Annotated in this window: 120 protein-coding genes, 3 tRNA genes, 5 pseudogenes, 1 riboswitch and 1 other annotated feature (2 of these 130 only partly in view); of the genes and pseudogenes, 60 read left to right on the top strand and 68 right to left on the bottom strand. The window is 37.0% G+C overall.

From position 1 onward, the window contains the following. Window positions 1-18 carry the 5' end (the start) of an aspartate--tRNA ligase gene (gene aspS / locus ArsFIN_RS08185; protein WP_026823374.1) on the bottom strand. 1,746 nt of this gene lie to the left of the window's left edge, so 18 of the gene's 1,764 nt are visible here — the first part of the coding sequence; its start codon is at window positions 16-18; its stop codon lies off the left edge, out of view. A 273-nt stretch (window positions 19-291) separates the two neighbouring features. On the opposite strand from aspS, the gene ArsFIN_RS08180 reads away from it, so the two are divergent. The 3 genes from ArsFIN_RS08180 to cmoB all read left to right on the top strand — a co-directional run bounded on the left by ArsFIN_RS08180 (window position 292) and on the right by cmoB (window position 2,543). Continuing rightward, window positions 292-690 carry an MAPEG family protein gene (locus ArsFIN_RS08180; RefSeq protein ID WP_026823373.1) on the top strand — a complete coding sequence of 133 codons (399 nt, stop codon included), beginning with the start codon at window positions 292-294 and terminating at the stop codon, window positions 688-690. A gap of 126 nt (window positions 691-816) precedes the next feature. Beyond that, complete coding sequence (cmoA, locus tag ArsFIN_RS08175) at window positions 817-1,572, top strand: carboxy-S-adenosyl-L-methionine synthase CmoA (RefSeq protein ID WP_026823372.1); 756 nt, start codon at window positions 817-819, stop codon at window positions 1,570-1,572. Beyond that, window positions 1,572-2,543: a tRNA 5-methoxyuridine(34)/uridine 5-oxyacetic acid(34) synthase CmoB gene (cmoB, locus tag ArsFIN_RS08170; RefSeq protein ID WP_026823371.1), complete on the top strand. Its 972-nt coding sequence runs from the start codon at window positions 1,572-1,574 to the stop codon at window positions 2,541-2,543. Before cmoA ends, cmoB begins: the two co-directional genes overlap by 1 nt. A 39-nt stretch (window positions 2,544-2,582) precedes the next feature. On the opposite strand, the gene cutC is transcribed toward cmoB, so the two are convergent. Beyond that, window positions 2,583-3,344, bottom strand: coding sequence for a copper homeostasis protein CutC (cutC, locus tag ArsFIN_RS08165; RefSeq protein ID WP_026823370.1), 762 nt, complete (start codon window positions 3,342-3,344; stop codon window positions 2,583-2,585). 524 nt (window positions 3,345-3,868) lie between these two features. On the opposite strand from cutC, the gene argS reads away from it, so the two are divergent. Continuing rightward, entirely contained in the window at window positions 3,869-5,599 is a 1,731-nt protein-coding gene (gene argS, locus ArsFIN_RS08160; RefSeq protein ID WP_026823369.1) for an arginine--tRNA ligase, read from the top strand. 462 nt (window positions 5,600-6,061) lie between these two features. Next, window positions 6,062-7,087 carry an HTH-type transcriptional repressor PurR gene (gene purR / locus ArsFIN_RS08155; protein ID WP_026823368.1) on the top strand — a complete coding sequence of 342 codons (1,026 nt, stop codon included), beginning with the start codon at window positions 6,062-6,064 and terminating at the stop codon, window positions 7,085-7,087. Between the two features lie 19 nt (window positions 7,088-7,106). On the opposite strand, the gene punR is transcribed toward purR, so the two are convergent. Further along, complete coding sequence (gene punR, locus ArsFIN_RS08150) at window positions 7,107-8,012, bottom strand: DNA-binding transcriptional activator PunR (RefSeq protein WP_026823367.1); 906 nt, start codon at window positions 8,010-8,012, stop codon at window positions 7,107-7,109. Window positions 8,013-8,132: 120 nt separating this feature from the next. Between punR and punC the strand changes: the two genes are divergently transcribed. The 4 genes and pseudogenes from punC to ArsFIN_RS27360 all read left to right on the top strand — a co-directional run bounded on the left by punC (window position 8,133) and on the right by ArsFIN_RS27360 (window position 11,046). Continuing rightward, entirely contained in the window at window positions 8,133-9,341 is a 1,209-nt protein-coding gene (gene punC, locus ArsFIN_RS08145; protein ID WP_034249887.1) for a purine nucleoside transporter PunC, read from the top strand. Window positions 9,342-9,761: 420 nt separating this feature from the next. Beyond that, a complete protein-coding gene (locus tag ArsFIN_RS27370) occupies window positions 9,762-10,097 on the top strand; it encodes a transposase zinc-binding domain-containing protein (protein WP_246067175.1) in 336 nt (111 codons plus the stop codon). Between the two features lie 9 nt (window positions 10,098-10,106). Then, window positions 10,107-10,745: pseudogene (locus tag ArsFIN_RS28790) on the top strand (IS91 family transposase). Between the two features lie 10 nt (window positions 10,746-10,755). Then, complete coding sequence (locus ArsFIN_RS27360) at window positions 10,756-11,046, top strand: hypothetical protein (RefSeq protein ID WP_246067389.1); 291 nt, start codon at window positions 10,756-10,758, stop codon at window positions 11,044-11,046. A 28-nt stretch (window positions 11,047-11,074) separates the two neighbouring features. Here ArsFIN_RS27360 and ArsFIN_RS08135 read toward each other — a convergent pair whose 3' ends face one another. Beyond that, on the bottom strand, window positions 11,075-11,962 hold the full coding sequence (locus tag ArsFIN_RS08135) for a hypothetical protein (RefSeq protein WP_026824077.1): 888 nt from the start codon (window positions 11,960-11,962) through the stop codon (window positions 11,075-11,077). Then, window positions 11,955-12,815, bottom strand: a complete 861-nt coding sequence (locus ArsFIN_RS08130) for a thiamine pyrophosphate-dependent enzyme (RefSeq protein ID WP_135677621.1) — start codon at window positions 12,813-12,815, stop codon at window positions 11,955-11,957. The genes ArsFIN_RS08135 and ArsFIN_RS08130 overlap by 8 nt, the downstream gene beginning before the upstream one ends. A gap of 123 nt (window positions 12,816-12,938) precedes the next feature. On the opposite strand from ArsFIN_RS08130, the gene ArsFIN_RS26270 reads away from it, so the two are divergent. The 5 genes and pseudogenes from ArsFIN_RS26270 (at window position 12,939) to ArsFIN_RS27345 (ending at window position 14,588) form a co-directional block, all read left to right on the top strand. After that, the gene (locus ArsFIN_RS26270; RefSeq protein ID WP_167876673.1) at window positions 12,939-13,100 is read left to right on the top strand and encodes a hypothetical protein; all 162 of its coding nucleotides are present in this window, start codon (window positions 12,939-12,941) and stop codon (window positions 13,098-13,100) included. A 108-nt stretch (window positions 13,101-13,208) separates the two neighbouring features. Next, entirely contained in the window at window positions 13,209-13,343 is a 135-nt protein-coding gene (locus ArsFIN_RS28170; RefSeq protein WP_276489418.1) for a hypothetical protein, read from the top strand. Between the two features lie 55 nt (window positions 13,344-13,398). Then, window positions 13,399-13,650: pseudogene (locus ArsFIN_RS29135) on the top strand (transposase zinc-binding domain-containing protein); the annotation flags it as partial. Window positions 13,651-13,784: 134 nt separating this feature from the next. Beyond that, the gene (locus tag ArsFIN_RS27350; RefSeq protein ID WP_455708620.1) at window positions 13,785-14,357 is read left to right on the top strand and encodes an IS91 family transposase; all 573 of its coding nucleotides are present in this window, start codon (window positions 13,785-13,787) and stop codon (window positions 14,355-14,357) included. 75 nt (window positions 14,358-14,432) lie between these two features. Further along, a complete protein-coding gene (locus ArsFIN_RS27345; protein ID WP_246067370.1) occupies window positions 14,433-14,588 on the top strand; it encodes a hypothetical protein in 156 nt (51 codons plus the stop codon). A 147-nt stretch (window positions 14,589-14,735) separates the two neighbouring features. On the opposite strand, the gene ArsFIN_RS08120 is transcribed toward ArsFIN_RS27345, so the two are convergent. Beyond that, on the bottom strand, window positions 14,736-15,041 hold the full coding sequence (locus ArsFIN_RS08120) for a hypothetical protein (RefSeq protein ID WP_135677620.1): 306 nt from the start codon (window positions 15,039-15,041) through the stop codon (window positions 14,736-14,738). A 75-nt stretch (window positions 15,042-15,116) separates the two neighbouring features. Between ArsFIN_RS08120 and ArsFIN_RS08115 the strand changes: the two genes are divergently transcribed. Next, on the top strand, window positions 15,117-15,449 hold the full coding sequence (locus ArsFIN_RS08115) for a helix-turn-helix domain-containing protein (protein ID WP_246067385.1): 333 nt from the start codon (window positions 15,117-15,119) through the stop codon (window positions 15,447-15,449). Window positions 15,450-15,604: 155 nt separating this feature from the next. On the opposite strand, the gene ArsFIN_RS08110 is transcribed toward ArsFIN_RS08115, so the two are convergent. From ArsFIN_RS08110 to ArsFIN_RS26265, 3 genes are all read right to left on the bottom strand, one after another. Continuing rightward, on the bottom strand, window positions 15,605-16,804 hold the full coding sequence (locus ArsFIN_RS08110) for an IS91 family transposase (RefSeq protein WP_135677619.1): 1,200 nt from the start codon (window positions 16,802-16,804) through the stop codon (window positions 15,605-15,607). Between the two features lie 9 nt (window positions 16,805-16,813). Next, on the bottom strand, window positions 16,814-16,993 hold the full coding sequence (locus ArsFIN_RS08105) for a hypothetical protein (protein WP_135677618.1): 180 nt from the start codon (window positions 16,991-16,993) through the stop codon (window positions 16,814-16,816). A gap of 110 nt (window positions 16,994-17,103) precedes the next feature. Then, window positions 17,104-17,265 (bottom strand): hypothetical protein, encoded by a 162-nt coding sequence (locus tag ArsFIN_RS26265; RefSeq protein WP_167876672.1) that lies wholly within the window; start codon window positions 17,263-17,265, stop codon window positions 17,104-17,106. Between the two features lie 121 nt (window positions 17,266-17,386). Here ArsFIN_RS26265 and istA (ArsFIN_RS08100) point away from each other — a divergent pair. Further along, window positions 17,387-18,090, top strand: a pseudogene (gene istA / locus ArsFIN_RS08100) (IS21 family transposase); the annotation flags it as partial. Continuing rightward, window positions 18,077-18,833, top strand: a pseudogene (istB, locus tag ArsFIN_RS08095) (IS21-like element helper ATPase IstB). The pseudogenes istA (ArsFIN_RS08100) and istB (ArsFIN_RS08095), both read left to right, overlap by 14 nt. 45 nt (window positions 18,834-18,878) lie before the next feature. Here the strand turns inward: istB (ArsFIN_RS08095) and ArsFIN_RS08090 are convergent. Together ArsFIN_RS08090 and ArsFIN_RS08085 are read right to left on the bottom strand one after the other, a co-directional pair. Further along, window positions 18,879-19,454 carry a thiamine pyrophosphate-binding protein gene (locus ArsFIN_RS08090; protein WP_026821585.1) on the bottom strand — a complete coding sequence of 192 codons (576 nt, stop codon included), beginning with the start codon at window positions 19,452-19,454 and terminating at the stop codon, window positions 18,879-18,881. 610 nt (window positions 19,455-20,064) lie between these two features. After that, a complete protein-coding gene (locus ArsFIN_RS08085) occupies window positions 20,065-20,676 on the bottom strand; it encodes a riboflavin synthase (protein ID WP_026821586.1) in 612 nt (203 codons plus the stop codon). A gap of 197 nt (window positions 20,677-20,873) precedes the next feature. Here ArsFIN_RS08085 and ArsFIN_RS08080 point away from each other — a divergent pair, with 197 nt between their 5' ends. From ArsFIN_RS08080 to ArsFIN_RS08070, 3 genes are all read left to right on the top strand, one after another. After that, on the top strand, window positions 20,874-22,247 hold the full coding sequence (locus tag ArsFIN_RS08080; protein WP_026821587.1) for an MATE family efflux transporter: 1,374 nt from the start codon (window positions 20,874-20,876) through the stop codon (window positions 22,245-22,247). 164 nt (window positions 22,248-22,411) lie between these two features. Continuing rightward, window positions 22,412-22,488, top strand: a tRNA-Val gene (locus tag ArsFIN_RS08075). Window positions 22,489-22,511: 23 nt separating this feature from the next. Then, window positions 22,512-22,588, top strand: a tRNA-Val gene (locus ArsFIN_RS08070). Window positions 22,589-22,724: 136 nt separating this feature from the next. Here ArsFIN_RS08070 and murJ read toward each other — a convergent pair. Further along, entirely contained in the window at window positions 22,725-24,260 is a 1,536-nt protein-coding gene (gene murJ / locus ArsFIN_RS08065) for a murein biosynthesis integral membrane protein MurJ (protein ID WP_026821588.1), read from the bottom strand. A 142-nt stretch (window positions 24,261-24,402) separates the two neighbouring features. Then, window positions 24,403-24,981: a ribosomal protein S5-alanine N-acetyltransferase gene (gene rimJ, locus ArsFIN_RS08060; protein WP_026821589.1), complete on the bottom strand. Its 579-nt coding sequence runs from the start codon at window positions 24,979-24,981 to the stop codon at window positions 24,403-24,405. A 123-nt stretch (window positions 24,982-25,104) separates the two neighbouring features. On the opposite strand from rimJ, the gene mdtH reads away from it, so the two are divergent. Both mdtH and ArsFIN_RS08050 read left to right on the top strand, forming a co-directional pair. Next, the gene (mdtH, locus tag ArsFIN_RS08055; RefSeq protein WP_026821590.1) at window positions 25,105-26,310 is read left to right on the top strand and encodes a multidrug efflux MFS transporter MdtH; all 1,206 of its coding nucleotides are present in this window, start codon (window positions 25,105-25,107) and stop codon (window positions 26,308-26,310) included. 44 nt (window positions 26,311-26,354) lie between these two features. Then, window positions 26,355-26,915 carry a lipoprotein gene (locus ArsFIN_RS08050; protein WP_026821591.1) on the top strand — a complete coding sequence of 187 codons (561 nt, stop codon included), beginning with the start codon at window positions 26,355-26,357 and terminating at the stop codon, window positions 26,913-26,915. A 223-nt stretch (window positions 26,916-27,138) separates the two neighbouring features. Here ArsFIN_RS08050 and ArsFIN_RS28555 read toward each other — a convergent pair whose 3' ends face one another. Further along, window positions 27,139-27,462 (bottom strand): hypothetical protein, encoded by a 324-nt coding sequence (locus tag ArsFIN_RS28555; RefSeq protein WP_338023339.1) that lies wholly within the window; start codon window positions 27,460-27,462, stop codon window positions 27,139-27,141. A 307-nt stretch (window positions 27,463-27,769) separates the two neighbouring features. On the opposite strand from ArsFIN_RS28555, the gene ArsFIN_RS08040 reads away from it, so the two are divergent. Continuing rightward, window positions 27,770-27,859 (top strand) — tRNA-Ser (locus tag ArsFIN_RS08040). A gap of 45 nt (window positions 27,860-27,904) precedes the next feature. On the opposite strand, the gene ArsFIN_RS08035 is transcribed toward ArsFIN_RS08040, so the two are convergent. Genes ArsFIN_RS08035 through hemA form a run of 6 tightly spaced genes read right to left on the bottom strand, consistent with a single transcriptional unit; the run spans window position 27,905 to window position 33,737 of the window. Next, on the bottom strand, window positions 27,905-28,807 hold the full coding sequence (locus ArsFIN_RS08035; RefSeq protein WP_026821592.1) for a TIGR01212 family radical SAM protein: 903 nt from the start codon (window positions 28,805-28,807) through the stop codon (window positions 27,905-27,907). Window positions 28,808-28,817: 10 nt separating this feature from the next. Continuing rightward, entirely contained in the window at window positions 28,818-29,672 is an 855-nt protein-coding gene (gene kdsA, locus ArsFIN_RS08030; RefSeq protein ID WP_026821593.1) for a 3-deoxy-8-phosphooctulonate synthase, read from the bottom strand. A 46-nt stretch (window positions 29,673-29,718) separates the two neighbouring features. After that, a complete protein-coding gene (gene sirB1, locus ArsFIN_RS08025; protein WP_026821594.1) occupies window positions 29,719-30,528 on the bottom strand; it encodes an invasion regulator SirB1 in 810 nt (269 codons plus the stop codon). Next, entirely contained in the window at window positions 30,512-31,363 is an 852-nt protein-coding gene (prmC, locus tag ArsFIN_RS08020) for a peptide chain release factor N(5)-glutamine methyltransferase (protein ID WP_026821595.1), read from the bottom strand. The genes sirB1 and prmC overlap by 17 nt, the downstream gene beginning before the upstream one ends. Beyond that, window positions 31,363-32,445, bottom strand: coding sequence for a peptide chain release factor 1 (gene prfA, locus ArsFIN_RS08015; RefSeq protein WP_026821596.1), 1,083 nt, complete (start codon window positions 32,443-32,445; stop codon window positions 31,363-31,365). The genes prmC and prfA overlap by 1 nt, the downstream gene beginning before the upstream one ends. 29 nt (window positions 32,446-32,474) lie before the next feature. Continuing rightward, window positions 32,475-33,737, bottom strand: a complete 1,263-nt coding sequence (gene hemA / locus ArsFIN_RS08010) for a glutamyl-tRNA reductase (RefSeq protein ID WP_026821597.1) — start codon at window positions 33,735-33,737, stop codon at window positions 32,475-32,477. 244 nt (window positions 33,738-33,981) lie between these two features. Here hemA and lolB point away from each other — a divergent pair, with 244 nt between their 5' ends. The 3 genes from lolB to prs all read left to right on the top strand — a co-directional run bounded on the left by lolB (window position 33,982) and on the right by prs (window position 36,512). Then, entirely contained in the window at window positions 33,982-34,635 is a 654-nt protein-coding gene (lolB, locus tag ArsFIN_RS08005) for a lipoprotein insertase outer membrane protein LolB (protein WP_051296905.1), read from the top strand. Beyond that, window positions 34,632-35,498 (top strand): 4-(cytidine 5'-diphospho)-2-C-methyl-D-erythritol kinase, encoded by an 867-nt coding sequence (gene ispE / locus ArsFIN_RS08000; protein ID WP_026821599.1) that lies wholly within the window; start codon window positions 34,632-34,634, stop codon window positions 35,496-35,498. Before lolB ends, ispE begins: the two co-directional genes overlap by 4 nt. A gap of 66 nt (window positions 35,499-35,564) precedes the next feature. Beyond that, a complete protein-coding gene (prs, locus tag ArsFIN_RS07995) occupies window positions 35,565-36,512 on the top strand; it encodes a ribose-phosphate diphosphokinase (RefSeq protein ID WP_026821600.1) in 948 nt (315 codons plus the stop codon). 200 nt (window positions 36,513-36,712) lie between these two features. On the opposite strand, the gene ychH is transcribed toward prs, so the two are convergent. Further along, window positions 36,713-36,970 carry a stress-induced protein YchH gene (ychH, locus tag ArsFIN_RS07990; RefSeq protein WP_026821601.1) on the bottom strand — a complete coding sequence of 86 codons (258 nt, stop codon included), beginning with the start codon at window positions 36,968-36,970 and terminating at the stop codon, window positions 36,713-36,715. A gap of 295 nt (window positions 36,971-37,265) precedes the next feature. Here ychH and pth point away from each other — a divergent pair, with 295 nt between their 5' ends. From pth to ArsFIN_RS07965, 7 genes are all read left to right on the top strand, one after another. Then, window positions 37,266-37,856, top strand: coding sequence for an aminoacyl-tRNA hydrolase (gene pth, locus ArsFIN_RS07985; RefSeq protein WP_026821602.1), 591 nt, complete (start codon window positions 37,266-37,268; stop codon window positions 37,854-37,856). A gap of 119 nt (window positions 37,857-37,975) precedes the next feature. Further along, the gene (gene ychF, locus ArsFIN_RS07980) at window positions 37,976-39,067 is read left to right on the top strand and encodes a redox-regulated ATPase YchF (protein ID WP_026821603.1); all 1,092 of its coding nucleotides are present in this window, start codon (window positions 37,976-37,978) and stop codon (window positions 39,065-39,067) included. Window positions 39,068-39,251: 184 nt separating this feature from the next. Further along, window positions 39,252-39,464 carry a hypothetical protein gene (locus tag ArsFIN_RS27340; protein WP_246067384.1) on the top strand — a complete coding sequence of 71 codons (213 nt, stop codon included), beginning with the start codon at window positions 39,252-39,254 and terminating at the stop codon, window positions 39,462-39,464. 6 nt (window positions 39,465-39,470) lie between these two features. Next, complete coding sequence (locus ArsFIN_RS27335) at window positions 39,471-40,124, top strand: DUF3644 domain-containing protein (protein ID WP_246067383.1); 654 nt, start codon at window positions 39,471-39,473, stop codon at window positions 40,122-40,124. A gap of 50 nt (window positions 40,125-40,174) precedes the next feature. Next, the gene (locus ArsFIN_RS27330; RefSeq protein WP_246067382.1) at window positions 40,175-40,507 is read left to right on the top strand and encodes a hypothetical protein; all 333 of its coding nucleotides are present in this window, start codon (window positions 40,175-40,177) and stop codon (window positions 40,505-40,507) included. Window positions 40,508-40,784: 277 nt separating this feature from the next. Further along, window positions 40,785-41,189 carry a helix-turn-helix domain-containing protein gene (locus tag ArsFIN_RS07970; protein WP_051296906.1) on the top strand — a complete coding sequence of 135 codons (405 nt, stop codon included), beginning with the start codon at window positions 40,785-40,787 and terminating at the stop codon, window positions 41,187-41,189. 72 nt (window positions 41,190-41,261) lie between these two features. Then, complete coding sequence (locus ArsFIN_RS07965) at window positions 41,262-41,489, top strand: SymE family type I addiction module toxin (RefSeq protein ID WP_026821604.1); 228 nt, start codon at window positions 41,262-41,264, stop codon at window positions 41,487-41,489. Window positions 41,490-41,727: 238 nt separating this feature from the next. Here the strand turns inward: ArsFIN_RS07965 and ArsFIN_RS07960 are convergent, their stop codons facing one another. From ArsFIN_RS07960 to ArsFIN_RS07950, 3 genes are all read right to left on the bottom strand, one after another. Continuing rightward, window positions 41,728-42,444, bottom strand: coding sequence for an SGNH/GDSL hydrolase family protein (locus ArsFIN_RS07960; protein ID WP_026821605.1), 717 nt, complete (start codon window positions 42,442-42,444; stop codon window positions 41,728-41,730). A gap of 140 nt (window positions 42,445-42,584) precedes the next feature. Continuing rightward, window positions 42,585-42,812, bottom strand: coding sequence for a hypothetical protein (locus ArsFIN_RS07955; RefSeq protein ID WP_026821606.1), 228 nt, complete (start codon window positions 42,810-42,812; stop codon window positions 42,585-42,587). Window positions 42,813-43,520: 708 nt separating this feature from the next. Next, the gene (locus ArsFIN_RS07950; RefSeq protein ID WP_026821607.1) at window positions 43,521-44,204 is read right to left on the bottom strand and encodes a PAS and helix-turn-helix domain-containing protein; all 684 of its coding nucleotides are present in this window, start codon (window positions 44,202-44,204) and stop codon (window positions 43,521-43,523) included. A gap of 100 nt (window positions 44,205-44,304) precedes the next feature. Here ArsFIN_RS07950 and ArsFIN_RS07945 point away from each other — a divergent pair, with 100 nt between their 5' ends. Further along, entirely contained in the window at window positions 44,305-45,594 is a 1,290-nt protein-coding gene (locus tag ArsFIN_RS07945) for a cytosine permease (protein WP_034249167.1), read from the top strand. A gap of 80 nt (window positions 45,595-45,674) precedes the next feature. Here the strand turns inward: ArsFIN_RS07945 and ArsFIN_RS07940 are convergent, their stop codons facing one another. The 14 genes from ArsFIN_RS07940 to ArsFIN_RS07875 all read right to left on the bottom strand — a co-directional run bounded on the left by ArsFIN_RS07940 (window position 45,675) and on the right by ArsFIN_RS07875 (window position 61,173). After that, complete coding sequence (locus tag ArsFIN_RS07940) at window positions 45,675-46,388, bottom strand: DUF637 domain-containing protein (protein WP_081700599.1); 714 nt, start codon at window positions 46,386-46,388, stop codon at window positions 45,675-45,677. Window positions 46,389-46,526: 138 nt separating this feature from the next. After that, window positions 46,527-47,288, bottom strand: coding sequence for an IS21-like element helper ATPase IstB (gene istB / locus ArsFIN_RS07935; RefSeq protein WP_135677409.1), 762 nt, complete (start codon window positions 47,286-47,288; stop codon window positions 46,527-46,529). Next, window positions 47,275-48,315: an IS21 family transposase gene (gene istA, locus ArsFIN_RS07930; RefSeq protein WP_135677417.1), complete on the bottom strand. Its 1,041-nt coding sequence runs from the start codon at window positions 48,313-48,315 to the stop codon at window positions 47,275-47,277. Before istA (ArsFIN_RS07930) ends, istB (ArsFIN_RS07935) begins: the two co-directional genes overlap by 14 nt. 293 nt (window positions 48,316-48,608) lie before the next feature. Next, complete coding sequence (locus tag ArsFIN_RS27325) at window positions 48,609-49,247, bottom strand: hypothetical protein (protein ID WP_246067381.1); 639 nt, start codon at window positions 49,245-49,247, stop codon at window positions 48,609-48,611. An 89-nt stretch (window positions 49,248-49,336) separates the two neighbouring features. Further along, window positions 49,337-49,885 (bottom strand): DUF3916 domain-containing protein, encoded by a 549-nt coding sequence (locus tag ArsFIN_RS07920; RefSeq protein WP_051296907.1) that lies wholly within the window; start codon window positions 49,883-49,885, stop codon window positions 49,337-49,339. Beyond that, window positions 49,886-50,155, bottom strand: coding sequence for a hypothetical protein (locus ArsFIN_RS07915; protein ID WP_026821613.1), 270 nt, complete (start codon window positions 50,153-50,155; stop codon window positions 49,886-49,888). Beyond that, window positions 50,152-51,747, bottom strand: a complete 1,596-nt coding sequence (locus ArsFIN_RS07910) for a DUF637 domain-containing protein (protein WP_135677617.1) — start codon at window positions 51,745-51,747, stop codon at window positions 50,152-50,154. Before ArsFIN_RS07910 ends, ArsFIN_RS07915 begins: the two co-directional genes overlap by 4 nt. Window positions 51,748-51,794: 47 nt before the next feature. Then, the gene (locus tag ArsFIN_RS07905) at window positions 51,795-55,526 is read right to left on the bottom strand and encodes a two-partner secretion domain-containing protein (protein WP_026821615.1); all 3,732 of its coding nucleotides are present in this window, start codon (window positions 55,524-55,526) and stop codon (window positions 51,795-51,797) included. Between the two features lie 498 nt (window positions 55,527-56,024). After that, window positions 56,025-56,816, bottom strand: coding sequence for a phosphate starvation-inducible protein PhoH (phoH, locus tag ArsFIN_RS07900; protein WP_026821616.1), 792 nt, complete (start codon window positions 56,814-56,816; stop codon window positions 56,025-56,027). A 456-nt stretch (window positions 56,817-57,272) separates the two neighbouring features. Then, on the bottom strand, window positions 57,273-58,277 hold the full coding sequence (locus tag ArsFIN_RS07895; RefSeq protein ID WP_081700600.1) for an endonuclease: 1,005 nt from the start codon (window positions 58,275-58,277) through the stop codon (window positions 57,273-57,275). A gap of 375 nt (window positions 58,278-58,652) precedes the next feature. Continuing rightward, window positions 58,653-59,123, bottom strand: a complete 471-nt coding sequence (locus tag ArsFIN_RS07890) for a threonine/serine exporter (protein ID WP_026821618.1) — start codon at window positions 59,121-59,123, stop codon at window positions 58,653-58,655. Continuing rightward, window positions 59,114-59,911, bottom strand: a complete 798-nt coding sequence (locus tag ArsFIN_RS07885; RefSeq protein ID WP_026821619.1) for a threonine/serine exporter family protein — start codon at window positions 59,909-59,911, stop codon at window positions 59,114-59,116. Before ArsFIN_RS07885 ends, ArsFIN_RS07890 begins: the two co-directional genes overlap by 10 nt. A gap of 256 nt (window positions 59,912-60,167) precedes the next feature. Continuing rightward, entirely contained in the window at window positions 60,168-60,605 is a 438-nt protein-coding gene (locus ArsFIN_RS07880) for a universal stress protein (RefSeq protein ID WP_026821620.1), read from the bottom strand. A 139-nt stretch (window positions 60,606-60,744) separates the two neighbouring features. Next, entirely contained in the window at window positions 60,745-61,173 is a 429-nt protein-coding gene (locus tag ArsFIN_RS07875) for a universal stress protein (RefSeq protein ID WP_026821621.1), read from the bottom strand. 346 nt (window positions 61,174-61,519) lie between these two features. On the opposite strand from ArsFIN_RS07875, the gene ArsFIN_RS07870 reads away from it, so the two are divergent. After that, window positions 61,520-61,741 (top strand): DUF2594 family protein, encoded by a 222-nt coding sequence (locus ArsFIN_RS07870; RefSeq protein WP_026821622.1) that lies wholly within the window; start codon window positions 61,520-61,522, stop codon window positions 61,739-61,741. Window positions 61,742-61,781: 40 nt separating this feature from the next. On the opposite strand, the gene htpX is transcribed toward ArsFIN_RS07870, so the two are convergent. The 4 genes and pseudogenes from htpX to ArsFIN_RS07850 all read right to left on the bottom strand — a co-directional run bounded on the left by htpX (window position 61,782) and on the right by ArsFIN_RS07850 (window position 66,717). Next, entirely contained in the window at window positions 61,782-62,666 is an 885-nt protein-coding gene (htpX, locus tag ArsFIN_RS07865) for a protease HtpX (protein WP_026821623.1), read from the bottom strand. A 678-nt stretch (window positions 62,667-63,344) separates the two neighbouring features. Beyond that, entirely contained in the window at window positions 63,345-65,387 is a 2,043-nt protein-coding gene (prc, locus tag ArsFIN_RS07860) for a carboxy terminal-processing peptidase (protein ID WP_026821624.1), read from the bottom strand. 19 nt (window positions 65,388-65,406) lie between these two features. Beyond that, window positions 65,407-66,123: an RNA chaperone ProQ gene (gene proQ / locus ArsFIN_RS07855; protein WP_026821625.1), complete on the bottom strand. Its 717-nt coding sequence runs from the start codon at window positions 66,121-66,123 to the stop codon at window positions 65,407-65,409. 95 nt (window positions 66,124-66,218) lie between these two features. Further along, window positions 66,219-66,717: pseudogene (locus tag ArsFIN_RS07850) on the bottom strand (GAF domain-containing protein). A 561-nt stretch (window positions 66,718-67,278) separates the two neighbouring features. On the opposite strand from ArsFIN_RS07850, the gene ArsFIN_RS07845 reads away from it, so the two are divergent. Continuing rightward, window positions 67,279-67,512 carry a DUF1480 family protein gene (locus tag ArsFIN_RS07845; protein ID WP_026821626.1) on the top strand — a complete coding sequence of 78 codons (234 nt, stop codon included), beginning with the start codon at window positions 67,279-67,281 and terminating at the stop codon, window positions 67,510-67,512. A 387-nt stretch (window positions 67,513-67,899) separates the two neighbouring features. On the opposite strand, the gene ArsFIN_RS07840 is transcribed toward ArsFIN_RS07845, so the two are convergent. Both ArsFIN_RS07840 and ftnA read right to left on the bottom strand, forming a co-directional pair. Next, entirely contained in the window at window positions 67,900-68,247 is a 348-nt protein-coding gene (locus tag ArsFIN_RS07840) for a YebY family protein (protein WP_034249169.1), read from the bottom strand. A gap of 180 nt (window positions 68,248-68,427) precedes the next feature. Continuing rightward, window positions 68,428-68,931: a non-heme ferritin gene (ftnA, locus tag ArsFIN_RS07835; RefSeq protein WP_026821628.1), complete on the bottom strand. Its 504-nt coding sequence runs from the start codon at window positions 68,929-68,931 to the stop codon at window positions 68,428-68,430. 261 nt (window positions 68,932-69,192) lie between these two features. On the opposite strand from ftnA, the gene ArsFIN_RS07830 reads away from it, so the two are divergent. After that, window positions 69,193-69,423, top strand: coding sequence for a DNA polymerase III subunit theta (locus ArsFIN_RS07830; protein WP_026821629.1), 231 nt, complete (start codon window positions 69,193-69,195; stop codon window positions 69,421-69,423). Between the two features lie 48 nt (window positions 69,424-69,471). Here the strand turns inward: ArsFIN_RS07830 and yebF are convergent, their stop codons facing one another. Then, window positions 69,472-69,840, bottom strand: coding sequence for a protein YebF (gene yebF, locus ArsFIN_RS07825; RefSeq protein WP_034249179.1), 369 nt, complete (start codon window positions 69,838-69,840; stop codon window positions 69,472-69,474). A gap of 112 nt (window positions 69,841-69,952) precedes the next feature. Further along, complete coding sequence (locus ArsFIN_RS07820) at window positions 69,953-70,123, bottom strand: YoaH family protein (protein WP_071846840.1); 171 nt, start codon at window positions 70,121-70,123, stop codon at window positions 69,953-69,955. 123 nt (window positions 70,124-70,246) lie between these two features. Between ArsFIN_RS07820 and pabB the strand changes: the two genes are divergently transcribed. The 9 genes from pabB to ArsFIN_RS07775 all read left to right on the top strand — a co-directional run bounded on the left by pabB (window position 70,247) and on the right by ArsFIN_RS07775 (window position 79,011). Beyond that, window positions 70,247-71,608, top strand: coding sequence for an aminodeoxychorismate synthase component 1 (pabB, locus tag ArsFIN_RS07815; RefSeq protein ID WP_026821631.1), 1,362 nt, complete (start codon window positions 70,247-70,249; stop codon window positions 71,606-71,608). Further along, window positions 71,608-72,183 (top strand): CoA pyrophosphatase, encoded by a 576-nt coding sequence (locus ArsFIN_RS07810; protein WP_026821632.1) that lies wholly within the window; start codon window positions 71,608-71,610, stop codon window positions 72,181-72,183. Before pabB ends, ArsFIN_RS07810 begins: the two co-directional genes overlap by 1 nt. A 169-nt stretch (window positions 72,184-72,352) precedes the next feature. Next, the gene (locus ArsFIN_RS07805; RefSeq protein WP_026821633.1) at window positions 72,353-73,717 is read left to right on the top strand and encodes an L-serine ammonia-lyase; all 1,365 of its coding nucleotides are present in this window, start codon (window positions 72,353-72,355) and stop codon (window positions 73,715-73,717) included. Window positions 73,718-74,219: 502 nt separating this feature from the next. Further along, the gene (gene manX / locus ArsFIN_RS07800) at window positions 74,220-75,134 is read left to right on the top strand and encodes a PTS mannose transporter subunit IIAB (protein ID WP_406929140.1); all 915 of its coding nucleotides are present in this window, start codon (window positions 74,220-74,222) and stop codon (window positions 75,132-75,134) included. A gap of 73 nt (window positions 75,135-75,207) precedes the next feature. After that, on the top strand, window positions 75,208-76,008 hold the full coding sequence (locus ArsFIN_RS07795) for a PTS mannose/fructose/sorbose transporter subunit IIC (protein ID WP_026821635.1): 801 nt from the start codon (window positions 75,208-75,210) through the stop codon (window positions 76,006-76,008). A 15-nt stretch (window positions 76,009-76,023) separates the two neighbouring features. Then, on the top strand, window positions 76,024-76,872 hold the full coding sequence (locus ArsFIN_RS07790; RefSeq protein ID WP_026821636.1) for a PTS mannose transporter subunit IID: 849 nt from the start codon (window positions 76,024-76,026) through the stop codon (window positions 76,870-76,872). 98 nt (window positions 76,873-76,970) lie between these two features. Further along, the gene (locus ArsFIN_RS07785) at window positions 76,971-77,429 is read left to right on the top strand and encodes a DUF986 family protein (RefSeq protein ID WP_026821637.1); all 459 of its coding nucleotides are present in this window, start codon (window positions 76,971-76,973) and stop codon (window positions 77,427-77,429) included. Window positions 77,430-77,550: 121 nt separating this feature from the next. Then, window positions 77,551-77,692, top strand: a riboswitch (yybP-ykoY riboswitch). A gap of 47 nt (window positions 77,693-77,739) precedes the next feature. Then, window positions 77,740-78,303, top strand: coding sequence for a manganese efflux pump MntP (mntP, locus tag ArsFIN_RS07780; RefSeq protein WP_026821638.1), 564 nt, complete (start codon window positions 77,740-77,742; stop codon window positions 78,301-78,303). Between the two features lie 351 nt (window positions 78,304-78,654). Beyond that, window positions 78,655-79,011, top strand: a complete 357-nt coding sequence (locus ArsFIN_RS07775) for a helix-turn-helix domain-containing protein (protein ID WP_026821639.1) — start codon at window positions 78,655-78,657, stop codon at window positions 79,009-79,011. Between the two features lie 132 nt (window positions 79,012-79,143). Here ArsFIN_RS07775 and ArsFIN_RS07770 read toward each other — a convergent pair whose 3' ends face one another. The 18 genes from ArsFIN_RS07770 to ArsFIN_RS07685 all read right to left on the bottom strand — a co-directional run bounded on the left by ArsFIN_RS07770 (window position 79,144) and on the right by ArsFIN_RS07685 (window position 96,809). Continuing rightward, window positions 79,144-80,160, bottom strand: a complete 1,017-nt coding sequence (locus tag ArsFIN_RS07770) for a lipoate--protein ligase (RefSeq protein WP_026821640.1) — start codon at window positions 80,158-80,160, stop codon at window positions 79,144-79,146. 72 nt (window positions 80,161-80,232) lie between these two features. Continuing rightward, window positions 80,233-80,715 carry a C40 family peptidase gene (locus tag ArsFIN_RS07765; RefSeq protein WP_026821641.1) on the bottom strand — a complete coding sequence of 161 codons (483 nt, stop codon included), beginning with the start codon at window positions 80,713-80,715 and terminating at the stop codon, window positions 80,233-80,235. A 140-nt stretch (window positions 80,716-80,855) separates the two neighbouring features. Continuing rightward, window positions 80,856-81,245 carry a 4-amino-4-deoxy-L-arabinose-phosphoundecaprenol flippase subunit ArnF gene (gene arnF / locus ArsFIN_RS07760; RefSeq protein ID WP_026821642.1) on the bottom strand — a complete coding sequence of 130 codons (390 nt, stop codon included), beginning with the start codon at window positions 81,243-81,245 and terminating at the stop codon, window positions 80,856-80,858. Beyond that, entirely contained in the window at window positions 81,242-81,580 is a 339-nt protein-coding gene (arnE, locus tag ArsFIN_RS07755) for a 4-amino-4-deoxy-L-arabinose-phosphoundecaprenol flippase subunit ArnE (protein WP_026821643.1), read from the bottom strand. Before arnE ends, arnF begins: the two co-directional genes overlap by 4 nt. Continuing rightward, window positions 81,577-83,241: a lipid IV(A) 4-amino-4-deoxy-L-arabinosyltransferase gene (gene arnT, locus ArsFIN_RS07750; protein WP_026821644.1), complete on the bottom strand. Its 1,665-nt coding sequence runs from the start codon at window positions 83,239-83,241 to the stop codon at window positions 81,577-81,579. Before arnT ends, arnE begins: the two co-directional genes overlap by 4 nt. A gap of 6 nt (window positions 83,242-83,247) precedes the next feature. After that, window positions 83,248-84,141 (bottom strand): 4-deoxy-4-formamido-L-arabinose-phosphoundecaprenol deformylase, encoded by an 894-nt coding sequence (gene arnD / locus ArsFIN_RS07745; RefSeq protein WP_026821645.1) that lies wholly within the window; start codon window positions 84,139-84,141, stop codon window positions 83,248-83,250. Then, window positions 84,141-86,141, bottom strand: coding sequence for a bifunctional UDP-4-amino-4-deoxy-L-arabinose formyltransferase/UDP-glucuronic acid oxidase ArnA (gene arnA, locus ArsFIN_RS07740; RefSeq protein WP_026821646.1), 2,001 nt, complete (start codon window positions 86,139-86,141; stop codon window positions 84,141-84,143). Before arnA ends, arnD begins: the two co-directional genes overlap by 1 nt. Continuing rightward, complete coding sequence (gene arnC / locus ArsFIN_RS07735; protein WP_026821647.1) at window positions 86,141-87,133, bottom strand: undecaprenyl-phosphate 4-deoxy-4-formamido-L-arabinose transferase; 993 nt, start codon at window positions 87,131-87,133, stop codon at window positions 86,141-86,143. Before arnC ends, arnA begins: the two co-directional genes overlap by 1 nt. Continuing rightward, window positions 87,133-88,278 (bottom strand): UDP-4-amino-4-deoxy-L-arabinose aminotransferase, encoded by a 1,146-nt coding sequence (gene arnB, locus ArsFIN_RS07730; protein WP_026821648.1) that lies wholly within the window; start codon window positions 88,276-88,278, stop codon window positions 87,133-87,135. The genes arnC and arnB overlap by 1 nt, the downstream gene beginning before the upstream one ends. A gap of 407 nt (window positions 88,279-88,685) precedes the next feature. Beyond that, window positions 88,686-88,982, bottom strand: a complete 297-nt coding sequence (ihfA, locus tag ArsFIN_RS07725) for an integration host factor subunit alpha (RefSeq protein ID WP_026821649.1) — start codon at window positions 88,980-88,982, stop codon at window positions 88,686-88,688. A gap of 4 nt (window positions 88,983-88,986) precedes the next feature. Next, entirely contained in the window at window positions 88,987-91,374 is a 2,388-nt protein-coding gene (pheT, locus tag ArsFIN_RS07720) for a phenylalanine--tRNA ligase subunit beta (protein WP_026821650.1), read from the bottom strand. A gap of 14 nt (window positions 91,375-91,388) precedes the next feature. Then, the gene (gene pheS / locus ArsFIN_RS07715; protein WP_026821651.1) at window positions 91,389-92,372 is read right to left on the bottom strand and encodes a phenylalanine--tRNA ligase subunit alpha; all 984 of its coding nucleotides are present in this window, start codon (window positions 92,370-92,372) and stop codon (window positions 91,389-91,391) included. A 65-nt stretch (window positions 92,373-92,437) separates the two neighbouring features. Next, window positions 92,438-92,560, bottom strand: a sequence feature (Phe leader region). Next, the gene (pheM, locus tag ArsFIN_RS28785) at window positions 92,512-92,556 is read right to left on the bottom strand and encodes a pheST operon leader peptide PheM (RefSeq protein WP_225507512.1); all 45 of its coding nucleotides are present in this window, start codon (window positions 92,554-92,556) and stop codon (window positions 92,512-92,514) included. It overlaps the preceding feature by 45 nt. Window positions 92,561-92,652: 92 nt before the next feature. Then, entirely contained in the window at window positions 92,653-93,009 is a 357-nt protein-coding gene (gene rplT, locus ArsFIN_RS07705) for a 50S ribosomal protein L20 (RefSeq protein WP_026821652.1), read from the bottom strand. A gap of 56 nt (window positions 93,010-93,065) precedes the next feature. Beyond that, the gene (gene rpmI / locus ArsFIN_RS07700; protein WP_026821653.1) at window positions 93,066-93,263 is read right to left on the bottom strand and encodes a 50S ribosomal protein L35; all 198 of its coding nucleotides are present in this window, start codon (window positions 93,261-93,263) and stop codon (window positions 93,066-93,068) included. Window positions 93,264-93,354: 91 nt separating this feature from the next. Then, entirely contained in the window at window positions 93,355-93,894 is a 540-nt protein-coding gene (gene infC / locus ArsFIN_RS07695; RefSeq protein WP_026821654.1) for a translation initiation factor IF-3, read from the bottom strand. 3 nt (window positions 93,895-93,897) lie between these two features. Further along, complete coding sequence (gene thrS, locus ArsFIN_RS07690; RefSeq protein ID WP_026821655.1) at window positions 93,898-95,820, bottom strand: threonine--tRNA ligase; 1,923 nt, start codon at window positions 95,818-95,820, stop codon at window positions 93,898-93,900. Window positions 95,821-96,233: 413 nt separating this feature from the next. Next, window positions 96,234-96,809, bottom strand: coding sequence for a transglycosylase SLT domain-containing protein (locus tag ArsFIN_RS07685; protein WP_081700604.1), 576 nt, complete (start codon window positions 96,807-96,809; stop codon window positions 96,234-96,236). Between the two features lie 326 nt (window positions 96,810-97,135). Here ArsFIN_RS07685 and ArsFIN_RS07680 point away from each other — a divergent pair, with 326 nt between their 5' ends. Genes ArsFIN_RS07680 through ArsFIN_RS07665 form a run of 4 tightly spaced genes read left to right on the top strand, consistent with a single transcriptional unit; the run spans window position 97,136 to window position 100,684 of the window. Next, window positions 97,136-98,047 carry a metal ABC transporter substrate-binding protein gene (locus tag ArsFIN_RS07680; protein WP_026821657.1) on the top strand — a complete coding sequence of 304 codons (912 nt, stop codon included), beginning with the start codon at window positions 97,136-97,138 and terminating at the stop codon, window positions 98,045-98,047. A gap of 2 nt (window positions 98,048-98,049) precedes the next feature. After that, window positions 98,050-98,934, top strand: a complete 885-nt coding sequence (locus tag ArsFIN_RS07675) for a manganese/iron ABC transporter ATP-binding protein (RefSeq protein WP_026821658.1) — start codon at window positions 98,050-98,052, stop codon at window positions 98,932-98,934. 3 nt (window positions 98,935-98,937) lie between these two features. Then, window positions 98,938-99,828, top strand: a complete 891-nt coding sequence (locus ArsFIN_RS07670) for a metal ABC transporter permease (RefSeq protein ID WP_026821659.1) — start codon at window positions 98,938-98,940, stop codon at window positions 99,826-99,828. Then, the gene (locus tag ArsFIN_RS07665; protein WP_026821660.1) at window positions 99,821-100,684 is read left to right on the top strand and encodes a metal ABC transporter permease; all 864 of its coding nucleotides are present in this window, start codon (window positions 99,821-99,823) and stop codon (window positions 100,682-100,684) included. Before ArsFIN_RS07670 ends, ArsFIN_RS07665 begins: the two co-directional genes overlap by 8 nt. A gap of 489 nt (window positions 100,685-101,173) precedes the next feature. Here ArsFIN_RS07665 and ArsFIN_RS07660 read toward each other — a convergent pair whose 3' ends face one another. Continuing rightward, window positions 101,174-101,713: a YniB family protein gene (locus tag ArsFIN_RS07660; protein ID WP_026821661.1), complete on the bottom strand. Its 540-nt coding sequence runs from the start codon at window positions 101,711-101,713 to the stop codon at window positions 101,174-101,176. 177 nt (window positions 101,714-101,890) lie between these two features. Between ArsFIN_RS07660 and hxpB the strand changes: the two genes are divergently transcribed. The 3 genes from hxpB to ArsFIN_RS07645 all read left to right on the top strand — a co-directional run bounded on the left by hxpB (window position 101,891) and on the right by ArsFIN_RS07645 (window position 104,864). Then, entirely contained in the window at window positions 101,891-102,556 is a 666-nt protein-coding gene (gene hxpB, locus ArsFIN_RS07655) for a hexitol phosphatase HxpB (protein ID WP_026821662.1), read from the top strand. A 187-nt stretch (window positions 102,557-102,743) separates the two neighbouring features. Continuing rightward, a complete protein-coding gene (locus tag ArsFIN_RS07650) occupies window positions 102,744-103,337 on the top strand; it encodes a metal-dependent hydrolase (protein WP_026821663.1) in 594 nt (197 codons plus the stop codon). A gap of 162 nt (window positions 103,338-103,499) precedes the next feature. Next, window positions 103,500-104,864, top strand: coding sequence for an L-cystine transporter (locus ArsFIN_RS07645; RefSeq protein WP_026821664.1), 1,365 nt, complete (start codon window positions 103,500-103,502; stop codon window positions 104,862-104,864). Between the two features lie 267 nt (window positions 104,865-105,131). Here the strand turns inward: ArsFIN_RS07645 and thiD are convergent, their stop codons facing one another. Together thiD and ArsFIN_RS07635 are read right to left on the bottom strand one after the other, a co-directional pair. Beyond that, window positions 105,132-105,929, bottom strand: coding sequence for a bifunctional hydroxymethylpyrimidine kinase/phosphomethylpyrimidine kinase (gene thiD / locus ArsFIN_RS07640; protein ID WP_026821665.1), 798 nt, complete (start codon window positions 105,927-105,929; stop codon window positions 105,132-105,134). Window positions 105,930-107,456: 1,527 nt separating this feature from the next. Next, on the bottom strand, window positions 107,457-107,852 hold the full coding sequence (locus ArsFIN_RS07635; RefSeq protein ID WP_026821666.1) for a winged helix-turn-helix domain-containing protein: 396 nt from the start codon (window positions 107,850-107,852) through the stop codon (window positions 107,457-107,459). A gap of 431 nt (window positions 107,853-108,283) precedes the next feature. Here ArsFIN_RS07635 and ArsFIN_RS07630 point away from each other — a divergent pair, with 431 nt between their 5' ends. The 7 genes from ArsFIN_RS07630 (at window position 108,284) to ArsFIN_RS07600 (ending at window position 115,136) form a co-directional block, all read left to right on the top strand. After that, window positions 108,284-108,583, top strand: a complete 300-nt coding sequence (locus ArsFIN_RS07630) for a phage holin family protein (protein WP_026821667.1) — start codon at window positions 108,284-108,286, stop codon at window positions 108,581-108,583. A 530-nt stretch (window positions 108,584-109,113) separates the two neighbouring features. Continuing rightward, window positions 109,114-111,069 (top strand): trypsin-like serine peptidase, encoded by a 1,956-nt coding sequence (locus tag ArsFIN_RS07625; RefSeq protein WP_026821668.1) that lies wholly within the window; start codon window positions 109,114-109,116, stop codon window positions 111,067-111,069. Between the two features lie 269 nt (window positions 111,070-111,338). Further along, a complete protein-coding gene (locus ArsFIN_RS07620) occupies window positions 111,339-112,076 on the top strand; it encodes a DJ-1/PfpI family protein (protein ID WP_051296909.1) in 738 nt (245 codons plus the stop codon). A gap of 84 nt (window positions 112,077-112,160) precedes the next feature. After that, window positions 112,161-112,724, top strand: coding sequence for a chorismate mutase (locus ArsFIN_RS07615; protein ID WP_034249173.1), 564 nt, complete (start codon window positions 112,161-112,163; stop codon window positions 112,722-112,724). Window positions 112,725-112,803: 79 nt separating this feature from the next. Continuing rightward, window positions 112,804-113,616 carry a hypothetical protein gene (locus ArsFIN_RS07610; RefSeq protein ID WP_026821670.1) on the top strand — a complete coding sequence of 271 codons (813 nt, stop codon included), beginning with the start codon at window positions 112,804-112,806 and terminating at the stop codon, window positions 113,614-113,616. A 224-nt stretch (window positions 113,617-113,840) separates the two neighbouring features. Beyond that, the gene (locus ArsFIN_RS07605; RefSeq protein ID WP_026821671.1) at window positions 113,841-114,155 is read left to right on the top strand and encodes a PsiF family protein; all 315 of its coding nucleotides are present in this window, start codon (window positions 113,841-113,843) and stop codon (window positions 114,153-114,155) included. Window positions 114,156-114,590: 435 nt separating this feature from the next. Continuing rightward, the gene (locus tag ArsFIN_RS07600) at window positions 114,591-115,136 is read left to right on the top strand and encodes a DUF924 family protein (protein ID WP_034249174.1); all 546 of its coding nucleotides are present in this window, start codon (window positions 114,591-114,593) and stop codon (window positions 115,134-115,136) included. A 53-nt stretch (window positions 115,137-115,189) separates the two neighbouring features. Here the strand turns inward: ArsFIN_RS07600 and ArsFIN_RS07595 are convergent, their stop codons facing one another. Next, window positions 115,190-115,343, bottom strand: the final stretch of a protein-coding gene (locus ArsFIN_RS07595; protein ID WP_026821673.1) for a TorD/DmsD family molecular chaperone. Its footprint extends 443 nt past the window's final position; the window shows 154 of its 597 coding nt (coding positions 444-597); the start codon falls outside the window, past its right edge — the gene reads right to left on this strand; it ends in the stop codon at window positions 115,190-115,192.

Here is a 115,343-nt window from a genome sequence, read left to right as displayed (position 1 = left end):
ACAATAATTTGTCCGCATACGATATCCTTTTACTCATCATACTCAACTTGCAGAGTCGCTTGCACTAATCGTTTTAGTGCTATTTATTTAAACGCAATAAAAAAATATCGCTATTATACAGAAAATTCCATTGGGAAATAAGTATGCCTTATCATATTGGATAAATAACTTTTACCGTTTTCGCAATTGCAGAGCTTTTTATTGATTTAAATACTATATTTATGGTAACAGTTGAAGCTTTGAGATGTATCATTATTTCGCTGTTTTGCTTAATAAAATTGGGGAAAAAAAATGGTTAGTTCTCTGTACATTGTATTTAGCGCTTTAATATTGCTTAAGTTATCTTTGGAAGTCATTAAACTGAGAACTCAATATCAAGTGACTTACGGTGATGGTGGCTTTTGTGAATTACAAATAGCAATACGCGTTCAGGGTAATGCAATTGAGTATATTCCTATCTCTATGCTGTTATTATTAATGATGGAGATGAATGGCGCACCTGTTTGGGCTATTCATCTTTGTGGATTAATTTTTATTATTGCCAGAATTCTCCATTACTTTGGTCTAAAACATAGGGAACGCACTTGGCGCTATTTTGGTCGAATAACCACCTTTAGTTCTATGATTTTAATGATCCTGGTTAACATTTATTATTTGCCTTGGATCCAAATTTTCTCGTTTGATCTATAATATCATACTTATTTCATTAACATGGGCATACTTAAGGCTTTGCCATGTTAATGAGATTTAGTGTATGTACTAACTTAAAATCTGTTAGAATAAATTACCGTTTGCTATTTAATTGATTCATAAGTTATGCCTAGCCATATTTTAAATAAACAGAAAGACACCCTGTTTGCTACCCCTATCGCTAACTTGGGTGACTGGCAATTTGATGATAAAGTTGCCGAAGTCTTTCCTGACATGATCAAGCGCTCAGTTCCTGGCTATTCAAATATTATCACTATGATTGGCATGCTTGCGACCCGTTTTGTCACAGCCAATAGCACTATTTATGATCTCGGTTGCTCATTAGGTGCAGCCACATTATCGATTCGCCGTAATATTAAAGCTGAAAATTGTAAAATAATTGCTATTGATAATTCTGCCGCTATGATCGAACGTTGCCAGCGATATGTTTATGCTTATAAAGCGAATACGCCGGTTGAAATTATTGAGGATGATATTCTCAATACTAATATCCAAAATGCCTCAATGGTGGTATTAAATTTTACCTTACAATTTATTGCCCCAACTGTTCGACAGCAATTAATTAACCGTATCTACCAAGGACTGAATCCTGGTGGTGTCCTAGTGTTATCTGAAAAATTTAATTTTAGCGATAAGAAAATTGAGTCTTTACTGTTTAATATGCATTATGATTTTAAGCGCGCCAATGGTTATAGTGAACTCGAGATAAGTCAAAAACGTAATATGCTAGAAAATACCATGTTACCTGATTCGATTGACAACCATAAAGCACGTCTACGTGCTGCCGGGTTTGATCATTGTGATTTATGGTTTCAATGTTTTAATTTTGGTTCATTACTCGCTATCAAGGGTCAAGATTGATGATAGATTTTGGTCATTTTTATCAACAAATCGCAATCGGGCCGCTAAGCCACTGGCTAGAAACACTACCATGCCAAATTGAACAATGGAAAAAAACAACGCAACATGGACAATTCAACAGTTGGCAAAAAATAGTGCAAAATCTGCCCAACATAACGCCCACTGACTTAGATCTAAAAACTGCAGTTATGGCCAAAAATGAGTACCCACTTTGTCCTAAAGAGAAGCAACGCATTACCCAACTATTAAAAAGCCTGATGCCCTGGCGTAAAGGCCCGTTTTCCCTTTACGATATTGACATTGATTGCGAATGGCGATCGGACTGGAAATGGCAACGTATCCTACCTTATCTTTCACCATTAACAGATAAATTAGTACTTGATGTCGGCTGCGGTAATGGCTATCACATGTGGAGAATGGTTGGTGAAGGCGCGAAAATGGTTATCGGTATTGATCCCACCCAACTATTTTTATGTCAGTTTGCAGCAGTACGTAAATTAATTGGTAATAATCAACAAGCTTATCTATTGCCCCTAGGCATTGAACAACTACCGTCACTTGCTGCCTTTGATACTGTGTTCTCAATGGGGGTACTTTATCATCGGCGTTCACCGTTAGATCATCTCTATCAACTAAAAAATCAATTAGTTTCTGGTGGTGAGCTAATACTTGAAAGTTTAGTTATTGACGGTGATGAAAACCAATGCTTAATACCTAATGATCGTTATGCTCAAATGCGTAATGTCTATTTTATTCCATCAGCAAAAATGCTTAAAATCTGGTTAGAAAAATGTGGCTTTTGCGATGTGTATATTGTTGATCAAACAGTAACAACCCTAGAAGAACAGCGTAAAACAGCCTGGATGGAAACTGAATCATTAGCAAATTTTCTGGCCCCAAATAACATTCATTTGACAGTTGAAGGTTATCCGGCTCCTTTACGCGCTACTTTAGTTGCCAAAAAAAGATAAACATGACGGTATTAAATACCGTCAATACACTAAGCTTACTTATTGGTCATAATTGGTAATCGTTAATAAATTTTTCATTGCTTCCACCACATCCCTATCGACACAATAATGGGTAAATTCATCCATCTCCATATTGGCACTCATCGTAACTCCTGCTTTGCGGTAATTCATGCTCGACGGCATCACTTTTCCAGCAGAAGTATGTACTTCGGGTAAACCTGCATCAATAAATTTCTGTAAATTTGACAATTTCACCCCAGCACCAGCCATGATAATCGGCCCATTGGGGGTTTTGCCAGCTAATACATTTAATTCTTTCAATAACGGTAAACCTAATTCCGCATTCTGTTGCTGACCTGAGGTTAATATACGTGCAACACCAAGTTCTGTCAGTTGTTCATAAGCTTGTTTTGGGCTAATGCACATATCAAAAGCGCGATGAAAAGTAACAGCCATATCACCAGATAATGCTTTTAAAATACGCATGCGGGGTATATCAATATGTCCTTCTCGATTTAATATGCCATATACGACACCGGGAAAACCTAACTGTCTGATAAGGCTTATATCATGTTTAATAGCTTCAAACTCGCTATCATTGTAACAAAAATCCCCTCCTCTAGGACGTACAATTGGATGAACGGGGATATTTACTGTATCTATAGTCTGTTTTAAACAACCATAACTCGGTGTTAATCCGCCTTCAGCTGGACTGGAACAAAGTTCAATACGATCTGCGCCAAATTCTTGCGCAATTAGGGCACATTCAGCCCCATAGCAGCAAATTTCAAGGGTTATCATAATACTGCCACCTCTGATTAATTATTGTTATTTCTATTTTTTAGTTATCAATTAATAAGCATACTATTCTGCAAATAAAATACCCATTTTTCAAACTGTAATTACGACAAGTAATTAATTTTAATCAAAAAGGATAATATTTTATTATAAAAGGCCATTAACTTTTAATAATAAATTTTCAATATACTTTTAACTTTTCATGAAGATAAATTTTAATATGCAAAATAAAGAGACTTAACATAGCCTATTTTTTAAATTAATATTTCTAATCAAAATTGCAATTTTACAATCAATGCTATTTTTTAAAGTTAGATAATGCAAAAATTCTCAAATAGCATTTAGTATGATGATAAAAAGCGATCCTATCTGATATTATTTTACAATAGAGTTATCAATCAAATAGTTGATTAGTAGCATGTGAATAGCTAATTATGGTATAAAGCCAGCTATTTTTTATCTCGACCCTCATAGCTGTATCTTACTAAGTCGAAAACGACAGCTATCTTCATCATTAAGGTAATCAGGTGAATATTCAGGCTCTTCTTTCAGAAAAAATTAGTAATGCATTAGTCGCCGCAGGCGCGCCTAAAGGTAGTGATGCACATATCCGCCCTTCAACAAAAGCCCAATTTGGTGATTACCAAGCTAATGGTGTCATGTCAGCTGCTAAAAAAATCGGTATTCCTCCACGTCAGTTAGCGGAAAAAATGCTACCGCTACTGAAGCTGGAAAATATTGCCAGTAAAGTTGAAATTGCGGGACCGGGTTTTATTAATATTTTTCTTGATAAGCAATGGATAGCAAAACAGATTGAACTTACCTTACAACATGAAAAATTGGCTATTAATAGCGTTACGCCACAAACCATTATTATTGACTATTCGGCCCCCAATGTCGCAAAACAGATGCATGTTGGCCATTTACGTTCTACCATCATTGGCGATGCTGTCGCTCGCACATTAGAGTTTTTAGGTCATAAAGTAATTCGTGCTAACCATATCGGCGATTGGGGCACCCAGTTTGGTATGCTAATTGCGTATCTGGAAAAAGTTCAGCAAGAGAATGCTACCAATATGGCCTTAGCGGATCTGGAAACTTTCTATCGTGAAGCTAAAAAACATTATGATGAAGATGAAAATTTTGCTGAATTGGCACGTAATTACGTGGTTAAACTGCAGTCTGGTGATGAATATTGTCGTAAAATGTGGCACAAATTGGTTGATATTACCATGGCGCAAAATCAACAAACCTATCAGCGTTTAAATGTCACGCTGACTGAAGACGATGTGATGGGTGAAAGCTTATATAATAATATGCTGCCTGATATTGTCGCTGATTTAACGGCTAAAGGGTTAGCTGTTGAAAGTGATGGCGCTATGGTTGTCTATTTGGATGAATTTAAAAATAAAGATGGCGATGCCATGGGGGTGATCATCCAGAAAAAAGATGGTGGCTATCTCTATACGACAACAGATATTGCCTGCGCAAAATATCGTCATGAAATACTTCACGCCGATCGCGTGTTGTATTATACCGATTCACGACAACACCAACATCTCATGCAAGCTTGGGCTATTGTACGTAAAGCCGGCTATATTCCTGATACAATGTCATTAGAGCATCACATGTTTGGTATGATGCTAGGTAAGGATGGTAAACCGTTTAAAACTCGCGCCGGCGGAACTATCCGGCTCGCCGATTTACTTGATGAAGCGATTGAGCGTGCAGCTCATCTTATCCGTCAAAAAAATTCAGCTATGCCAGAAAAAGAGTTACAATCGATTATCCAGGCGGTTGGTATTGGTGCAGTAAAATATGCCGATCTATCGAAAAATCGTACCACTGATTATATTTTTGACTGGGACAATATGTTAGCTTTTGAGGGTAATACCGCGCCTTATATGCAATATGCCTATACCAGAGTGGCCTCAATTTTTAAGCGAGCTAAGATTAATCCGGCAACCTTAACCGCGCCGGTGATATTGGCCAATGAATATGAGCAAGTGCTAGCGATACGTTTATTGCAATTTGAAGAGACAATACTCACTGTTGCTCGCGAAGGTTTACCACATATTATGTGTTCTTATTTATATGATCTGGCTGGTTTATTTTCTAGTTTTTATGAACATTGTCCAATTTTGAATGCAGAAAATGACGCATCAAAACAAAGCCGATTAAAACTGGCGTTACTAACGCAAAAAACCTTAAAAATTGGTCTAGACACATTAGGAATTGAAACGGTAGAAAGAATGTAATCCTTTACTGGCTATAGGCTGCCAATAGCGCAGCCTACTAATTATATTATGCTGCTTAAGCCAAAAATCATTATCGTGGTAGCGATAAAATAGACGGTTAAGCCAACATAATGGTCAGAAAATAAAAGAAACAAATGATACGATCATTAACAATGCAACAATCGCAGTACATAAACCATACTTAAAATCGGTATCCATAACCTCACCTCACTATTCTCACAGCTTTATTCATAAATTCGCTAATGAAAAATCATTTAATGTCATAACATCATACAACAAAAAAACTATTTTTTATTATATCATCAAGGAAATATTGATTAACACTTTTGTTTTTATAACAAATCAGACAAAATGAACAGTTTACTGATAATTTAATTATCAGTGGGTTATTTTTATAGTTTAATGATAGTCGTTTTTAAATAATAGTAATGGATTTGGAAATGGTGCAGGAGTCTTTTTAACATGGCAACAATTAAGGATGTGGCAAATTTGGCGGGGGTTTCAACTACCACCGTATCTCATGTAATTAATAACACCCGTTTTGTTGCCAAAGAGACAAAAACGAGTGTTTGGGCAGCCATTAAAACACTTAATTATTCTCCCAGTGCCGTTGCTCGTAGTTTGAAAGTTAACCATACTAAATCCATTGGTTTACTGGCTACCTCTAATGAAGCCCCTTATTTTGCAGAAGTCATCGAGTCAGTAGAAAACAACTGTTATAGTCAAGGATATACATTAATCCTGTGTAATTCACATAACAACCTCAATAAACAGCAAGCCTATTTACAAATGTTAGCGCAAAAAAGGGTTGATGGTTTATTGGTAATGTGCTCCGAATATCCAAAACAACTACTCCAGATGTTAGAGGAATACCGTAATATTCCAATGGTTGTGATGGATTGGGGGCAAGCTCATGGTGATTTTACCGATGTCATCATTGATAATGCGGTTTATGGCGGTTATCTTGCCGGGCGTTATCTGATTGAACGCGGGCATCGTGATTTAGGGATTATCTCTGGACCATTAAAACGCAATACTGGCAGTGGCCGGCGGCAAGGCTTTCTCAATGCCATGAAGGAAGCTAACATCCAGCCACTGGATAAATGGATTGTTGAGGGTGATTTCGAGCCAACTTCCGGCTACGACGCGATGAAGCAAATTTTAAATCATCAACCAAGACCGACCGCTATTTTTTGTGGTGGTGACATTATGGCAATGGGGGCTATCTGTGCAGCGAATGAATTAGGCATTCGGGTTCCACAAGATATCTCTATTATTGGCTATGACAATGTTCGCAATGCACGTTTTTTTACGCCAGCACTAACCACCATTCATCAACCTAAAGAACGTTTGGGTCAAATGGCTTTTACTATGCTGCTGGATCGTATTTTTAATAAACGCAAAAATGCGCAAACTATTGAAATACATCCTGAGCTTATTGAACGCCGTTCGGTTGTCGATGGTCCATTTATTGACTACCGCAGATAATCGCTAGATTTAAATTTCTTCAATTAGCTAGCCACTCGGCATTCAGCGTTTCGCTATTACCTAAATAATCAAGTAACCAACTCAAGGTCGGAGAACGTTTTTCTTCATTCCAAATAACACAACACGGACTATCAGGTAAGGGTTGCTTAATCTGTAAAGTTTTTAATTCATTTTTGCGGCAAAGTTGCTCTACCCGATGTTTAGGCGCAAATCCTAAACATAACCCATTTTTTAAACAAGCTAAACCACTTTCCCAATCTGGCACAATAAGCCGTTTTTGGTTATCCAATGCCCAAGTTTCTCGCTTTGGCAAGTAGCGAGAGGTATCTTCTAAACATAAACTCGGATACTGACGTAATTGTTGATCACTAATTAGACCGTTCATTTGTGCTAAAGGATGATTTATGCTGACAACACATGACCAGGGCATAAAGCCCATATCACGAAAACTATATCTATCACCAATCGGGGAGGCGCGAGTGGCACCAATCGCAATATCTACTCGAGCATCGACCAACGACTCCCATACACCATTATAAACTTCCTGTTGAATAAAAAGTTCAATATCAGAAAAGTGACGATAAAAATCTAATATTAATTGCAATATTCTCTCGGGCTTAACAACCCGATCAATAGCAATACTAAATTGTCCATGCCAACCATTGGCAATCTGTTGACACTGATGGCGTGTTTCACGCATTGTTTTGATAATATGGCGCGCATTTTTAACGAAAAATTTACCGGCATCAGTAAGAACAACATCACGATAACGTCGTTCAAACAAAGGAACGGCCAGCCACTCTTCCAGTTGTTTTACGGTATAACTTACTGCAGAGGGAACTCTATGTAACTCAACGGCAGCGGCACTAAAACTGCCCGTTCTTTCAACGGCATCAATCACTTCAAGGGAATACTCTGACCACATAGCCTCTTACCTGTCAAAATATTTGATAACAATATGCAAATAATAACGCTTCACAACAAAAATTCATCTCTTATACAATAAAAAGCGATATTTGATATTATTTAATTTATTGATACCAATATGAATAAAAATAACCCCAATAAACATAATTTTGGCTTTATGCTTTATCTAGCTGGCTTAAGTATGCTCGGTTTTTTGGCCATTGATATGTACTTACCTGCTTTTAGTATAATGCAACAACAACTCAACACCTCAGCAAATACCATCAGTGCAAGTCTTAGTCTATTTTTATGTGGTTTTGCCTTCGCACAACTTAGTTGGGGGCCGCTTTCCGATCGTATTGGTAGAAAACCCGTTTTATTAATTGGGTTGGCACTATTTATTTTTAGCTGTCTAACAACACTCTGCATCACTAATGGTACACAATTACTTATTTTGCGATTTATTCAAGGTATTAGCGTTTGTTCAACAGCAGTCATTTGGCAGGCTTTGGTCATTGATCGTTTTAGTGGCCACTATGCTAAACGGGTATTTGCTACCATTATGCCTTTAGTTGCACTATCGCCCGCATTAGCCCCTCTATTAGGTGCCTGGATCCTTACTAGTAATAGCTGGCAAATGATATTTTTTAGTTTAGCTATCATCGGAATATTGCTTTTTTTGGCCACCCTTTTATTACAGGAAAAAAAACGTTTAGAAAAAACACAGAAAATAAAATCCACCACCTCTTTTATCACCTTCCTACGTTCTGCCGTATTTAGTGGTAATGTATTAATTTATGCCGCCTGTAGTGCCGGATTTTTTGCCTGGCTAACAGGCTCTCCATTTATTTTAACTGAAATGGGATATAATCCGCAGGATATTGGCATCAGTTACGTACCTCAAACCATCGCTTTTATGTTCGGTGGCTATGGTGGACGTTATTTCATAGCCAAAATAAAAAACCAAATCTTGCTGCCAATGATTCTTATCGGTTATGCACTAAGTGTATTGATTATCTTTATTCTTGCTATTTTTTCACAACCTAATTTATTTACTCTGTTACTACCTTTCTGTTGCATGGCTGCGATGAATGGTGCTTGCTATCCTATTGTGGTATCAAATGCATTAAGTGTTTTTCCTAAAGTCAGTGGTAAAGCCGCAGCGTTACAAAATACTCTCCAGCTAGGTTTATGTTTTGCGGCGAGTCTGGCCGTATCTAGTTTAATTACTAACCCGCTGCTGGCAACTAGCGGTATTATGGTTGCTACCATCATTCCACTGCTAATAGGCTACTGGCTGCAAAAAAGTAAAAATTCAGCCAATACCACAACGGAAGCCTTCGAGTAGGAAAATAAATCTTTCAACAAACGCGGGTGAGATTGCTGACTTTGACTAACGAGCATATTAAGCGCTCATTTTTTCAGTAGCCGTCTTCGCATATGTATTATGTAAAATTTTATTTATTGGTGAAATGAGAATATTTAACTTTCTCATTTCGATCAGATCTCATGACTTAAAAAGCAAAATTACCATCCACATTAATTTAAAAAACAAGCCATTCTTTAAATTGATATGAAATCAATGACGGTAGGAATTTTTTTCCAACTTAGCAGGAAAGAGGTTGATGTGGCAAAAGGCCCAAATCCGAAAAGAATAAACAAATCATCTGAAAAAATATCTGAACATAAGCACGCCTTTGGCGTGAGCATCGCGGCAAAGGCGCTCTATTTCTAGGCAATTCCCTTCTCGTCTTTTATACTCTGCTCTATGTACATCCCCAGACCTGCAAAACTGCTATTTCAATACGATGACGGATGGAACCTTTTCATCGAAAATAATCACGTGGATGAATGGCAACTACTCTCTGTCGAAAAGATGCTCGCCTGCAGCACCTGCGCTATGGGCGTTCGCCGTTATTGCTGTTCTTCACCTGAATGCTCTCATTCACGCTTCTTTTGTCAAACCTGTAAATCCAAAGCCTGCAGTGCGTGTGGCCTCAAAGGCACCGAACAGTGGATTGCCCAGCAGCGCCATATTTTGCCGGATTGCGAATGGCAACATATTACCCTCACTATGCCTCACCTGCTTTGGCCTTTTTTTTAACAATAACTGGTGCTTGCTCAACCAACTCTTTCGCTGTGCAACCCGCGCCATACTCAAACACGCCAAGCGCCAAGGCCTCGAATTGGCATTTTTTGTGCGCTGCATACTTACGGTCGCCAACTCAATCAACATCCGCATATTTATTTATCCGTCACGCGTGGGGACTCACTCAATATGACACCTGGAAACCGATTTTCTTTAAAAGAAAGACGTTGAAAGGTCTGGCGCAGTGCGGTCATTCGACTCCTTAGGGATAACTATTTTCAGTTACAACCCAATAAATTGCCTGGCTTCGGGCACATTCGCAATTATCAGACCTGGTGCCGTTACCTCAATGCCCAGTTTCAACGTTATTGGAAAGTACATTTTGCCAAAAAGACACGCGGGGCCTGGCATAATGTGAAATATCTGGGCCGTTATCTTAAACGTCCCCCTATCTCCGCTTCTCAATTGAAACACTACAGCGGCGGCACCGTGGTTCATCATTACTATGACCACCACAGCCAACAATACAGACGACAGACCTTATCCCAAGAAGAAATGATACGGCGTTATGTCAGTCATATCCCTGCGCGACATTTTAAGATGATCCGTTATTACGGTTTTAGCCAATCGCAAACGCGGGTGCTTATTACCGAAGGTGTATGAGGCGTTAGACATGATATCTCCTAATGTGCCTGAAAAACCTGGGTTTGGGGCCCTTATCAAAGGTTTTTTAAATACTGACCCGTACCAATGTATTTTATGTGGAAACCGATTGCGGTTTATGAGTGCGGAAAAAGGAATACACGCCGTCACTTTACTGTCAGAAAGGCGGGATAAAATGGTCAAAAACGATGGTTACAAACCGCAGCCTAGGAGCAGTGTGCCTATTATTAGGCTTTTAGATGATAATTTAACCGAATTACTGTTCTCATGGTTAATCAACGAGAAAACTGTCAGAATTTAATAGAAATATTGAGTTCAAAACACCTCCATTAATGCCTTACTGTATTGATTGAGATTCCTAACCATGAACAAGCATTTAATTCGATAAGTGCAAAAAAATTTTGCGCTGGCCCCAAGCTGCCATACTTATTAAATATTGTTAAAATTCTATCTTGGCTCACCTGAAGAATTTTTGCACTGACTTCACTAACCCAATATATTGGGTCATAAATGTGGAAATATCGAATATCATTAATATCTTTACCTGCATCGCGACACAATTGATAACAGCTATTAAAAATAGTGGTAGGCAGTTTAGAAATTATCGAACTGCCCAACCCAATTGTTTCTTGCACATAATTATTAATAAATATCAACCGCTCATAATCATAGGTCTGAATCGTCTTACTATAAACAAGAGAAATACCCGAATCGTAACTCAGTATGGCACAGGCAGCACCATCGCTTAGTAAAGAATTGATTGGATTTTCAGCAGCAAACCAGTGAACATAATTACAAGCAGCGAGTACAGCTACCCGCTTACAGGCTGGATTAGAAAACTGATTCCAACCTAACTCAAGTGCAGTCATTCCACCAGCCGTTCCCAAACTAACAGGAATAACCGGACAGGTAATATTTAGCTGCTGAACAAAATCAATGACTTCTTCATACAGGATGTTCTTTGGCCAAACCAGACTAATAATAATACAATCAAGCTGATTGACATTCATATTCACCTGATATAAAGCTTTAGATAAGCAATTTACCATTAATCTGGTAATAGATTCCTTTTTATCCAGTCGCCATAAGCTACGTCTTTCAGGTAAATGATCATCATTTATTGAAAATATTGTTTTTTTATCATTTTTTCTCAATATATTTAGCTGGCGATCCGGCAAACTAGCTGCACAGGAAATTAACGAAACATGATTAATCATTTATAAGCCCCTTAATTGTTTCAATCCTATCATTAAGCGGTGGAAATACATTTTTATCAATTTTGACATCAATTACGGCTGGATTTCTATTTTTGATTGCCTCAACCATAACCTCCTGTAATTGCTGAGAATTATTAACCTGATAACCATCAGCCCCTAAAGCTCGTCCAAACAAGGCAAAATCTGTATCTGGTATATCGCAATCGAGGGGTTCGCTATTTAACATTGCCAGCCCCTGACGGCACATATTATAGCTGCTGTCATTCATCACCAACCAAATGGCCGGAAAGCGGTAGTGCACTGCGGTACTAACTTCATTTACCATTAACATGGCACCATCACCAATAATTCCAACCGCACACTCTTTGTTGCCTGCGGCAATACCTACTAATCCACAGACATAATGCCCCATAGTCGAAAATGCAGTTCCTACCCGATAGCGGACTGGTTGAGAAAATTTCAGGTGATGACTAGCCCAAAAAAATGAATTTCCAGCTTCGGCAGCTATGTAGCAGTTATTCTGATTAATGGCGACTTTCTGAATGATATTCATAACATCTACTGGATGGATGGTTTCAGCAGAACCATTATTATTTTTAATAACATAATCAGCAAATTCAACCATCAATGCTGGGCATGGCACAGCCGGTTTATGAATCAGTTGTTTCAACAGTGCATTAAGCAACGCTTCGCTAAAGCATTGAATATCACTGTTAAAAATAATAGCATTGGCAGGAAGATTATTTCTTACTTTATCTGGCTCCATACCAATATAAAATAAATCTGTATTGTTAAATTTTTTTTGTAAATAAAATGCGCTGAGTTCGCCGAGGCGAGTTCCTATAATTACCACCACATGGCGAGAACGTAGCACGCTACGCGTGAGCGGCGCAGCGGTGCTGCTTCGGGGATGTTAATGAGTTGAGTACTGTTTTATACTCTGCAGTAGGTTAATTTTTTTCAGGGATTCATCTCGATGGCTCGCAATAAATCTCCCAGAAAGCGTAAACCGGTTAAATCAGGCAGGCTGCCCGTCACTTCACGTGCCACAGCGCCTGTTTATCCGAAACGTTTTATGCTCTCTCTCCCACCCGAAAATGATGATGACAGACCGCCTGAATTTTTTTATGACACCTAAAGAAGCCATACGCCACTGCCTCCGACTCGGCCCCAATTTTTCTCGACGCAGTATTACCCGCCGCTAGTCACGATTATCAGGGTTTTAAACAACGCCAAGACCAAGCCGATGACGCTGGATACGACTACACTGAGGGGAATAACTGAAAGTCTGCCTGCCGATGAATTCATCACCTATACGGAGCTAGGAATAATCCCTGTTTCCTTTGAACCCTGGGATAAACACACCGATCAACTGGGCTGACGAATCTGGCAATTTCTGTTTCTTTGGCAAGATGCCCATAAGGTAATTGAGTCAGATGTATATCCCTCGTCCTGCTAAACTACTTTTCACCATTGATGACGGTTGGAATAAATTCCTCGAAAAATACGGCGATAGCGTTAGTTCGTGGACGAGTTTATCTGTGGAGCGCATGCTTGCCTGCGGCACTTGTGCCATGGGTGTCCGGCGCTATTGTTGCGCTTCGTCTGATTGTTCTCACAGCCGTTTTTCTGCCAAAGCTGTAAGTCAAAGCCGCAGTTCATGTGGCTTTAAAGCCACCGAGCAGTGGTTAGCACAGCAGGTTCATATTTTACCCGACTGCGACTGGCAACACATTACTTTCACCATGCCACATCTCCTTGGCCTTTTTTTAACAATAACTGGCCGCTACTTAATGCTCTGTTTCGGGCAGCCACTCGAGCTATGCTGCAGTTGGCTCGCAAACAGGGTATCGAAATTGGTATTTTCTGTGCCTTGCATACTTATGGCCGGCAACTCAATCAACATCCGCATGTTCATGTTTCCGTCACTCGAGGGGTTTGGATAGTAAACATAGTGTATGGCGAAGCTGTTTTCAAAAAAAAGGATGTCGAAGAAATCTGGCGAGGGGCTGTTATCCGACTACTGCGTCACAGTTATGATTTAATTAACCCTGGCCTTCTTCCCGGTCTTGGCCATATCCGTGACAAAAAACATTGGCGGCGTTACTTGAGGGCGCAGTACGGACGTTATTGGAAAGTGCACTTTGCTAAAAAAACGAAAGGGGCATGGCATAGTGTTAAGTACCTCGGTCGCTACCTTAAACGCCCACCGGTATCTGCGTCAAAACTGCGGCATTACCGAGGGGGTGCCGTTGTTCATCACTACCATGACCACCGAACTGGCCAGCATCGGCAGCAGACTCTGCCGCAGGAAGAGATGATTAGACGCTATATAAGCCATATTCCGGCCAGGCATTTTAAAATGGTGCGTTACTCTGGTTTTGTCGAATCGTAAACGGGGAAAACTATTGCCGAAAGTGTATAAGGCGCGAGATGACGGCACGTAAAACCGGAGAACCCAGGTTTTTCTGTGCTGATGAAAGGATTTCTGCGTACCGATCCGTACAAATGTATTCTGTGTGGCGACAGGCTGCTTTTCACCGGGGCGCAAATGGGTAAAAAAGCAACGGAATTGTTGTCAGAAAGACTGCATAACCTGGAGAAAAAGCGATGGTTACGCAGCTAAACGCAGGATTAATGTGTCTAAAATAAGGAAATCAGGTTAGAAATTACACTCTCTGAGGAAATGTTAACTGGCACTAAACACAATAAATCGATCCCCATCTCCTTTTTGCAATAAGGGATGGCTTTTGCTACTCACTTTAAAAGCGATTCAATTTCCTAACCATGAACTATCATTAATTATCTCCTCTATTCTTTTTGTAAAAGCGCCTATCCCAGTGGTGCCAATGGAAGCCTTGCTGAATTCGGAAATGATACCTTTACCTCTAGGCGTTGCTATAACAGCCGAATTAGTCAGTTCGATAATTTTTTGAATATTTCTACCTGCATGCCTGGCGCCAAAGCCAAGCCAGAATAAAGATTTTTTTGCTAACAAAAGTTTTGCAAGCATAAAGACATTAGCAGAAGAAACTTTGTCAGTCAGATTAGTTCTGGCTGGCAAGTTGTCACCGATCATGCAAAACTGATCCACTAACGATCATCTAAAACTGATCCACTTGGTATTATTCGCACATTTTTGTACGGATAATTTATGTTAACCAAGGAGATATTTGTGGATATTCATGTTCGCTTTGCACAAGGACAAAGCCTTCGAAAAATTGCCAGTGAGTTGGGTATATCCCGTAACACCGTAAAACATCATTTACAACAACAGACAATGCCAACTTATGCTAAAAGAAGTCAACAACCGACTAAATTATCCCCCTTTAAACCTTATTTGCTTCAGCGAATTGAACTGGCTAAACCTGATTGGATCCCTGCAACAGTCTTATTTGATGAGGTAGTTGAAAACGGCTATCAAGGTGGTATTGCTCAATTACGCCGATTTGTTTGTCAATTTAAACCAAGCATTGTTCATGGTTAGGAAATTGAATCGCTTTTAAAGTGAGTAGCAAAAGCCATCCCTTATTGCAAAAAGGAGATGGGGATCGATTTATTGTGTTTAGTGCCAGTTAACATTTCCTCAGAGAGTGTAATTTCTAACCTGATTTCCTTATTTTAGACACATTAATCCTGCGTTTAGCTGCGTAACCATCGCTTTTTCTCCAGGTTATGCAGTCTTTCTGACAACAATTCCGTTGCTTTTTTACCCATTTGCGCCCCGGTGAAAAGCAGCCTGTCGCCACACAGAATACATTTGTACGGATCGGTACGCAGAAATCCTTTCATCAGCACAGAAAAACCTGGGTTCTCCGGTTTTTTACGTGCCGTCATCTCAAGTGCCTTATACACTTTCGGCAATAGTTTTCCCCGTTTACGATTCGACAAAAAACCAGAGTAACGCACCATTTTAAAATGCCTGGCCGGAATATGGCTTATATAGCGTCTAATCATCTCTTCCTGCGGCAGAGTCTGCTGCCGATGCTGGCCAGTTCGGTGGTCATGGTAGTGATGAACAACGGCACCCTCGGTAATGCCGCAGTTTGACGCAGATACCGGTGGGCGTTTAAGGTAGCGACCGAGGTACTTAACACTATGCCATGCCCCTTTCGTTTTTTTAGCAAAGTGCACTTTCCAATAACGTCCGTACTGCGCCCTCAAGTAACGCCGCCAATGTTTTTTGTCACGGATATGGCCAAGACCGGGAAGAAGGCCAGGGTTAATTAAATCATAACTGTGACGCAGTAGTCGGATAACAGCCCCTCGCCAGATTTCTTCGACATCCTTTTTTTTGAAAAACAGCTTTCGCCATACACTATGTTTACTATCCAAACCCCCTCGAGTGACGGAAACATGAACATGCGGATGTTGATTGAGTTGCCGGCCATAAGTATGCAAGGCACAGAAAATACCAATTTCGATACCCTGTTTGCGAGCCAACTGCAGCATAGCTCGAGTGGCTGCCCGAAACAGAGCATTAAGTAGCGGCCAGTTATTGTTAAAAAAAGGCCAAAGGAGATGTGGCATGGTGAAAGTAATGTGTTGCCAGTCGCAGTCGGGTAAAATATGAACCTGCTGTGCTAACCACTGCTCGGTGGCTTTAAAGCCACATGAACTGCAGGCTTTTGACTTACAGCTTTGGCAGAAAAAACGGCTGTGAGAACAATCAGACGAAGCGCAACAATAGCGCCGGACACCCATGGCACAAGTGCCGCAGGCAAGCATGCGCTCCACAGATAAACTCGTCCACGAACTAACGCTATCGCCGTATTTTTCGAGGAATTTATTCCAACCGTCATCAATGGTGAAAAGTAGTTTAGCAGGACGAGGGATATACATCTGACTCAATTACCTTATGGGCATCTTGCCAAAGAAACAGAAATTGCCAGATTCGTCAGCCCAGTTATCGGTGTGTTTATCCCAGGGTTCAAAGGAAACAGGGATTATTCCTAGCTCCGTATAGGTGATGAATTCATCGGCAGGCAGACTTTCAGTTATTCCCCTCAGTGTAGTCGTATCCAGCGTCATCGGCTTGGTCTTGGCGTTGTTTAAAACCCTGATAATCGTGACTAGCGGCGGGTAATACTGCGTGTCGAGAAAAATTGGGGCCGAGTCGGAGGCAGTGGCGTATGGCTTCTTTAGGGTGTCATAAAAAATTCAGGCGGTCTGTCATCATCATTTTCGGGTGGGAGAGAGAGCATAAAACGTTTCGGATAAACAGGCGCTGTGGCACGTGAAGTGACGGGCAGCCTGCCTGATTTAACCGGTTTACGCTTTCTGGGAGATTTATTGCGAGCCATCGAGATGAATCCCTGAAAAAAATTAACCTACTGCAGAGTATAAAACAGTACTTAACTCATTAACATCCCCGAAGCAGCACCGCTGCGCCGCTCACGCGTAGCGTGCTACGTTCCCGAAGTAGTCGTCCGTTTTGAAACACAGCCAGGTCAACAAATGCAAATCGACTTCACCAGCATCCGGCGAGGTAAAAAATCGCTGAAAGCGTTTGTTGCAACGCTAGGCTATTCGCGTGCGAGTTATGTAAAGTTCTTTGATAATGAACGAGCAGAATCGTGGCAGCAAGGTTTAAGAGAAGCTTTCGACTACTTTGGTGGTGTACCACAGGAAGTATTGTGTGATAACGCAAAATCCCTCATCATCGAACGGGATGCTTATGCAGAAGGTGATCATAAATTACATGTCGAAATGCTTCAAATGTCGAAAGATTACGGGTTTAAATTGAAGGCTTGCAAGCCCTACAGGGCAAAACGAAAGGGAAAGTAGAGCGCTTTAACCACTATTTAAAACAGCTTTATCGTGCCATTAAACACCGACCTTCGTGCTCATAATCTTGAACTGGATATTGAAATAGCTAATGCAAAAGTGGGTCCATGGTTACAACGCGTTGCCCATCAGCGAATTCATGGAACAACGTTAGAGAGCCAGCAGATAGATTAGCTAAGGAAGTTAAGTCTCTTCTACCCTTACCAGCAAGGGTTTGCCAATCTATCCCACAGACTAATACGCTTAATATCCCTATCGTACCGCCCCTTGAATCTGTCAGTTTGCAACACTCAATCAGCGTATACGAAGCATTACTGGGAGGTGAACATGTTATTGCATGAACAAATTGAACACCTGTGTGAGTCATTGAAATTAAATTCTATTCCGACTCATTGGTCATCACTTGCCGAAAAATGCATTGCCCAAGACAAAAGCTACGGAGAGTTTTTACTGTCCCTGTTAAAATGTGAGCAACAACAACGAGATGAACGAACTCGTAATCTTTTGAGTCGGATGGCAGGATTCCCAGCACATAAAGAACTTAATACGTTCGATTTTAAGTTTGCAACAGGGATCCCAAACAACACATACAGGAATTAAGCGCATTAACGTTTATTGAACGTAATGAAAATGTCGTGTTGCTTGGCCCAAGCGGTGTAGGCAAAACGCATTTAGCTATTGGGTTAGGATTAAAAGCAGTACAGGCCAAGAAGAAACCCGCTTTACGGCAGCTGAACTGATGTTGCAACTCTCAACTGCCAAACGACAAAATAAGCTCAAACAATATCTATCACGTTCGGTGATGGCCCCGAAGTTGTTGATTATCGATGAGATTGGATACCTGCCGTTTGGGCGAGAAGAAGCAAACCTGTTTTTCAATGTGATTGCCAAGCGTTATGAGCATGGCAGTGTCATATTGACGAGTAACCTATCATTTGGGCAATGGCCAAGTGCTTTTGCTGATGACGCAACATTAACTGCCGCTATGCTTGATCGTTTACTTCATCATTCGCATGTACTGCAATTAAGCGGTGAAAGCTACCGATTGAAAGATAAGCGGCGCTCAGGAGCAATAACTGAGTAAAACAGTGGATCAATTTTGATTGATCGGATTTAGATAAAAAGTGGATCAGTTTTCGGTGATCGTTGACAGCAAGTTAGGCAACAGTTGTTTTTTTATGGTTAATATTTGTATCTTAGTCGTTAAAAAAACACCGATAACAAAATGATTATTTAATAAAGCGAGTTTCTGAATAACATTTCTAGCTTGTAAATATTCATCCTCATTCTTAACAACAAATACTTTATCCAAATATCCTTGCCCATCATGCTGTACAAGCGCATTGACGTTTCTCACCGTTGTTTCCTGCATCCCCCATAGCCCATCGTGATATTCTGTCGTGATAGCTGAGATAAATATTACTCTGGCTCCATCAAGCTTTGCCGTTTTTAACCCTGTCAATGCATTACTTATTCCTGGGCCTGCCGTCGCAAAAGATATCGCTATTTTATTATGACAAAGACTATATTCTGACGCGCAAAACACACTACCCACCTCGGTGCGGCAATGTATAACATTTATTTTTTTTGAGCTAGAAAGTTCTTGCCATATCGGTACGATAAAGCCACCAGATACCCCAAATGCTAAGTCAACACCCAAAAACTCTAAAAAATTGACTAAATCATGTGCAATTTTTATCTCCATTGTGACCTCTAATAACTTGAATAGATTAGATTTGTTAACATCAGAAATCAAAATTGTAAGAAAACCTCATCACTGCGGTATCCAGTCTTGAATGCCTTCAAGTTGCCTTTTGGATTCCTGTTTTCTATTTACTCTACAATTGTCATTGTCAGCTTTATATTTTTCTATCTCAGTGATAAATTCTATTGACTTATTCACATGAACTTACTGAATGAAGGAATTTACTTTTATTATCAATTGATTATGCAAATAAAATTCAGAGAACAATAAGTTGGCGATTGCATGCTATAGCGCAGTTATATTTTATCCACAAAGATGTTTTTAAGTGATCCAATAACCTATGCAAGGAGGAGGAGAGAAAAAACAATTATCAAACTTAATACTGGCAACACATTTTTAGTAAGACGATTTTTCGTGTAGTGAAGAGCTTATTTGCCGAGCTACACTTAACAACAAATAAGTAAATTAGAGACAAAAAAGCCCTTTCGGCATTAACCTTGTTTGAATAAGAAGAAACCGTTACCTACTGTTTATCAGATCCTGCCTCTTCTTTTAACAATTACTTAACCTAATTAAAATGGCGCGGCGACAGGCTTAATACAGCTCACGATTATATTTTTTGTGCCATCACCCGTTCAACAGTATCAACTACCGCTTGGGTATGAGCATCAATTTCTATATTAACTTTTTCACCAAGACGCTTGTCTGCCAGCGTGGTACGCGCAATGGTTTCTGGGATCAGATGGACGCAAAAACGATTATTAACCACATCCCCGACTGTTAAGCTGATTCCATCAACACCAATAAATCCCTTATGCAGAATATATTTCATTAATTGTTTATCATGCACATAAAACCAAATTTGCAGATTATTTTCAGCTTTGAAAATCTTAGCAACTTCGGCGGTAGTAATAATATGACCCGACATAACATGGCCACCAATTTCATCACCATATTTTGCTGATCTTTCTAAATTAATCATATCGCCTAGTTTTAAACTGCCTAAGTTTGTTAGTCGCAAAGTCTCCTTCATTAAATCAAAACTCACCTTATCCCCATTGATATGGGTAACAGTTAAACAGCAGCCATTATTAGCCACAGAGGCGCCTGTTTCTAAACCAGCGAGTAATTCACTAGGGAATTGGATAGTATAAGTACGAAAATTAACGCTATCTTCAACCGCAATTAATGTTCCTTTTCCTTTCACAATGCCTGTAAACATATCTTGAGTTCCCAACTTTAATAAAAGATTAGTCATCATTCTACGTCAGTTATGCTAGATAAGCACTCTAGAAACATAAAATATGGTAGCTTTCTATCTATTTATGGCGATAACTTTACCAAATCGATACAATAAGTAGATTTTTAACGGATCAATTCCTTTTCCGGCTTCTCTTCATTTTTTATAAGGTATGGTGGGTGAATAAATATTTTAAAGAGGCACAAAGCCTATTAGCATTGGGTATTCCGATTATTCTTGCTCAATTCTCACAAACCGCAATGGGTTTTGTCGATACAGTAATGGCAGGCAAAGTTAGTGAAACTGATATGTCTGCTGTTGCGGTAGGAACGTCTATTTGGTTACCTGCTATTTTGTTTGGCCACGGTTTATTAATGGCTTTAACCCCCGTGGTAGCGCAATTAAATGGTTCAGGCCGCCGTCAAGTTATCGGTAATCATATACAACAAGGCTTATGGCTAGCTTTCTTTTTATCACTTTTGGTCATTGGTGTTATTTATAACGCCCATCATATTATAAATAATATGCCTAATATTGATCACGAACTGGCAAATAAAGCGGTGCGGTTTTTACATGCCATTATGTGGGGAGCACCAGGCTATCTTTTTTATCAAGTTTTACGTAGTCAGTGCGATGGATTATCTAAAACAAAACCGGGTATGTTTATAGGTTTCCTTGGTTTATTTATCAACATACCGATCAACTATATTTTTATCTATGGTCATTTTGGTGCACCGGCACTGGGTGGTGTCGGTTGTGGTGTAGCCACTGCCTCAGTATATTGGGCAATGTTCTTTTTTATGCGCTGGTATATCCGCCATACTCCTACACAACGCGACATCCGCGCTAACAAACAATTTGCCTTACCCGACTTCTCTTTATTAAAACGTCTGTTCGCGCTAGGTTTACCTATTGGTCTAGCTTATTTCTTTGAAGTGACGCTTTTTGCTATTGTAGCCTTATTGGTCGCGCCATTAGGCATTATTGCTGTTGCAGGACATCAAGTGGCTTTAAATTTTAGTTCATTAATGTTTATGTTTCCTATTTCTCTTGGTATGGCTGCAACGATTCGTGTTGGTTATAATTTAGGCGGCGCTTCAACTAAAAACGCAAAAACATCCGCCTATGCTAGTATTATGGTCGGTTTAACGGTAGCTTGCTGCACCGCACTTGTGACAGTGTCACTCAGGGAACAGATCGCATTAATGTATAATCGCAATCCAGAAGTGGTCCTTTTGGCGTCACAATTAATGTTATTCGCTGCAATCTATCAGATTTCCGATGCCATTCAGGTAATTGGTGCCGGTATATTACGCGGCTATAAAGATACCCGTTCGATTTTCTTTATCACTTTCATTTCTTACTGGTTGCTCGGTTTGCCAACAGGTTATCTACTTGGTTTAACTGACTTTATTGTGCCACACCTGGGGCCTAAGGGTTTCTGGATTGGTTTTATTATTGGCTTAACGGCATCCGCTATCATGATACTTTCTCGCATATTATGGCTTCAACGCCAATCAGACGAGTTTGTGTTAAAGCATTCAACTCGATAACTATTTAGTCAAACGGGCACAAGGTATAAACAATGAAAATTGTTCTTTTATGCTAAATAGCATTAAATACGAGCAGTTAGACGTGAAATTGTATTTTTCCCTTGCCAGAATGGAAACTGCCCGTTAATATTCGTTTCCACATTGTCGCCATAGCAATTCTTATTGCGTCCGTAGCTCAGCTGGTTAGAGCACCACCTTGACATGGTGGGGGTCGGTGGTTCGAGTCCACTCGGACGCACCAATTGTTAGCGATATCTTTCTAGTGCGTCCGTAGCTCAGTTGGTTAGAGCACCACCTTGACATGGTGGGGGTCGGTGGTTCAAGTCCACTCGGACGCACCAAATCTATCTATTCCCAATGCTATTTTCAGATTATATAGTCAGTAAGCTTATCGGTTTCGATGGGTAATAAAAAAGCGCGTTAACGCTTTTTTACTCTATATAATCACTTAATCAAATCTATTTGTCGCTTAGTGAACTAAATAGCCCGCTGTGAAAAGTCTCGCAAACGAAAACCAAAAACAAATAATGCCGCAAAATAACTTATTGCACCGGCGAAAACCACCAATAATAACCGCATAATCCGCATCAACATATTTCCCTGCTCCCACGCCGGCATAAAATTTAATACCAGTAATAATACTGCGACCATAACCATTAAAGCGGCCACTAATTTGACCAAGAATTTCCCCCAGCCAGCTAGTGGGATAAAAATTGCCTGGCGGCGTAATTGCCAATAAAGCATCAAAGCATTAAAGCATGCCGCTAAGCCGATTGATAAGGCTAATCCAGCATGTTTAAGCGGGCCAATAAAAGCAAGGTTCATTAATTGTGTCAAGATTAAGGTAATAATCGCGATTTTGACCGGTGTTTTAATATCTTGTCTCGAATAGAACCCAGGCGCTAATACTTTAACGATAATTAACCCCATTAAACCGACACAGTAGGCAATTAAGGCCCGCTGAGTCATTACCGCATCGTAGCCGGTAAAATTGCCATACTGAAAAAGGGACACCGTTAATGGCTGAGCTAAAATAGCCAATGCAATAGCGCAAGGTAGTGCTAATAAAAAGCAAAGCCGTAATCCCCAGTCCATTAAACGCTGATATTCTTGGTGATCACCAGTGGAGAAACTTTTCGCCAAAGAAGGTAATAAAATAGTACCTAGGGCCACCCCTAAAACCCCGGTAGGAAGTTCCATTAATCGGTCTGCATAATACATCCACGACACAGAACCTGATTGTAAAAATGAAGCAAAAATAGTATTAATAATTAACGAAATTTGGCTTACTGAAACACCGATAATCGCCGGCCCCATTAACTTCATTACTCGCCACACACCGCTATTACGCAAAGAGATACGCGGTAACACTAACATACCTATTTTTTTTAAATAAGGTAATTGATACAGCAATTGTAAAATACCACCAGCAAAAACCCCCCACGCTAACGCGATAATAGGTGGTTCACAATAGGGAGCTAACAACAGTACTGACATAATCATACTGATATTAAGTAAGGTAGGGGCAAAAGCAGGAACAGAAAAACGGTTCCAAGTATTTAAAATAGCTCCCCCCAACGAGACTAAAGAGATTAACAAAATATAGGGAAAAGTGATTCTCAATAAACGAACGGTTAAATCGAATTTATCCGGTGTATCAGTAAAACCGGGTGCGGTTATATAAATAATCCAAGGAGCCGCTAATATCCCTGCCAATATAACGATGGCCAAAATCAAGGTCAATAAACCAGAAACATAAGCAATAAATGTGCGAGTGGCTTCATCACCCTGCTGATTTTTATATTCTGCTAAGATAGGAACAAATGCTTGGGAAAATGCGCCTTCGGCAAAAATTCGGCGCAAAAGATTCGGCAATCTAAAAGCAACAAAAAAAGCGTCTGTCGCCATACCAGCACCAAAAAAACGGGCAATAATCGCATCACGAATAAAGCCTAATATTCGGGAAAACATAGTCATAGAGCTTATCGCTGCTAACGATTTTAGTAGATTCATGCAATATCTTTATTAATGATGACCATAATAGATTGATAAAGTGTATCAGCGACCTGTAAGCATGACCATGAATTAGAATAACTATTTTTACTAAACTGCAGATAAAAATCAGTCATTATTATGCTGGTTTTATTTTGCAAAATTATTCTTGGTTACTTTTGGTAATCAGAGACATTAAAATATGATCGCGCCATTCACCATTAATTTGTAAATAAGCTTTCGCATATCCCTCTGGTTTGAAACCTATCCTTTTCAGTAAATTACCACTACGATGGTTATGTGGCATATAATTTGCCATAATTCTATGCATCTGCTGCTGATATTGCATAAAATGAATTGTGGGTATTAATGCTTCATACATTAACCCCTTTCCTTGCCATATTTCACACATTGAATAACCAAGATAACAAGCCTGAAAAGCCCCTCGGATAACATTGCTAAAATTAATCACTCCGATAACTTCAGTCTCACATTTATCTAACAACAGGAAATGAAAAGCACTTTTTCTACGATGCATTTCTGCCATAATATGCAAACGTTTACTCCAGGCTGAAAGCTGATAATAACTACTATCCCGAATGGGTTCCCAAGGCTTTAAAAAATTTTCGTTCCGGCAATAGTAATTAACCAGACGATTAGCATCGGTTTCACAAGCTAACCGTATGATCAAACGTTCAGTAATAAAATAACATTCAGGCTCTCTGATTCGATATCCAAACATCTCGGCCAACTCCAGGATATTTGTGCTGAATATAAATATATTTTGTTTTTACAATAGTAAGTATATCTAATCTACTAGTATTATATTTACAAAATATCACTATGCGATACCCAATGGTGCTTAATGTCTCCAGTAACAAAAGCGCGAAACCTCGGTAAATATTTTCTTTTACTCGATAATATGTTAGTCGTATTGGGGTTTTTTGTCGTATTTCCATTAATATCGATTCACTTTGTTGAACAATTAGGTTGGCCTGGCTTAGTGGTTGGTTTTGCCCTTGGCCTTAGACAAATATTCCAACAAGGTTTAGGTATTTTCGGCGGCGCAATAGCCGATCGTTTTGGCGCTAAGCCAATGATAGTGCTAGGCATGTTGTTACGTGCTGTCGGTTTTGCTTTAATGGCAATGGCTACTGTTCCCTGGATTTTGTGGTTATCCTGCATTCTATCCGCCTTAGGCGGAACTTTATTTGATCCTCCTCGTACGGCTTTAGTCATTAAGCTAACCAAACCCCATGAACGAGGTCGCTTTTATTCATTATTATTAATGCAAGATAGTGCCGGCGCGGTGCTCGGTGCCCTACTAGGTGGCTGGCTTTTACTGTATGATTTTCAGTTTGTTTGTTGGACGGGTACAACAATTTTTATTATCGCGGCCATTTCAAACGCCTGGTTGTTGCCTGCTTATCGTATCTCAACTAGCCGAACACCGATTCGTATCGGTATGAGTAAAGTTTTTCGCGATCAACGCTTTATAAAATACATCCTTACTCTGACTGGCTATTTTATTTTGTTCGTGCAAGTGATGTTGATGTTTCCAATTGTCGTTAATGAAATAACCGGTTCACCGACCGCCATTAAATGGATGTATGCCATTGAAGCGATTATCTCTTTAACCTTACTCTATCCAATCGCCCGTTGGAGTGAAAAGCATTTTCGCCTCGAGCAACGGTTAATGACTGGTTTACTTCTTATGAGCATGGCCATGCTGCCCATTGGCTTTACCCATTCACCGACGCTACTTTTTGCCCTGATCAGTTTGTTCTATTTAGGTACTATCACTGCTGAGCCAGCACGTGAAACATTAAGTGCTTCACTGGCAGATCCTCACGCTCGCGGCAGTTATATGGGTTTTAGCCGATTAGGCCACGCTTTAGGGGGTGCAATAGGCTATATTGGTGGCGGTTGGCTATATGATATCGGATATCAGTGGGATTTACCGGCACTACCTTGGCAGCTATTAAGCATAATAGGATTATTAACCTTATGGGCTTTGTACCAACAATTTAATCAGCAGCAAAACAAAACTATCATCAATAACGATGAATAATTGTGTACAATCTTGCTATCAAAGTTACAGGAGAAAAACAAAATATGAAGCATTTTTTTACCGCAGTACTATTGTTACTCTGTGGAGTGATAGCTGGATGCGATCAATTAACCGAATTCAATATTAGTGAAGACACCATTAATAACTATCTGATCAAACATACTCACTATAGTAAAAAAATAGGCATTGCTGGACTTGCTGATGCCAGTATCGATTTAGCTAATCTTGCTGCTCAAATAGGTCGAACTGAGCCGAATAAAATCACCTTAACGGGCGTAGCTAAAATTAACCTTGAAACCCTATTTGGTTCAACACAGGCCGAAGTGTCTTTAGCTATCACTTCACTGCCCTATTTTGATGTTGATACAGGCGCCATCTATTTAAAGCAGCTAGAAATTTCTGATCACAAGATCACTCCAGAAAAAATGGCCAGCACAATTAGTCCAATACTGCCGATTGTTAATAACTCCTTAAAAACTTATTTTGAAAAAAATCCTGTCTATTTATTACAACCAGAAAAAAGTAAAGCAGAAGCATTAGCCAAAAAAATTGCCAAAGGGCTTAAAGTCAAACCGGGTAAGCTAGTTATACCATTAGTAGAATGAGCACATTAGCAACCATCAAATAGCCAATAAGGTATAACAGGCGCTCTATTCTCGCCTGTTAGATTTTAACATTAAGTGACGGCGTCACTAATTATCCGCCAACTCTTCACGCAATGCGACTAAAGCTTCACGCGTTATCATGACTAAAGTAGGATAAAAATTACTTACTGCATGGGTTTCTACTTGGCTAAAAAATAATTCGCTGGCAGGTAAAATAAACTGATCAAATAACTGAATTTGGGTTAATAACGGATCCCTGCACCGCATTATCTTCCAACCAAGATGCTGCCAATAACAAAGCAGCGAAACGATCAGCTTTTTCCGCTGATAGCGGTATGCCATTTGCGAGTAAAAATTCTTTAACTGCCGTTGCGGATATTTCACTATATTGACTAATACTGTCAGCAATAGCAGAAGTAGGATCAAGAAATAGTTGCTTAAAATCTTTAATCACTAACGCCAGATCCTGACTGCTAGCCGCTAATTGGGTTAATAATTCATCTTGCTCTAAAGGCCATGACAATTTCAATTGATCTTGCATAATCAATTCAAATAGCGGTTTAATAACAGGATCCTCTGGCGAGCGATTAAAGAGGGTTCCGAGTATTCGGCAAATCACGGAAAATTCATTGATTCTTATTTCCAACTTATGCTATATATTTAATAATTTTACTTATTAATAAGGACAATAAAACATTAACTCGCAATATCGAATATATTTTCAACAGATTGTTCTTTATTTATCTGGTTAACTACAAAAAGAGGCAAAAGTTGCAATATATTATTGACGGTTAGTCTGCTTTTTCCTATAGTAGCGCCCCGTCATACTAGTATCCTATATTAGGATGATAAACGGTGAGGTGTCCGAGTGGCTGAAGGAGCACGCCTGGAAAGTGTGTATACGTGAAAACGTATCGAGGGTTCGAATCCCTCCCTCACCGCCATATAAAATGTCTTTCTGCAACTATTTAAATTCCCCCACCACACATTCATACCGCCGATCCCTGTCCGCCATAACGACTAAGATATTGATATAACGCATTCATACCTAACCAACGATTTGCACACCAATCTGGCGCAAGTAAAGTCGGCTTACGGGCATTGGCACAGATCCGATGATAAATAATATTTTTTGGTGTATGACGGATCATTTCTCCGGCTTTTTCAACATATTCAGTTAATTCAAGTGATAACAAACGTCCTGCTCGCCAAGCTTTCGCCATTGTACTACCATCAACGATATGTAATGGATGCAATTTAATACCATCGACACCGGTATCAATGACGCGAGATATGGTTTGCAGATTTTCTTTAGTAGTTTCGCCTGGCAGCCCAACAATTAAATGCACACAAACATTTAATCCCTTTTTGCCCGCCATTCGAGCTATTTTTTGATAGCTGGCAAAATCGTGACCTCGATTGATCTTTTTTAGGGTTTTATCATGGGATGTTTGTAAACCAAGCTCTAACCAGATTTCATATCCTTGCTGCTGATATTCGACTAATAAATCCAATACCGGTTGCGAAACACAATCCGGTCGAGTACCGACACAAAGTCCAACAATATTAGCCTGATTTAATGCCTGTTGATATAGCACCTTTAAAATAGCAACCTCAGCATAGGTATTGGTATAAGCTTGAAAATAAGCCAAATAACGTTGAGCACGATGGATTTTTTTTACTTTTTGCGCGATCTGTTGCTGGATGGAAAACTGCTGTTGTTGTTCGTCGGAAAAAGAGGCAACATTACAAAAGGTACAGCCGCCACGTCCTAATGAGCCATCCCGATTAGGGCAATTAAAACCACCATGCAAACTGATCTTGTGAATTTTTTCACCATAGCGGCGCTGAAGATCAGCGCCAAACATAGTAACAACCTCATTTAACTGCATAAAATAACAATTAATTAGCGGTGTCTAATTGGGTAAAACTTTTCACCAAATCATCGATGGCTTTAACCTGTTCAAGAAAAGGCGCTAATTTTGTTAATGGCAGTGCCGATGGCCCATCACATTTAGCGTTAGTTGGATCTGGATGTGCTTCCAAAAATAATCCCGCTAAACCGACCGCCATACCTGCTCTTGCCAACTCAGCAACCTGTGCACGACGACCGCTGGAAGCAGAACCAAAAGGATCACGGCATTGCAATGCATGAGTAACATCAAAGATAACTGGCGAACCTTTTGATACATTCATCATAACGTTGAAACCTAACATATCGACGACCAAGTTATCATAACCAAAATTTACTCCGCGATCACAGAGGATAACCTTTTCATTACCGGCTTCTTTAAATTTCTCAACGATATTTCCCATTTGACCGGGGCTAATAAATTGGGGTTTTTTAACATTAATAACCGCACCGGTTTTTGCCATCGCTTCAACTAGGTCAGTTTGCCGGGCTAAAAAAGCCGGTAGTTGAATAACATCGACCACTTCAGCCACTGGTGCTGCTTGCGCTGGTTCATGAACATCAGTAATGACTTTAACACCAAATGTTTGTTTGATTTCTTGAAAAATTTTCATTCCTTCATCGAGCCCTGGGCCCCGATAAGAATGAATTGAAGAACGGTTCGCTTTGTCGAAGGAGGCCTTAAAAACATAAGGAATGTTAAGCTTGTCTGTTACGGTGACATAATGTTCGCAAATTTTCATTGCCAGATCACGCGATTCAAGCACATTCATCCCACCAAATAAAACAAATGGTAGATTATTTGCCACTTTAATATCATCAATGGCGACGACTTTATATTGCATGCTCTTACCCTTTTTATGACAGCAAATTAATTACGATTTTTGATGATCAATGCAATATAACCTGCTGGCCTTTTATTGAATAGATTTGCATTTTTATCATTTCTGAAACAGGATCTTCTGGGCATTGCTCAACAAAATAATTTAAATCAGAAATGGCAACATGATTACATTCAAGATGAGCAAAAATAAGCCCTCTATCACGTATTTCATAGGGATCTTTCGGATCAAAAATTAATAATGTTTCACAAACTCTTAGTGCTTGTTCCATTTTCTTTTCTTCCATCAACGCCGCTTTTATTGTATCAAACATTTTGCGTATGATAATTCTATGTGCAGTTTCTTCTATATCTTTTCGCGTCAAATGAGCAAAAGGACTAATTGTTCCCTTAACCCATAAATCAAGTATCTGCTCGGTGAGAGTTTCACCATTTATTGGATTAATATACCAATAAGTACCATCATCTCGACGAACGCATAGAATAAGTTGAGTCAGAAAAATAATTGGCATAACCGGCAACTGCAATTGAGTGGCAACATGCAAAAAAATTGTCCCCAATGAAACAGGTGCCCCCTGTCTTGCTATTAGCACTTTATCTAGCCAAAGTGCCTCAGAAAGCGAATAAACCCCTGTTACACCGCTAAAAAGCCAGTCTTGATAAAATAATTTTAATAATATAGATACTTGCGTTTCTATATCATCATCAGCTTGTATTGCTTGCCTCGCTTCTGCAACCAGAAGCCTAAGTTGTGCATTGACTTGTTTAACAGGAAAATCTGGCCGAATAATCCGTGAAACAAGGATAATACCTTCGCTCAGTGGTGCTTTATTAAATTCAAAATCAGCTATGGTTTTCATCACATTTCCATTGACCTACTGTAATACGATCATTACCACCATAATCCTGAAAAGTTACTACCTGTTGATAATGATGACAGGAAAATAACTGCCTTACTTGCCTTCCTTGCAACCACCCGTGTTCGAGTAAAAGCCATCCATTATTAGCTAAATAGTTTGCTGATTGTTCAATTATCAATTGAATGTCAGCCAACCCATGATTAGCCGATATTAATGCTGTTTTAGGTTCAAAACGCACATCACCTTGCTGTAAATGTGGATCACATTCATCAATATAAGGTGGATTACTGACAATCATATCAAATTGCTGAATAGGTAGTGAAGTAAACCAATTACTTTTGCAAAATTTGACATTATTAATTAGCAAATTATCAGCATTAAGTTGGGCTAATGTAATTGCGGCATCACTAATATCAACACCGACTATCTGCGCTTGCGGGCACTCTGATGCTAAAGCTAACGCCACAGCACCGGTACCTGTCCCCAAATCTAATATTTTTACTGCTCGCTTATCCGATAATAATTGTAATGCCCGTTCAACTAAGCATTCTGTATCCGGACGAGGGATTAATGTAACAGATGAAACTTTTATTGGTAACGACCAAAACTCTTTTTCTTCGACTAAATACGCGATAGGCTCACCCCTGGCACGACGAACTAATAAATGTTCAAGCTGCTGTTGTTGCTTGACGCTTAATTCTGTTTCGCCAAACGCTATAAGGAAAGTTCGTGTTTTTCCTGTTATATATTGCAACAGAATTTCAGCATCACGTTTTGCGCTATTACTATGGCAAAGCTGATTAGCCGCATAAGTTAGCCAATGCTGATAATTCATTAATCCTGCTCGGATAAAGCAGAAAGTTGATCTGCTTGATATTCGTTAATAATTGGCTGAATCAACATATCTAATTTTCCCTCTATCACTTCATCTAAGCGATAGAGCGTTAAATTAATACGATGATCAGTGATGCGTCCTTGTGGAAAATTATAGGTTCTAATCCTATCGGAACGATCACCTGAACCGAGTAGATTTCGGCGCTCAGAGGCTTCAGCTTCACGACGTTTCTGCACTTCCGCGGCGCGAATACGGGCAGCTAAAACCGATAGCGCTTTGGCTTTATTTTTATGTTGTGAACGTTCATCCTGACACTCAACCACAATTCCGGTTGGAATATGGGTGATACGGATCGCGGAGTCAGTAGTATTAACGTGTTGTCCACCCGCACCTGATGAACGAAAAGTGTCAATTCTTAAGTCACTCGGGTTAATGTCCGGTAGTTCTGTTGCCGGAATTTCAGCCAGAATAGCAACGGTACAAGCAGAGGTATGAATACGCCCTTGAGATTCAGTTTCCGGCACCCGCTGAACACGATGTCCGCCTGACTCAAACTTTAAACGCCCATAAACACTATCACCCGAAACTTTGGCAATAATTTCTTTATATCCACCATGTTCTCCCTCACTCGCATTCATTACTTCAATGCGCCAGCGACGGGATTCGGCATAGCGATTATACATTCTAAAAAGATCACCGGCGAATATTGCTGCCTCATCACCACCGGTACCGGCCCGAATTTCTAAAAAGCAATTTTTTTCATCATCGGGATCTTTTGGTAACAGCAAAATCTGTAACTGTTGTTCAAATTCTTCATTACGCTTTTTCGCTTCTTTTAATTCTTCCTGAGCCATCTCACGCATTTCAGGATCATGCAGTAATGTTTCAGCCGTCTCAATATCTTGCTGAACAGCGCGCCATGACTGAAAACACTTAGTTACATCAGTTAACTGCGCATACTCTTTAGACAATGCCCGGAAACGCTCTTGATCTGCGATCACTTCTGCATCGACCAGGTGAGCTTGAATTTCTTCGTAGCGTTCCTGCAATGCTTCTAACTTAGCAATTATTGAAGACTTCATTCGTTATGTTAGACCTTACTTAAGGTAGTTTAATTTTGCTCCAGTCCTAAGCTATCTTTTAAAATATTAAGACGATGAATATCACCATCTGTTGCTGCTTGCTGGAGTGATTTGGTTGGTGAGTGGATCAGGCGATTCATTAACTGATAGGTCAATTGGTTGATTACTTGCTCGCTATCTGCACCATTTCGCAGCGAAGCAAGCGCTTTTTCTACCATTTCAGTCCTAATTTGCTCTGCCTGACTACGATAATCACGAATTGTATTGACTGATGACTGAGAACGCAACCAATCCATAAAATAAGCACTTTCTTGCTCAACAATAAGCTCTGCCTGAACTGCCGCCATTTTCCGTTGTTCCAGATTGTGTTGCACGATAGCGTGCAAATCATCAACGCTATAGAGATAAATATTATTCAGCTTGTCAACATCCGGTTCAATATCTCGCGGAACGGCAATATCAATTAGCAACATAGGCTTATTACGCCGGGCTTTCATTGCCCGTTCAACCATCCCTTTACCAATGATCGGTAAAGGACTGGCAGTAGAACTAATAACAATATCTGCTTCCGCTAAACGAGTATCAATTTCAGCTAAAGTGATAATTTCCGCACCAACTTGTTTGGCAAAACGTGATGCGCGTTCACGAGTACGGTTAGCGATAATCAAATGCTTAGCACGATGTTCACACAGATGGCGCGCAGCCAGTTCGATCGTTTCACCGGCTCCTACCAGTAAAATATGCAATTCAGACAGTGATTCAAAAATTTGACGAGCTAGGGTACAGGCTAAAAAAGCAACCGAAACTGCATTAGCACCAATTTCTGTTTCCGTACGAATACGTTTAGCAACTGAAAATGAGCGTTGAAATAAACGCTCCAGCTCGCTCGATAATTTTTTATAATGCTGAGATTTAGAAAACGCTTGTTTAACTTGACCTAAAATTTGTGGTTCACCTAAGACCAATGAATCTAATCCACTGGTAACACGCATTAAATGGCTAACAGCGGCATTATCCTGGTGCCAATAAATACTCGCTTTAACCTCATTTAAATTTAAACGATGATAGCTGCATAACCAGTCAATTAATTGATCTTGCAGAGATTCTTGTGATTCAACACAGAGATAAAGCTCAGTACGATTACAGGTAGAGAGCACAACGCCACCGTGAACAAACGGCTGCTGGAGTAAATTATCCAGTGCATGTTCAATTCGTTCCGGCCCAAAGGTCAACCGTTCACGTAACGTTATAGGCGCGGTTTTATAATTTACACCGAGTGCAAGTAATGTCATATTCACTAAATCAAGTAGCTAAATGGATTCTAAACATCTGTTAAGCACACAAAAATAAAACCGATAACTTTAATAAGGAAATTTTGAGGTAGTATTCTACTTTATGCAACTAAGCAATTAAAGATGTTAAACTAAGCAAATGAATAAATCGGGCATTTTTTCCCAATTATAGTTACATTTATCTGAGTAACATTCTGATCGATAGCAAAAAATTAATATCAACCGAGTGAATAGGAAATATTTAATGATACTCATTGCCAAGCAGTTTGCTAGTTTGCGTCATGTTTGTTGGCGATTTATTCCGCTACTTGCTATTTTTTTGACCGCCTGTACATTTAATCAACAATTAACAACTGAAAAAGACGGTTCAATAACCAATCCCTTATGGATAAGCCACCAGCATCAACTGGCCAAGCTGACAAAATTTCAAACCCGTGGTGCTTTTGCCTATATTGGCCCGGATAATAAAACCTATGCCAAATTCTTTTGGCAACAATATACCCTGTCTAATTACCGCCTGTTGCTGACTAATCCACTAGGAACAACAGAATTAGAGCTCAATGTATCACCAAGCGTTACTCAGCTAATGGATAGAGAAGGTAAAAAATATGTTAATAATCATCCAACACAGATGATTTATCAATTAACGGGGATGGCAATCCCGATTGAAAATCTGCCCTATTGGTTAATCGGCTTACCAACCAATGCTACCTCATTCACATTGGACGAAAATGGGCTGTTAAAAACGATCGAATATAGGCAAAATGGCGAAACCTGGCAGTTAAACTACCTGGCTTATCATCAGGATAGCCAGCCTAAACTACCTAGTCGTATTGAATTAACGCAAGGTAAACAACGTATCAAATTAAAAATGGACAGTTGGACGCTAATCGAATGACATTAACCTGGCCTTCACCAGCAAAGCTTAACTTATTTCTCTATATTACCGGTCGTCGAGCGGACGGTTATCATCAACTTCAGACTCTGTTTCAATTTCTTAATTATGGTGATGAAATCACGATTGAACCACGTGAAGATAAGCAAATTCGGCTAGTTACGCCCTTTATTAATCTACCAGCAGAAAATAACCTAATTATTAGCGCCGCGCGTCTATTACAACATTATTGCCTGGAAACAGGCCGCGCGGATAATCAGCAAGGTGCGAATATTTATGTTAATAAAAGATTACCTATTGGTGGTGGTTTAGGTGGTGGTTCCTCTAATGCAGCGACCACATTGATTGCGTTAAATCACCATTGGCAAACCAATATTGATGATAATACGCTAGCTAAGCTTGCTCGTCAGCTCGGCGCCGATGTTCCGGTATTCGTAAAAGGTCACGCCGCATTTGCAGAAGGCATCGGTGATCAACTTCTGCCGGCAAATCCGGCAGAAAAATGGTATTTAGTGGCTCACCCTGGAATAAATATTGCTACCCAGCAAATTTTTGCTGATCCGGAATTAAAACGAAATTCAATAAAACGCTCATTAAGCGCTTTATTACAAGGGCCATACACAAATGATTGTGAACCAATCGCAAGAAAACGTTTTCCTGAGGTTGAAGAGCTTATTTCATGGCTGCTAGAATATACATCATCACGTCTTACCGGCACAGGTGCTTGCGTTTTTGCTGAATTCGAAACTGAAGTAGCTGCCCGTAAGGTGTTAAATAAAGCCCCAGAGTGGGTGCAGGGTTTTGTTGCGCAAGGCGTTAACCAATCTCCTTTGCATACATTCCGCGCTGGGATTTCCAGATATTGAAGCCATTAATATAATAATATTTTTGGTCGATAATATCTTTATAGACGCAAGCCTGAGGTTTTTTACGTGCCTGATATGAAGCTTTTTGCTGGTAATGCTACACCGGAACTTGCTCAACGAGTTGCCAATCGTCTGTATACGAGCCTTGGCGATGCTGCGGTTGGTCGTTTTAGTGACGGTGAAGTTAGTGTACAAATTAATGAAAATGTCCGTGGTGGCGATATTTTTATCATACAATCAACATGTGCTCCAACAAACGACAACTTAATGGAGCTTGTTGTCATGGTTGATGCGCTACGCCGTGCATCTGCTGGTCGGATCACCGCTGTCATTCCCTATTTTGGTTATGCACGTCAAGATCGCCGCGTACGTTCAGCTCGTGTGCCTATTACCGCTAAAGTAGTGGCCGATTTTCTTTCCAGTGTTGGTGTTGACCGTGTCTTAACTGTCGATCTCCATGCCGAGCAAATCCAGGGTTTTTTTGATGTTCCGGTAGATAACGTTTTTGGTAGTCCAATCTTGTTAGAAGATATGCTACAACAAAATCTAGACAATCCGATTGTCGTGTCACCCGATATAGGCGGAGTAGTACGTGCCCGCGCCATTGCTAAATTATTAAATGATACCGATATGGCGATTATTGATAAACGTCGGCCACGAGCAAACGTTTCCCAGGTTATGCATATCATTGGTGATGTGGCTAATCGAGACTGTGTATTGGTTGATGATATGATCGATACCGGCGGTACCTTGTGTAAAGCGGCTGAAGCACTTAAGGAACGAGGCGCTAAACGGGTATTTGCTTATGCTACCCATCCCATATTTTCTGGTAATGCCGTCGCTAATATTAAAGATTCAGTCATTGATGAAGTGGTTATTTGTGACACTATCCCCTTATCAGCTGAAATCAAACAGCTCAATAAGGTTCGCTCTTTAACGCTGTCAGGCATGTTGGCTGAAGCCATTCGTAGGATCAGCAATGAAGAGTCGATCTCAGCGATGTTTGAACACTAAATAATAAATTACCCTGAGTTAAATTTTTAGCGGCCGCATTGATTAACTTAGTATTACCGAAAACCCTTTGATACTTATCACGGGGTTTTTATTTGCGATAAGATAATAACAGTATAACCCTAATAATAAATGTATTAATTAAAATACGATCAAATTTATTTTGACCGGATATCTTGTTGCTTCAACTAAAACGTTAACGATTAGCGGCGATGACGCTCATCAAAATTTCTTAGCCACCAATAACGATCAGCAATGCCCTCATGCCCTACCACCCTGGCACCGGCTAACCAAATCAAAGCACCAATAAAAAGACTAATCAGTGATATTTCTGCTAAATATTCGGGTAGATCTAACTGAAAAACATGATTGCAAATATTATAGGCGATACTGATCACCATAATTGCCATCCCTGTAACCATCAGGCAATTACCTAATAAAAAAGACTGTTTTCTTTTCATATCATACCCTCCAGAATACTTATCTCTATGTACAATATTAAATAATAAAAATAGCGGCTCTTTTACTATATTATAGTAATAATTTTCTGACAAAGATTGAGGAAGTGATCACACTAGGTAAGATTTTATTCACAAATCTATACATAAAACTATTTTTATTGAAAAAATAGTTACCGTCATGCTACTAACCTGATTAATCGATTTTACTGTCATCAAATTTAACTTTTTGTACTGCGTTGTCAGAAAAGGTAAGCTATGTACCTTAATAAAATTGGCTAAATAGTGAAAGAATATGGTGAGTAACATAAAATTGATCGTCGGTCTGGCTAACCCAGGTGCTGAATATGCGCTAACCCGGCATAATGCAGGTGCCTGGTACGTCGAATTATTAGCCAAACATTATAATCAATTACTCAAAGAAGAGAGTAAATTCTTTGGTTATACCGCCAGGATCAACTTGGCAGGTAATGATGTTCGCTTACTGATACCGACAACCTATATGAATCTCAGTGGAAAATCAGTGTTAGCATTGGCCAATTTTTATCGTATCAAGCCAGCTGAAATCCTTGTTGCCCATGATGAATTAGATTTAATGCCAGGAACAGCCAAAATAAAGTTGGGCGGCAGCAATGGCGGACACAATGGTCTTAAAGATATTCAAAATAAGCTGGGCAACGACCCTAATTTTTACCGTTTACGTATTGGTATTGGTCATCCTGGTGATAAAAATAAAGTTGTTGGATTTGTATTAAGCAAACCGACCCTAGCGGAACAAAAATTAATCAATGACACCATAGATGAAGCAATAGGCTGCACACCGATCCTGCTTAATGAAGGCGTTAATAAAGCAGTAAACCGCTTACACGCGTTTAAGGCAGCAAATTAATAGTATGCCATCATCGCTTCGGCAAGATCATTTTTAGGTGTATAATCAGCGGCAAATTCATTCACATTTATCAATTAGCGATACGCGGTTGAACAGATAAAAATTAAGGTAACATATTTATGGGATTTAAATGCGGTATCGTTGGTCTGCCCAATGTAGGAAAATCAACACTTTTTAATGCACTGACTAAAGCCGGCATCGAGGCTGCAAACTTTCCTTTTTGTACGATTGAGCCTAATACGGGTGTGGTACCGATGCCCGATCCTCGTCTCGATCAATTAGCGCAAATTGTCAAACCACAGCGAGTATTACCGACCACAATGGAATTTGTCGATATCGCTGGATTAGTAAAAGGGGCATCTAAAGGTGAAGGTTTAGGCAATCAATTTTTAACCAACATCCGTGAAACCGAAGCCATCGGCCATGTCGTTCGCTGTTTCGACGATGACAACATCGTTCACGTTGCCGGCCAGGTCGATCCACTCGCGGACATTGACACCATCAATACTGAATTGGCATTAGCTGACTTAGACACCTGTGAACGCGCCATTCATCGTATTCAGAAAAAAGCGAAAGGGGGTGATAAGGAGGCAAAATTTGAATTAGACATTTTGACAAAATGTTTACCCCATCTTGAAAAGGCAGAAATGCTACGGACTTTAGCCTTAAGTAAAGAAGAAAAAGCGGCCATTCGTTATCTCAGCTTTTTAACCCTGAAACCCACCATGTATATTGCCAATGTTAGTGAGGATGGTTTTAAAAACAATCCCCACCTAGATGCAGTCAGTGCCTTTGCTGAAAAAGAGGGGTCGGTTGTGGTGCCAGTCTGCGCCGCTGTTGAAGCCGATATCGCCGAACTGGATGAAGATGAACGCGACGAATTTATGACCGAACTGGGTATTGAAGAGCCAGGACTAAATCGCGTGATCCGCGCCGGTTATCAGTTACTCAATTTACAGACTTACTTCACAGCCGGCGTTAAAGAAGTTCGCGCCTGGACCATTCCAGTTGGTGTCACCGCGCCGCAGGCGGCGGGCAAAATTCACACCGACTTTGAAAAAGGCTTTATCCGCGCCCAAACAATCTCATTTGCCGATTTTATTCACTATAACGGCGAGCAAGGCGCCAAAGAAACCGGCAAAATGCGCGCTGAAGGTAAAGATTATATTGTGCAAGATGGCGATGTAATGAACTTTTTGTTTAATGTTTGACAGGTTTGCTATTTTCACTCTTTCCAACACTTTTTGCATTAGATAGAAACCATAAAAATCCACGCTGTTGCGTGGTTTTTTGTTTTATATCAATAGAAAATCCAACTTATCGCTTAATAATTTAAATTAATTAAAATAGATTTAATTTTTTAAAAACCTCAAGCTAAATAGTTGGAGGATCCAATTGAGTAAATACGATAAAGTTGATTTAGCCTATGATTTTTTGATTCAGCGTGAAAAAAATAATGAGTCTTTTACAATAAATGAACTATCAGCCGCGACAGGATGGAAAAAACAAACTTGCGGAACATATCCTTCAAAAAGATGGCATCAATATATACAAAAGGATGGTAAACATTATTCCATAGCTGGCATATGTTATTTAACTAAAGATTAATTCAGGATGATTCACAGCCAAAAACTTCAATATTCAAATATTACTATTCCATCAGCAAAAAGTATTTTACTTCACAAAGCAAAAGAGTTTGCTCTCCTTGCTGTATCTACTTATAACAACCCATATGCTACTTTCAAAACCTATGGTTATATCGTTAACATCATTATAGCTTATACAGCTTTATTTCATGCGATTTTTGAAAAACACGGGCAAAATTATTACCACACCGATCAAAATGGAAAGGCAATAAAAATTGATGGAGAAAAGAAAGCCTGGGAGCTTAGCGAATGTTCTAATGTCTACTGGCAAGGTATAGAATCGCCTGAAAAATATAATCTCAAATTTTTAATTGGTCTACGTAATAAAATTGAGCATCGAAGTCTGCCAGCTGTTGATTTAGCCGTTGCTGGAGAGTGTCAATCAGCGCTCAGTAACTTTGAGACATTGTTGATTAAAGAGTTTGGTGATGAACAAGCTCTGTATACCAATTTAGCTATCGCCATGCAACTAACTCGAACATCAGAGCAAGCTCAAAATGAGTCTTTAAAGCAACTGCAAACAAAAAACTATAAAGTTGTTAGGCAATATATGGAAACATATCGAGCAAATTTAGATGATTCAATTCTTGAAAGCCAAAAATATCGCCTTCGTGTTTTTTAGTACCAAAATTAGGAAATCATGCTAAATCTTCTGACTTAGCAATCGAATTCGTGAATATCAATAAATTAAATATAGAAGAACGTCGAAATTATGAACAAGGAATAACATTTATTAAAGAGTTAGAAAATCCCTATAAATTAAAACCAACGAAAGTAATCGAACTTGTTAGAAAAAAAATTATATTTTTTAACAGATATTGGCATACCAAATGCTGGCAATATTTTAAAACCAGACCATCAAATATTGACATCTATTTTAAAAATTCATACGTCGCTTATAGTGAAGGATTTGATGGCTATCTTTACTCTAAAAAATGGGTTGATTTTCTTATTTCTGAACTCAAAAAACCCGATGTTTTAGCGGCAGTTAAAAAACATTCTTAGAAAAATTAATAATCAATTTGCATACATAATTTAAAATCATTTAATTGTTCTTATCACCCGCCAAAACAATTACCCTCCAGATTAACAGAGTGTTAGCTAATTTAACGCTCTCTTACTTGTACATAAGTTATAAAGCATTGTGATAAACCAATTCTAGATTTTTTGAGTCAGGTAACTTTTTCAGATTTACTTTAAAAATTTGTTAAGGTTCTTTTATGTACTTTTATAGTATCATTTAATATATCATCGACAAGTCAATCAAGGACGAGCTATTATCATGATCACCATTGATTACGGGTTAATAAACATGAGCTTCTCCCAACGTGTCGTCACCTTACGCAAACAACGTGGATTGACCCAACAAGGACTGTCGGATGCCACATGTATTCATGTCCAACAGATAAAACGCTACGAGTCGGGTAGTTCTTTACCTACGGCTGATGCCCTCAAAAAGCTGGCTGTCGTTTTACATGTCACCTCAGATTTTCTATTGTTTGAGCCAGAAGAATGTGAGCCTAAGGACGATATGAAACTGCGCTTTGAAGCGCTGGCCGCCATGTCAGCAACTGACCAAGCGGTCGTAAAAGCAGTGATTGATGCCATTATGGTAAAAAGCCAAGTCACGCAGGCTGTAACGGAAGTTAGTAAAAACACCAGACATGGCGTTAAAAAGGACAAATAACAAATCAACGCAGTGATAACAGGTTGCAGCCTGTCATCACTGCTAACCACGCAACTAACGGAGATAGTCACGATGGCTAAATGCAATTGTAAAGTAAAACCACTGACGGTGACAGAGGCAACTGTAAAATCAAGAAGATATACAGTTGGTTATTTACCAAATAGACGAAAACCCAACCCCAGCCCACAAATGATCATTAGTGGCAAGTGGCTAAGCGAACTGGGGTTTCATATCGGCAGTCACTTCACCATTAACCGCCAAGCCGGTGAGTTGGTCATTCGGCTAGTTAAAAACCATTGAGGGTTAAAGGATAAACCCAGCGCTTGGCTGGGCTCTTCTAACTATTGTCGTTGTCTTATGCCATTTTGGCGAGTGTCTTCAACAATAACCTAGCATTCTATTTCATTCTGCACGAATAGTTTCCACTATTGCTTCTAAGGCTGATAGTTACATTTTATCTACCATGCAGAATTTTAGGCTTTTTCATCTGCACAAAAATGACATGATACAAACAACCTTATTTTATTTATTGCCCCCCTCAAAGCCTGGTACAGAAATGAGTACAATTAGTTCCTCTAGCGACAGGCAGGGTGCCGAAGGTGTAACCTTTTTCCCATAGCGCCTCACAGATTTTCTGCCATACCACGCGATAAACACGATCCATTGGATGGGCTTTATCTGAGGTAGACACTTTGGTTTTATTACCCATAATAATATCGTAATTACAACTATCGATAAATTGGTTACTGGTGCCAGCGGCTTGTACCCCTGCTAATAAATGTAACTTTTCATACAAATTAGTCATCGATTCGGGTTTCAGTAACGACGCCATATCAACATACATATCGCCATTACGTTCAGTTATCTCTCTTAGCGTGTGGTTAAATAACATTGCTCCACTTTCAAAGTTATTAATCTGTTGCCTGACGTTATCAAAAATACGCTTAGCTTTATCCTTATTGGCAGACGTTTGATATTTCTGCCTGGCAGAATTAACCATCTCCTGATAACGCGCAGCCGATAGTGGCAGTCCCATATTTATATAGATAAAGTGTGCATTACTTGCACCTACGATACTAGCCAGCTCTTTTCTACGTTTATCAGCAACTTTAATGGCTACTTCGCTCATCCGGCTGGCAGGCAAACCAGCCGTGTAAAGGTCGTTAGCGCCAAACCAAACAATAAAAAGAAAATTTTCATCTGTTATCCCTAATGATGAAAAATCTTTCCGAAACGCATTGACCTCATTTTTCATGGTAGTGAGTGAGCATTTGTGAGCAATACCGTACGGTATCCCGCCTGTAGCACCACCGACAGCGTAATTAGCATAGCGAAACCATAGGTCAGAACTCTGTCCCCAGCCGGAATCTTGCGAAAATGATTGATGTTTGCTAGTTAATTTTTTGAGATGCTAGCACTCGCCATCATCAGCGATTCTCCGCCAGTTGCCGCCTCAAACATATGATCTGTCCAGTTACGGCAATCACTATAACGGCCAGTCGGATTAACTGTCATGGCACCGAATGCACTCGCCAGCTTGCCAATAATGGAACTGGCCATCAGACCTGTGTCAGATAAACTGTCACCGAAGACAATAACATTACGAAATCGTGTGGACTGCATTCCTTTTTCCTCACTTGCATTTTAGCGTCATTAAATGGTTTCGTAGATTAAATATGGGTCATAAAGGGTAATAACGACCGAACTATAACTGTTTTACTAATTTGTTTGTCGTTTCTTACCGTTAGTTTTATACATCCAACGGACAAAAATTGAGTGACTTTATTGAATAAATAGAACTATTACGAAAAACGCGTTAACCCATTGTCAAACTTTTATACTTTAATTAACTAACCCTTGTTTTAGCTATACATGGATCAACAGGCAGGCAATATGAAGCGGTAGTTTGTAACGCTAGCTACAATATAACAGTTGGCCAAGCGGTTACTAAAACGATAATTAAAACCAAGCTGATGGAGAGTTAAGTCAAGCAAACTTTAGGGAAAATCAGGCAAAAAGCGGGAGATAGGGATAAAAAAGCGATGCAGTGATGACAGTCGGCTACCTGCCATCACTGCTAACCAAGCAACTCATCTGAGTAGTCACAATGGCCAAAAGCGATTATAAAGTAAAATTTTAGACGGCGAAAGAACCGACTGTAAAATCAAGACGTTGTGCAATCGGTTTTTGACCTAAGCGATGAAAGCCTCACTCCAACTCGCAGGCGGTTATCAGTGGTAACCACTTGAATAACTTTGTATTTTAATTTGCCACCATTTCAGCTTCAGCGACAAAATCGGGCAACGCATTTCAGGTGTTAAGATAGAAAAATCATTCATCAATTATCTGTACACCTTTACGAATAAAATCCATCGGAATATATCTATCAAGTCCTACATGTTTGCAATATTCAATAAGCTGTAAGATACTATGGACATCGGCTTTTTTATAAATTAGCTTTAAATGCCCTTCTACAGTTTGATGTGAAATCCCTAACCGTTTAGCTATTTCTTTCGCTGTTAGACGCTGTTGTGCCCAAAAGATCACTTCTAATTCCCGTTTACTAAAAATATCATTTTGTGCATCAAATTCAATTTTCTGTATGCTTAATCGGTTCATATAATGCAATAACGCGGCATTATCAAGCTCAATGCCGTAACAAACAACACCAACTATATTATTGTTATCGTCATAGAGTGGTGTTTTTTCACAATAATTTGCAATTATATTTGCTGATGAGCTTGAATTATATTTATGAATTTCTATTGCAGCGATTTTTTTATTTTTTTCAATTACTTTTCGATCATGTGCTATAAATTCTGGCCAAAGTTCTTGGCAACGTTCAATCGGTATATCTTTATCAGACTTGCCTTCAAAATCTATTTTATTAAAACCATAATAATCAATTCCCTTTTTATTCATAAATATATAGTCTGAGTTTATATCTTTAACACACCAATTGCCTAAGCTTTTTTCCATAAAAGATAGAATGTTTTTATCGGAAAAAATATTCATATCAAATCTCCTATTATCTTAATTTCCATACAAAATCATATAGTTAAATATATTTAAGTATAGTAATATATTAATTCCATCTTATTTAAAGGAATTAAATATGACTGAGAATGATTATGCTTCTAATAGAGTTCCGATGCAATCTAGGATTGGGATAATTAAAGTCACTTTAGTTAGAATCGGATATTTAACATCGCTAGGTCAATTTATGCTTGGAGCAACATTAGGTCATTCTATGACATTCATGGATGCTATATTAGCGACTTTTTTTGGCAGTTTGATTTTAGAATTTGTTAGTTTAGGATTGGGATTAGCCGGAATGAAAGAAGGTTTATCAACTTCTATTTTGGCGAAATGGTGTGGATTTGGAAAAATTGGTTCGGCAATAATAGGATTAGCGATTGCTACTAGCTTATTAGGTTGGTTTGGTATACAAAATTCTGTTTTGGCAGAAGGAATACAATATATATTTGATTATAAAATAAACTTCACATTAACCTCGGCTTTATCCGGTTTGGGTCTTACTTTTCTAGTTGCTTATGGTTTTCGAGCTTTAAGCTTTACCGCTTTAATTTCCGTTCCGTTATTTTTTATCGTAATTGGTTATATTTTTTCTATTCTTACAAAAGATTTTAATATTATTGATGTTTTTAATAAAATACCAAACGGAAATCGATTAACTATTAGCGAGGGAGCAACAATAGTTGCAGGCGGTTGCATCGCAGGCACTTTAACGACACCAGATATTAGTCGTTATTGTAGAAATACGAAAGATGTCATTTTGATGAGCACAATATCAATAATTGTAGGACCATTTATTGTCAGTGGAATAGCAATATTAATTGCCCATGCGTTAAATACGGCTGATGTAGTAAAAATAATGACAACCAGTGCCGGCGTAATAGGTCTATTAACGGTTATATTATCTGCTATTAAAGTTAATGATGTTAATCTCTATTCTTCATCTTTAGGCATAGCTAATACCATTGAAATTTTTACCGGTAAAAAATTTAAATATTTTCAGTTAACATTAATTGTCGGCTGTATCGGTACCATTTTGTCGATGCTGGGTATTTTAACTCACTTTACTAATTTTCTTTCTTTACTAGGCACTATTTTTCCCCCCATTGCTGCTGTGATGCTAGTTGACTATTATATTTTGCAAACCAGCCGGAAAGTATTAGATGCAAGCAGAGAAAATGGCGTGTTGCCGAATGAATTATCTACGCCATTAATTGGCTGGTCAGCCATTATTGCATGCATTCTAGGCGCTATTATTGGCATAGAAGTTAAGGTGGGGATACCATCATTAAACTCTATTTTAATGGCCAGCCTAGTTTATTTTTTGTTAATGAAAACTAAGATTTTTATTTTTGAAAATAAAAACTAGCTATTAAAACCTGTCTCTTGATTAAGTGATATAAACAAGAGGCAGAGCAAATAACGGTTTATCCATATTATTCAACTAGCCTAAGCAGTCGAGCATTTTTCAGCACTGAGATCAGCAAAAATAGTAGCCCATTTCAATGAATCCGCTAAATCAACACCGCCGTTTAATTCTTCCCATACCCCTATTGCATCAAATGGCGTGCCATCCTGAACTAGCGCGGTGGCTTTATCTCTATTCTCTGCGCTAATTTTGCCATATTTCTGGTAAATCGCTTCTTTCTCAGCCCCAATTCTCTCTGCCTCTTCAAGCTCTTTTTTCATGTCAATAACATTTTTAGCGCTTAAAAAGTTATTCTGCACCGCGATAACACCGGCATCCGCGCCACTATAAGCGCCTTCCGCTGTACCCGAGGCCAAGGCGCCGGCCGCCGCTCCTACTTTATCGCTATCGGCTATCTCTGCACTTAAAGCCGCCATGGCACCATGACTGAGCAGTTTGCCCGGATTGCCAAGTACCTGACCATTTTTAGCGATTAAATGCGCCCCTTCGGCATGTAATTGACGACTGGTCTGGCTGACTAACGCGGCGGCCAGTTTATCTTTAAAACTGCCGCCATTCAGTGCTGTGTCTACTCCTGACGTAATCAGTGATTGCGCCGCCACCCGTTGAACAGTATGTTGCCATTCACCATCACTGAATCTTGGAAAGGTTGGGTTATAGGGTTGGGCGCTGTGCGCAACGCTATCACCGTTACTGAATACTGTCGTATCTAAACCCGCTAGTGACCCTTCGATATACTTAGGCTTAAGTTATTATTATTCTGCGAAACAAAATTTTTATTTTTTAACATTTGGTATTATATGGTGTCAACGATCACCGAAAACTGATCCACTTTTTATCTAAATCCGATCAATCAAAATTGATCCACTGTTTTACTCAGTTATTGCTCCTGAGCGCCGCTTATCTTTCAATCGGTAGCTTTCACCGCTTAATTGCAGTACATGCGAATGATGAAGTAAACGATCAAGCATAGCGGCAGTTAATGTTGCGTCATCAGCAAAAGCACTTGGCCATTGCCCAAATGATAGGTTACTCGTCAATATGACACTGCCATGCTCATAACGCTTGGCAATCACATTGAAAAACAGGTTTGCTTCTTCTCGCCCAAACGGCAGGTATCCAATCTCATCGATAATCAACAACTTCGGGGCCATCACCGAACGTGATAGATATTGTTTGAGCTTATTTTGTCGTTTGGCAGTTGAGAGTTGCAACATCAGTTCAGCTGCCGTGGTAAAGCGGGTTTTCTTCTTGGCCTGTACTGCTTTTAATCCTAACCCAATAGCTAAATGCGTTTTGCCTACACCGCTTGGGCCAAGCAACACGACATTTTCATTACGTTCAATAAACGTTAATGCGCTTAATTCCTGTATGTGTTGTTTGGGGATCCCCGTTGCAAACTTAAAATCGAACGTATTAAGTTCTTTATGTGCTGGGAATCCTGCCATCCGACTCAAAAGATTACGAGTTCGTTCATCTCGTTGTTGTTGCTCACATTTTAACAGGGACAGTAAAAACTCTCCGTAGCTTTTGTCTTGGGCAATGCATTTTTCGGCAAGTGATGACCAATGAGTCGGAATAGAATTTAATTTCAATGACTCACACAGGTGTTCAATTTGTTCATGCAATAACATGTTCACCTCCCAGTAATGCTTCGTATACGCTGATTGAGTGTTGCAAACTGACAGATTCAAGGGGCGGTACGATAGGGATATTAAGCGTATTAGTCTGTGGGATAGATTGGCAAACCCTTGCTGGTAAGGGTAGAAGAGACTTAACTTCCTTAGCTAATCTATCTGCTGGCTTCTCTAACGTTGTTCCATGAATTCGCTGATGGGCAACGCGTTGTAACCATGGACCCACTTTTGCATTAGCTATTTCAATATCCAGTTCAAGATTATGAGCACGAAGGTCGGTGTTTAATGGCACGATAAAGCTGTTTTTTAAATAGTGGTTAAAGCGCTCTACTTTCCCTTTCGTTTTTGCCCTGTAGGGCTTGCAAGCCTTCAATTTAAACCCGTAATCTTTCGACATTTGAAGCATTTCGACATGTAATTTATGATCACCTTCTGCATAAGCATCCCGTTCGATGATGAGGGATTTTGCGTTATCACACAATACTTCCTGTGGTACACCACCAAAGTAGTCGAAAGCTTCTCTTAAACCTTGCTGCCACGATTCTGCTCGTTCATTATCAAAGAACTTTACATAACTCGCACGCGAATAGCCTAGCGTTGCAACAAACGCTTTCAGCGATTTTTTACCTCGCCGGATGCTGGTGAAGTCGATTTGCATTTGTTGACCTGGCTGTGTTTCAAAACGGACGACTACTTCGGGAACAATGCTTGGTTTAAATTGACAAACAAATCGGCGTAATTGAGCAATACCACCTTGATAGCCGTTTTCAACTACCTCATCAAATAAGACTGTTGCAGGGATCCAATCAGGTTTAGCCAGTTCAATTCGCTGAAGCAAATAAGGTTTAAAGGGGGATAATTTAGTCGGTTGTTGACTTCTTTTAGCATAAGTTGGCATTGTCTGTTGTTGTAAATGATGTTTTACGGTGTTACGGGATATACCCAACTCACTGGCAATTTTTCGAAGGCTTTGTCCTTGTGCAAAGCGAACATGAATATCCACAAATATCTCCTTGGTTAACATAAATTATCCGTACAAAAATGTGCGAATAATACCAAGTGGATCAGTTTTAGATGATCGTTAGTGGATCAGTTTTGCATGATCGGTGACAATATGGTAAAAGAACCAAATTATTAGGCTAGCTGCAATAGCACCATATACCCCTCCTTTTAGCCCTAACCACAATATATCTAATTTAAAAACTCCCTCAGATAAGTATGAGAGTCCTTCAAAAAACAGGAAAGTAACTAACACTATAAAATTTAAACATAGAGCAATTAGTAAGAAAATTTTTATCAATACAAAGAGGCTTTTTATCATTTCTGAGCCTCTTTATCTTTTTCTAAAAATTTTGGTACCAGCTCTGATACAACTGATCCCCCCATATTTCCCATGTTAGAAGGAAGAGAGTGCTGTGGGACTGGCTTAGTTATAGTCCAAATGCCTGTTGGTACCCATTCATACTGTTTCGATACAGGATTTAATTTCTTATTCATCGGTACCTTAATAATATTACTAGTTGCATATCCACCAGATGCACCAGCTTTACTTAATAATGCAGAAATAAACGGGTCATCACCTTTAATTTCAGCAGTGTAATAACCTCCTGCCGCATTCCAGGTTACTGTTGGATTGTATCCTTTTCCTGTTGTAATCGAGCCAATAACGCCGGCGCCAATAACATCAGACAGTTTAACTTCTCCGGTTATACCATATTGGATCCCTGCATTAGCCGCACTAGATATTCCTACTGCGATTAATTGCTCTTTACCTTTTGTGACACTATTGGTAACTATCGCTTTTGCTCCCATCACGGCGACAGGCCAAGAGCTCGGATCCATTATCACTACCAGCGTTCTATCCCCTTGCGTGATATTTTCTTGCAAGAATTTCAAATCTGTTCCATTAAGGTAATTCACTAAAGCGGCTACCACTGAGACTTTGCAATTTTGCATTTCATTATCTGGTTGACGAATCTCAGCTGAACTCAGATAATCATTCTGCATATTATCGACATTAAGCTCCTATGAAATAGAAATTTTAATTAAAACTTATTTACTTCACCAATATACCATTGTTCAGAATAATAAAGATCTCCCTCATCATCTTCATCAACTCTCAGAATTCCTAATTCTGAAAAACCGTTAGGTAATTTTAAATTCCACTCCTTACTTAAACTTCTATTACTAAGAAGGCCAGTTTTCCCTAGATAACTTTCTCCGGATTCCGTATGAAGCTTAAAATATTCTTCCGATGTAAATATGCATAATTCACTTGCAAACATATCTGGTAATACAATGTTGCATGTAACCCTTATATTATTTTCATTATGCGGTTTGGCCTGATAAATATTATAAGCCGCATCTATTAAAGCCTGAGCACATAATGATTGTATATTTTGATTAGTTTGCTTCCCCTGCACCAAAGCCATATGAACAGGGATTTTTACATTCCAATAGCCACATAAATAATTATCATCGGAGAGTTCTGGAAATTTAGCTCTATATGATTCTGACCATTTTTGCAATGTTCGCAATCTACGAGGTATTCCTCTCAGTTTTTTATTACTTAAAGCCAATCTCCGCATTGACATTTATAATTTCCTACCTTTTCCTGCTTCAGTTTTAACTTGATTTATAGTTCCATCTAAATTTAAAACAGCCTTGAAATCCCCTCTTTTATCAAACAATTCTAAGTGATTTTTATGCTGACCATCTAAATAATATTGGTCTCCTTTTTTGATATTAGTACCAATATTATTTGATGCCTGATACACACTCTGCCCCTGATAAACTTGACTAGTTTTTTGCGAACTTCCCTTCATTTCGCTACCAAAACCAGGCTGTCTAAAAAACTCACTCATATTACCAACTGCGTCTTGATTTGGTTGATATGGTGACTTGGTCCCCTAATCCCAATCGCCGAAATCCCTGAGCCTGCAACCGCGCCTCTAACCCCTGCGTTTTCGGCAATTTCTTTACCTTGCAGCGCAATTTTGACTGTCGTCGGTAAAGACTGATAAATCGCTTGCGCACTTTGGCCATTTTCGGCCTTCACAAAATTAGTCAACTGAGTTTGGTCTTCAGCACTGAGATCAGCAAAAATAGTAGCCCATTTCAATGAATCCGCTAAATCAACACCGCCATTTAATTCTTCCCATACCCCTATTGCATCAAATGGCGTGCCATCCTTAATTTCAGCGATGGCCTTTTCTTTGTTTTCTTGGCTAATTTTGCCGTATTTAGCGTAAATCCCTTTTTTATCTGCGCCCGTTCTCTCAGCCTCTTCAAGCTCTTTTTTCATGTCAATAACATTTTTAGCGCTTAAAAAGTTATTCTGCACCGCGATAACACCGGCATCCGCGCCACTATAGGCGCCTTCGGCGGTGCCCGAGGCCAAGGCGCCGGCCAGGCCGCCTATCACTCGGCTGGTGTCGAGGATTTTTTGCTGGCGATTTGAACTATCAACATAGTAATTATCGCCCAAGCCAATTGCCGCCAATTCAGCAGCAAAGGCGCCGGCCGCCGCTCCTACTTTATCGCTATCGGCTATCTCTGCACTTAAAGCCGCCATGGCACCATGACTGAGCAGTTTGCCCGGGTTGCCAAGTACCTGACCATTTTTAGCGATTAAATGCGCCCCTTCGGCATGTAATTGACGACTGGTCTGGCTGACTAATGCGGCGGCCAGTTTATCTTTAAAACTGCCACCATTAAGCGCCGTGTCTACACCTGACGTAATCAGTGATTGCGCCGCCACCCGTTGAACAGTATGTTGCCATTCACCATCACTGAATCTTGGAAAAGTTGGGTTATAGGGTTGGGCGCTGTGCGCAACGCTATCACCGTTACTGAATACTGTCGTATCTAAACCCGCTAGTGACCCTTCGATAGCCATCGAGGCAATAATCGATTTGACTGATTGGCTGCTGCCAAGCTCTTTGAGGGTCGCTGAAATATCCCCCTGATTACTCGCCAGTGAAACCGCCGCTTTTGCGGCAATCGCTCTTACACCGGCTGAGACTGCCCCCTGCATGACAATCGCACTCGTGCCACTCAAGCCAGCCGCCGAGGCCGCGCTTATTCCTGCCGGTATCGCCAAGGCCGAGGCGGCTGCACCGGTCGCAATCGCTATCACCGCTGCGCTGACCGGATGTAGTTGTTGTTGCGTGATATCCCAGCTTTTATACTCATTTTCCACTTTATGCCAATTAACGTCCGGATTGTCTTGCAGTACTTTCAACCATTGAGACTCAGGCGAATCACCTAAACTGGCAATAACCTGTTTTAGCGTTTGTCCTTTTTGACCGTTAACATCTGCTTCGATTCCTTGTGCGGCATTTACTGTTAGCTCACCACCATATTGGATCGTCGGTAACTGCCACACTGCTGAATACGAACCTTTATCGCGCCGAGTAATAAAGATATCTTTTGAGTTACTAATGGTTTGATTCAAGGTTTGGTTCTGCACCGCCTTGAACAGAACACGGCCCTGGGTGCTGGTTAACGTTGCGTTGCGTTGCGTTGGGTATTAATTTTTGTCGCTTCATAGATACTGTCATTATAACTCAACAAACTGATATCATTACCGGCATGAAATTCAGTCACTCGGTTTTTTACTGCATGATAGGTACGATGCTCACTATTTTTAGTTAAACACAATGTCCAACGATTACAACTTTTACGTTTTTCTTCATAGTGTTCAGTCTCTTCCATCGCCTGAGCGTAGAGATAGCCTCCTTGCGCAGCAATATCCATTGTTTGCTGTGCCTTAAGATTAGCGGCCTGAAAAAGCAGATGGCCACCAGCGAGGATGTTAAGCGCACCCCCACTTTGAATTTCAACCCCTTGTTGATAGGTTTTATCAATTAATTTGCCATGCTGCCAACCGTGATCGCGATTTTTTAGCGCTTTTAATTCTGTATTGCCGGCCGATACCAGCGTAAGATCGCCGGTTGCATGCAATTGAGCACCGTTGATAAGCAAGTGTTGTTTACTGAATAAATCTAAACGACCACCACTGTGTAGTTGCGTAGTTAGGTGACGAAGTTTTTCATAATAGCCATCAGATTCGATTTCTGCTCGATAAGGTACGTCATCAATGACAAACTCATTGCCAGCAGTCAGTGCCATTGCCCCACCACTTTTAATATTGGCGGCTTGTAAAAAAAGATTTTCACCGGCCACCATATGTAATGCGCCACCAGACTGTATTACTGGCGTGAAACTTTGTGGTTGATAAGTATGTTCAAGCTCTTTTTGGGCGATTAAATCGGTTGTCAGGAGCTTGACAGAGAGGTCAATGTTACGTCCAGCAAAGAGATGGGTGGCTTGCTTAGATGATAATTCGGCGGCCTGCAAGTTAAGATCGCGACCCGCATTGAGCAGTAAAGTCCCCTCAGAGGTCAAATAAGATTTAAATGCTTGGGTTCTAGGTGATTTTATATTACTGCTCAAATCAAAAGGCAATTTAAGCTGCGGAGAATAAAACGATGCCGTTAAGGTATTAAAATTGGTAAAACGACGTTTTAATAGCAGATAAAAATTGTCTTGTAGCTTAAATGGCGCGGGTGCTAACTGAATATCGTTACCAGCGAAGACTTCTATTCCTTGCTCAGCCTCTAAATCCAAGCCATTAAAAACAATATCTTTACCGGCATTAAGTAAAATATGGCGCGCTTTTTGCCATTTAGGTTGATATTGCTCACTCGTTTCTAAGTCGCGTTGATAATTATATTCTTTATCATGGAAATCATAGATTGATTTTAAGTTCAGTTCTAATCGATCATAATGCAGCGGTTTGTTAAACAACGCTTTTTCCGGGCGATTGAAATAAATACTGCCTTTAGTGGTAATATTGATTATTGGCACATTTAACGCCACTTTGTTATCAATTTGTATATCCTGGCCGGCAATCATATCCAACCGGTTTTTCGCCGCAAGCAATTTATATTTTGGCGCTATATCAAAGTAAGGAAGTAAGTCTTCATCTGGCAACAAATCATACTGCCAAAAATCATCGTCATCGTAGCGTTGATATTCAGCTGCTTGATAGCGGATAGCCCCATTTTTACTCAGTAGCAGCACATTATGGCCTGCTAAGCCGGTATCCGTTAGTGCAATGTCATTCCTGGCGATCAGGTTAAGTTCGTTGTTAGCGCTAAGCTCGCTATTATTGAGTACAATATTTTCACTGCTAATCAACAGATTATTTTGTGCCTGGGCTGATAATGAGCCAGTGAGCTGTTTGCTATTTAGGGTAATATTTTTGCCGACTAAAAGTTGTTTATCATCGAACTTTTCATGTAATTCAGCCACTGAATTAAGGGCGTGTGGATAGTTTTTATTGTATTGCAGGTTATCAGCACTGATAACCAGGTTGTTGGTCGCTGAAAATCTGGCCGCTAAAAAATCGTGATCCCGCCAAAGGCCTATTTCTGGCTGGTTAACGGGTATTAAGTGAGTCGCGCTGTCATAAATAAATGATTCATAAGGTGCTTTTTCTGCTATGTCTGCCGGTATAAATGACAGATATTGACCATAATCGACAAAATAACGAATGCGAGCATCTTCATGATCACTTTTTTTATATGCATGATGCTCTGGTATATAACCGAATATTTGATGTAAAGATCCTTGCAGTAAAACATAGTTAGCCCGTTTATCTAACGCATTGTGCATCGCTACCCAGGCGGATTTTTCACCCAGTTTCTGGCTAATGGCAGTGATATTCTTACTGTGCAGATAACTATCATTACGGGACTTAATAATCGATTTATCATTAACTAATTGATCACTTTTAATATAGAGATTGTTACCGGCAGAAATGCGCCCAATGACTAGCGGGGAAGCTAATGTGTAAGTCGTTTTCTCCAATTGCACAAATTGCGTAAACAATGGATCAATTTCACCAAACCAGCGCTGTTTGCCATTGATCTGATAATTGGGTTTTAGTTTTATGCTGAGAACAACACCGTGGCCATACGCTCTGACAACATACTCTTTAACTTTATTACTGTCCGGTGTTATCAATTGTTGCGTGATGTCAGGGTTATTAGTTTGGTTAATTACATGCTTGGCTCTCAGGAACAAATCACCGGTTTGGGTTGAGATAGTGGCCGCGCTATTTTCAATTCTTTCACTAAGCTCACCTCGGGCATTTTTTTGCAGCCAGAGATGGTTATAGGCTTCAATTTTAGCGCTTTCACCTTGATTATGGATGATATTACTAAATAGATGCATATTTTGTTGAGCGGTTACTTTACCTTGATTAATTAGGCTATCGCTTTCAACTAATAGATCTTGCTGTGATACAATTTCACTGGTTGCTGGGATTATAACGGCTGGCGCTTTGGCGGTTAAATGGCCTTTAGTGGTAATATGACCTAGCGTCAGTTTGCCTTTAGCAGAAACAAATAAATCTCTTTCACTGGTTTTAATATTGTCCAGCTTCACATCACTGCCTGGCTCGGTAGCAATTATTTTAACTCGATTGGCATAAATGCCACCCAGTGCGGTAATGTTAACGGCAAATTGCGGTTTTAGGCTCGGGTTAGTTATTTGTGAAACCGTTCCAGTCTGATAATCAATTGCATTAGTACCTTGCAGTAAACTAATATTTTTGCTGTGAATACTGGCATTGATGGTAGCAGTCTGGCTGATCATCTCAGTATAATTTTGACTTCCACTATTGAGCCCTTTATTACGGAACGTAATATCCCCTTTTTTCACCCTTATATGGCTAAATTCACCTTGTTGATTCAGTGTCGGCTGGCCAGTCGTTAAGGTTAATCCACCAATATTGCTGAAATGACAGCCATCACAGCTGATGCCATTTGGATTGGCGATAATCACATCCGCTTGCTTGCCTGCGATTTCCAATTTGCCATTAAGTTGTGAAGAAGATGAACCAGTGACTTCATGAATGATCAAGCTTGCCGCTCGCTCAGTCAACTGTTCATTTTTAGCCAGTTGGCCAGCCAATTCACTATTAGCGGATTGGATTGCGTTGTTTAAGACCGCACCTTGTGGCGGTATATTGAATTGCTGATAATGATTATGGGAAATACCTGCCTGATTAGGCGCTGCTATATTGATAATAGGAATTTGATTTTTAACCGTTAGTTGAGTTTTGTCATTCGCCGGTTGGATAGTGGAACTGAAAACCGGCAACAGAGGATAACTGGCAATGAGATAAACTATTTTGCTGCTATAACAAATATTTTTATTTTTCATAGCATTACCTATATTCTATTTTTGAATAAATATGAGGATGAAAGCTATCGTCTCAAAAATAGAAAGGAAAATTTAATAGGCAATATATAATAATCAATAATTTAATTAGTTATTATAATAATTATCAATTTTTTATTTATAATTCAAGATGTTAAATTTTAGTAATGCGATTTTGTTTTTATTCCTAAAATTAAATACAATTTTTATAATTTTTTGTTTAATAAATAAAAGCCAGTGATTATATCATCGCTCGCTTTAATAGAATTATGGATGGTAATTAAATTCAGTTAACGACTCACGATGATAAAAGCTTGAGCAATACGCTGATGTTTACTGCTATTCCCCCCCCCCCCTAAAACAAAAAAACTGCTTTACTATTCACTGAGCAGCTATAGCATAGTCTAGATAAAATAAATTAAAGCGTTGCTGTTTACTATGTACTAGGCAAAAATAAATAGCGCCCAGATTGTCTGGGCGCTATGCCAATAAACAACCTATTTAAAGCTCATAGGCTAATAAGGCCTTATGACAGAGCTCAGAGCGGACACAGTCGCCAATAGTAAATCTCACGACAGAGACCAAATCGTCACAATTAAAACGTCGTAACGCATCTTCCAGACCAGAAATGATCCCTAACGGTAAATCACATTGGGAAACATCACCATTAACAACTACAGTTACATTTTCTCCTAGGCGAGTTAAAAACATTTTCATCTGATTGGCTGTCACATTTTGCGCTTCATCCAGGATCACAAAGGCATTTTCAAAGGTTCGGCCACGCATGTAAGCAAAAGGCGCGATTTCTACTTTGCCTATTTCAGGCCGTAGGCAGTACTGGAGAAAAGAGTGACCCAATCTTTTAGCTAAAATATCATATACCGGCCGAAAAAAAGGCGCGAATTTCTCTGCCATATCACCCGGTAAGAACCCCAAATCCTCTTCTGCTTGCAGAACCGGACGAGTTACGATAATTTTATTGATTTCTTTATTGATAAGGGCATCAGCAGCCATGGCAGAACTAATAAACGTTTTACCACATCCTGCTTCACCATTTGCCAAAATCAATTTTTGCCACTTAATAGCTTCAATATATTGTCTTTGTGCTTCACTACGAGGAATAATGGGAGAACGATCACGTGTTTCACATGCCATACCAATGGTTTCAATACCTGTAAAATCAGCAAAAGATGCCACATTGTTGATCTCTTTTAATCGAGACGAACGGCTTTCTTTTCTTAAAGATCTTCTTAATTCTCGGCGTGCTCTTGTTGCAGCTTTCTGTCTACTCATAGTGTTACCTTTCGATAGTCTATATTTCGATGGTAATAATATTTGAATATCTATACAAAAAAGCTATCTAAAACAGAGGATTGACTCCAATTTTATGATTTGCATGAAAAAACCGGTTACAAATTTCTCCATCTTGCATGTTATGGAAAACTTATAACCGGTTAACGTCTGAAGCGTATATTTTAAACATCTTATCATCTATATCCCCTATGTTGAACAGCATCAAACACAGAACTACGACTATAAAACATCTTCTACAACTTAATATTATCTTATATCCATTAATTGACTATAAAAATATTTTAACATCTCTGATACAAAAAATATTGTCGATTATTGCTTGCCTGTCAACTTTATTACGCAAACAATTACCTTCAGTCACTTGATAATTTATTAGTAGCCGCGCTGATAAGACTAGCGTGATAATATGCTATTTATTTGACAGTAAATGTTTTTTTATTGTCGCTGGCAATTTTTTGCTAATCGATAACCCGCAGCAATCGCTGCTTGCTCATTTTCAAAAACAATACTGTTTTTTGCTGATAAAACCTTATATCCCTGACAATGAGAAAAATGGTATATTTGGCTAATTTGGTTGCCTTTAATCATTGTTGTCAGATAATTGTTTGCCATATCAGAAATATTACGCTTTGTTTTGCTTACTTTGTTGTCTATTTCAGCGGTGATTGCAGATAAACCCGCTGCCTGATTTTTATGTCCTAATTGCCAGGTTAATTCACCGGTCACAAACGGATTATAGTGCCCGGTAATTTTACTAATGCGCTCATTTTGCAACTTTTCCCACTCACTAACCGGAAATTGTCGATCCCAGGCGATTAATAGCTGTTGTTGTTGCTTTGACATATTAAGATTATACCGGTCATACATATAAAACATAACCCGGGCAACCTGGCCTTTTACTTCATTTCTGGGCTCAAAAATACGATTTTTAAAGTCCACCCGGCTTTGACATTGACCATAAGAAGTCAAAAATGTGGTTGGCAATTGACCATAATTGAAGTTACTCCTATCACCATTCACTTCACCAATAGAAGGTGCAATGTTATAGAGATCGGCTTCCATAGCGCGAAAGACCGGATCTGTTATTACACAATTCTTTCGCCCCCCATTTTGCCAACATTGGCGCTGATGACCAAATACCCATGCCGGCACAATATGTTCCCATTCAATTCGCTGAGCTCGATTTATCTGTTTCCTGACTTGGTAACCACAGCTAGTTAAATCTACCCTACCACCACTCTTTCCCATCCATTGCCATTGGCATCCGCAATAAAGCGTTCCTTGATTTCCGGCAGCTTGATCAAAGTAAATTTCATTACGGGCAATTTTTTTTGCTTCGTCAAAACTAGTGGGAGTCGCTGATAAACTAAATGGCGTACAAAAAACGACTATCACGGTAATTATTACCGTTAAAAAATGGCTTAATTTCAAAATTAACATCCTGGTTAAAATTAATATATAAATCGATCACTTTAGTCATATAATTTTTTCATTATTGTCGCAACCACATGAAAAAATTTAATTTTATTTTCTTATTTTATATGATGAATTTCTATAAAAAACATATCATTTTTGTATAAAAATATAATTAACGCTTTAAAATACCATTAAATAAAAATTTAATTTTTTATTTAGGAAATAAAATGAATACATTAATAAAACTCTTAAAAGAAAAATTAATTGATATGACGAAAACATGCTCAAGAAAATGATGTTAAAGTCATTATTACTCAATTTTCAGCAGATGAATTTAATATTCAAATTTATAATATCGGGTGAGCAACAATTTGATATTACCTTAAACTCAATACAAAACTAAACTCGTGGACGTTTACGATATAACCATAATCCAGGAATAGATAAACCAACTGATAACGCGCCGACAATAAATAAGGTTTTAATAAAATGTGTTACTAATGTCTCAAGTAACTCAGCGTTATAACCCAAATGAGCAATTTTTACTAACGATATCATCGCTATATATGCACTTATCCCTGGGAACATCGGAATAATTGCCGCAACAGTAAATACTTTTGGATGTGCAAGCCACCAACGTGACCATTGAATACCGATGATGCCAATTAAAATTGCAGCGCAAAAACTTGCCCATTCAATACTAAAGCCCATTTCCATTAGTATCATACGAAAGCCATAACCTATGGCGCCAAGCAAAGCACAATATTTTAATGCCCGTACGGGTACATTAAAAACCATGGCAAAACCAGCTGCTGGTATTGCCGCTAATAACATTTTTTCAATTAAAGTCAGTAAAAATATTATGCCCAATTTCTTAATCCCCAAACAGCCATCGCCATGGTTATACCAATACAGGTGGCTAATGTGAGCAAACTTGCCATTGCCCAACGCGCTAATCCAGTATTAATATGACCTTTAAACATATCTGCTACAGAATTAATTAATGGAAATCCAGGAACTAACAGTAAAACGCTAGCTGCCATAGAAACCGTCGATGCACTGGAAAAATAAGGAATCTTTAATACAAAACCAGATACTGTGGTGGCCACAAAGGCGGTAATACAAAAATTAATCAATGGATTCATATATTGGGCAGTAAGAATTTGTCGAATGTACATTGCACAGCCACTGGCAATAAAAGTGACCAAGCATCCATCCCAGCCTCCCCCGTTGAGCTTACAAAAGCAGCCACAAGATAATCCAATCATAAGAACCAGTAACCAACGAGGATAACGTAGTGGTTTTATCTCAGCCAGACGCTGTTGAACCTTATCACTATCTAACAATTTATATTCAGCCAATATCACCGTGTGCTGAACCTTAGTCACCACGTGCATATTTATGCCATGATCAACATTTTTACGAGTAGACGTCATACAACGACCGTTAATTACCGTTGTTAATACAATTGCATTAGAAGAAATTGCGCTATCAACTTGATCCGCGCCTAAAGCAATACCTAATCGGGTTGATAATTGCTCCACTAGCATACTTTCTGCACCATGTTGAAAAAGGAGCTGAGCACATTGAATACATAGGCGCGTAATTTTTCTCTGCCTTTCAGTTTCAGTATGATAATTAGATTCAACATATTCCATTTTGTGGCCTATACCTACAGAATTTTATTGATAGTAATCATAGCGGATCAAGTTGTTGACCATATCAGACAACATAATTAAGAACGCGCTATTTAGATCAAAATTAGCATTACTTTTTTGTAAATAATCTAATTTAAAACGACTAATAATTGCTGCAATACCTTTCATTCAATTTGATTAAAATAAAAAAGTAAGCCATTAATTTAACCCAAAAAACAAACAAATTAACTAAATTTTAGCATTATAATAATATTAACTACCGGACTATCAATATAGAAATCGGAGCATTAGAAACAATAGCCGAAGCATTCGAACCTAGCAAATGCGTGGCAATATTGGGACGGCGAGAGCCGACTACGATCAAATCAGCACCTATTTTTTCTGCTTCTGATAGAACTTTATCTCTAGGTGACCCCATCTCCACAGAATAAGAAATTTTATCTTTAGGATAATCAATATGCTTAACTATTATTTCTAATTGTTTTTCCGAACTTTCGATTGTTTTTTTTGCAAAATTAGCTAATAAATCATAATGATAACTATAACTCATTGAATAACGAGACATATCAGGGGCAACATGGAAGAAATGCAATTTAGCATCAGATAATTTAGCAATATAAAGCGCATGTTTAAGTGCTTTTTTTATTAGTTCTTTTTCTGAGATATCAATTGGAACGAGAATTGTTTTATACATATTTACTCCTTGAAACGGTAAGCACTAAATCTTAATTTCCATAATCATTAATTTAAAATACCGTACTAAAGCAATAAAATTGATTAAACTAGCCGTTAAAATAATAAATAATTAAACTTTTAATTTTGATTATTAATCCTTATCTCACCACTAACACAGACGTTTTTGCATAACGGACAACACCCGCCGCTGTTGAACCTAACAGATGAGTTGTTATATTGGGACTTCTTGAACCAAGAATAATGATATCAGCGTTAATTTCTTCTGCTCGACTAACAATTTCATCACGCGGCGATCCAAAAGCAATGGTATAACCCAGGCGATCCGCAGGTAAATCGATCGGTTCAAGTAGATTTTGCATATCATCTTCTGCTTTTAGTGTGGCACGATCTTTTATTTCCATATATCCCAATGCATAAGCATTTATAATCGCCGATGAAATAGGTAATACATGGATGAAATTTAGTTTAGCTCCTGAAACTTTAGCAAACTGTACTGCCTGTCGTATAGCTTTACTGGTTAATTCTTCTTGAGCAATATCAACAGCCACTAAAATAACTTTATACATACACACCTCCATCTAAAAGTTTTTATTCCAACTTCTAAAGTATAAGATAAAAGTGATAAAATAATTGTGAATATCTTTACGTGGCTAAATTAAATATTTTACCTAAACAGTAATAACTGCTGCACTTATCAGCAAGCCTATTTTTATTACCATTCTTCGCCATTTAGTTTTGTAATACAATAGCAATAAAGAGATATTATAATGACTAAAATCAAATAATTAATATTATATTAAATAGATTATTTAAATTAAAAACTTGTATAAAGTCTTATACTAAATCCCACAACTGTGTAAAATACGCAATAAGTAATTGTTGCTTTATTTTTTAATTCATTGAGGCATAAAAATGACAAATGATTGTTCGAGTACTCCTAATACAGAAACCATTGCTACTGAAATTGGTTGCTTGAAAACTTTTATAACCCATATATTAAAAGCACTAAATCAAGCTGATGCCGGAAGAGCTATACTCAATATAGAAAAAGAAATGCTCACCATGCAAGATCCTAAACAAGCAGAAGTTTTTAAACGAATAATCGAACAAATCAAAACTGCCTATCGAAGTTAATAAAAAAATCCCACCTGTTTAGGTGGGATTGGTTATTATTTTATTGATTAAGATAAGTGCCCATACGTAAAGCTTCAATGCGTTTATCAAGAGGAGGGTGAGATAAGAACAACTCACTAAATGTTTTAGAACGGCCATTAATGCAAAAAGCCATCATACTACCAGCTTCCTGTGGTTCATAACTTGTTTTTAGACGCTGTAGCGCAGCGATCATTTTTTCTTTACCTACTAAATGAGCCGAACCAGCATCTGCACGGAATTCACGATAGCGTGAGAACCACATAGTAATAATACTGGCCAAAATACCAAATACAATTTCTAACACCATTGATACAGCAAAGTAAATCATTGGGTTACCCTGGCTACTTTCACTGTCATTATTGTTATTTGACAAAAATCCAGACGCCAACTGAGCAATGATACGTGAAATAAAAATGACAAAAGTATTTACGACCCCTTGTAATAGAGTCATTGTTACCATATCACCATTAGCAATATGACTGATCTCATGAGCGATAACCGCTTCGGCTTCATGACGATCCATATTTTCTAGCAAACCAGTACTAACAGCAACCAATGATGCATCACGACGAGCCCCGGTAGCAAAAGCGTTAATATCAGGTGCCTGATAAATAGCAACTTCTGGCATTTTAATACCAGCTTGATCAGCCTGACGCTTAACGGTATTTAACAACCAATGTTCTGTTTCTGTGGTCGGACTTTCAATCACCTGCCCTCCCACAGAACGTAATGCCATCCATTTTGACATTAATAATGAGATAAATGAGCCACCAAAACCAAAAAGACCGGCCATAATCATTAGCCCGGGAACACTTTGTCCCTGAATACCAGTCAAACTTAAAATAATCCCAAATACAAACATGACTGCCAAGTTTGTAAGTAAAAACAAGGCGATTCGCATCATAAAAATTGCTTTCCTTTATTAATTAATGACGATTAACATTAAATTAGTAATATAAATAATGTTTTTTAACTATTTTTCAAGCCCTTTGTTGTGCAGATATGAAAAAACCACGCAACTTTACATTTTTACAAAAAAACCAGCATAAGCTTGCATTTTTATTTATCTTAATGACGATTTATCGATATAACTTATTGTTTTTAATAAAACCATTATAGTTAAAAACTATACAAAATAACCGTAAGCGGGTCAATTATGACTTCATTTTTTGCTTAATGAGTTAAAATTATTTGTTTGGTTATGCCCAAAATAAGTTACTGCTCAGCAAAATAATATAATATTCTATTTTATAAAGGAGTTGTAAAATTATTAATAATTAATTAATAACATGCTAAAAAATATTAAATATTGTTATACAAATAGATTAGATTTAATATGTGAATACAAATAGATAGTTCAAATAGCGATAAATTATATAAGCTATAACATATTATACAATAGCCGTTATTTAAACTTTATCGGAGATAATATAGTTATCACTTAAATAAAAGCATCTATCTTAATAAGTTAAATTATAAAATAAATAACCTAAAATGGATGTGAAAATTTTCAATAAACATTAATAAACGCTATATACAAAAAAACCAGCAAAAGCCGGTTTTTTTATAACGTGAATTTTAATTATTGCTTAGCCTGATGATGCACTTCCAAATCTGCAAGATCAACTGCAATTCTCACCGTTTCATCAAGGTATGGATCTGGCAATTCATAATTTTTAGGTAAATCATCTATCGTTTTTAATGGTGCTTTACCTTGTCGAGCAAAGCGTTCATTAATACGATGTAATTTAATCGTATCAACTTCTTTATTTTCCTTCTCACGCTTAACATAATTAAGCGAAATAATATTTTTATTGGCTTTCATAGCGCGATAGCGGGCAATATCTTCCTCAATATATTTAAACTCAGGATTTTTCGCTATACGTTCCTTATAATGAGCAATTAAATTAGCAACATATTGGCTAATATTACCAATAACACTATAGCTAGCTGGCGCAATACTATCCCAAGGTAAAGCATTATCTTCAAAACTCTCACCTGTCTCAGCCGGATCTATACCCGTTGGCATAATAATATCCGGTGTCACGCCTTTGCGCTGGGTACTTCCGCCATTGATACGATAAAACTTCTGAATAGTATATTGTACAGAGCCTAAAGCAGGCCAATCTGGGCGTAACATATGATCATAAACACGACTCAAGGGATGGTATTGCTGAACGGTTCCCTTACCAAAGGATGGTTCTCCAACAATTAATGCTCGACCATAATCTTGCATCGCCGCAGCAAAAATTTCTGACGCTGAAGCACTAAAGCGATCAATTAATACCGTCAATGGGCCTTTGTAATAAACAACATCATCATCATCCACATCCTGACGAATTTTACCGTTTTTATCACGCACCTGAACAATTGGACCACTTGGAATAAATAAACCCGATAATGATACTGCTTCGGTTAAAGCTCCTCCACCATTGCCTCGTAAATCAATGACAAGCGCAACGACATGACTTTTAGCCATTTTTTGTAACTGCGTTTTAACATCATTGGTTAACCCAACGTAAAAACCAGGAATATCAAGTACACCAACTTTTTGCTTGCCAACATTTTTAATCGTCAGTTTTACCGCCCTATCTTCCAGTCGAATATGCTCACGGATTAATGTCACGGTATGAGGCTTGGCGCCTTTTGAATCTGAAATAACTTCAAGACGTACCTTACTGCCTTTAGGTCCTTTGATTAGCGCAACAACATCATCTAGTCGCCAGCCAACAACATCTGTCATCGACTTACCCACTTGGCCTACACCAATAATCTTATCGCCAACCTTTAATAATTTACTTTTTGCTGCCGGACCACCGGCCACCATTGAGTTAATAATAATATAATCTTCATCTTGCCGAAGTACTGCACCTATCCCTTCCAATGATAAGCTCATTTCTGAGTTGAACTGTTCCGTATTGCGGGGAGAAAGATAGTTAGTATGCGGATCTATTTCTCGTGCAAAAGCATTCATAATCAACTGAAAAACATCTTCACTTTGCGTTTGTGCTAGACGTTTTAGTGCAAAATTATAGCGTTTGGTCAATATTGGCTTAATTTCTTTGTCATTTTTGCCTGACAGCTTCAGATTTAACCAATCAAACTTAACTTTTGCGTCCCACAGCTTATTTAGTTCCTCAACGTTTTTAGGCCAAGGCGCTTTACTTCTATCAACTTCAATAACATCGTTATTAGCAAAATCTAGCGGCATATTAAGCCGTGATAAAGCGTATTGAAAACGCTCATAGCGCCGCTGTTGTGCTAGATTAAATATTGCATATAGCTCATTGAGATGACCAGTTTCAAGTTGTTGTCCTACTTTGCTTTTTTCACTAGCAAATTTATCAATATCCGATTGTAAAAAAACATTGTGGCTATAATCCAACAGATTTAAATAGCGATCAAAAATCTTACTAGAAAAATTTTCATCTAAATCAAATTGACGATAGTGAGAACGGATAAAGCGTGAGACAACTCTTTCGCTAATAATGGCATGCTGGCGTTCCTGTTGAAGCTGAGGAAGCTTTTGAGCTGTTAATAGTGTTGGAGGCGCGACAGTATCTGCGTATGAAGTAGCCATTGTAGTTATACCAAACACAAAAGCCAGTTTAATATAATTATTCATGCCGTGATTGGCCTCCATATCAGAACTTTAAATGCTCAGCGCGTACAATCATTGCCAATCCTGTCGTCAATTGTACTCGAACACCATCCTTAGCTATCTCAAGCACTGACGCATCTACAATACTTTGGCCAACCATAACCTTTAATACTTGACCAACTTTTAATGTAGAAATATCCGTTACTGATTGTAATTTGGTTAGATTAGCCGTTTTACTATTATGGGCTTTTTTAGCTTGATTTTTAGAGTAAGAATAATGTTTATTTTTTTTATTTATTTCCTTGGTCGTTGAGCGCAAGGCCCCATTTCTCTTGCTAGAAGTTGCCGGTAAAGCTTTTTCGTTATCTGTCTTAGGTGCTTTCTGTTGAAATTCCCGTTTTTTTAATTTTTGCTCGGTACGTTGAGCATGGATACGAGCCTTTGCTTCAATCAACTGTTGACGTGCATACGCCACATGTTCTGTTTCCAAATCACCACAATCATTACCATCCAGATCAACACGTTTAGCACCTTCTTTGACACCATAAAGATAACGCCAACTAGAAGTATACATCCGCAAAGCAGATCGCAATTGAGTTTTACTGATGCCATCCTCTTCAGTCAGTCTCGCCACAATATCCTGAAAGATTCCAATCTTCAGTGGACGAGCCTCACCTTCAGCAATAAAGCAGTGAGGAAAACGCTTAGCCAAAAAAGCAATTATTTCTTTACTACTATTCAACTTAGGTTGATTTTCCATGAAATTTCCTGATTACAACGGTTTTGCCAACCAACGTAGGCATGAACAGGCGATATTATAATAGCGTTGCAGACAATTGCCACGCAAACCAACTGTTAAATTACATTAATTTGTGGATATTTTGCTATAACACACGCTTTCAAGTGGTTACAAAGTATTACAACTAAGGCTTTCAGACCATTTTCATCCTCTTCATCAAAACGATCAAAAATAGGACTATCAATGTCTAATACACCTATTAACTGTCCATCGACTTACAGCGGCAAAACTCTCTCTGAACGACTGAGACTATCACAAGTAATATGCCCGGCAAAAGAATGGACATCGGCAATACGCTGTACTCTATTTTCTATAAAAAGCGGTCCCACAAACACCTTTTCCTTGCGCAATACGCACACATGCAACTTTACCCTGAAAAGGCCCAAGCACAAGCGTATCACGACTTTTCAGATAAAACCCTAGCCAATTAATATTATCTAATTTTTCAAAAAGTAGTGCACTGGTATTGGCGAGTGTGGCAATAAAATCATATTCACCAGCAAATAAGCTAGTTAAATCACATGAAAGATCATGATAAAAGGCTTTTTTTCCCATAACATTCCGTTTGTCAAATTTTACATATACTCATCTGGCAGATAAGAAATCACCAATATGGCAATTTTTATCTCTCAAGGCTAACAATTCGCACTATTAATCGTGATATTTTTTAACTTATTGTAATTTAATTGGCCGGTCAAATCACACAATAAATGAAAACTAATTCAAATTTTAGCTAATTATTAATTATGAAATAAGATTCAATAAAAAAATTATAAACATTTTAGTAATAACATATAACAAAAAAACCAGCGATAATTGTTTTGGCTACCTACCACTTTTATTTTCTCAACCTAAAAGCTATTTCTATTTAAATTAGCAATATTGACTCAAAGCAACTTATTTGTAAGTTAGTAGCTTGTTATTTCGCCTAAAGTACATTTTCCATCAATACAAAAATTATTTAAAACGGTTAATTTTCAATAAATAATAGTAAAAAGCCGGCAATTTACCGCTGTGGCAATTATTTTGGAAAAGAGTTCCATTTATACTATTCTAAGAACTTAAAGTATTTATAGTGATTTATTAACATTTGAATAATTAGTGGGGATCACTTATATGAAAAGAGCAAAACTAAAAATTTCCACCTATGTTATTGATGATGCACTCTTGTCTGACGCAGCTGAAAATACTATCAGTATTCCATGTGAATCAGATACTGAATTTTGTATGCAACTTGATGGCTGGGATGAAAATACGAGTATCCCAGCCACGCTAGATAATAAACCGGTTCTTCTCTATCGCCAGTACTATGATAAAAAAAAGCATCATTGGGTTATGAGAATAGTTTAATCACAATAGCATCAAAAAAGAGACCGAGCTAATTCCAATACTCGGTCTTGGGAAATGGCTCTAGAGAGCCGTGCGCTAAAATGTGTCATAGAGACGTAACAAAATGCTATTTAATACTAGCTGTCAGTCACAAAATTAGCTAGCGACATAAACATATTCATTACATTAAATTAACATTGATTGTTTTTATAGAACAAAATATTTGACTAGTGTAAATTAAATTTGAATTGCCCATATTTTCTATCAAATATCAAATATACTCGATATGTTATGTTAAAGTTTGTGGCTGCAAAAATTAACCAATTTTTGCAGGATCGTCTTTATTTAAATAACATCTCCACCCAAACTATTTTTGATAGATACTATAAATCAATCAATAATTTTTAATTAGTTTTTACAAAGATTTTGCGCGGTTTTGAGTATCGGTGTAATATCTATTTTCTGTTGTGCTAAATTCGCAGGTTCGAGTAAAATAGCTGAAAGTGGTGATCCGATAATTTGGCGCTTTTTTACCTGCTCCACCGCTATATTATTAAGAGGATATTGCATTAATGTACTAGGATTTATAACAAATAATGCGCCATTGGGTCGGCACTCAAGCATAACTTCCTCACGCTTAAAAATCCATTTGTCACCAAACTGTTTTTTACTCACCGTTACAATTGGTGGTGCTGAAATGACAGGAAATGAGACTATTATTGTTAATAGTAATACTAATCTACTAAACTTTACCATATCAATATTTCCTTATCATTTATAATGATGAAACACTATTACTTACAATATCTTTCATATTATTAGAAATAATTATTACAATCATTTTTATTTTTTATTGAGCAAGAAGAAAAAATAAAATGCTAAATAATAATAGAGAAAATAAACTTCCCACTTGTACGCAAAATGGGAAGTTATCAATTAAGCATGCACAGCGTTAGACATGCCTTTCAACTCTTTATCTAATAAAAATAGTGATTTACCATCTTCTCCAACTAGCTCAAATTTATCCAAAATTGATTTGAATAACTTCTCTTCTTCATGCTGTTCAGCAACATACCACTGCAAAAAATTAAATGTCGAGTAGTCTTTCATCTCCAATGCAAGATCAACAAGTGCATTAATTTCATGTGTAATATTTTGTTCATGTAGATAAGTTTTTTCAAAAACCTCTTTTACTAAATTAAATTTCCCAGTTGGCGCATCAATTTGACCTAATATCGGCATTTCGCCAGTATCACTAAGATAATTGAATAAACGTTGCATATGCTCCATCTCTTCCTGAGAATGCGTTTTTAAAAACACCGCAGCACCCTCAAAACCTTTATAGTTACACCATGCACTCATTTGAAGATAGAAATTTGCTGAAAAAAACTCTAAGTTAAGCTGTTTATTTAATTTTTTAACCATCTCTTGCTGCAACATTGTCCATAATTCCTATGTTATTAAATAAAAATTCAATTTTATTATCTCCAGTTATGGGAATAATAAAGGTGTTGTAATAAAAATAAAATTAAAATTAACCGTTATTTGATCAAAAACCGGGTTAAAACCGATCATTTTGATTACAAACACTATTAAAATACTATAGAGATAATAAACAGTTACATATTTATTCAAGACAAAGCGTGTTTCGTTTACTAAAATTTATTTAGTAGTCATCTTTGTCAGATCGGAAATACGAGTATGAGTTATAATCTTGCCGAATTAACAAAAGAAGAAAGAGAAAAACTAAACCTCGATCTAGCCGCTGCAAGTGTGGCTTTTAAAGAAAGGTATAATATGCCTGTTATTGCCGATAAAATTGAAGCAGAGCAAGCTCCGCATTTACGAGAACATTTCCGTAAACGACTTACTCTATTTCGTAAAATTTCTCATACGTTGGATCAATTACCTTACATTCCGCGAAAAGGATAATATCAACATTAACATACCGACAACTTTTTGCTGTTGGTTTATTAATCTTTAATGGATATCAATTTGATAACTAACGGTCTCATTCTGGCAATTAACAATCACCTGGTAGTTAAGATCTTTTCTCGCACCTCGAACCGTCAAAAGAATTTTATAACCATTTTTAATTGGTGTAATGCTATTGTTATTAATCCACACCACTACCTTCGGGCCAAGTAGCTTTCTATCTTCATCCCAGTATGGTAAGCGGGTTTGAATAAAATCATTCTTCACTTTTGCGCTAATTTGCTGCTGGCTTAAATTATCACAACTGATAAATTTAGCTGTTCTTACTTCATTAATTTCAATAGGCTGAGCCATTATTGAAAAAGATACTAACGTGAATAATATCATAGCAAGCAATATAAAAAGCCTATTCATCACTTTCACATTTACTCCTAAATATTTTCTTAAGATCAGTAAGTATAAGTAGCAGTGTAAAGGCGTATCCTTTACATCAACAATCTGCGATCACGTAAAAAAGCTATTTTTGTTACTTAGGTTCATTATAAACTTGCCCTTTGGTGGCATGCTTTGCACGTATCTCCTTAGCGACCAAAGCAATTGCTTCTCCACTACTCATTCCTTTAGCCATCAATTGATGAATGCGCTCAGCTGCTTCTTGCTGCTCTTGATGATTTAACGTTGGCATTTTTGAAAACATTTATTTTTACTCATTTTTAATTTAAACATCATCATTAATATAACATTAGCATAGTTTGGCCTATGAAAAACGTTATTTTATGTTAGTATATTCGTTAATAACCCTTATCTTGCCTAATTAAATATGCGCCTGCAAAAAATTCAATTACCTTATTCCTTAGATGCCGCTTTAAATTATTTTCATGCTTTAGCTGACCAACCATGGGCGATGTTATTACATTCAGGTAATGCGAACCACCCACATAACCGTTTTGATATTGTGGTCGCTGATCCAATAACCACCCTAGAAACAAGAGACAATATCACGCTAATTAACCGTGAAAATGAAATAATCAGCTCGGAACTTGATCCTTTTGAGCTATTAAAAAGTGAAATGCAACATTTGAATGTCACTTTCGTAGCGAATAACGATCTTCCTTTCCAAGGCGGAGCTCTAGGTATATGGGGTTATGATTTAGGTCGGCGAATCGAAATTCTTCCCGAACAGGCAAAAAAAGAATTAAGCTTTCCCGATATGGCGATCGGCGTTTATCTTTGGGCATTAATCGTTGATCACCATAAAAAAATAGTTACTTTGCTTAGTTATCAAAATGTTGAACAACGCTTATCCTGGTTAGAAAACAAAACGAAAATACCCGCTAAACAGTTTCAAATGTGTGAACCATGGCAAAGTAATATGTCCGAACAGCAATATCACCATAAAATTAGCCAAATTCATCAATATTTACGCAATGGTGATTGTTACCAAATTAATTTAGCACAACGTTTTAAAGCCAAATATCAGGGTAGTGAATGGGAGGCTTTTCTTAAACTTAATCAAAATAATCAGGCCCCTTTCTCTGCCTTTATTCGTTTAGAACAACATTGCGTACTGAGTGTATCCCCTGAACGTTTTCTGTGGCTGCACGACAATTCAATTCAAACCCGTCCGATTAAAGGCACATTACCTAGACTGACGGATACAAAAGAAGATCAAGAACAAATAAAACGTTTACAATCATCAATCAAAGATCGCGCTGAAAACGTCATGATAGTTGATTTATTGCGTAATGATATTGGTAAAGTCGCGATACCAGGGACAGTTAGTGTACCAGAACTTTTTGTGGTTGAATCTTTTCCTGCTATTCATCATCTAGTCAGCACTATCGTTGCACAATTGCCCGCTTATTATCATGCCACTGATCTATTAAGAGCCTGCTTTCCAGGCGGCTCAATTACCGGTGCGCCGAAAATACGCTCGATGGAAATTATTGACGAACTTGAACCTCATCGGCGCCATAGCTACTGTGGAGCGATTGGTTATATTAGTTTCTGCGGTACAATGGATACAAACATCAGCATACGTACCTTATTAACTGAAAAACAATCCCTTTATTGTTGGGCAGGCGGAGGAATTGTGGCTGATAGTACAGCTGAAAAAGAGTATCAAGAGACTTTCGATAAACTAAGTCGAATATTACCCGTACTAGAAAATAATCAACGTTAATGAATATATTAGATAATTTTATTAACCGATTTCAATTAATATTACCTGTTCCCACTGACGCCATCCAATCTGTCAATGACGATCACAGCAAAAAAAGTGCTGCCGTGCTATTACCCATTATTTGTAAACCTGAACCTACTCTGCTATTTACCAAAAGAACGGATAACTTACGCCTACATGCCAGTCAAATTTCTTTTCCCGGTGGAGCTCGTGAACCCAATGATCATAGCTTAATTGAAACGGCCTTACGCGAATCTTATGAAGAAATTAATATTTTACCAAATCAAGTGCAGATCCTGGGAAAAATGCAGCCAATAAAAAGCCATAGTGACTATTTAGTAACGCCTATTGTCGGATTACTATCAGCAAAGGCTTCTTATTACAAAAATCCGGCGGAAGTCGCCGTTATCTTTGAAGTACCATTGAAACATGCCCTCTCTTTAACTCATCATCATGCCATTATAATTAATGATGCCGGCAATAAAAAACGTCTATTCTTTTATCGCTATAATCAATACCTAATTTGGGGATTAACTGCAGCCATTATTAATAAGTTGGCATTACAACTGGTTTAAAATAGGCAAAATATAAAAAGTCTTTTTATTTTACATTTTGTTCACTAGCACTAGTAAATTTCAAAAAAAACGATAAACTGGCAATCAATTACAACACGTTAATATTACAACTATAACATTTGGTATTAAGTGATTATTTTATCGGTTTTTATTTTTCAGGGGGTTCTTAGTGATCAGTGTTTTCGATATGTTTAAAGTCGGTATTGGCCCATCTAGTTCTCATACCGTTGGACCAATGAAAGCAGGTAAAGAATTTGTCGATCAATTGATCGAAAAAAATCTACTTTCCTCTGTTACTCGTATCGCTGTTGATATTTATGGCTCCCTTTCATTAACTGGAAAGGGGCATCATACTGACATCGCTATTATTATGGGTTTAGCGGGTAATTTACCAGCAACCGTTGATATTGAATCAATAACAGATTTTATTGCTAATGTTGAGCAAACTGAGCGTCTATCTTTAGCAAATACAAGCCATTATGTTGATTTTCCACGTCAAGGTGGAATAAATTTTCATTATAATAATTTACCATTACACGAAAATGGCATGACCATTACCGCTTTCAATAATAATAACAAAATTTTTACTAAAACTTATTATTCGATAGGTGGTGGGTTTATTGTTGATGAAGAAAATTTTGACCAACAAACTTCTACTAATAAAGCAGTACCTAATTCTTATAACTCAGCAGCTGAACTGCTACTTCATTGTAAAACAACCGGTTTATCGGTTTCTAATCTTGTGATGAAAAACGAATTAGCGCTGCATACGAAAGAAGAAATTGATCACTATTTTGCTAATATTTGGCATACCATGCAGGCCTGCATTGCTCCAGGACTGAATACTGAAGGTATTTTACCCGGTCCTCTTCGCGTCCCTCGCCGCGCACCGGCATTACATCGCATGTTGACTGCATCTCAAAAACTGTCTAATGATCCAATGGATATCGTTGATTTGATTAATATGTTTGCATTAGCGGTTAACGAAGAAAATGCCGCCGGTGGTCGCGTGGTAACCGCACCAACTAATGGTGCCTGTGGCATAATTCCAGCTGTCTTATCTTACTATGATCACTGTATTGAACCTGTTACACCAGCACTTTATAGCCGTTACTTTTTAGCTTCAGGGGCGATTGGTATTCTTTACAAGATGAATGCCTCTATATCAGGTGCCGAAGTTGGCTGCCAAGGAGAAGTCGGCGTTGCCTGTTCAATGGCCGCTGCTGGGCTAGCTGAATTACTAGGTGGCAATCCTGAACAAGTCTGTATAGCAGCTGAAATTGGTATGGAGCATAATTTAGGGCTAACCTGTGACCCGGTTGCGGGACAAGTTCAAGTCCCTTGCATTGAACTTAACGCAATTGCGTCAGTTAAAGCGATTAATGCGGCAAGAATGGCACTACGCAGAACAAGTGAACCACGCATTTCTTTAGATAAAGTCATCGAAACCATGTATGAAACAGGTAAAGATATGAATGCTAAATACCGTGAAACTTCTCGTGGCGGTTTAGCTATTAAAGTCCAATGTGATTAATGTAGCATACACCTTAAAATATATTTTTTTTCATTTAATAACCCTTAATATAGAAAGGGTTATTTTTATTTATCACACTTCTTCCTATTCAATTAGTTAAAAAATCTCCCCTAGATTAAAGTACAGTTTATATTCATAGAATTACTAATTAAAATTTATTATTATTTCACACAGGATAATAACAACTATAACAAAATTAAATTGATTGATAAAATTTATCTTTCTCTAAATATATTGATACGTATTTTAAATTTTCTGATCACTGGCATATTTTTTCTTATATTTAAATGATAGTCTATAAAATTATTAATTAGTTTCAATTATGGTTAATACTTATAACATGAAAAACTATTCATACCAGTGATTATTTGATTGTATTCATCCGTTAACGGAGAGTACACTCTAATAATTATTTTTATTATTTAATCTACTTCTAAGGGGAAAAGTAGTGAGTGTAGCTATTATAATTAGCACTCATGGTGTTGCTGCAAAACAGTTGCTCATGACCGCTGAAATGTTGATTGGCGAACAACAAAATGTCGCTTATATCGATTTTGTTCCAGGTGAAAACGCTGATATATTAATTGAAAAATATAATCAAAAGCTTAATGAGCTCGATGTTTCTCAAGGTGTGTTATTTTTGGTAGATATGTGGGGAGGCAGTCCATTTAACGCCGCTAGTCGCATTATCGAAAGTAAAGATAAAGACAAATATGATATAGTTACCGGTGTTAACGTCCCCATGCTAGTTGCGACGTTACTATCCCGTGATGACGATCCTACCTTTAGTGAATTAGTTAGCACTGCTATTGAAACGGGTCGCAGTGAAATTAAAGCACTAAATAGTCTACAGACTAGCAATAAACCGCAAAATTCACCGACGCCAACTCCCCCATCACAGGTAGCCAATTCAGCTGCACAAGGTCATATGTTCATTGCCCTTGCTCGAATTGATGACCGTTTAATTCATGGTCAAGTAGCTACTCGCTGGACTAAAGAGACAAAAGTTAAGCGTATTATCGTAGTAAGTGATGAAGTTGCTAAAGATCATGTTCGTTCAACTTTATTAAAGCAGGTGGCGCCACCGGGTGTAACTGCACATGTAATCGATATAGCAAAATGTATTCGTGTCTATAATAATCCTAAGTATGCCGGTGAACGCGTTATGCTGTTATTTACCAATCCCACAGACGTTTTACGCATTGTAGAAGGCGGCGTCGAAATAAAGTCTGTCAATATTGGTGGCATGGCCTACCGTGATGGTAAAACCCAGGTTAACAATGCGATCTCGATCGATAATGAGGATATTGAGGCTTTTAATCAATTATCTAAACGGGGCATTGAACTTGAAGCACGTAAAGTTTCAAGTGACAACAAACTGGATATGTTAACTCTCATCAAAAAAGCAAAAAGCTGAGTTTTCTTTTTTGGTTATACATTCACGACTTAAAAATAGATTCACCAACGTTGTTGGTTACAGGAGATAAACAATGGAACTTACCGTTGTTCAAATCATACTCGTTTTCCTTGTTGCCTGTATTGCAGGTATGGATTCTATTCTAGATGAATTCCAATTCCATCGCCCTTTAATTGCTTGTACCCTAATTGGCCTTGTTCTCGGTGATCTAAAAACAGGGATAATTATCGGTGGTACACTGGAAATGATCGCCCTCGGGTGGATGAATATCGGGGCAGCCGTAGCACCTGATGCTGCACTCGCCTCAATTATTTCTACCATTCTAGTTATTGCCGGCGGACAAGATATTGGTACCGGTATTGCTTTGGCGATCCCATTAGCTGCTGCAGGTCAAGTATTGACCATTATTGTTCGGACACTCACTGTTGCATTTCAACATGCCGCTGATCGTGCCGCGCAATCTGCCAATTTACGTGCATTAACAACAATTCACATCTCAGCCCTGTTACTACAGGCGATGCGTATTGCTATTCCTGCTCTAATTGTTGCTATCTCTGTTGGTACCTCAGAAGTCCAACATCTACTAGATTCCATTCCTGAGGTTGTGACTAAAGGATTGAACATTGCTGGTGGTATGATCGTTGTTGTCGGTTACGCAATGGTGATTAACATGATGCGCGCAGGTTATCTGATGCCATTTTTCTACTTGGGCTTTGTAACTGCGGCATTTACCAATTTCAACCTAGTTGCTTTAGGCGTTATTGGTATTGTAATGGCGATCCTCTATATTCAACTCAGTCCAAAATACAACCAATCACAAGTTGCTAATTCGCAAAATAATGGCAATAGCGACTTAGATAATGAATTAGATTAATTAAGGAATGGAATAATGGCAGATACAACTTCAGCAAACCAAAAAAAGCTTACTGCTGGTGATATTCGCGGAGTTTTCTTACGTTCCAATCTTTTTCAAGGATCTTGGAACTTTGAGCGCATGCAAGCACTTGGTTTTTGCTTTTCAATGATTCCCGTGATCCGTCGTTTATATCCTGAAAATAGCGAAGAACGTAAACAAGCAATTAAGCGCCATCTAGAGTTTTTTAATACCCATCCGTATGTTGCAGCACCGGTTTTAGGCGTCACCATGGCGATGGAAGAACAAAGAGCTAATGGTGCAGATATCGATGATGGTGCAATTAATGGTATTAAAGTTGGCTTAATGGGCCCCTTGGCAGGTGTTGGAGACCCTATTTTTTGGGGCACAGTACGTCCAGTTTTTGCAGCATTAGGTGCAGGAACTGCGATGTCAGGTAGTCTACTAGGACCATTGCTATTTTTTATTTTGTTCAATTTAGTTCGTTTACTCACACGTTATTACGGTGTCAGCTATGGTTACAAAAAAGGGCTTGATATTGTTCATGACATGGGAGGTGGCTTTCTACAAAAAATGACCGAAGGCGCCTCTATTTTGGGACTATTTGTGATGGGTGCATTAGTTAATAAATGGACCAATGTTAATATCCCGTTAGTTGTATCCGAGATAAAAAATCTAGAGACGGGCGAGGTCACAATCACTACCGTACAGACAATATTAAATCAATTAATGCCTGGTCTAGTACCTTTACTATTAACATTTGGCTGTATGTGGTTATTACGGCGTAAAGTTAATCCATTATGGATCATTGTTGGTTTCTTTATCCTTGGTATTGTTGGCTACTGGGCAGGATTTTTAGGCTAAGATACTCGATATTTTAATTGCCGATTACGGGAGGTTGCAGCCTCCCGTTTTTAATTTTATCTTTACAGCAGAGTAATAATCGATGGGAGTGTTTGCTCATGAATATGAACAATATTGTCTTGACTATCTTGATTCTACTAATGCTAACTTATGCTATCTATGAAGAATTGATTGTTAATTTGTTAAATGGAAAAACAAAATTAAAAATAAAGTTAAGGCGCAGAAATAGAATTGATGCCGTTATTTTTATTATACTTATCGCAATTGTTATTTATCATAATATTATTCAACATGGTAGTCAGTTTACAACCTATTTATTAATGATCACAGTTCTTATTGCTATTTACTTAACATTCATTCGTTACCCTAAGCTTTATTTTAAAGATAAAGGTTTTTATTATAATAATGTTTATATATTATACGATCATATTAAAACAATTAATTTATCTAAAGATGGAATATTAATAGTCGGTTTGGCAAAAAGAAAAATTTATATTGCTGTTAAACAGTTTGATGATTTAGATAAAATCTACAACTTTTTGCTTAATAATAAATAACATTCTTAATCTTTATTATATAGTTAATTAACGATAATTATTATTTTTATTAAATGGCATTAATTGATAAAATAATAAAAATTTAAATAATTGCCTTTTATTATTTTTATGATATCTTTTGCTATGTGTCATTGGGGAGTAGCCTGTTCTAAATAAAATTGTCGTTTAGAAATTTCATGTCAACATACTCGTTATGTTATAGTAACGTGGCATGAATACCTGACAAGGTTGGCAAGACCATAGGCATATTTTTACTCAAGGTTGGAAGTAAAAATATGTGTATGGATAACTATCCAACTGAGACAGTATAATGAACTTATACACCACCTTAGCTTTATCACTCGCATTATCCATGGATGCATTTGCTGTATCAGTTTGCAAAGGTGCTACCTTATTTAATCCCTCTTTACGTGAAGCAATAAGAACGGGCCTTATCTTTGGCGTAATTGAGGCCATAACACCCATTATTGGCTGGTGTTTAGGACTATTAGCCAGTCAATATGTTATAAAGTGGAATCATTGGATAGCGTTTGGTTTATTATTTATATTGGGTAGCCAAATGATATATCAAAGCTACCATCGCGCTAAAAACAATAACAAATCTCCTCTTATCCACTATCACAATTCTTTTACCCTTATTACTACCGCCATCGCAACTAGCCTGGATGCAATGGCCATTGGCGTTAGTCTGGCTTTTTTGCAAATTAATATCATCCATACAGCGATGACAATCGGACTAATGACCATGATTATGGCAACACTTGGGATATTATTAGGTCGTTATATTGGTCCATTATTAGGAAAAACAGCCGAAATGATGGGTGGTGTTACGCTAATTATGATTGGATTTAGTATAATTTATCAACATATTTAATTTATTAAATAATTCGCTCCAATGTTTTTTTAATGCTTTTATTATGTTAGAAAAATAATAAATAAGAGACACTAAACAATAAGAATTTTTACTATTTCTAACAAAAATTATTAATTGAAATACTCTTTAATGTATAATATTTATTAAAAAATGATAAACTATTTAATAGTTTAATTTCATTTTTTTAAAATAAAACGGAATATATTATAGATTAATAATAATTATTATTAGCAATTAGAAATGGCATTTTTTGCCTATCTATAAATATCAAAAATCATAAAATAGAATTTATAAATAAATGAATGATTCTTTACAGCTAGGCTATTTACCCACTGATTGTGGAAGGTGAACATGTCGGAAAATGTAATCAATGATATTGTTAATTGGTTAGAGAGCCAATTACAACGAAATGAAGGCATTAAGATTGATACCATTGCTAATAAAAGTGGTTATTCTAAATGGCATTTACAACGGATCTTTAAGCAATTAAAAGGTTGCACCTTAGGTGAATATGTTCGTAAACGTCGTTTACTTGAAGCAGCCAGGCTATTACGAGAAGATAAATTTTCTATTTTGGATATAGCTCTACAATACGGTTTTAGCTCCCAAGCAACATTTACTCGCATTTTTAAAAAACATTTTAATACTACACCGGCTAAATTTCGTCAAAATGGGCAGTTACCCGATTTTAATCAATTTATGGACTAAGCTAAAATTTTTAATTATTCATTGCTATATGCCAGTCTAAATACTGGCTTTATGTCCTGTCTACAATAAAATTCGCATGAATATTTGTTTAGCTAGCAATGAGTGCTAATAATTAATAATGACTAACTTTATTCATGTTATTTCATTAACCAACCAATTTTCTAATTGTATAAGTTGCTGATTAAGATCTGGATATTGAACCTGTATCTCCGCGATTATCTCCTTAATTGTTGCTGGTTGGTATTTTTTCCCAATCAACTTTTGACTAAAAAGCTCCAATGGCGATGGATCTAAACTATCAGTATAAATTTTACTAGCTGAAATTTTGCCTTTATCAATATCAAAATAAAGTTCAACGCCACCCCAAACAAATCGTGTGTCAAGTATATGACTAAAAGTCGGCGCTTGGCCAAAATTCCATTCCCAACTAGATTGCTTAGCATAAACGTCAATAAAACCGGGTAAATCAGGCATGTTAGTTGGCGAAATTATTTCTGCCTTCACTACTTCACCATAATAGTTGAAAAAATTGTTTGCGAAAGCGTTACAAACTTTTTGATGAGTAATGCCGGCATCAATTTCAGCTAAGTTCATTACCCTAGAACGCACAGAAGTAATACCTTTGCTAATCAACTTTTTTGGATCTGGATTTAAATAACTGGCTAATCGATTTAAATCCGTATTAATGAGTAAAGTACCATGATGAAAACCGCGATCATGAGTTTCAAAATAAGCTGATCCTGAAATTTTACGCTCGCCATGTGCGGAACGAATAACTAAATCATTTCGACCAGCTACTTGAGCAATAACCCCAAGCTCAGCTAACCCTGCAATAATAATTTGGGTTGAAACTGTTTTATTATAAGCGGGTTTACCTGCCATAAAGGTAAAACAGCTATTTCCTAAATCATGAAAAACCGCACCACCACCACTTCGGCGGCGAGCTAATTTAACCCCATCTTGTACCATTTTTCGGGTATTACACTCTTTCCATGGATTTTGTGCTCGTCCAATAACGACTGTATCATTATTGCGCCAAAGAAACATAACCCGTTGCTTGACTGACATTTGACGAAAAATAGCCTCTTCGACTGCCAAATTAAACCAGGGATCAAATGATTCAGAAATAAGAAGACGTATTGAAGCCATATAAATTTTGCCAGCCTATATTCATTTTTCTACAGCTAAAGACGAAAAAGTTATTATAATTAAAAATGACATTTAAATACGACGTGCTTGCCAGAAAACCTTGCGCCAGTAGGTATTATTCAATGAAGAGCGAATAACGCCTTTACTGGTTGATGCATGAATAAAAGTATTATCTGTATCATAAATACCTACATGTAAGCCATTTTCACCAGAACCCGTTTTAAAAAAAACCAGATCGCCCGGCATGAGTTCCTCAATATCAATACGAGTACCATATGTTGTTTGGGCTACTGTCGTACGCGGTAATTGAATAGCAAAACGGTCACTAAAAGTTCGATAAACAAATCCTGAACAATCAATTCCACTTGATGCTAAACCACCATACCGATATGGCGTACCATACCATTGTAATAGTTGCTCCTTTAGTTGAGCGATGGTCATAATAGGATCAGAAAGTTGGGTTTTTAATGGCGGAGCGGTTCTATTCACTGAAGAGGAACAGCCAATTAAGGCTAGATAAAATAAAAAAAGTAGGTGTTTAATTCTGATTAGCATAAAGCACCTTTATCGCTTTAAGATAACTAAATGACTTTAATCAGCGTTTAATAAAAAAACAAGTTTTTATTAATGGGTGATCTTTATTTTTAGCAAACGCTGTCGATTAAAATAAATATCCTACACACTTTTTTGTTTTATTACCGTTTTACTTCAGGCCGAGAAATAATCCAAATACCGAACAAAATTAATAGCACACCCACAAATTTAACTAATGTTGCCGATTCATTAAACCAAGGCAATGTGACCGCTAATAAATAAACAAATACATAGCTTAAACTAATTAGTGGATAAGCTTTACTTAAAGCTAAAAATCTCAAGGCTAATAGCCAACAAACCATAGAAATAGCATAGCCAATTAAACCGACAAAAATCAGCCCAAACGCAGGGAGATTTTCAAATAACCAATTAACATTCATCCATTGATGATTTAATTTAAACTCAGGTAATAAAGTTACGCCAGCTTTTAGACAAAGCTGAGAGAAAGTGATCAATATTACGCTGATGATACCCCAAAAATAACCTTTCATATATTTAATAAAACAATACCCAGCATGATAATAAATACACCTATCCAATGTTTTATACTGATCTTTTCTTGATAGATAAATTGCCCTATCAAGGTAACGATAACAAAGTTAAAACTTAGCATCGGATAAGCAATACTAAGCGGTAAAATTTGTAATAATTTAAGCCAAAATAGCATGGCTAACGCGAGCAAAATAATAGCTATTACTAGCCATTTAAAGACTAAACTATTTTTTGTCGGCAAACCACTTTGCCAATATATAACCGCTTGTTTTTGACAAACTTGCCCAAAGCAAGTTAACAGGCTAACAATTATCAATAATAAAAAATGTGTCATGGCTGCTGATAATAAGTCATTATTGCCATTCTTGAATTGCGAACCACATGATCAGGCTTAGGAATATCATCAGGCAGACCTTCATTTCTACGTAATAAAAGCACCACTGAAATTTGTCCTTCTTTCCGTGACTGGCTAAGCCATTTAGCAAAATTAGCTTGTTTGATTAAGCGATATTCACTATCAGGATAATTCAAACCGTATCTTAATTCACCTGATCTTTCATATAAATAAATATTACCTCGATGTAATTCCCATGCCAGGCCTCCACTTACTCCAACATTATCCGCTAGCACAAATTTACTTTGTTCCAACAAAGAAATATTTTGCCTAATTAATTGTTGTGGCAATTTAGAATCGATAGTATCTTGCGGTAATGCATAACCTATCGTTAAGCTCAAAGCTAGAGAACATGCCGCCCCCCACAACCAATACCTAGCATTGGATATTAGGCTAAAATAGCCAATAATCAGCCAAATACAAAAAACAGTGATGCCTAATGCCAGTTTGGGCCATTCCGCTGGGCTATATAGAGGATGATCAACAAATAACCCCACAATAATCAAAGTAATAATTGCCAATATGCCAAATGTGATATTGGTAAATCCGTTAAATTTAAGTGGGACTAGATTGCGATTTTTAACACAATCAACCGCATATTTGGCCATCATTAATGCAAGCGGTGCCATCACTGGCAACATATAAGTGAGTAATTTACCTTTAGCAATACTAAAAAATAGGAAAGGGACAATAAACCAGCACAGCAGAAAAAACATTTCCGGTTTGATTTTTCGTTCCTGCCAACTCTTAAATAATGCCCCAGGTAAAAGCCCTAACCAGGGTATTACACCAAGTAAAATGATTGGAATATAAAACCAAAAAGGGGCTTTATGTTGAGCATCTTCTGATGAAAAGCGTTGAATATGTTCTACCCAGAAAAAGTAATGCCAATAATCGGGTTCATATTTATTAATAGCTAATGCCCAGGGAAGGCTTATCAATGCCGCACTGATTATTGCTATGCCACCAAATTTGAGTATCTCAGTAAAACGTTTTTGATAAAGCATAACTGGCAGCATGACGATCACCGGAATAGCTAACGCTAAAAAACCCTTAGTCATGAAGGCCATACCACAGGTAAGCCCCATAACGGCCCAGGCAAGTAACTTTGCAGCCACCGTTGATGCTTTTAATAACCAAAAACAACATAGCATACAAGCAGTCAGCCACATGGTGAGCATTGGATCGAGTACGCTGTAAGTGCCAACCGCAAATACCAAAAACATCGAAACATACATTAAAGTAGCAACAAACGCGACACTTCGATTACGCCACATTATCATTGCTAACCAGTAAACTAAGCCGGCGCTGATCATAGTTGAAAACACAGCACCAAAACGGACAGCAAAATTAGTATCACCAAAGATCATTTGACTGATATTATTTATCCAATATCCGGCCACTGGCTTTTCAAAATAGCGAATATTAAGCAAATAAGGCACAATCCAATCGCATCGAAGCAACATTTCTCGACTAATTTCTGCGTAACGCGTTTCATCAGGCTGCCAGAGCAATCGACTATTTAACGGCACTAAATAAGTAAAAATGAAAAAAAGTGCTAATAAAAAAGCACCTGTTTTCTGTAACTGTTTAGTTAACATCAAGCACTATACCTCGTGTTGACACCCTAGCCAGCCTTCACGACCTGGAAAAGATGAACGAATAATTTTTCCTAGTGGTAAAGAATCTATATCATTTGGTATTAATTCACGCAATGGACAAAATACCATTTGTTCTGCAATCATTCTCTCTAATAAATTCTCAAATTGCATCGATTTAGACATACCTTCCACTTCAGTATGAATAGTATAAACAGACGTTCCTACATCTTCCTGCATCGCGTTAATAATAAAATCATTAAAATTTTCATCTTTAACCAACGTGCCAACAACTTCATCATAAGTTGGTAGTGTCACTGGAATTTGTAGGGTACCAATTGAACCATCAGCCAAAATAGGACGAAAAGGATGGGTACCTCGACAATCACTATTATAGTCAAATTTAAAATTTTCTTTCGCCGTTAATACACGTTCATCGGCACGCCAACCTGCTACAGCTGTACATTTCACACTAGCGCCCGTTACGGCTTCAAGCGCATCCACACCTAATTTAATTTGTTCGACCAATTTAGTTCTCGGCCATTTACCAACATTAGCTTGCCAGCCGTGATGATCCCATGCATGTAGCCCAACTTCATGACCTTCATCCAATGTTTGTTTCATTAAGTAACCTAGATCATTGGCAATTTTTTTACCTGACCAGGCTGTTCCGGCTAATAAAATATCCCAACCATACAGTGACGCGGCATTCGATCTTAACATTTTCCATAAAAATTTAGGTCGAAACAGGCGCCATAAATGGCGCCCCATATTATCTGGACCGACACTGAAAAAAAAACTGGCTCGAAGTTGATATTTAGCGAGCACTTTAAATAACTGTGGCACACCTTCTTTGGTACCTTGATAGGTATCTACATCAATTCTTAAGCCAATTTTCTTCATTATTTTTTACCTAATTCTTCCGCTGCAGCTTGTAAGAAGAAATCTAAAGTTTCATCAATAGTCTGCTTCATATCAATAGTTGGTTCCCAATCGAGCAAGCGACGCGCATTTTCAATGCGCGGTCTACGATGCTCAACATCTTGATATCCTTTACCATAATAACTACTACTTTCAATCTTTTTGAGACCAGCAAATGGAGGAAAGAGTTTACGTAACGGATGTTTTTCAAAACTGACAAGTAACATATCAGCTAATTGAGCAATACTTGCTTCATTGGTTGGATTACCAATATTGATAATTTGGCCATCGCATTTTTCATCTTTATTTTCAATAATACGAAATAATGCTTCAATACCATCTTTAATATCGGTGAAACAACGCTTTTGAGCGCCACCATCAACTAATTTTATCGGTGAACCCTCAACCAAATTTAAAATTAATTGGGTAATCGCCCTTGAGCTACCAATACGGGCAGAATGTAAACTATCGAGTCGTGGGCCCATCCAATTAAACGGTCTAAATAAGGTGAATTTCAACCCTTCTTTAGCACCATATGCCCAAATAACGCGATCCAATAACTGTTTAGAAACAGAATAAATCCAACGCTGTTTGTTAATTGGCCCCACAATTAAACGAGAGTTATCTTCATCAAATTCTTTATCATCACACATCCCGTAAACTTCAGAAGTCGATGGGAAAATAATACGTTTATTATATTTTACACAATAACGCACTATCTTTAAGTTTTCTTCAAAGTCTAATTCAAAAACTCTTAATGGATTACGGGTGTATTCAATCGGTGTTGCAATAGCAACCAGGGGCAAAATGATGTCGCATTTTTTAATATGATATTCAATCCACTCAGTATGAATACTGATATCACCTTCAACAAAATGAAAACGCTGATCATCACCAAAACGAGGATCATTAATAAAACGTGAAACAGCTGAAGAACTAATATCCAAGCCATAGATATCATAGTGTCCATCGGCTAATAAACGTTCGGTTAAGTGATTACCAATAAAACCATTCACCCCCAAAATTAAAACGCGCTTACGGCGTTTTACTTGTGCCGTCGGTTTTGCTCCAACACGCACACCTGTCACAATGCCCATTTCAGCCGCTAAACGCGATCCTTCAACGTATAAACCCGATCCACACTGGCCAGTTAGGATCTCAAGCACGCCTTGACCACAGGCTATTTGCAATGGCTCAGTAGAAATGATGGTACCCGGTAATTTATCATGTGATTTTTCTAACACACGGGCACGCCAGACAATCATCTTACTTTCAGCTAAATAGGTAAATGCACCCGGATATGGTTCGGTTACTGCTCGTATTAAGTTATTCACTTCAGTAGCAGATTTAGACCAATCGATTAAACCATCCTCAGCGCGACGACGGCCAAAATAAGTAGCCTGACTCTCATCTTGTGGTGTTGCTGAATAATCACCCATTTTAATTAATGGTAATGTATCAGCCAAGAGCTGTTCGGAAGCCTGACGAATTTTCTCATGTAACACTAATGCGGTATCTGTTGCATCAATGGCGACTTTTTTCTGTGCAATAATATCACCAGCATCTGCCTTAGCTATCATCTTATGGAGCGTGACACCAGTTTCTGTTTCGCCATTTAAAATAGCCCAATTAATTGGCACGCGACCACGATATTTTGGTAGTAAAGAACCATGTAGGTTGAAGGCACCTTTAGGGGCTAACGCCAATAATTCTTGACTAAGCATATGGCGATAGTAAAAAGAGAAAATGACATCAGGTTGCATTTTCTCAATACGTTCAATCCAAAGTGAATGATTGACATTTTCCGGCGCAAATACAGGCAAGCCCAGCTCAGCCCCCAAGCGTGCAACTGAGGAAAAGAAATGATTCTCTTTAGGATCATCTGTATGTGTAAAAACAGCCTGAATTTCAAAGCCCGCCTTCTTTAGCGCCTTTAATCCCACACAACCAATATCATGGTAAGCAAAAACAATAGCTTTCATTATTTTTTTTCCTGATTTTCGTCAGTATCTTGATGAATACCAACTATCTTTTGAATGAAGTAACGGGGTCGGGCACGAACATCATTGTACATTCTGCCAATATATTCACCGAGTAATCCCATGGCGATAAACTGCGCACCAATAAATATGAATAGAATAGCAAACAGCGTAAAAACACCCTCTGCAGCCCACATTGCACCAAAAATAAGACGTAAGATAATTAGCAGAACCGCCAATAAAAATCCACTTGCCGCAATAAAACTACCAACAACACTCAATAAACGTAACGGAGTCGTTGTTAAGCAAGTGAGTAAATCAAACATTAAATTTATGAGCTTCATAAAGCTATATTTGGAATCACCAAACTCACGTTCTGCATGGGCAACATCAATTTCGATCGTTCTTCTAGCAAACGTATTTGCTAAGATGGGAATAAATGTACTACGTTCATGACACTGTAGCATCGCGTTAATAATATTACGCCGATACGCACGTAACATGCAGCCATAATCGCCCATGGTGCGCCCTGTTGCTTTGGTAATCATGACATTAATGATTTTCGACGCTGTTTTACGAAACCAAGAATCTTGCCGATTCATCCGTCTGGTACCGACTACGTCATAGCCCTGTTCTGCAACCTGTACCAAATTTGGAATCTCTTCAGGTGGATTTTGTAAATCAGCATCTAACGTGATCACAAGATCGCCGGTTGCCTGTTTAAAACCCGCCATAATGGCAGAATGTTGTCCATAATTACGATTTAAAATTACGGCAATAACATGATTTGCCCAATTTTCAGCCGCAGCTATTAGCAAGTTAGCGGAATTATCAGCACTACCATCATCAACTAAAATTAATTCATATGGCTGTTTCAATCTCTGACAAGCAGCCAATGTTCTTTCCAATAATTGGGGTAAACTTTGCTCTTCGTTATAAATAGGGATAACGATAGAAACTTTCTTTATTTCTTCAAAATCATTTTGAAAAGGCACTATTTCAGCTCCGAAAAAATTTCATTAATAGCAGCAACAACGCGATCAACATCTTGAGCGCGCATATCAGGGAATAGTGGTAATGAACATAAGGTAGCCGAGTTCCATTCAGAATTAGGTAGAGAAAGTGATGGATAATGTTTTCTATAATATTTCTGCGTATGAGCCGCTCGGAAATGCAAACCTGTACCAATATTCCTCTCTTTTAAGCGTTCCATAAAACTATCTCGGTTAATACCACAGATTGTTTCATCAACTCGCACCATAAACAGATGATTGGCATGCAAATGGGGATAATCAGGCACATTCAGCATTTTTAACGGCAGCTTGCTAAGCGCTTGTCGATAATAGGCAACAAGCTCAGCACGACGTTTATTTATCTGTGCTAATTTTTTTAACTGAACAACTGCGATTGCAGCATGGATATCAGAAAGATTATATTTAAATCCAGGTTCAACAACTTCAGCTTGTGGCTTACGACCTTGTATTTGTCGATCGAAGGCATCTACACCTAAACCATGAAACTTTAAACATCGCAAGCGTGTCGCTAAGGCATCATCATCGGTAGCAACTAAACCACCCTCGGCACAAGTAATATTTTTAATTGCATGAAATGAAAAAATAGCCGTGCCTTGTTGCCCAATCCATTCATTTTGATATTGAGTACCTACCGCATGAGCAGCATCCTCGATCAATGCGATGTTATTTCTTTGTGCAATTTCACGTAACGCGTTAAGATCGCATGGCGCACCAGCATAATGTACCGGAATAATCGCTTTTGTCTTAGGGGTAATTGCCTGCTCAACAACATCAGGCTGAACCATTAAAGTATCACGATCAACATCAATCATGATTGGATGAGCCCCTAACAAGGTGATCATATTAATAGTTGAAACCCATGTTAATGAGGGGGTAATAACTTCATCTCCAGGACCAATTCCTAAGGCCATAAGCGTTATATGCATACCCGCTGTTGCTGAACAAAAAGCAATTGCATGCTGACAACCAAACTTGTGGCGAAAGTCTTCTTCGAGTTGATGATTTTGCGGCCCAGTGGTGATCCAACCAGAACGTAAGACCTTTTCTACCGCCCGGATCTCTTCGTCACCTATTGCTGGGCGAGAAAAAGGAAGAAAATCATTCATGAGATTAACCTACTAGCAATTCATCTAATATTTTTTTAGAGTTAGTTGTTTATAATATCATAAAATAGCTTAACTACACATCAACATGACAATAACTTTCTAATATAACTAGTTAGAACGCATTTACTTAATAAATGCATAAAGCTTAAACTCTGCCTTAAGTTACTCAAGTAGAATAGAAAACTAATTGATTCCCTAAAAATTCTTATTAATAAAAAAGTAACCCAATAACAAAAATAAGTGCATTTAAAATTATTATTAACGTAACTTTTACCAATAAAATTGTTTGACTTGCTAAAAACTCGTATAACTCATCTATCAACGATATCTTTATTTTTTAAGATTACTTTGACATAAATAAATAATAAAAAAGCCGCTTTAGCGGCTTTTTTGCATATAATAATTCATTATTTATGAGGCTTTATCTTTTCAACTCGGCCTTTCAACTTTTGCCCTGGTCGAAAAGTCACCACTCGACGAGCAGTGATGGGAATATCTTCTCCAGTCTTTGGATTTCGACCTGGACGTTGACTTTTATCACGCAGATCAAAATTACCAAACCCTGACAGTTTCACCTGCTCCCCATTTTCCAATGAACGACGAACTTCTTCAAAGAAAAGTTCAACTAGGTCTTTCGCATCACGTTTGCTTATACCTAGTTTTTCGAACAGACTTTCTGACATTTCAGCTTTTGTAAGCGCCATAGGTTTAGTCCCTCAAGGATGCTTGGAATCGCCGTTTTAACGCAGCAACACATTTATCAACAGTTGCGGCAATCTCTTCTTCTTCCAGAGTACGATTTGTATCCTGCAAGATTAAGCTAATAGCAAGGCTCTTATAACCTTCCGCTACACCTTTACCACAGTACACGTCAAACAAGTTTATGCCAACTATATGATTTATGCCAATTTTCTTGCATTCAGCCAATACATCCGCCGTTGCTACCTCTTCTGGTACTACAACAGCAATATCTCGTCGATTGGCAGGGAAACGTGAAATCATATTTGCTTTAGGGATAACGCGCTCGGCAACAGTATCCCACAGCAATTCAAAAACAAGTGTTCTACCATTCAAATCTAGCTTATTTTCCAGTTCTGGATGAATAACACCTACATATCCAATATAATTATTATTCAGATAAATCCCAGCGCTTTGACCGGGATGAAGTGCAGGATTCGAGTGAGCCTTATAAATAATATTGTCTAACTTTCCGGTTAATTCCAGTATTGCTTCAACGTCACCTTTTATATCAAAAAAATCAACAGCACGTTTTTCTTGTAACCAGTGCTCTTCATAACGATTGCCAGTAATCACGCCTGCTAACATCAATTCTTGCCGAATACCATGTTCTGCTGATGGATCCGGCAGAAATCGTAATCCAGTTTCAAACAGTCGAATACGATTTTGTTGGCGATTTTGATTGTAAATTACTGTCATTAATAAGCCTGGCAATAATGAAAGCCGCATTGCCGACATATCCGTTGAAATAGGATCAGGTAAAATCATCGCATCGGAATCTGGATGCAGCAGTTGCTGAATTTTAGGATCAACAAAACTGTAGGTAATCGCTTCATTGTAACCACGATCAATTAATAACGTTTTCACTCGTTTTAATGGCAGAACGGATTCACAACGAGGGGTCATGACTAAATCAGCACGTAACGGTACATTGGGTATATTATTATAACCATAAACACGAGCGACTTCTTCAATCAAATCTTCTTCAATTTGCATATCAAAACGCCAAGATGGAGCAACCACTTGCCAACTATCTTGCTTACCAATCACTTGGCAACCTAAGCGTTCAAGGATCTGAGTAACATTAATATCCGGGATACTATGACCAATTAAACGATCTAGTTTTAGTCGAGTCAGGGTTATTTTTGCCCCTTTTGGTAAGCTAGTTTGATGGCTAACATCAATAATATTTCCAGCATCACCACCACAAATTTCAAGGATTAACTGGGTTGCGCGTTCCATGGCTTTATATTGCAGCTGTGGATCGACACCCCGTTCAAAACGGTGTGAAGCCTCAGTATGAAGACCATAATTACGCGCTCGACCAGCAATTGTTAACGGATCGAAAAAAGCACTCTCTAACAAAATATTGGTGGTATTTTGATTGACACTAGAGTGCTTGCCGCCAAAAATTCCGGCAATTCCTAAGGCACCTTTCTCATCGGCGATGACTAAAGTATCTTGCTTCATAGTCACTTCACTGTCATCAAGCAAAACTAATGTTTCATCCTGTTTCGCCATGCGAACAATTATCGCGCCATTTAAACGATCAAGATCATAAGCATGTAAGGGCTGACCTAACTCTAACAACACAAAATTAGTAATATCAACCACAGGATCAATAGCACGGATCCCTCCACGGCGTAATTTTTCTTTCATCCAAATAGGGGTTGACGCTGTAATATCAATGCCTTTTATTACTCGGCCTAAAAAACGGGGGCACGCCATAGGCGCTTCCACCCGAATAGGAAAAACGCTAGCATCAGTGCCTTTAACTGGTTCAATCTTTTTCGTATTTAACGCAAGGTTATTGATAGCGGCAATATCGCGTGCGATACCTAAAATACTTAAACAATCAGCACGATTTGGCGTCAAACTTACTTCGAAAATATGGTCATCAAGTTGCAAGTAATTACGAATATCGATACCAATAGGCGCATCGTGTGGTAGCTCAATAATGCCTGCATGATCATTAACAATAGCAAGTTCTGAATAAGAACAAAGCATACCCTCAGAAAGCTCACCGCGTAGTTTTGTTGCTTTTATTTTAAAATTATCGGGTAACACTGCGCCAATGGTTGCCACAGCAACTTTTAATCCTTGACGGCAATTGGGTGCTCCACAGACAATATTGAGTAACTGTTCAGCCCCAATATTAACCTTTGTTAACCGCAATTTATCTGCATTAGGATGTTGTACACATTCAACAATCTCACCGACTAACACACCTTGGAATTGACCGGCGACAGGTTTAACATCATCAATCTCCAAACCCGCCATCGTCATTTGCTCTGATAAGGCTTCACTGCTTATTGCTGGATTTACCCATTCACGTAACCAAAATTCACTCAATTTCATGTGATAATCCTGCCTTATCTAAATTGTTTAAGAAAACGAAGATCATTTTCAAAAAAAGCACGTAAATCGGTCACACCATACCGTAACATCGTTAAGCGCTCCATTCCCATCCCAAAGGCAAAACCAGAATATAAGTCAGGATCAATACCAACATTGCGTAATACATTTGGATGTACCATGCCACAACCTAACACTTCTAACCATTTACCATTTTTACCCATTACATCGACTTCAGCTGAAGGTTCAGTGAATGGAAAATAGGATGGTCGAAAACGAACCCGGGTTTTTTCTTCAAAAAAATGATTTAAAAAGTCATGTAGTGTACCTTTTAAATTGGTAAAACTAATATTTTTATCAACAATCAAGCCTTCTGTTTGGTGGAACATTGGCGTATGAGTTTGATCATAATCATTTCGGTACACACGACCAGGGGCAATAATACGAATCGGTGGTTGTTTACCTTTCATTGTGCGAATTTGAACACCTGAAGTTTGGGTGCGTAATAGACGCGTAGTATCAAACCAAAAAGTATCATGTGAAGCTCGAGCAGGATGGTGGGCAGGGATATTTAAAGCATCAAAATTGTGATAATCATCTTCTATTTCAGGACCGGAAACAACAGTAAAACCAAGTTCGCCAAAGAATTCTTCAATACGATCAATGGTACGGGTTACTGGATGAAGACTACCATTTTCAGTTTGGCGACCTGGTAATGAAATATCGATTTTCTCTGCCGCTAATCGAGCATTCAATAACACATTTTCTAACTGCTCTTTACGCATATTCAATGAATGCTGAACTTCTTGTTTTGCTTGATTAATAACGGCTCCTGCTGCAGGGCGTTCTTCTGCAGGTAGATCACGCAACGTTGACATCTGTAGTGTTAAATGGCCTTTTTTACCTAAAAACTCAACACGCATTGAATCCAACGCAGCAACATCCTGAGCTTTTTCTATGGCTGCTTTTGCTTGCGCAACCAACTCGACGAGATGTGGCATTGTTCCCTCTTCTTACGACCCTTTGGCCTAATCATTGTTGAAAATAAATTTTTTTAGCAATTACTAACAAAAAAGCCTCCATTTGGAGGCTTATCGCAGTTTTTCGTTTCTTTTCTTAAATACGCGAAAGCCCCAAATTTTAGGTGCTAAAATAAAAAAAGAAACGAAAAAAAACAATTTTCATCTTCAAGCAGCTATTCATAAAATAACTCTTATTTATAATATATCGGTTCATCGATAATAAAAAAGAGGGAGCTAAGCCCCTCTTAATTTAACAGATTTAAGCTAACGCGCTTTTTGCTTTCTCGACTAATGCTGCAAATGCAACTTTATCAAAAACAGCAATGTCAGATAAGATCTTACGGTCAATCTCAATTGAGGCTTTTTTCAGGCCATTAATGAAACGACTATAAGACAAACCATTCTGACGAGCAGCGGCGTTAATACGTGCGATCCATAATTGACGGAACTGACGCTTACGCTGACGACGGTCACGATAAGCATACTGACCAGCTTTAATTACTGCCTGGAAAGCAACACGATAAACACGCGAACGGGCACCATAGTAACCTTTCGCTTGCTTTAATATTTTTTTGTGACGTGCGCGGGCTATTACACCACGTTTTACGCGAGCCATACATTTCTCCTATCACTTCGAATCAAATTCGATAATCTTAAACTAAAAACTCAAACTTATGCGTATGGCAAACAAGCCACTACCAAACCCAGATCACCTTTAGAAACCATGGTCTTTGGTCGTAAATGACGCTTACGCTTAGTTGACTTTTTAGTCAGAATATGACGAAGGTTAGCATGCTTACGCTTAAAACCACCACTGGCAGTTTTTTTAAAACGTTTTGCCGCACCACGTACTGTTTTAATCTTTGGCATTTTAAATATCCACTTCGCATTGTTAATTATAACTAACTAGCTAGGCGAATAGTTTTCCATCTAAATAGAACACTATTACTTGGTTGCCTAACTATTTCTTTTTCGGTGCAAGCACCATGATCATCTGACGGCCTTCGATCTTGCTTGGAAAAGATTCGACGACTGACATATCATCCAAATCGTTTTTGATACGATTAAGCATATCAATACCGATTTGTTGGTGCGCCATTTCACGACCACGAAACCGTAACGTGATTTTGGCTTTATCACCATCTTCCAGAAAGCGAATCAGGTTGCGTAGTTTGACCTGATAATCACCTTCATCTGTACCAGGTCGGAATTTAATTTCCTTTACCTGAATAACTCTTTGCTTCTTTTTCTGCTCTTTGAGCGATTTACTCTTCTCATAGAGGAACTTGCCGTAATCCATGATACGGCAAACCGGCGGCTCGGCATTTGGACTGATTTCGACTAAATCAACACCAGCTTCCTCGGCTTTTTCAAGAGCTTCTTTTAGACTGATAATACCAATCTGCTCACCATCTAAACCAGTTAAACGAACTTCAGAAGCACGAATCTCCGTATTAATACGATTCGGGCGCGCCATTTGAATTCTTTTTCCGCCTTTAATACCTTATTCCTCCAGTTGATAAATACGACGAGTGCGAATTTCATCAAGCACTCTTTCTGCAAATTCTGTGACGTCAAATGTTCCTAAATCCTTCCCATCACGGGTTCGAACAGATACCTGATTCGATTCAACTTCTTTATCACCACAAACTAACATATAAGGAACACGACGCAAAGTATGCTCACGGATTTTAAAGCCTATCTTCTCGTTTCTCAAGTCTGCTTTTACACGAATACCAAAATTACTCAATTTTTTTACTACTTTTTGTACAAAATCAGCTTGTGCATCCGTGATATTTATTATAACAATTTGTAAGGGTGCTAACCAGGTTGGGAAGAAACCCGCATACTGCTCGGTTAAAATCCCAATAAAACGTTCAAGTGATCCTAAAACAGCGCGATGAATCATCACCGGCACCTGACGTTCATTATTTTCATCTACATAGGAAGCACCTAAACGACTCGGTAATGAGAAATCGAGCTGTACAGTACCACATTGCCAAGCCCGATCCAAACAATCATACAGAGTAAACTCTATTTTAGGCCCATAAAATGCACCTTCACCGGGTTGATAATCAAATTCAATATCGCCTAATGCCTTAGCAAGATCGCTTTCTGCACGATCCCATTGCGCATCAGTACCTATCCGTTTTTCTGGCCGGGTTGACAACTTAACCGCAATTTTTTCAAAACCAAAGGTTGCATAAACATGATAAATCATTTTAATGCAACTTTTTACTTCAGTTAAAATCTGATCCTCAGTACAAAAAATATGCGCATCATCTTGGGTAAAACCACGTACACGCATCAAGCCATGTAAAGCGCCTGATGGCTCATTACGGTGACAACTGCCAAACTCTGCCATACGTAATGGCAAATCACGATAAGATTTCAAACCTTGATTAAATATCTGAACATGGCCTGGGCAATTCATCGGTTTTATACAATATTCTCGATTTTCCGATGATGTGGTAAACATGTTTTCTTTATAGTTTTCCCAGTGACCTGTTTTTTCCCAAAGAATGCGATCCATCATCAATGGACCTTTTACTTCCTGGTATCGATATTCATTCAATTTAGTACGGATAAAAGTTTCCAATTCACGAAATATTACCCAACCATCATTATGCCAAAACGCCATACCTGGAGCTTCTTCCTGCATATGATAAAGATCAAGTTGTTTTCCTATCTTACGATGATCTCGCTTGGCTGCTTCTTCTAAACGTAATAAATAAGCAGCTAACTGTTTTTTATTGGCCCAAGCTGTTCCATAGATCCGTTGTAGCATTTTATTGTCGCTATTACCGCGCCAATAGGCACCAGCCACTTTTTGTAATTTGAAGTAATGACAAAAACGCATATTAGGAACATGCGGCCCACGACACATATCAATATATTCTTCATGATAATAAAGTCTAGGATGATCATCTTTATTAATATTTTCATCCAAAATTTTAACTTTATAATCCTCACCTCGAGCAACAAACGTATCCCTTGCTTCCTGCCAACTAACCCGCTTTTTGATAACATCATAGTTCTTTTCAGCAAGTTCGTGCATCCGTTGCTCAAGTTTTTCTAAATCTTCCTGAGTTAAAGCGTGTTCCAGATCAACGTCATAATAAAAACCATTTTCAATGATAGGCCCAATTGCCATTTTAGTCGTTGGCCATAATTGTTTAATCGCATGACCGAGTAAATGTGCGCATGAGTGACGGATAATCTCTAAGCCCTCAAGATCTTTACTCGTAATAATGGCTAATTGAGCATCCTTATTAATCTGATCATTCGCATCAACAAGTTCACCATTAACACGACCGGCTATACAGGCTTTTGCAAGGCCTGAGCCAATATCATTTGCAATATCCATTACTGAAACAGCATGCTCATATTGACGTTGACTTCCGTCAGGAAGAGTAATAACTGGCATTTAAAATCCTTAATTTACAGTGGTGACCCATACGCAAGATCACATGTATAGAAATATATTTTTATTAAATGTGAGTTAAAGCAATTTCTTACTTCACCTTGTAAGTGATGTACGCGATAAAACAGCCAAAATTGGGCAAAAGGAATACGTACTTGCATTAACTTAGCGGCGCATATTACCACCATGAAGGTCTAATTAATAGATTAAATCTTGGATAATAAGAATAAAATACTAAAAAACCAGTGACAAATTAATTGTCAGCTAGTTAAATTTCGATAAATTAAGCTAATTTAAATTTATTCTTTATTATACAGCTAAATAGCAATAAAAAACTAGATTAGTCCATTACTAAAATTTTTCGTATCAGTAACGCCGTGATTTTTAGTAAAAATAGATTATAATGAAAACCATTGTCATTTTTTCTCAATATAAATCAATAAATAATCTATCATAGCTATGGAATTGTATGCATTTTTAATTTTCCAAAGATAACGCGGTGCTTGTGCATTTGGGTGTTTTGTTTGAATATGTTGATAAAACTCTTCTGCTGACAGCTTATTAATTTTATCGATCGCAACATGACGATTATTATCAAAAATGCGTAATAACGCGCCAGCACCATTAACATAAGCAGCCACAGTTGCATAATAAAGTACTTTAGGGTCATGAATACCGAATAAATGATTATCTTGAATAAAACGTATATAGGCTGTTCCCACATCAATATTAATAACCGGATCTTTAAGCTGACTCGTGGTAGGTTGCCCCGCTTTGCCTTGTAACCGATATGCATCACGACCAGCAGTAGAAGCCTTAACTTGCATTAAACCTATCGCATTGGATTTACTCACTGCATTAACACGAAAGTTAGACTCCACTTTAATAATGGCTCTAATTAAGTTTTCATCAATAGTATAGCGTTGCGCCGCTTGTCTAATTGCAACATCATAAGGCGTCTTTAACGGGACACTTTCAGTTTGTTCCTCCATGAAATAACGTAGATACTCATTCTGATAAACTGTTTTTGGGCTATTAGATTGTTTGTTTGAGCAGCCGATTAATAAAAAAATAAATATGATGCCACAACATTTAAATTTCACCTTATACCAACCTTCTAATTGGCTTGATCCTATTTAGCATAGCCTAATAAGATAAAAATAAAAATTACCCCCTTTAGCGTTTAGTTGTGAAGAGGCTCTCATATCTGTTATCTACATTACAATTACAATAATTGATCATATTGACATCTTTCATATATAGTTGATAATCATTCTCATTAAAGTGCAATTTACTACTTTATTACCGGGAAATATTTATGTATAAAAGATCCAACCTTTCATCTAAGCATACTTTTACTGGTTTAATAATAATCGCTATTCTTGTTCTTTTTAATCCAATCGCATACGCAAAAAAATTTACCGTTGTCACTACTTTTACTATTATTCAAGATATAGCGCAAAATGTCGCCGGTAATGCGGCCACTGTTCAATCAATTACCAAACCGGGGGCAGAAATTCATGAATATCAACCAACTCCTAAAGACATTTTAAAAGCGCATAATGCTGATTTAATTTTATGGAATGGTTTAGGACTTGAAACATGGTTTAATCGTTTTTTTGAAAACTTCAAACATATTCCTGCCGTTACTGTGACTAAAGGAATAAAACCGATGCCTATTCGAGAAGGTGAATATCAAGGTAATCCTAATCCTCATGCCTGGATGTCTGCCCAAAATGCATTGATCTATATTGAAAATATTCGAGCAGCACTGGTAAAATATGACCCTAAAAATGCAGATATTTATAACCAAAATGCGAAAATATATGCTAGTGAAATTAGCAAAATTGATGCACCGCTACGGCAAAGATTGGCACAAATCCCACAGCAAAAACGCTGGTTAGTTACTAGCGAAGGTGCTTTTAGTTATCTCGCTAAAGATTATGGTTTTAAAGAAGCTTATTTGTGGCCAATTAATGCAGAAGAACAAGGTTCGCCGCAACAAGTTCGTAAAGTTATTGATATTGTAAAAAAATACCATATTCCAGTCGTGTTTAGCGAAAGTACCGTTTCTGATAAACCAGCGAAACAAGTAAGTCGAGAAACCGGGGCGCAATATGGTGGTGTACTCTATGTTGACTCTCTTTCTACTTCTGATGGCCCAGTCCCAACATATATAGAATTATTAAAAACTACCGTTGATACTATTGCAAAAGGTTTTGGTCAATAATAATGAGTAATAATATTTTTTACGAAAAACCTAACTTAATTGTTGATAATGCGACCGTTACATATAGTAACGGGCATACAGCGATTTATGATGCCAGCTTCAATATAACTGGTGGATCAATTTGCGCGCTAGTAGGCATCAATGGCAGTGGCAAATCAACGCTATTTAAAACAATAATGGGTTTAGTGACACCAACAAAAGGACGTGTAACATTAAACAATGCTGCTATCAAAACAGCACTTAAACAAAATATTATTGCATATGTACCACAAACTGAAGAAGTTGACTGGAATTTTCCGGTTCTCGTTTCCGATGTTGTGATGATGGGTCGCTACAGTAAAATGGGGTTTTTACGTATTCCAAGCCAAAAAGATAAACAAATTGTTGCTGATGCATTAGCGCGTGTTGATCTTACAGGTTTAGAACAACGACAAATAGGTGAGCTTTCTGGTGGACAAAAGAAAAGAGTTTTTCTTGCTCGAGCACTAGCTCAAGAAGGAAAAGTATTACTTCTTGATGAACCTTTTACCGGCGTCGATGTAAAAACAGAAAATGCGATTATTGAGCTGTTACGCTCATTACGTAGCAATGGCTATTTAATTTTGGTTTCTACTCATAACTTGGGAAGCGTACCTGAATTTTGTGATCAAGTTATTTTAGTAAACCGAACTATACTTGCTAGTGGACCAATTGAAACAACGTTTACCCAAAAGAATCTTCAACTCGCCTTTGGCGGTGTACTACGGCATATTAATCTCTCTGGTGCAGAACTTCACGATGATGATGATCCTCGTTCATTAACTGTTATTACTGATGATGAAAGAGCCGCTGTTTTTTATGGCCACCATGAACAAACATCCGTCATTAAAAAGCAACCGGAGAAATAAATCATGTTTGATCTATTACTTCAACCCTTTGAATATAACTATATGTTCAAAGCAATCTGGGTCAGTGCTATCGTTGGAGCAGTCTGCGCTTTTCTCTCTGCTTATCTAATGTTAAAGGGATGGTCGTTAATGGGCGATGCTCTTTCCCATTCAGTTGTTCCTGGTGTGGCAGGCGCATATGCACTTGGATTTCCCTACTCTGTAGGGGCTTTTTTTACCGGTATTCTGGCCGCACTCTCTATGACCTTAGTACGCCATATTTCAAGCCTGAAAGAAGACGCAATAATTGGTTTTATTTTTTCCACATTCTTCGCCAGCGGGTTGTTAATCCTTTCTCTAAATCCGACTTCAGTTAATGTACAAACCATTATCTTTGGCAATATTTTAGGTATTGCAGATGAAGATGTACTGCAAGTTGAAATTATTATTGCTATTTCTTTTATTATACTTATGTTTATATGGAAAGATTTACTTGTCGTATTCTTCGATGAAAATCATGCCCGCTCTATTGGACTAAATCCGCTAAAACTAAAAATTATCTTTTTTACCCTATTAAGTGCATGTACGGTGGCTGCTTTACAGACAGTGGGAGCTATACTTGTCATCGCAATGGTTATTACACCTGGCGCAACGGCTTATTTACTTACGGATCAATTCAAACGGTTACTTATTATTGCCGTACTAATCGGATTTACCTCCAGTGCGCTTGGTGCTTATATCAGTTATTTTATTAATGGTGCGACAGGTGGAATAATTGTTACCTTACAAACGCTAATTTTTCTTTTTGCCTTCTTTTTTGCACCTAAATATGGTCTATTTGCTTCCCGCCAAAAAGCACGTCAAGAAATTCTACACCTCAAACAGGTAGAACAAGAGGTGAGCAACAATGAATGATTTCATAGAATTATTAATAACACCTTTTATTTTTCCATTTATGCAAAAGGCCATCATTACTGCCCTTGTAACCGGAACTGTGTGCGCTATTTTGTCCTGTTTTTTAATACTTAAAGGTTGGTCTTTAATGGGTGATGCTATTTCTCATGCAGTATTACCCGGTATTGTTATCGCCTTTGTTGTTGGTATTCCTTTATCAATTGGTGCTTTTGCGTCAGGAATTTTTTGTGCATTTGCAACTGGATATCTAAAAGAAAATAGCCGTGTAAAAGAAGATACTGTTATGGGAATTGTTTTTTCCGGTATGTTTGCCTTTGGATTAGTACTATTTGCACGTATCGACACAGACCAACATCTTACTCATATTCTTTTTGGTAATATTCTTGGCATTACTGCGGCAGAATTTAAACAAACACTTTGGATTTCAGGTTTTACTATCGCGATTATCCTATTAAAGCGCAAAGACTTTATGCTCTATTGTTTTGATCCCAACCAGGCAAAAGTTATTGGTTTACCCGTTAAACTTTTACATTATGGATTACTCTCTTTATTGGCCCTCACTATTGTTGCATCTTTACAAGCGGTAGGAATTATTTTAGTCATTGCCATGCTTATTTCTCCTGGTATTATTGCTTTTACACTATGCCAAAATTTCAATCGAATGCTAATTATTGCGGTTATTGCTTCGACTACATCCTCTTTAATAGGCACTATTTTGAGTTTTCATATTGATGCAGCAACTGGGCCTTGTATTGTATTAACTCAAGCAATTTATTTTATAGCTGCATTAATCTACAACTATATTAGTAAAATAAAAAAACGTTCTGCTTGCAATAAAATTTCAATTCGCTCTTAAGTAAAAAATAATTAGTAAAGTTAGGATTATTTATCTATTACAGATGATAACCCTGAATTTTCTTACAAAGATTATTTATTTACTACAAACCATCATAGAAGGAGTTTAAAAATTTAAATTAATCGTGAATAACTAGAACAAAAATAGGTAATAATTCATTATTCAAATTAATATTTTCCATCAAAAAATTCTTTACTAAAGCTAAATTAAAAAAGCTATATATCCATTAATCATAACGAACTAAATATTGTAATTAATTGATATTAAAAAATTAATTAAATGGCATTATCTCAAACCTGGTTAGTAAAGTAGTTTACCTTTCCCTGTAGGCTGTGATAAGCGCCAATTGATATATCAACGCTATCATTTGTTAAATTTGCTATAATAAATATCCGTAATAATAGTTTTATTACTAGTTAAGCCATTATTGATAATCTTCTTGCTACTGTTCAATAAAATTATTTTCCAATTGATTATAATATAAGAAAACTACCAACCTAAGATATTCATCATAAAGTAAAGTATTCCTCCTATTATAAGCGGTAACATATACAGAATAAAAAACTGCTGGAAAATAGTATGACGAGGAATAGTAATTTTGGCTTCTATATCTTCTTTTGATACTTCCACACCTTTTGCTCTTTCGAAAATTAGGTGATCTTCAATACTTTCTTTAATAAATTTCAATTGACGATTCATTCTGTTACCTGAAGCACTCAAAGCTTGTCCAACAAACATTAAGAAAAATAACAAAATAAAAGCAAAATTAGCTGTCGAAAACCCCATATGAGTACTGGGAATTGGTGAGTTATGCCAAAAAAAATCTAAAAAGGCTGTATTTTGTCGTATGATATGAGACATAATTTTAATAAAATCATTGGCTACAGCATTTAAGCCATCTCCCTGCAAACCTTGCTTTTCTGCTAGTAAGACTAAAGAAACTACTGTAGACACCAGTGCTAATGAAAAAATTATCCACCCTAAAACACGCTTTCCAATAGCGATATAAAATGCTGTTTGATAACTCATTCAAACTCCTCATATTTTTTATATTACGTTTATACTAAATGACAAAATGTTATCAAAAATATTTAAAAGTTATTTTATCATTAATCAAAATTAGCTTTCACCTATCTATATTAAAAGATTTCTTTATTTTAAGTTGATAGAATTAATCAACAAATCATGAATATAGGAGTGCTTTTAATGTCTCATAAGCTGTCTATCAAAGCTGCTATTTTTGATATGGATGGGTTATTGATTAATTCTGAACCCCTTTGGAGCCAAGCAGAAAAAGAAATTCTTAGTAAACTTGGCGTTAATACCTCAATTGCCAATCAACTTCCAGATACACTAGGATTACGTATCGATCAAGTTGTACAACTATGGTACTCAGCTGCTCCTTGGCAAGGAACCTCATTAGAAGAGGTCGAACAAAAAATTGTTAAACGTGTTATTGAACTTATAGAAGAACAACGACCTTTATTACCAGGTGTTAAACATGCACTTCAACTATGCCAAGATCATAATTTAAAAATTGGTTTAGCGTCAGCTTCACCAAAGCACATGCTAGAAAAAGTACTCACTATGTTTAATATTCGCGATTACTTTTCAGCCGTAGTATCAGCAACGCCATTACCCTACAGTAAACCCCACCCAGAAGTTTACTTACAAGCAGCGAAACTGCTAGATATTGAACCAACTTATTGTGTTGCGTTTGAAGACTCTTTCCATGGCATGATTGCTGTTAAAGCTGCACGTATGCGTAGTATCGTTGTACCACCAAAAGATTACTTTACTGATCCACGGTGGACATTAGCAGACTTCAAGCTCACCAACCTGACTGAATTAGCAATTAAGCATATCGTTTAAATTTTAATGATTGGCAGTAATTTGATGCATCAGTATACTGCCAAACCTATGCATTATCATTTTTCTTACAAAAAATTACTCTTATTATTTAATAAATAAGATATTTTTTTCGATTACACTACTCAAACCAAGCCAAAACTATTATACTTTGCAAACTGTATAAATAAACAGTTGGATATTATATGCTATGACTGCCACCGGGCATCTGCTTTTTTCAGTATCATCATTAATACTTGTGCATAAACTAGCAATTACACCCGAGTTTGCATATGGTGATTGGCTTCATTTATTAGCCGGTGCATTACTTGGCGCTCTGCTACCCGATATAGATCATCCATCATCTCATCTTGGGCGTTTATTTCGTTTTATTTCTGTTCCAATTTGTCGTTTATGTGGCCACCGTGGTTTTACCCATAGTTTACTCGCATGGTTGCTCATTATGTTATTGTCCACTCAACTTCCCAATAGTTACTGGCTTTCTGATGCGCTAGTTCAAGCGTTTTTATTAGGTTATTTTAGTCACTTAGTTGGAGATATGTTAACAGTAAAAGGGATACCTTTCTTATGGCCATTAAAAATTCCTTTCTGTTTTCCCATCTTAGGTAATAATTCTAATCAAAGAGCGGAGCATTCTATCGCCATCTTATTAGCTATTTGTGCGATATTAATTCCATCAAATTATCAATTACCACTACAACCTATATTGCAAGAAACGAAAAAAAACGTTATTACATATGTAGTTAATGAACTAAACGATTTAATTTCATTACATTCGCCTTGAAACATTATGAATAAGAAATTGCATTTAGTTATAACAAAATAATTTTTATTACTGATAGTATATAAGGGAAAATGATTTTCATTGGGAGTTTTTTATCATCTTACTTCACCAATGACAAAAAATCTTATACCTATAACAATAAATCGGAGCTGGAGAGAAGGTATGAATTTCCCCGTAATTCTAAATCTACTTATCTTTACTATATTATTGCTTTTTTTGGCCAAAGTAAGTGCAAATGGATGGAGTCTATCAAAAAAAGTCTTTGTTGGTCTTATTATCGGTACCATTTTTGGTGTTATTTTACATTTAGTATATGGTACAAATAATCAAATAGTGCATGATTCATTATCATGGTTCAACATTATAGGCAATGGTTATATCAAATTACTTCAAATGGTTATCATGCCGTTGGTATTTGCTTCGATACTTAATGCTATAGCACGCTTAAATCAAACATCTTCATTAGGGAAAATCAGTTTTTTTACGATTGGGATCCTTCTTTTTACTACAGCTATTGCCGCTCTGATTGGGATTGCTGTTACATCCTGGTTTGGCTTAACTGCAGAAGGCCTAGTACAAACAAGTCATGAAACGCTTCAACTTGAGATTATAGAAAATAACTATATTAAAAAGGTTTCTGATTTAACAATACCTGAGTTAATATTATCATTTATTCCTAAAAACCCTTTTGCTGATCTGACAGGTGCTAATCCAACATCTATTATTAGCGTCGTTATATTTTCTACCTTTTTAGGTATAGCAGCGCTTCAATTAGCCAAAAGTAATCCAGAAAAAGGTGAAAAAATTTTATCCGCGATTGATATTTTTCAATCCTGGATCATGAAGCTAGTTCGGTTAGTTATACGGCTTACACCATATGGAGTAATGGCGTTAATGATTAAAGTCGTAGCTAATTCAAACCTGCAAGATATTATTAAACTGGGTAGTTTTGTTATTGCTTCCTATTTAGCATTATCTTTAATGTTTATTATCCATGGTATACTTCTTTCTTTCACTGGCATTAATCCAATAAAATTTTTTAAAAAAGTTATTCCAGTATTAATTTTCGCATTTACCAGTCGTTCTAGTGCTGGCAGTATTGCATTAAACGTTGAAACACAAACTCAACAATTAGGTATTCCTGAATCAATCGCTAATTTTTCAGCATCCTTCGGTACAACAATTGGTCAAAATGGCTGTGCAGGCATTTACCCTGCCATGCTGGCTGTAATGGTCGCCCCAACGGTTGGGATCAATCCGCTGGATCCTATATGGATCGCTTCTCTGGTTGGTATTGTAACTATTAGTTCTGCAGGAGTTGCCGGCGTAGGTGGAGGTGCAACTTTCGCTGCATTAATGGTTTTACCAGCAATGGGATTACCCATTACTTTAGTCGCGTTACTTATCTCAATTGAACCATTGATCGATATGGGAAGAACAGCATTAAATGTTAATGGCTCAATGGTTGCGGGAACAATTACTAGCCAATTTATGCATCAAACAGATAAACGCATTTTCAATAAATAATATTTTAAACTTATAATCTCTATTCAAAAGTCCTATTAGAAATCTATTTAGGACTTTAAACTTCTAATCAATTTTACTGAATAAATGACTTATATTATTAAATACTATAGAAAATAAAAATTAGTTTGAAAATTAAACAATTATTACTTCAATTAATAATTTTCATTTTAGAAACATTAGATAATTAATAATGGATATTATTAAATAAATAAACATCCTATTTTCACAGTTATAGTATTACTAACTATCTTTTTACTATAAGATAAATTACCACCAGGTGTAAAAATGGTGCACAGGCCCAGTACCTTTCCCAACATTTAATCTATTGGCATGTTTCAAAGTATTTTGCACATAATTTTTAGCTGCAACAATAGTATCATGCCAATTATTAAAATAAGGCCGCTGTGCAGCTAATGCGGCAGATAATGTACAACCGGTACCATGAGTATGTTGTGTTTTTACTTTAGGTAATGAATATCGCCATTCACCACTATGCGTAATAAGCCAATCTGGGCTTTCTTTATTATTAAGATGTCCACCTTTCATAAGCACAGCCGGGCAACCAAATGATAATAGTTTTCTTCCCTGAGATATCATCTCTTGTTCACTTTTAGCCACAGTGCAGTTAAGAAGTACAGCAGCCTCCGGCAAATTCGGCGTGATAAGAGACACTTTAGGTAACAAAACATTTATAAGACTATCGATCGCATCAGGATTTAATAATGGTGCCCCACTTTTTGCTAGCATAACGGTATCAAGTACAGTAAAAGATAATGAATATTTTTGTAATGCGGCCGCTACTATGCATATATTTGTAGTATTTGATAACATACCAATTTTCACACTATCAATGCGAACGTCTGTTAATACTGATTCAAGCTGTGAAGCGATAATTTCGCCTGGAAGATTATGAATTGACTGTACTGAGCAAGTATTTTGCGCGACTAATGCTGTTATCACAGCTGCACCATAATTTCCTAATGCTGAAAAAACTTTCAAATCAGCATGAATACCTGCACCACCCGTTGGATCAGTTCCTGCAATTGATAACGAATTATAAATCATAAATTTTCCTAATATTTCATGTAGTAATCAGAATAATTTACGCTACCTTACTTGACTTATTAAATTAAACCAATAGTTATTTTATATCAGAGCAAATGAATATACTGCTTTTACTAGCCAATTTAGCTATTTTATTTAACATTAGATATGTAATAAAAACTATTCTCATTATATATCTTTTATTAATTTTTTATTTTAATAAAATAATCTTAATAAAGCTCAAACATAATATTATTACTTAGCTAGAGTAGCCTTTAGATTTAAAATTTAATTTATTATAGTTTATAAAATTAAACAATTTATCTATCAATAACAATTATCTGCTATAAATAAAACAAATCGATATCACATGTTATTATTTTACTTTAACTTAATAATAATATTTCACAACAACTTATTTATTTATCATAGCCTCATTTATCTATCAAATGACTATAAAATCAATTTTATAAACAAAAAAATAACAACATCATTAGATCATATTATACTTCAAGCTTAAAATATAATAAATTATATAAGAATTTTTATTTTCATTAATTTCAATATAAAACTCATATAGAATATTATACATAATAAATTGGAAATTTAATATTTATTAACAAAAACTATTTATAACTAAAATATGATTAAAAAGTATAAAAAATTATTCTGGTGCATAAAAATAGTATTTATTATACATTTTATTAAATCAAATTGAATATTAAATAGCTTATTAAAACCTGATATGAATTTCGTAATCGATCATTTTCACAATCAAGCTTAATTTTAAAAAAAAAGAAAATAATTTCATTTAAAAATTATTTTATAAAAGCAGAAAAAAGAGCTGCAGTAATCTTGTTGTTAATACAAATGCCATTTGATTGAAATAGCCAAACCCTCATAGCAATTTAATATTGAACTAATTTTATTGTAAAAATTTTTTATTATTTATCCTTTGAATAATTTAGCGGTTGGGAAATATAGCTAAAATATTTGCTATACATAACAAAGTATCATAAGCACTTCAGACACAATAAATATTTAACTTTAGTAATTCATTTCATGGTGAAATAACTCACTTGAAAATTAGTAAATAATAATTATTTTCACTATCTAAAAAATATAACTAAAAAACTATAATCATATTGACTAGATTATTAGTCGATAATTATAACTTTAATCTTAAATTTCGCATTAATAATTTTATGATTTTAGTTAAATTATTTGATAAAATTAACAATGGAATTTGATAATTGATTTAATTCATTGTTAGTACAATTTAATATTTTAAAAAAAGATTTACACTAAAAATACTTAATAAATCTCAAACTTGAAAAATAATGGCTATTTTTCCAAATTGCATATATAAATAACGAACATCTAATTAACATAATGATATAATTTTCAAATTTTATTTAACGTTTGTGTTTTTAATAAAAACAAAATATAATCAATGTTACATACATTTGAGCTACCGTGATTTCCCTGGTGCAATAAGGCGATTTGAATTATATACTATAAGATTCTACTATTTTAATTTTAGATAAATTATAATTTAATTTGTAAATTTTTTAAATAATTGTAGATATGAGTAATAAGAAGATATCGTTTAGGAGGTTTTTCATTCCATAATATTTCTGTACCATCTTTTATAATTGCACAAATCATACCGTTTGGCATTCTTTTCAAATCTAGATAACCACTGACATTGTAAAGTTTTTTTCGTACTCTAGAAAACAATTGGCTTACATTATTTGCTGTAATACTCCTATATCTATCCATCCACACATATTGAATAAGATGTTCTAAATCCATCGTATCCTTGTCATGAGAAAAATTGAGGATAACTTCAAGCATAAGAAATTCTTTAGGGGTTAATTTTACAACTTCATCTTCGACTTCAACCGTCCTACCAACGCTATTGATAACTATATACGACTTCATAGCTTCCTCCTCCTGATAAAATATAAATAAACTAATATAGTTATACTTATATCAATAAAGAATACAAAACTATACTTTTTTATTGAGCTAATGTTCAAAATTTTGATAATAGTTTTTTAAAGACTAAATTAACTAAATTCATTTTACAGCAATAACAGGTTTAATTAACATAAATTTTATTTCATTTAATGAATTTTAGTTCCTAATAGTATCTAAATATTATTACTAATTATGGAAAATTTTAAAGTCATCTTTATCTCTTTTATTAAAAAAAAATTAATTATATCTTTCCAAATAGTATATTTATAAAATAATGAACGTAGCATTATGGTAATCATAATGATTGTAACAATAAAGTTTAATATTTGTCTTATTTTTGTTTCAATGAAATCCTTTAAAAAGTAAATCTAGAATTTGGGGGTTATACCCATATGCCTAAAGAAAATGATGTTCTTATATGGTGTCTTATAGGTTTGTTTTCTGCATGGGGAGGTGCTACTAGATATATACTAAATACGGAAAAAAAGAGATCAAAACGACGATGGATAGCAATGATGTTTGAAATGATTATATCTTGCTTTACTGGATTTATTGGAGGCTTATTAGCAATGGAATATGGCTCTAGTGACTATATTGCACTAGTGGTTGCAGGCTTACTTGGATCCATGGGTGGTACAGTATTAAAATTACTATACCAAAAAGTCTTCAATTTAAAGATTGATAAAAAATAATTTACTTTTTAACTGCCATAATTATAAACACTCAATTATAACTAGCTATGCTCTCTTTTCACTATAATTACCACTAAGGGTAGTTTTGAAATATCATTCTACTTTTAGTGATATTAATTCTATCATTCTGATAAAGAAAATATTATATTCACAGCTTATTTACTAAATAGATAATATTATTTGAATACAATGTTAACTTTATTATATTATATTATATTATATTATATGTTTATTATTAAATTTATGCATTTAAATAATAGAGAGGAATTGTAGTTGTTAATATTAGTTCTCCTTTTATTAAAAAATATTTTATAAATCATAAATTATAAAATCTGTTATATTCATTTATTAAAAATAATAAGCAAAAAAGATATAATAAAGAATAACATTTTTAATATAAAAAATTTATTTTTGTATCTTTAATAATATTAAGTAAAATTATTTTCATTTTATTCTGATAACACATTAAGATCCTTAATCACTTTTTGGATCATATTAACAAGTAGTAAATTAGACAAAAGCAGGAAAAGATGAATATAAAAAAATATGCCGATAATAGTAAAATAATACATGTCAATCATAACTTTATGCAAGATAACCAAAGCTCCTTAATTAGAACTTTTGTTATTGAAGAAGTTAATGTTCAATTTATAAGATTAGTGTTTAGTTTGGCTAATATGCCATCTGGTTCATACATAGAAATTACTGATCGTAAGAGACAACATACACGTATCTTTCCACTAAATAATGGCGCTACACTGGATGTAACTTTTTATAATAATTGTATCGATATCAAAGTTATTTTACCCAAAAATTATCACTATAATAAAAATCAAATAGCAGAGCTTACTTATTATGAAGCCCTTCCCCAAGATCTAACGCAAATTGTTGAAGATAGTCATGATGGGCGGCAACCTTACATGTGGTATAAAAATACACCTTTTTTTAATCCAGTTCGCGCTGTCCATTTTGCTGCATTTAATGGTTATGGTGGAAGTTGCTCATTTATAGGTTCGGCTAATCACGTATTAACAAATCGCCATGTCGCTTTAGGCGCCAATAGTCAAATTGATCCAGAAGCGATAAAATCCAGTGAAATGTGGGTTAACTGGCACAATATTACTAACGACTTTTCATCACCGATTACTGATATTATCCATTTTGATATCGATAAGGTATTAACCTACGGCAAAGAAATTGGTGGGGTTGAGGATTATGCCTTATTTACTATCACAGATTTTGATTATCAAAATGCTCACGTTAAAACTTTATTTGGTGGTCTAAAGCTTCAAGAAACCATAAATAATGAGCGAGAAAATATCTATATTCCGCAACATGGTGGAGCAAAACCGTTACAAATTAGTGCACGGCTGGTAAGTTCTATGCATCCTTTTGCATCAATAACCCCTCAGCCAGAGTATGGTGATTTATTCATTCTAGGAGATATGGAACCAGGATCCTCAGGCTCCCCTCTAATTGGTCGCGAAACACACAATATATTAGGAATTTTATGGGGGCGATTTTTATTTACCCAACATGGCATTTCATCACCATACCTTATCGATAAACTTAAAGATTTTATTTCTGATAGTAATATTCATATCAAAGCACAAGATAATATTGTGTCACATAATATTGAAGCTACTCCGGTCGATAATGCTGAAATTAAAGTGATATTAGGTGATAAAGAACAATTGATTCCTTTTGATACCATTCTTGTTGAAAACCATGATGGCTACTCTATTGTCGAAATGGCTGGATTGGATCTTACAACCAGAAAAACTATGCCAGTAAAATATAAAGTCTTGGCAATTATGTCTAATCACCAGGTAAGCCATCTTAATGATCCTGCGTTAATTGGTGAAGTAACGCTGAGATTTATTCCTTATCAACATCTACAAGACACGGTTATTAAAAGCTGGTTTGTTGCTCGAATAGAACGAGATGGAGAAATTGTTAACAATTACATTACTCGCATCTTAAGCTATAACTACGATGTCTTCGAAATACCCTTTGATGTTAACAATGCAGATTGCATGCCATTAATTTTTGATGCCAAGCAAGCTAATACTATTCTACACCCATTTACCGAAACCAATCCTAATTTATCATTTTATACTCTACGCCATGGGCAAGGACCAGAAAATGTTGGTGAAATTAGTGATGGTTACTCAATTCTAAAAACACAAGTCATTAATGCAAAAGGTGAAAAAGAGCTAGTTACTTTCCAGGCATATCGGATTAAATCAGTAACCGCAAGTGAGCCTTACCCTTTGATCTCTACTCCAAGCAGAATTAATGTAAAATGTAATTATGACTTTAAAGGACCATCATATTTAAGAGTCTGTTATTACCCCGAAGATAATCTGCATTTAATTGGTAAAGGAACATTTAAAGGTATTATTGCGCTCCATGGCAGTGATGAAAGTGGTTCTACAGATCGTTTATGTAAAAATATTCTATTAGATATTACAATCAACGGATAATTTAATAATATTACGAAAATAATAGATAAATAGTAATACTCTTTTTAATAAAAAGGTATTACTAATAATTATTTCTATAATAAACCATAATATTTAACATTAGATATTCGATCAATTTCAATCGTCAAAAAAGCGATTATTAATATCACTGAATCATATTTTTGCTATTGATAAAACAAACTATTTAAGATTAATAGTAAAAAATAAGTTAACCACATCATAATAGTAACTTGGCATTTAACTTTTTATGGAATTAAATAGGTCATAAGATGAATAAAGAAAAAATTACTAGCGAGAAAAAAGATTTAATTTTTGCATTTGTGCTTTTCCCTGGAATGACACCATTAGATATTGTAGGACCTGTCACACTATTACAAAATCAAGGGTTTACTATAGAATATGTTTGGCATAATAAACAACCTATCTCGACAGAAATTAATTGTCTGCCCCTCACACCTACAATAACATTTGATGAATTAGATGCTGTCGATATATTGTGCATTACCGGTTCACATAATCCATTTCCCGCACTTAAAGATATAAAAATGTTAAAATGGATCCATAAGGTTGGACAACGTGCTAAGTATATTACTAGTGTATGTAATGGCTCTTTGTTTTTAGCCGCAGTAAATCTTTTAGATAACTATGAATCATCAACACACTGGAGCTGTAATGAGTTTCTTGCTAAGTTAGGTGCGACTGTTTCTAACGAACGGATTACCATTGATAGAAATAGAATTACAGGCGGAGGCGTAACCGCTGGTATTGATTTTGGGCTACACATATTATCAATAATAAAATCAGAAACTGATGCCAAGGTAATGCAACTACTTACCCAATATGATCCTCAACCTCCCTTTCAATCAGGAAATCCACAAACAGCCGAACCTGAAATAGTTAAAATAGCGTGTGATAACATTAAAATATCGTTTGAAACAGAAACACCCGATTATCTAGAAATACTTAAACGTACCATTGAAAGAAAAAAAGACTTTATGGATAATTAAATTAATATATTTAATAATGTTGAATATTATTTAATTTATTGATACATTCAGGTTATTTTGACAATATAAGCATCCGGATGCATTATGATTAATAACCTTAAGCGCCATAAACCCTGTGCAGTTATATTGAAGTATTCTTTATCTACGCTTTTTTTCATCTCTTTTACAGCTACAGCTCATCAATACCAAAAAATCGCTGCTCTTATTGAGCAACGTCTCTCTTACATGAAATATGTTGCTAAGTATAAATTTGAAAAACACCTTTCGGTAGAAGATCGCACCCAAGAAAATAAAGTTATTAGAAACTCTATTAATAAAGCAGAAACTTTAGGCTTGGATAAAAAATCAATAGAGCCTTTTATGATATCCCAAATAAATGCAGCTAAAGCAATTCAGTATCGTTATAAGGCAGATTGGCTATCCATGCCGGAAAACATAACTCAATATGATGACCTGGCAGATATTCGCTTAAAAATCAGTAAATTAAGTGATGACATCTTACAATTAATTGCTAAGGAATTAAAAAAGAATGGCCAAATAAAAAATCCGATCTGTTTATATATAAATAAAATCCAACTGCATAATCTTAAAGACACTGATAAAAAAATAATCTGTTCATCACTCAAACAAATATCTTTAAAAAAATAAAAACGCTAACTAACGAAAATCATCGAGTAATTAGCAAAATTTTCTATTTAGTTAATTTATATTCTTGAGAAAAATTAGCATGCGTATATCACCACTAACTACTGTTCCAGTATATTCATCTGAGCAACTAAACGATAACGAATATAATACCGACAATTTTAATAATCAATTATTAGAATTTGATGAAATAATTACCAATTCTAACGATATACCATTGAAACAAAAAATAGACTTTAACAGTGAAATTATGGGGTTAATTAATGAAATTGAAAATTTACATGATAAACACATCAAATCACATAAAAATATTAACCACACTTTTATAAAAGAATTACAAATACTAAAAGTAAAATTTGGTATGGTTGCTATAAAATATGGCGATACTGATTGGGAAAGTTTTGGTCTTTCTCAAGAAATATTTGAAAATAATAATAAATTTTTTAACTCTAATTTATGTTTATTATCATCAGATGATCAACAATTGCAAAAAATTACGGAAAAAAATAGAAATTATGTCTGGTATTGTTGTTTATATAATTTTGCTCACCAATTAGCCTATGAAAAGGTTGAACCACCCGCTGATAAAAATAACACAGAATATTATTCCACTGTCGATGAGTTAAAAACAAAGAATTTGCCACAAGATACAATATTTGCAATAGCAAATGCACGCTGTGCACTTACCCTATGTGAGGAATCTTTTACTGGGAACGATCCCAAAAATGATACTTTATATATTCAACTTAAAGAAGTTAATCTCTTTTATGACAACTATCTAATAAGAAATAAAAATAGTAATGTTGAGGAATTAGCTAGAGAATGTGATGTGCTAACGGAAATCAAGTCACTCTATATAGCCGAATCAGTAATAAATGAATTTAAAAATGATTAGTCAAGCAGTTAAATATACAGGTAGCTAAATTTTAAATTACATAACTAGCATATCTGCCAATTCTCCAGCCTATACGAACAAAAGAAGCAAGGTAATTTAACCTTGTAAATAGCAGAAATTACCTTATAGAAAAAATTATTCTAACTATTTAATAATTATTTTCTCCACAAATCATGATTTACTGCTATTGTTGTAATGATATCTTGCAAATTCGGAGTTCTATTATGAAATTGAAAATATTGTTTATTACAATAATCGGCGTTTTATTAGTAAACCCTGTTTTAGCTGCAGAAAAAACGACGAAAAAAACTATGTCATCCCAACAAATTAAAATGAAGGATTGCAATATTCAAGCAAAGAAAAAATCATTAGAGGGTCAAAAAAGAAAATCCTTTATGCAATCTTGTCTTAGCAGTAAACCTTCTAAAAAAAATAACTCTCAAAACGAGAAAATGATAAAGTGTAATGCCGAAGCTGGCAAAATAAAATTTAAAGAAGGTGAACGAAAAATATTTATGAGTAAATGCCTACGTGATTAATTTAATATATAAATAAGGCCATTTTCTTTTAGTGGCCTTATTTTCCACTGCTAGAATAGTGTTTATTTTTTTAATTAAATAATTTAAATTGTAATTACCACATTAAATATTTAACAAAAATAAGATAGAACATTATTTATCAAAAACTGACATACTTAACATATAAAAAATAATAATTAATATTTTAAACAGGTTACTTTTTAAGTTTAATATAATTTAAAATAATAACCTTATTCATTTTATCCATACTAATAAAAAATATAAGATCACAGTATCATTATATATCAAGTAATTTTATATAATAATTTGCTTCATTTAACAGAATTTTTCTTATAAAGTGGCTATATTATATTTTCATCTTCATTCCATTTTTACCTATTCAGAATTATAGATGGTTTCCAGCGGTAAAGTTGCTAACCTAAAGAGATAAATATAATGCATAATGAATGGCAAGAAGTTTTTGATTTCTGGTTTAAAGAATCTACCAATAAACAATGGTTCGAAAAAAAACCCCAATTTGACGCTATCATTCGGGATAGATTTAAACTAACAACTGAAAAAGCGATCCGTGGTGAACTTGCTCATTGGCGCTGTTCAATAAAAGGTAGATTAGCTGAAATTATCGTGCTTGATCAGTTTTCTCGTAATATTTGGCGTGATACAGAAAAAGCATTTTCACAAGATAATATGGCGCTAACGTTAGCTCAAGAAGCAATTAAACAACCAGATTATGCGAAATTACCAATAACACAACGAAAATTCATTTTAATGCCTTTTATGCATTCAGAATCACCTTTTATTCATCAACTAGCAATACCACTTTTTACTGCATTAAATGATAAAATAACACTCGAATTTGAAATGCGGCATAAAGAAATTATTGACCATTTTGGCCGCTACCCACATAGAAATGAAATTCTTAATAGAATTTCTACGCCTGAAGAAATATCATTTTTAAAAAAAGCGGGCTCAAGTTTTTAGTTTATAAATAAAAAATAGAGTATATATTTTCAACATATACTCTACTTTTGGGATTAATGAAACAATTGTCTTTTGGGCGCTATTAAATTAAGTTGTTGTTCAATTGTTTTTAAATATTCCTCTGAAATAGCCGCTAGATTTCGATAAAAAGTATGTTCTAACTTTGTCATTTGTATTAAAGATAAATAGCGATATGCCCACGGTAAT

This window comes from Arsenophonus nasoniae (assembly GCF_004768525.1).
GTDB classification, from domain to species: Bacteria; Pseudomonadota; Gammaproteobacteria; order Enterobacterales; family Enterobacteriaceae; genus Arsenophonus; species Arsenophonus nasoniae.
Note: the sequence above shows the minus strand (reverse complement) of the source record. Positions and strands in the feature narration are given on the sequence as shown.

Excerpts from the sequence above, each read along its gene's own strand:
- ArsFIN_RS28170 (WP_276489418.1), top strand. The coding sequence starts at position 13,209 with ATGACGCTGGATACGACTACACTGAGGGGAATAACTGAAAGTCTGCCT.
- ArsFIN_RS07625 (WP_026821668.1), top strand. The coding sequence starts at position 109,114 with ATGAATATAAAAAAATATGCCGATAATAGTAAAATAATACATGTCAAT.
- hemA (WP_026821597.1), bottom strand. The coding sequence starts at position 33,737 with ATGACATTACTTGCACTCGGTGTAAATTATAAAACCGCGCCTATAACG.
- lolB (WP_051296905.1), top strand. The coding sequence starts at position 33,982 with ATGATACTCATTGCCAAGCAGTTTGCTAGTTTGCGTCATGTTTGTTGG.
- pheS (WP_026821651.1), bottom strand. The coding sequence starts at position 92,372 with ATGCCACATCTCGTCGAGTTGGTTGCGCAAGCAAAAGCAGCCATAGAA.
- ArsFIN_RS07840 (WP_034249169.1), bottom strand. The coding sequence starts at position 68,247 with ATGGTAAAGTTTAGTAGATTAGTATTACTATTAACAATAATAGTCTCA.
- ArsFIN_RS07795 (WP_026821635.1), top strand. The coding sequence starts at position 75,208 with ATGGAACTTACCGTTGTTCAAATCATACTCGTTTTCCTTGTTGCCTGT.
- ArsFIN_RS07895 (WP_081700600.1), bottom strand. The coding sequence starts at position 58,277 with ATGTTAATTTTGAAATTAAGCCATTTTTTAACGGTAATAATTACCGTG.
- htpX (WP_026821623.1), bottom strand. The coding sequence starts at position 62,666 with ATGATGCGAATCGCCTTGTTTTTACTTACAAACTTGGCAGTCATGTTT.
- arnE (WP_026821643.1), bottom strand. The coding sequence starts at position 81,580 with ATGACACATTTTTTATTATTGATAATTGTTAGCCTGTTAACTTGCTTT.
- ArsFIN_RS07680 (WP_026821657.1), top strand. The coding sequence starts at position 97,136 with ATGTATAAAAGATCCAACCTTTCATCTAAGCATACTTTTACTGGTTTA.
- ArsFIN_RS08050 (WP_026821591.1), top strand. The coding sequence starts at position 26,355 with ATGAAGCATTTTTTTACCGCAGTACTATTGTTACTCTGTGGAGTGATA.
- ArsFIN_RS07945 (WP_034249167.1), top strand. The coding sequence starts at position 44,305 with ATGACTGAGAATGATTATGCTTCTAATAGAGTTCCGATGCAATCTAGG.
- thrS (WP_026821655.1), bottom strand. The coding sequence starts at position 95,820 with ATGCCAGTTATTACTCTTCCTGACGGAAGTCAACGTCAATATGAGCAT.
- pabB (WP_026821631.1), top strand. The coding sequence starts at position 70,247 with ATGCGCCTGCAAAAAATTCAATTACCTTATTCCTTAGATGCCGCTTTA.
- punC (WP_034249887.1), top strand. The coding sequence starts at position 8,133 with ATGAATAAAAATAACCCCAATAAACATAATTTTGGCTTTATGCTTTAT.
- arnF (WP_026821642.1), bottom strand. The coding sequence starts at position 81,245 with ATGAAAGGTTATTTTTGGGGTATCATCAGCGTAATATTGATCACTTTC.
- ArsFIN_RS07670 (WP_026821659.1), top strand. The coding sequence starts at position 98,938 with ATGTTTGATCTATTACTTCAACCCTTTGAATATAACTATATGTTCAAA.
- mntP (WP_026821638.1), top strand. The coding sequence starts at position 77,740 with ATGAACTTATACACCACCTTAGCTTTATCACTCGCATTATCCATGGAT.
- ArsFIN_RS08090 (WP_026821585.1), bottom strand. The coding sequence starts at position 19,454 with ATGGAGATAAAAATTGCACATGATTTAGTCAATTTTTTAGAGTTTTTG.
- ArsFIN_RS07685 (WP_081700604.1), bottom strand. The coding sequence starts at position 96,809 with ATGGAGGAACAAACTGAAAGTGTCCCGTTAAAGACGCCTTATGATGTT.
- istB (WP_135677409.1), bottom strand. The coding sequence starts at position 47,288 with ATGTTATTGCATGAACAAATTGAACACCTGTGTGAGTCATTGAAATTA.
- ArsFIN_RS07765 (WP_026821641.1), bottom strand. The coding sequence starts at position 80,715 with ATGCTAATCAGAATTAAACACCTACTTTTTTTATTTTATCTAGCCTTA.
- ychH (WP_026821601.1), bottom strand. The coding sequence starts at position 36,970 with ATGAAAAGAAAACAGTCTTTTTTATTAGGTAATTGCCTGATGGTTACA.
- ArsFIN_RS07635 (WP_026821666.1), bottom strand. The coding sequence starts at position 107,852 with ATGAAGTCGTATATAGTTATCAATAGCGTTGGTAGGACGGTTGAAGTC.
- ArsFIN_RS07870 (WP_026821622.1), top strand. The coding sequence starts at position 61,520 with ATGACAAATGATTGTTCGAGTACTCCTAATACAGAAACCATTGCTACT.
- ftnA (WP_026821628.1), bottom strand. The coding sequence starts at position 68,931 with ATGTTGCAGCAAGAGATGGTTAAAAAATTAAATAAACAGCTTAACTTA.
- arnD (WP_026821645.1), bottom strand. The coding sequence starts at position 84,141 with ATGAAGAAAATTGGCTTAAGAATTGATGTAGATACCTATCAAGGTACC.
- ArsFIN_RS07950 (WP_026821607.1), bottom strand. The coding sequence starts at position 44,204 with ATGAATATTTTTTCCGATAAAAACATTCTATCTTTTATGGAAAAAAGC.
- ispE (WP_026821599.1), top strand. The coding sequence starts at position 34,632 with ATGACATTAACCTGGCCTTCACCAGCAAAGCTTAACTTATTTCTCTAT.
- ArsFIN_RS26265 (WP_167876672.1), bottom strand. The coding sequence starts at position 17,265 with ATGGCTCGCAATAAATCTCCCAGAAAGCGTAAACCGGTTAAATCAGGC.
- ArsFIN_RS07675 (WP_026821658.1), top strand. The coding sequence starts at position 98,050 with ATGAGTAATAATATTTTTTACGAAAAACCTAACTTAATTGTTGATAAT.
- prmC (WP_026821595.1), bottom strand. The coding sequence starts at position 31,363 with ATGAATTATCAGCATTGGCTAACTTATGCGGCTAATCAGCTTTGCCAT.
- ArsFIN_RS27325 (WP_246067381.1), bottom strand. The coding sequence starts at position 49,247 with ATGCAAAATTGCAAAGTCTCAGTGGTAGCCGCTTTAGTGAATTACCTT.
- ArsFIN_RS08085 (WP_026821586.1), bottom strand. The coding sequence starts at position 20,676 with ATGTTTACAGGCATTGTGAAAGGAAAAGGAACATTAATTGCGGTTGAA.
- ychF (WP_026821603.1), top strand. The coding sequence starts at position 37,976 with ATGGGATTTAAATGCGGTATCGTTGGTCTGCCCAATGTAGGAAAATCA.
- ArsFIN_RS07970 (WP_051296906.1), top strand. The coding sequence starts at position 40,785 with ATGATCACCATTGATTACGGGTTAATAAACATGAGCTTCTCCCAACGT.
- rplT (WP_026821652.1), bottom strand. The coding sequence starts at position 93,009 with ATGGCTCGCGTAAAACGTGGTGTAATAGCCCGCGCACGTCACAAAAAA.
- kdsA (WP_026821593.1), bottom strand. The coding sequence starts at position 29,672 with ATGCAATATAAAGTCGTCGCCATTGATGATATTAAAGTGGCAAATAAT.
- ArsFIN_RS08115 (WP_246067385.1), top strand. The coding sequence starts at position 15,117 with ATGTTAACCAAGGAGATATTTGTGGATATTCATGTTCGCTTTGCACAA.
- ArsFIN_RS07885 (WP_026821619.1), bottom strand. The coding sequence starts at position 59,911 with ATGGAATATGTTGAATCTAATTATCATACTGAAACTGAAAGGCAGAGA.
- ArsFIN_RS07615 (WP_034249173.1), top strand. The coding sequence starts at position 112,161 with ATGATTAATAACCTTAAGCGCCATAAACCCTGTGCAGTTATATTGAAG.
- manX (WP_406929140.1), top strand. The coding sequence starts at position 74,220 with ATGACCGCTGAAATGTTGATTGGCGAACAACAAAATGTCGCTTATATC.
- prfA (WP_026821596.1), bottom strand. The coding sequence starts at position 32,445 with ATGAAGTCTTCAATAATTGCTAAGTTAGAAGCATTGCAGGAACGCTAC.
- ArsFIN_RS27360 (WP_246067389.1), top strand. The coding sequence starts at position 10,756 with ATGATATCTCCTAATGTGCCTGAAAAACCTGGGTTTGGGGCCCTTATC.
- arnA (WP_026821646.1), bottom strand. The coding sequence starts at position 86,141 with ATGAAAGCTATTGTTTTTGCTTACCATGATATTGGTTGTGTGGGATTA.
- pheT (WP_026821650.1), bottom strand. The coding sequence starts at position 91,374 with ATGAAATTGAGTGAATTTTGGTTACGTGAATGGGTAAATCCAGCAATA.
- ArsFIN_RS07830 (WP_026821629.1), top strand. The coding sequence starts at position 69,193 with ATGAGTTATAATCTTGCCGAATTAACAAAAGAAGAAAGAGAAAAACTA.
- ArsFIN_RS27335 (WP_246067383.1), top strand. The coding sequence starts at position 39,471 with ATGATTCACAGCCAAAAACTTCAATATTCAAATATTACTATTCCATCA.
- ArsFIN_RS07785 (WP_026821637.1), top strand. The coding sequence starts at position 76,971 with ATGAATATGAACAATATTGTCTTGACTATCTTGATTCTACTAATGCTA.
- hxpB (WP_026821662.1), top strand. The coding sequence starts at position 101,891 with ATGTCTCATAAGCTGTCTATCAAAGCTGCTATTTTTGATATGGATGGG.
- ArsFIN_RS07790 (WP_026821636.1), top strand. The coding sequence starts at position 76,024 with ATGGCAGATACAACTTCAGCAAACCAAAAAAAGCTTACTGCTGGTGAT.
- cmoB (WP_026823371.1), top strand. The coding sequence starts at position 1,572 with ATGATAGATTTTGGTCATTTTTATCAACAAATCGCAATCGGGCCGCTA.
- yebF (WP_034249179.1), bottom strand. The coding sequence starts at position 69,840 with ATGAATAGGCTTTTTATATTGCTTGCTATGATATTATTCACGTTAGTA.
- purR (WP_026823368.1), top strand. The coding sequence starts at position 6,062 with ATGGCAACAATTAAGGATGTGGCAAATTTGGCGGGGGTTTCAACTACC.
- ArsFIN_RS07610 (WP_026821670.1), top strand. The coding sequence starts at position 112,804 with ATGCGTATATCACCACTAACTACTGTTCCAGTATATTCATCTGAGCAA.
- proQ (WP_026821625.1), bottom strand. The coding sequence starts at position 66,123 with ATGGAAAATCAACCTAAGTTGAATAGTAGTAAAGAAATAATTGCTTTT.
- mdtH (WP_026821590.1), top strand. The coding sequence starts at position 25,105 with ATGTCTCCAGTAACAAAAGCGCGAAACCTCGGTAAATATTTTCTTTTA.
- ArsFIN_RS08110 (WP_135677619.1), bottom strand. The coding sequence starts at position 16,804 with ATGTATATCCCTCGTCCTGCTAAACTACTTTTCACCATTGATGACGGT.
- ArsFIN_RS07820 (WP_071846840.1), bottom strand. The coding sequence starts at position 70,123 with ATGTTTTCAAAAATGCCAACGTTAAATCATCAAGAGCAGCAAGAAGCA.
- ArsFIN_RS08135 (WP_026824077.1), bottom strand. The coding sequence starts at position 11,962 with ATGATTAATCATGTTTCGTTAATTTCCTGTGCAGCTAGTTTGCCGGAT.
- ArsFIN_RS26270 (WP_167876673.1), top strand. The coding sequence starts at position 12,939 with ATGGCTCGCAATAAATCTCCCAGAAAGCGTAAACCGGTTAAATCAGGC.
- ArsFIN_RS07645 (WP_026821664.1), top strand. The coding sequence starts at position 103,500 with ATGAATTTCCCCGTAATTCTAAATCTACTTATCTTTACTATATTATTG.
- ArsFIN_RS07915 (WP_026821613.1), bottom strand. The coding sequence starts at position 50,155 with ATGAGTGAGTTTTTTAGACAGCCTGGTTTTGGTAGCGAAATGAAGGGA.
- cmoA (WP_026823372.1), top strand. The coding sequence starts at position 817 with ATGCCTAGCCATATTTTAAATAAACAGAAAGACACCCTGTTTGCTACC.
- ArsFIN_RS07960 (WP_026821605.1), bottom strand. The coding sequence starts at position 42,444 with ATGAAAAATGAGGTCAATGCGTTTCGGAAAGATTTTTCATCATTAGGG.
- ArsFIN_RS08035 (WP_026821592.1), bottom strand. The coding sequence starts at position 28,807 with ATGCAGTTAAATGAGGTTGTTACTATGTTTGGCGCTGATCTTCAGCGC.
- ArsFIN_RS07955 (WP_026821606.1), bottom strand. The coding sequence starts at position 42,812 with ATGCAGTCCACACGATTTCGTAATGTTATTGTCTTCGGTGACAGTTTA.
- istA (WP_135677417.1), bottom strand. The coding sequence starts at position 48,315 with ATGTTAACCAAGGAGATATTTGTGGATATTCATGTTCGCTTTGCACAA.
- ArsFIN_RS07630 (WP_026821667.1), top strand. The coding sequence starts at position 108,284 with ATGCCTAAAGAAAATGATGTTCTTATATGGTGTCTTATAGGTTTGTTT.
- prc (WP_026821624.1), bottom strand. The coding sequence starts at position 65,387 with ATGAATAATTATATTAAACTGGCTTTTGTGTTTGGTATAACTACAATG.
- ArsFIN_RS07770 (WP_026821640.1), bottom strand. The coding sequence starts at position 80,160 with ATGGCTTCAATACGTCTTCTTATTTCTGAATCATTTGATCCCTGGTTT.
- ArsFIN_RS27350 (WP_455708620.1), top strand. The coding sequence starts at position 13,785 with ATGCTGCAGTTGGCTCGCAAACAGGGTATCGAAATTGGTATTTTCTGT.
- ihfA (WP_026821649.1), bottom strand. The coding sequence starts at position 88,982 with ATGGCGCTTACAAAAGCTGAAATGTCAGAAAGTCTGTTCGAAAAACTA.
- sirB1 (WP_026821594.1), bottom strand. The coding sequence starts at position 30,528 with ATGAAAACCATAGCTGATTTTGAATTTAATAAAGCACCACTGAGCGAA.
- ArsFIN_RS08105 (WP_135677618.1), bottom strand. The coding sequence starts at position 16,993 with ATGACGCTGGATACGACTACACTGAGGGGAATAACTGAAAGTCTGCCT.
- phoH (WP_026821616.1), bottom strand. The coding sequence starts at position 56,816 with ATGAGTAGACAGAAAGCTGCAACAAGAGCACGCCGAGAATTAAGAAGA.
- thiD (WP_026821665.1), bottom strand. The coding sequence starts at position 105,929 with ATGATTTATAATTCGTTATCAATTGCAGGAACTGATCCAACGGGTGGT.
- arnT (WP_026821644.1), bottom strand. The coding sequence starts at position 83,241 with ATGTTAACTAAACAGTTACAGAAAACAGGTGCTTTTTTATTAGCACTT.
- ArsFIN_RS08180 (WP_026823373.1), top strand. The coding sequence starts at position 292 with ATGGTTAGTTCTCTGTACATTGTATTTAGCGCTTTAATATTGCTTAAG.
- ArsFIN_RS07605 (WP_026821671.1), top strand. The coding sequence starts at position 113,841 with ATGAAATTGAAAATATTGTTTATTACAATAATCGGCGTTTTATTAGTA.
- ArsFIN_RS07600 (WP_034249174.1), top strand. The coding sequence starts at position 114,591 with ATGCATAATGAATGGCAAGAAGTTTTTGATTTCTGGTTTAAAGAATCT.
- ArsFIN_RS07875 (WP_026821621.1), bottom strand. The coding sequence starts at position 61,173 with ATGTATAAAGTTATTTTAGTGGCTGTTGATATTGCTCAAGAAGAATTA.
- ArsFIN_RS07660 (WP_026821661.1), bottom strand. The coding sequence starts at position 101,713 with ATGAGTTATCAAACAGCATTTTATATCGCTATTGGAAAGCGTGTTTTA.
- punR (WP_026823367.1), bottom strand. The coding sequence starts at position 8,012 with ATGTGGTCAGAGTATTCCCTTGAAGTGATTGATGCCGTTGAAAGAACG.
- ArsFIN_RS07775 (WP_026821639.1), top strand. The coding sequence starts at position 78,655 with ATGTCGGAAAATGTAATCAATGATATTGTTAATTGGTTAGAGAGCCAA.
- ArsFIN_RS27370 (WP_246067175.1), top strand. The coding sequence starts at position 9,762 with ATGTACATCCCCAGACCTGCAAAACTGCTATTTCAATACGATGACGGA.
- rimJ (WP_026821589.1), bottom strand. The coding sequence starts at position 24,981 with ATGTTTGGATATCGAATCAGAGAGCCTGAATGTTATTTTATTACTGAA.
- ArsFIN_RS07620 (WP_051296909.1), top strand. The coding sequence starts at position 111,339 with ATGAATAAAGAAAAAATTACTAGCGAGAAAAAAGATTTAATTTTTGCA.
- rpmI (WP_026821653.1), bottom strand. The coding sequence starts at position 93,263 with ATGCCAAAGATTAAAACAGTACGTGGTGCGGCAAAACGTTTTAAAAAA.
- murJ (WP_026821588.1), bottom strand. The coding sequence starts at position 24,260 with ATGAATCTACTAAAATCGTTAGCAGCGATAAGCTCTATGACTATGTTT.
- ArsFIN_RS07845 (WP_026821626.1), top strand. The coding sequence starts at position 67,279 with ATGAAAAGAGCAAAACTAAAAATTTCCACCTATGTTATTGATGATGCA.
- ArsFIN_RS07810 (WP_026821632.1), top strand. The coding sequence starts at position 71,608 with ATGAATATATTAGATAATTTTATTAACCGATTTCAATTAATATTACCT.
- ArsFIN_RS07920 (WP_051296907.1), bottom strand. The coding sequence starts at position 49,885 with ATGTCAATGCGGAGATTGGCTTTAAGTAATAAAAAACTGAGAGGAATA.
- cutC (WP_026823370.1), bottom strand. The coding sequence starts at position 3,344 with ATGATAACCCTTGAAATTTGCTGCTATGGGGCTGAATGTGCCCTAATT.
- ArsFIN_RS07665 (WP_026821660.1), top strand. The coding sequence starts at position 99,821 with ATGAATGATTTCATAGAATTATTAATAACACCTTTTATTTTTCCATTT.
- ArsFIN_RS07965 (WP_026821604.1), top strand. The coding sequence starts at position 41,262 with ATGGCTAAATGCAATTGTAAAGTAAAACCACTGACGGTGACAGAGGCA.
- arnB (WP_026821648.1), bottom strand. The coding sequence starts at position 88,278 with ATGAATGATTTTCTTCCTTTTTCTCGCCCAGCAATAGGTGACGAAGAG.
- ArsFIN_RS07905 (WP_026821615.1), bottom strand. The coding sequence starts at position 55,526 with ATGAAAAATAAAAATATTTGTTATAGCAGCAAAATAGTTTATCTCATT.
- ArsFIN_RS07880 (WP_026821620.1), bottom strand. The coding sequence starts at position 60,605 with ATGTATAAAACAATTCTCGTTCCAATTGATATCTCAGAAAAAGAACTA.
- ArsFIN_RS07650 (WP_026821663.1), top strand. The coding sequence starts at position 102,744 with ATGACTGCCACCGGGCATCTGCTTTTTTCAGTATCATCATTAATACTT.
- ArsFIN_RS08120 (WP_135677620.1), bottom strand. The coding sequence starts at position 15,041 with ATGATCGGTGACAACTTGCCAGCCAGAACTAATCTGACTGACAAAGTT.